114 protein-coding genes and 1 pseudogene (2 of these 115 running past the window's edge) are annotated in these 114,374 nt (G+C 52.1%); 59 read left to right on the top strand and 56 right to left on the bottom strand.

From position 1 onward, the window contains the following. The 5 genes from anmK to pdxY all read left to right on the top strand — a co-directional run. A protein-coding gene (gene anmK, locus O6D90_RS12250) for an anhydro-N-acetylmuramic acid kinase (protein ID WP_016156434.1) crosses the window boundary here: on the top strand, positions 1-357 show its final stretch. The gene continues 765 nt to the left of window position 1, outside the view; the window shows 357 of its 1,122 coding nt (coding positions 766-1,122); its start codon lies off the left edge, out of view; it ends in the stop codon at positions 355-357. 87 nt (positions 358-444) lie between these two features. Continuing rightward, entirely contained in the window at positions 445-774 is a 330-nt protein-coding gene (gene mliC / locus O6D90_RS12245) for a C-type lysozyme inhibitor (RefSeq protein WP_085951051.1), read from the top strand. A 58-nt stretch (positions 775-832) separates the two neighbouring features. After that, the gene (gene pdxH, locus O6D90_RS12240) at positions 833-1,489 is read left to right on the top strand and encodes a pyridoxamine 5'-phosphate oxidase (RefSeq protein ID WP_003029169.1); all 657 of its coding nucleotides are present in this window, start codon (positions 833-835) and stop codon (positions 1,487-1,489) included. Between the two features lie 126 nt (positions 1,490-1,615). Further along, the gene (gene tyrS / locus O6D90_RS12235) at positions 1,616-2,890 is read left to right on the top strand and encodes a tyrosine--tRNA ligase (RefSeq protein WP_003836431.1); all 1,275 of its coding nucleotides are present in this window, start codon (positions 1,616-1,618) and stop codon (positions 2,888-2,890) included. A gap of 64 nt (positions 2,891-2,954) precedes the next feature. Then, the gene (gene pdxY / locus O6D90_RS12230; RefSeq protein ID WP_019076734.1) at positions 2,955-3,815 is read left to right on the top strand and encodes a pyridoxal kinase PdxY; all 861 of its coding nucleotides are present in this window, start codon (positions 2,955-2,957) and stop codon (positions 3,813-3,815) included. Positions 3,816-3,898: 83 nt separating this feature from the next. On the opposite strand, the gene gstA is transcribed toward pdxY, so the two are convergent. The 12 genes from gstA to blr form a co-directional block, all read right to left on the bottom strand. Next, positions 3,899-4,504 carry a glutathione transferase GstA gene (gene gstA / locus O6D90_RS12225; protein WP_016153002.1) on the bottom strand — a complete coding sequence of 202 codons (606 nt, stop codon included), beginning with the start codon at positions 4,502-4,504 and terminating at the stop codon, positions 3,899-3,901. Positions 4,505-4,608: 104 nt separating this feature from the next. After that, entirely contained in the window at positions 4,609-6,114 is a 1,506-nt protein-coding gene (dtpA, locus tag O6D90_RS12220) for a dipeptide/tripeptide permease DtpA (RefSeq protein ID WP_016153003.1), read from the bottom strand. Between the two features lie 613 nt (positions 6,115-6,727). Next, positions 6,728-7,363 carry an endonuclease III gene (gene nth, locus O6D90_RS12215; protein ID WP_016156436.1) on the bottom strand — a complete coding sequence of 212 codons (636 nt, stop codon included), beginning with the start codon at positions 7,361-7,363 and terminating at the stop codon, positions 6,728-6,730. Then, positions 7,363-8,055, bottom strand: coding sequence for an electron transport complex subunit E (locus O6D90_RS12210; protein WP_016153005.1), 693 nt, complete (start codon positions 8,053-8,055; stop codon positions 7,363-7,365). Before O6D90_RS12210 ends, nth begins: the two co-directional genes overlap by 1 nt. Before the next feature lie 3 nt (positions 8,056-8,058). Beyond that, positions 8,059-8,679, bottom strand: a complete 621-nt coding sequence (gene rsxG / locus O6D90_RS12205; protein WP_016153006.1) for an electron transport complex subunit RsxG — start codon at positions 8,677-8,679, stop codon at positions 8,059-8,061. Positions 8,680-8,688: 9 nt separating this feature from the next. Then, positions 8,689-9,741: an electron transport complex subunit RsxD gene (rsxD, locus tag O6D90_RS12200; RefSeq protein ID WP_016156437.1), complete on the bottom strand. Its 1,053-nt coding sequence runs from the start codon at positions 9,739-9,741 to the stop codon at positions 8,689-8,691. Beyond that, on the bottom strand, positions 9,742-11,859 hold the full coding sequence (gene rsxC, locus O6D90_RS12195) for an electron transport complex subunit RsxC (RefSeq protein ID WP_088582957.1): 2,118 nt from the start codon (positions 11,857-11,859) through the stop codon (positions 9,742-9,744). Further along, positions 11,852-12,430 (bottom strand): electron transport complex subunit RsxB, encoded by a 579-nt coding sequence (rsxB, locus tag O6D90_RS12190; RefSeq protein WP_006684670.1) that lies wholly within the window; start codon positions 12,428-12,430, stop codon positions 11,852-11,854. The genes rsxC and rsxB overlap by 8 nt, the downstream gene beginning before the upstream one ends. Further along, complete coding sequence (gene rsxA, locus O6D90_RS12185; protein WP_003029144.1) at positions 12,430-13,011, bottom strand: electron transport complex subunit RsxA; 582 nt, start codon at positions 13,009-13,011, stop codon at positions 12,430-12,432. The genes rsxB and rsxA overlap by 1 nt, the downstream gene beginning before the upstream one ends. A gap of 76 nt (positions 13,012-13,087) precedes the next feature. Next, entirely contained in the window at positions 13,088-13,528 is a 441-nt protein-coding gene (locus O6D90_RS12180; RefSeq protein ID WP_016153009.1) for a DUF2569 domain-containing protein, read from the bottom strand. 91 nt (positions 13,529-13,619) lie between these two features. Beyond that, a complete protein-coding gene (ydgT, locus tag O6D90_RS12175) occupies positions 13,620-13,835 on the bottom strand; it encodes a transcription modulator YdgT (RefSeq protein WP_003832804.1) in 216 nt (71 codons plus the stop codon). A gap of 293 nt (positions 13,836-14,128) precedes the next feature. Further along, on the bottom strand, positions 14,129-14,254 hold the full coding sequence (gene blr / locus O6D90_RS12170; RefSeq protein ID WP_019076739.1) for a division septum protein Blr: 126 nt from the start codon (positions 14,252-14,254) through the stop codon (positions 14,129-14,131). Between the two features lie 241 nt (positions 14,255-14,495). On the opposite strand from blr, the gene O6D90_RS12165 reads away from it, so the two are divergent. Further along, positions 14,496-15,536 (top strand): oxidoreductase, encoded by a 1,041-nt coding sequence (locus tag O6D90_RS12165; protein WP_016153010.1) that lies wholly within the window; start codon positions 14,496-14,498, stop codon positions 15,534-15,536. A gap of 52 nt (positions 15,537-15,588) precedes the next feature. Here the strand turns inward: O6D90_RS12165 and add are convergent, their stop codons facing one another. The 3 genes from add to malX all read right to left on the bottom strand — a co-directional run bounded on the left by add (position 15,589) and on the right by malX (position 19,466). After that, a complete protein-coding gene (gene add, locus O6D90_RS12160; protein WP_016156440.1) occupies positions 15,589-16,590 on the bottom strand; it encodes an adenosine deaminase in 1,002 nt (333 codons plus the stop codon). Between the two features lie 100 nt (positions 16,591-16,690). Next, on the bottom strand, positions 16,691-17,863 hold the full coding sequence (locus tag O6D90_RS12155; protein WP_019076740.1) for a MalY/PatB family protein: 1,173 nt from the start codon (positions 17,861-17,863) through the stop codon (positions 16,691-16,693). Positions 17,864-17,873: 10 nt separating this feature from the next. After that, positions 17,874-19,466 (bottom strand): maltose/glucose-specific PTS transporter subunit IIBC, encoded by a 1,593-nt coding sequence (malX, locus tag O6D90_RS12150; protein WP_016156442.1) that lies wholly within the window; start codon positions 19,464-19,466, stop codon positions 17,874-17,876. Positions 19,467-19,635: 169 nt separating this feature from the next. On the opposite strand from malX, the gene O6D90_RS12145 reads away from it, so the two are divergent. Then, the gene (locus O6D90_RS12145; RefSeq protein WP_016153014.1) at positions 19,636-20,664 is read left to right on the top strand and encodes a Mal regulon transcriptional regulator MalI; all 1,029 of its coding nucleotides are present in this window, start codon (positions 19,636-19,638) and stop codon (positions 20,662-20,664) included. Positions 20,665-20,709: 45 nt separating this feature from the next. On the opposite strand, the gene O6D90_RS12140 is transcribed toward O6D90_RS12145, so the two are convergent. Further along, a complete protein-coding gene (locus O6D90_RS12140) occupies positions 20,710-22,218 on the bottom strand; it encodes a YdgA family protein (RefSeq protein ID WP_032931310.1) in 1,509 nt (502 codons plus the stop codon). Between the two features lie 106 nt (positions 22,219-22,324). Beyond that, positions 22,325-23,500, bottom strand: a complete 1,176-nt coding sequence (gene manA / locus O6D90_RS12135) for a mannose-6-phosphate isomerase (RefSeq protein ID WP_016156444.1) — start codon at positions 23,498-23,500, stop codon at positions 22,325-22,327. Positions 23,501-23,762: 262 nt separating this feature from the next. On the opposite strand from manA, the gene fumB reads away from it, so the two are divergent. Next, the gene (fumB, locus tag O6D90_RS12130; RefSeq protein WP_016153017.1) at positions 23,763-25,409 is read left to right on the top strand and encodes a class I fumarate hydratase; all 1,647 of its coding nucleotides are present in this window, start codon (positions 23,763-23,765) and stop codon (positions 25,407-25,409) included. A 142-nt stretch (positions 25,410-25,551) separates the two neighbouring features. Next, entirely contained in the window at positions 25,552-26,955 is a 1,404-nt protein-coding gene (gene fumC / locus O6D90_RS12125; protein WP_016156445.1) for a class II fumarate hydratase, read from the top strand. On the opposite strand, the gene tus is transcribed toward fumC, so the two are convergent. Then, positions 26,952-27,881, bottom strand: a complete 930-nt coding sequence (tus, locus tag O6D90_RS12120; protein WP_016156446.1) for a DNA replication terminus site-binding protein — start codon at positions 27,879-27,881, stop codon at positions 26,952-26,954. The genes fumC and tus overlap by 4 nt on opposite strands. Positions 27,882-27,954: 73 nt before the next feature. Continuing rightward, positions 27,955-29,256: a two-component system sensor histidine kinase RstB gene (rstB, locus tag O6D90_RS12115; RefSeq protein ID WP_016153020.1), complete on the bottom strand. Its 1,302-nt coding sequence runs from the start codon at positions 29,254-29,256 to the stop codon at positions 27,955-27,957. Between the two features lie 65 nt (positions 29,257-29,321). Between rstB and O6D90_RS12110 the strand changes: the two genes are divergently transcribed. Beyond that, positions 29,322-29,666, top strand: coding sequence for a DUF1294 domain-containing protein (locus tag O6D90_RS12110; RefSeq protein WP_071600311.1), 345 nt, complete (start codon positions 29,322-29,324; stop codon positions 29,664-29,666). Between the two features lie 22 nt (positions 29,667-29,688). Here the strand turns inward: O6D90_RS12110 and O6D90_RS12105 are convergent, their stop codons facing one another. Next, positions 29,689-30,480, bottom strand: a complete 792-nt coding sequence (locus O6D90_RS12105) for an MBL fold metallo-hydrolase (RefSeq protein ID WP_016156449.1) — start codon at positions 30,478-30,480, stop codon at positions 29,689-29,691. 192 nt (positions 30,481-30,672) lie between these two features. Here O6D90_RS12105 and O6D90_RS12100 point away from each other — a divergent pair, with 192 nt between their 5' ends. After that, entirely contained in the window at positions 30,673-31,503 is an 831-nt protein-coding gene (locus tag O6D90_RS12100) for an aminoglycoside phosphotransferase family protein (protein WP_016156450.1), read from the top strand. A 129-nt stretch (positions 31,504-31,632) separates the two neighbouring features. Further along, on the top strand, positions 31,633-32,661 hold the full coding sequence (locus O6D90_RS12095) for a HoxN/HupN/NixA family nickel/cobalt transporter (protein WP_016156451.1): 1,029 nt from the start codon (positions 31,633-31,635) through the stop codon (positions 32,659-32,661). Positions 32,662-32,809: 148 nt separating this feature from the next. On the opposite strand, the gene rstA is transcribed toward O6D90_RS12095, so the two are convergent. Then, positions 32,810-33,553, bottom strand: a complete 744-nt coding sequence (gene rstA, locus O6D90_RS12090) for a two-component system response regulator RstA (RefSeq protein ID WP_016156452.1) — start codon at positions 33,551-33,553, stop codon at positions 32,810-32,812. 117 nt (positions 33,554-33,670) lie between these two features. Here rstA and O6D90_RS12085 point away from each other — a divergent pair, with 117 nt between their 5' ends. After that, the gene (locus O6D90_RS12085; RefSeq protein ID WP_016153026.1) at positions 33,671-34,006 is read left to right on the top strand and encodes a GlpM family protein; all 336 of its coding nucleotides are present in this window, start codon (positions 33,671-33,673) and stop codon (positions 34,004-34,006) included. On the opposite strand, the gene folM is transcribed toward O6D90_RS12085, so the two are convergent. The 3 genes from folM to ydgH all read right to left on the bottom strand — a co-directional run bounded on the left by folM (position 34,003) and on the right by ydgH (position 37,333). After that, entirely contained in the window at positions 34,003-34,725 is a 723-nt protein-coding gene (folM, locus tag O6D90_RS12080; RefSeq protein WP_016156453.1) for a dihydromonapterin reductase, read from the bottom strand. The two genes, O6D90_RS12085 and folM, sit on opposite strands and share 4 nt — an antisense overlap. Before the next feature lie 36 nt (positions 34,726-34,761). After that, the gene (locus O6D90_RS12075; RefSeq protein WP_016156454.1) at positions 34,762-36,144 is read right to left on the bottom strand and encodes an amino acid permease; all 1,383 of its coding nucleotides are present in this window, start codon (positions 36,142-36,144) and stop codon (positions 34,762-34,764) included. 244 nt (positions 36,145-36,388) lie between these two features. Further along, positions 36,389-37,333, bottom strand: coding sequence for a DUF1471 family protein YdgH (gene ydgH, locus O6D90_RS12070; RefSeq protein WP_016156455.1), 945 nt, complete (start codon positions 37,331-37,333; stop codon positions 36,389-36,391). A gap of 525 nt (positions 37,334-37,858) precedes the next feature. Here ydgH and pntA point away from each other — a divergent pair. The 3 genes from pntA (at position 37,859) to O6D90_RS12055 (ending at position 42,143) form a co-directional block, all read left to right on the top strand. Next, the gene (pntA, locus tag O6D90_RS12065; RefSeq protein ID WP_029139532.1) at positions 37,859-39,388 is read left to right on the top strand and encodes a Re/Si-specific NAD(P)(+) transhydrogenase subunit alpha; all 1,530 of its coding nucleotides are present in this window, start codon (positions 37,859-37,861) and stop codon (positions 39,386-39,388) included. A 10-nt stretch (positions 39,389-39,398) separates the two neighbouring features. Continuing rightward, positions 39,399-40,787: a Re/Si-specific NAD(P)(+) transhydrogenase subunit beta gene (gene pntB / locus O6D90_RS12060; RefSeq protein ID WP_016153031.1), complete on the top strand. Its 1,389-nt coding sequence runs from the start codon at positions 39,399-39,401 to the stop codon at positions 40,785-40,787. 159 nt (positions 40,788-40,946) lie between these two features. Then, on the top strand, positions 40,947-42,143 hold the full coding sequence (locus O6D90_RS12055; RefSeq protein ID WP_016156457.1) for a multidrug effflux MFS transporter: 1,197 nt from the start codon (positions 40,947-40,949) through the stop codon (positions 42,141-42,143). A 32-nt stretch (positions 42,144-42,175) separates the two neighbouring features. Here O6D90_RS12055 and O6D90_RS12050 read toward each other — a convergent pair whose 3' ends face one another. Continuing rightward, a complete protein-coding gene (locus O6D90_RS12050; protein ID WP_016156458.1) occupies positions 42,176-43,210 on the bottom strand; it encodes an AI-2E family transporter in 1,035 nt (344 codons plus the stop codon). Between the two features lie 138 nt (positions 43,211-43,348). On the opposite strand from O6D90_RS12050, the gene O6D90_RS26365 reads away from it, so the two are divergent. The 3 genes from O6D90_RS26365 (at position 43,349) to mdtI (ending at position 44,308) form a co-directional block, all read left to right on the top strand. Further along, a complete protein-coding gene (locus tag O6D90_RS26365; protein WP_085951052.1) occupies positions 43,349-43,519 on the top strand; it encodes a hypothetical protein in 171 nt (56 codons plus the stop codon). 107 nt (positions 43,520-43,626) lie between these two features. Further along, entirely contained in the window at positions 43,627-43,992 is a 366-nt protein-coding gene (mdtJ, locus tag O6D90_RS12045; protein WP_161623250.1) for a multidrug/spermidine efflux SMR transporter subunit MdtJ, read from the top strand. Continuing rightward, entirely contained in the window at positions 43,979-44,308 is a 330-nt protein-coding gene (gene mdtI, locus O6D90_RS12040) for a multidrug/spermidine efflux SMR transporter subunit MdtI (RefSeq protein ID WP_016153035.1), read from the top strand. The genes mdtJ and mdtI overlap by 14 nt, the downstream gene beginning before the upstream one ends. A gap of 34 nt (positions 44,309-44,342) precedes the next feature. Here the strand turns inward: mdtI and O6D90_RS12035 are convergent, their stop codons facing one another. From O6D90_RS12035 to msrP, 5 genes are all read right to left on the bottom strand, one after another. Next, positions 44,343-45,164, bottom strand: a complete 822-nt coding sequence (locus tag O6D90_RS12035) for a trypsin-like serine peptidase (protein ID WP_016156459.1) — start codon at positions 45,162-45,164, stop codon at positions 44,343-44,345. Positions 45,165-45,434: 270 nt separating this feature from the next. Then, positions 45,435-45,830: an acid resistance repetitive basic protein Asr gene (gene asr, locus O6D90_RS12030; RefSeq protein ID WP_003028934.1), complete on the bottom strand. Its 396-nt coding sequence runs from the start codon at positions 45,828-45,830 to the stop codon at positions 45,435-45,437. Between the two features lie 137 nt (positions 45,831-45,967). Next, the gene (locus O6D90_RS12025; protein WP_016156460.1) at positions 45,968-47,455 is read right to left on the bottom strand and encodes a carboxypeptidase M32; all 1,488 of its coding nucleotides are present in this window, start codon (positions 47,453-47,455) and stop codon (positions 45,968-45,970) included. A gap of 46 nt (positions 47,456-47,501) precedes the next feature. Continuing rightward, a complete protein-coding gene (gene msrQ, locus O6D90_RS12020) occupies positions 47,502-48,128 on the bottom strand; it encodes a protein-methionine-sulfoxide reductase heme-binding subunit MsrQ (protein ID WP_016156461.1) in 627 nt (208 codons plus the stop codon). Next, positions 48,129-49,133, bottom strand: coding sequence for a protein-methionine-sulfoxide reductase catalytic subunit MsrP (gene msrP / locus O6D90_RS12015; protein ID WP_016156462.1), 1,005 nt, complete (start codon positions 49,131-49,133; stop codon positions 48,129-48,131). It lies immediately after the preceding gene. 189 nt (positions 49,134-49,322) lie between these two features. Here msrP and O6D90_RS12010 point away from each other — a divergent pair, with 189 nt between their 5' ends. The 3 genes from O6D90_RS12010 (at position 49,323) to O6D90_RS12000 (ending at position 52,371) form a co-directional block, all read left to right on the top strand. Beyond that, positions 49,323-50,045 (top strand): response regulator transcription factor, encoded by a 723-nt coding sequence (locus tag O6D90_RS12010; protein WP_016156463.1) that lies wholly within the window; start codon positions 49,323-49,325, stop codon positions 50,043-50,045. Beyond that, positions 50,042-51,532 carry a sensor histidine kinase gene (locus O6D90_RS12005; RefSeq protein WP_016156464.1) on the top strand — a complete coding sequence of 497 codons (1,491 nt, stop codon included), beginning with the start codon at positions 50,042-50,044 and terminating at the stop codon, positions 51,530-51,532. The genes O6D90_RS12010 and O6D90_RS12005 overlap by 4 nt, the downstream gene beginning before the upstream one ends. A gap of 152 nt (positions 51,533-51,684) precedes the next feature. Continuing rightward, the gene (locus O6D90_RS12000; RefSeq protein ID WP_016156465.1) at positions 51,685-52,371 is read left to right on the top strand and encodes a CPBP family intramembrane glutamic endopeptidase; all 687 of its coding nucleotides are present in this window, start codon (positions 51,685-51,687) and stop codon (positions 52,369-52,371) included. A 33-nt stretch (positions 52,372-52,404) separates the two neighbouring features. On the opposite strand, the gene O6D90_RS11995 is transcribed toward O6D90_RS12000, so the two are convergent. After that, on the bottom strand, positions 52,405-53,658 hold the full coding sequence (locus tag O6D90_RS11995) for an MFS transporter (protein WP_016156466.1): 1,254 nt from the start codon (positions 53,656-53,658) through the stop codon (positions 52,405-52,407). Positions 53,659-53,765: 107 nt separating this feature from the next. On the opposite strand from O6D90_RS11995, the gene O6D90_RS11990 reads away from it, so the two are divergent. The 3 genes from O6D90_RS11990 (at position 53,766) to bioD (ending at position 56,834) form a co-directional block, all read left to right on the top strand. After that, positions 53,766-54,674, top strand: coding sequence for a LysR family transcriptional regulator (locus O6D90_RS11990; RefSeq protein WP_016153044.1), 909 nt, complete (start codon positions 53,766-53,768; stop codon positions 54,672-54,674). A gap of 118 nt (positions 54,675-54,792) precedes the next feature. Then, positions 54,793-56,013 (top strand): sugar metabolism global transcriptional regulator Mlc, encoded by a 1,221-nt coding sequence (gene mlc / locus O6D90_RS11985; protein WP_016153045.1) that lies wholly within the window; start codon positions 54,793-54,795, stop codon positions 56,011-56,013. Positions 56,014-56,138: 125 nt separating this feature from the next. Then, positions 56,139-56,834: a dethiobiotin synthase gene (bioD, locus tag O6D90_RS11980; RefSeq protein WP_016153046.1), complete on the top strand. Its 696-nt coding sequence runs from the start codon at positions 56,139-56,141 to the stop codon at positions 56,832-56,834. Here the strand turns inward: bioD and clcB are convergent. The 6 genes from clcB to O6D90_RS11950 all read right to left on the bottom strand — a co-directional run bounded on the left by clcB (position 56,790) and on the right by O6D90_RS11950 (position 63,223). Then, positions 56,790-58,079: a voltage-gated ClC-type chloride channel ClcB gene (clcB, locus tag O6D90_RS11975; protein ID WP_016156467.1), complete on the bottom strand. Its 1,290-nt coding sequence runs from the start codon at positions 58,077-58,079 to the stop codon at positions 56,790-56,792. The genes bioD and clcB overlap by 45 nt on opposite strands. 119 nt (positions 58,080-58,198) lie before the next feature. Beyond that, the gene (gene dmsD, locus O6D90_RS11970; protein ID WP_016156468.1) at positions 58,199-58,813 is read right to left on the bottom strand and encodes a Tat proofreading chaperone DmsD; all 615 of its coding nucleotides are present in this window, start codon (positions 58,811-58,813) and stop codon (positions 58,199-58,201) included. 42 nt (positions 58,814-58,855) lie between these two features. After that, positions 58,856-59,710, bottom strand: a complete 855-nt coding sequence (locus O6D90_RS11965; protein WP_016156469.1) for a dimethyl sulfoxide reductase anchor subunit family protein — start codon at positions 59,708-59,710, stop codon at positions 58,856-58,858. Between the two features lies 1 nt (position 59,711). Beyond that, entirely contained in the window at positions 59,712-60,329 is a 618-nt protein-coding gene (locus tag O6D90_RS11960; protein WP_016156470.1) for a DMSO/selenate family reductase complex B subunit, read from the bottom strand. Positions 60,330-60,339: 10 nt separating this feature from the next. Continuing rightward, a complete protein-coding gene (gene ynfF, locus O6D90_RS11955) occupies positions 60,340-62,766 on the bottom strand; it encodes a selenate/tellurate reductase subunit YnfF (protein WP_032931223.1) in 2,427 nt (808 codons plus the stop codon). 148 nt (positions 62,767-62,914) lie between these two features. Further along, positions 62,915-63,223: a DUF1161 domain-containing protein gene (locus O6D90_RS11950; RefSeq protein WP_088582958.1), complete on the bottom strand. Its 309-nt coding sequence runs from the start codon at positions 63,221-63,223 to the stop codon at positions 62,915-62,917. 102 nt (positions 63,224-63,325) lie between these two features. Here O6D90_RS11950 and O6D90_RS11945 point away from each other — a divergent pair, with 102 nt between their 5' ends. Beyond that, positions 63,326-64,036 carry a YnfC family lipoprotein gene (locus O6D90_RS11945; protein ID WP_082201329.1) on the top strand — a complete coding sequence of 237 codons (711 nt, stop codon included), beginning with the start codon at positions 63,326-63,328 and terminating at the stop codon, positions 64,034-64,036. A gap of 7 nt (positions 64,037-64,043) precedes the next feature. On the opposite strand, the gene speG is transcribed toward O6D90_RS11945, so the two are convergent. Both speG and O6D90_RS11935 read right to left on the bottom strand, forming a co-directional pair. Further along, the gene (speG, locus tag O6D90_RS11940; RefSeq protein ID WP_006684613.1) at positions 64,044-64,604 is read right to left on the bottom strand and encodes a spermidine N1-acetyltransferase; all 561 of its coding nucleotides are present in this window, start codon (positions 64,602-64,604) and stop codon (positions 64,044-64,046) included. Positions 64,605-64,639: 35 nt separating this feature from the next. After that, a complete protein-coding gene (locus tag O6D90_RS11935) occupies positions 64,640-64,981 on the bottom strand; it encodes a DUF1283 family protein (RefSeq protein WP_016153054.1) in 342 nt (113 codons plus the stop codon). 153 nt (positions 64,982-65,134) lie between these two features. On the opposite strand from O6D90_RS11935, the gene O6D90_RS11930 reads away from it, so the two are divergent. The 5 genes from O6D90_RS11930 to O6D90_RS11910 all read left to right on the top strand — a co-directional run bounded on the left by O6D90_RS11930 (position 65,135) and on the right by O6D90_RS11910 (position 70,881). Further along, on the top strand, positions 65,135-65,461 hold the full coding sequence (locus O6D90_RS11930; protein ID WP_016153055.1) for a YnfA family protein: 327 nt from the start codon (positions 65,135-65,137) through the stop codon (positions 65,459-65,461). A 107-nt stretch (positions 65,462-65,568) separates the two neighbouring features. Next, positions 65,569-66,783 (top strand): starvation-sensing protein RspA, encoded by a 1,215-nt coding sequence (gene rspA, locus O6D90_RS11925; RefSeq protein WP_016153056.1) that lies wholly within the window; start codon positions 65,569-65,571, stop codon positions 66,781-66,783. Between the two features lie 13 nt (positions 66,784-66,796). Continuing rightward, positions 66,797-67,816, top strand: a complete 1,020-nt coding sequence (locus tag O6D90_RS11920) for a Zn-dependent oxidoreductase (RefSeq protein ID WP_016156474.1) — start codon at positions 66,797-66,799, stop codon at positions 67,814-67,816. A gap of 53 nt (positions 67,817-67,869) precedes the next feature. Beyond that, positions 67,870-69,249 carry an MFS transporter gene (locus O6D90_RS11915; protein ID WP_016156475.1) on the top strand — a complete coding sequence of 460 codons (1,380 nt, stop codon included), beginning with the start codon at positions 67,870-67,872 and terminating at the stop codon, positions 69,247-69,249. Positions 69,250-69,414: 165 nt separating this feature from the next. Beyond that, positions 69,415-70,881 (top strand): mannitol dehydrogenase family protein, encoded by a 1,467-nt coding sequence (locus O6D90_RS11910; RefSeq protein WP_016156476.1) that lies wholly within the window; start codon positions 69,415-69,417, stop codon positions 70,879-70,881. 74 nt (positions 70,882-70,955) lie between these two features. Here the strand turns inward: O6D90_RS11910 and ydfZ are convergent, their stop codons facing one another. The 3 genes from ydfZ to ydfG form a co-directional block, all read right to left on the bottom strand. Then, complete coding sequence (ydfZ, locus tag O6D90_RS11905; RefSeq protein ID WP_016156477.1) at positions 70,956-71,159, bottom strand: putative selenium delivery protein YdfZ; 204 nt, start codon at positions 71,157-71,159, stop codon at positions 70,956-70,958. A gap of 188 nt (positions 71,160-71,347) precedes the next feature. Continuing rightward, entirely contained in the window at positions 71,348-72,034 is a 687-nt protein-coding gene (locus O6D90_RS11900) for a GntR family transcriptional regulator (RefSeq protein ID WP_016153060.1), read from the bottom strand. 86 nt (positions 72,035-72,120) lie between these two features. Beyond that, positions 72,121-72,867, bottom strand: coding sequence for a bifunctional NADP-dependent 3-hydroxy acid dehydrogenase/3-hydroxypropionate dehydrogenase YdfG (gene ydfG / locus O6D90_RS11895; protein ID WP_088582960.1), 747 nt, complete (start codon positions 72,865-72,867; stop codon positions 72,121-72,123). Between the two features lie 137 nt (positions 72,868-73,004). On the opposite strand from ydfG, the gene dcp reads away from it, so the two are divergent. Next, positions 73,005-75,050, top strand: a complete 2,046-nt coding sequence (gene dcp, locus O6D90_RS11890; protein WP_016153062.1) for a peptidyl-dipeptidase Dcp — start codon at positions 73,005-73,007, stop codon at positions 75,048-75,050. 166 nt (positions 75,051-75,216) lie between these two features. Here dcp and O6D90_RS26360 read toward each other — a convergent pair whose 3' ends face one another. Beyond that, on the bottom strand, positions 75,217-75,366 hold the full coding sequence (locus tag O6D90_RS26360) for a YnfU family zinc-binding protein (protein WP_367397983.1): 150 nt from the start codon (positions 75,364-75,366) through the stop codon (positions 75,217-75,219). 423 nt (positions 75,367-75,789) lie between these two features. Further along, positions 75,790-75,885, bottom strand: coding sequence for a protein MgtS (gene mgtS, locus O6D90_RS11885; protein WP_003032406.1), 96 nt, complete (start codon positions 75,883-75,885; stop codon positions 75,790-75,792). 486 nt (positions 75,886-76,371) lie between these two features. Here mgtS and urtA point away from each other — a divergent pair, with 486 nt between their 5' ends. Genes urtA through urtE form a run of 5 tightly spaced genes read left to right on the top strand, consistent with a single transcriptional unit; the run spans position 76,372 to position 81,839 of the window. Continuing rightward, positions 76,372-77,643 (top strand): urea ABC transporter substrate-binding protein, encoded by a 1,272-nt coding sequence (gene urtA, locus O6D90_RS11880; protein ID WP_016156478.1) that lies wholly within the window; start codon positions 76,372-76,374, stop codon positions 77,641-77,643. A 43-nt stretch (positions 77,644-77,686) separates the two neighbouring features. Continuing rightward, entirely contained in the window at positions 77,687-79,261 is a 1,575-nt protein-coding gene (gene urtB, locus O6D90_RS11875; protein ID WP_016156479.1) for an urea ABC transporter permease subunit UrtB, read from the top strand. After that, entirely contained in the window at positions 79,261-80,334 is a 1,074-nt protein-coding gene (urtC, locus tag O6D90_RS11870; RefSeq protein WP_016156480.1) for an urea ABC transporter permease subunit UrtC, read from the top strand. Before urtB ends, urtC begins: the two co-directional genes overlap by 1 nt. Further along, positions 80,334-81,131 (top strand): urea ABC transporter ATP-binding protein UrtD, encoded by a 798-nt coding sequence (gene urtD, locus O6D90_RS11865; RefSeq protein ID WP_016156481.1) that lies wholly within the window; start codon positions 80,334-80,336, stop codon positions 81,129-81,131. The genes urtC and urtD overlap by 1 nt, the downstream gene beginning before the upstream one ends. A 9-nt stretch (positions 81,132-81,140) precedes the next feature. Further along, positions 81,141-81,839: an urea ABC transporter ATP-binding subunit UrtE gene (gene urtE, locus O6D90_RS11860; protein WP_016156482.1), complete on the top strand. Its 699-nt coding sequence runs from the start codon at positions 81,141-81,143 to the stop codon at positions 81,837-81,839. A gap of 40 nt (positions 81,840-81,879) precedes the next feature. On the opposite strand, the gene ydeE is transcribed toward urtE, so the two are convergent. Further along, entirely contained in the window at positions 81,880-83,067 is a 1,188-nt protein-coding gene (ydeE, locus tag O6D90_RS11855; protein ID WP_016156483.1) for an efflux MFS transporter YdeE, read from the bottom strand. Between the two features lie 198 nt (positions 83,068-83,265). Between ydeE and eamA the strand changes: the two genes are divergently transcribed. Next, a complete protein-coding gene (gene eamA / locus O6D90_RS11850) occupies positions 83,266-84,165 on the top strand; it encodes an O-acetylserine/cysteine exporter (RefSeq protein WP_016156484.1) in 900 nt (299 codons plus the stop codon). A 31-nt stretch (positions 84,166-84,196) separates the two neighbouring features. Here eamA and marB read toward each other — a convergent pair whose 3' ends face one another. From marB to marR, 3 genes are read right to left on the bottom strand one after another with little or no spacing between them, the layout of a single operon-like run. Further along, positions 84,197-84,415, bottom strand: coding sequence for a multiple antibiotic resistance protein MarB (gene marB, locus O6D90_RS11845; RefSeq protein ID WP_016153071.1), 219 nt, complete (start codon positions 84,413-84,415; stop codon positions 84,197-84,199). 30 nt (positions 84,416-84,445) lie between these two features. Beyond that, complete coding sequence (gene marA / locus O6D90_RS11840; protein WP_003032424.1) at positions 84,446-84,829, bottom strand: MDR efflux pump AcrAB transcriptional activator MarA; 384 nt, start codon at positions 84,827-84,829, stop codon at positions 84,446-84,448. An 18-nt stretch (positions 84,830-84,847) separates the two neighbouring features. Continuing rightward, the gene (marR, locus tag O6D90_RS11835; RefSeq protein WP_016156485.1) at positions 84,848-85,282 is read right to left on the bottom strand and encodes a multiple antibiotic resistance transcriptional regulator MarR; all 435 of its coding nucleotides are present in this window, start codon (positions 85,280-85,282) and stop codon (positions 84,848-84,850) included. A 257-nt stretch (positions 85,283-85,539) separates the two neighbouring features. On the opposite strand from marR, the gene O6D90_RS11830 reads away from it, so the two are divergent. Continuing rightward, the gene (locus O6D90_RS11830; protein ID WP_016153073.1) at positions 85,540-86,205 is read left to right on the top strand and encodes a MarC family NAAT transporter; all 666 of its coding nucleotides are present in this window, start codon (positions 85,540-85,542) and stop codon (positions 86,203-86,205) included. 35 nt (positions 86,206-86,240) lie between these two features. On the opposite strand, the gene O6D90_RS11825 is transcribed toward O6D90_RS11830, so the two are convergent. Both O6D90_RS11825 and ptrR read right to left on the bottom strand, forming a co-directional pair. Continuing rightward, positions 86,241-87,437 carry a sugar transporter gene (locus O6D90_RS11825; protein ID WP_016156486.1) on the bottom strand — a complete coding sequence of 399 codons (1,197 nt, stop codon included), beginning with the start codon at positions 87,435-87,437 and terminating at the stop codon, positions 86,241-86,243. A gap of 221 nt (positions 87,438-87,658) precedes the next feature. After that, on the bottom strand, positions 87,659-88,534 hold the full coding sequence (gene ptrR, locus O6D90_RS11820) for a putrescine utilization regulator PtrR (protein ID WP_016153075.1): 876 nt from the start codon (positions 88,532-88,534) through the stop codon (positions 87,659-87,661). 102 nt (positions 88,535-88,636) lie between these two features. On the opposite strand from ptrR, the gene sad reads away from it, so the two are divergent. The 6 genes from sad (at position 88,637) to O6D90_RS11790 (ending at position 94,775) form a co-directional block, all read left to right on the top strand. Then, the gene (gene sad, locus O6D90_RS11815; RefSeq protein WP_016156487.1) at positions 88,637-90,025 is read left to right on the top strand and encodes a succinate-semialdehyde dehydrogenase; all 1,389 of its coding nucleotides are present in this window, start codon (positions 88,637-88,639) and stop codon (positions 90,023-90,025) included. Positions 90,026-90,200: 175 nt separating this feature from the next. Beyond that, a complete protein-coding gene (glsB, locus tag O6D90_RS11810) occupies positions 90,201-91,127 on the top strand; it encodes a glutaminase B (protein WP_016153077.1) in 927 nt (308 codons plus the stop codon). Next, positions 91,127-91,486: a DUF4186 domain-containing protein gene (locus O6D90_RS11805; protein ID WP_016153078.1), complete on the top strand. Its 360-nt coding sequence runs from the start codon at positions 91,127-91,129 to the stop codon at positions 91,484-91,486. The genes glsB and O6D90_RS11805 overlap by 1 nt, the downstream gene beginning before the upstream one ends. Positions 91,487-91,567: 81 nt before the next feature. Next, positions 91,568-92,095 carry a GNAT family N-acetyltransferase gene (locus O6D90_RS11800; RefSeq protein ID WP_016156488.1) on the top strand — a complete coding sequence of 176 codons (528 nt, stop codon included), beginning with the start codon at positions 91,568-91,570 and terminating at the stop codon, positions 92,093-92,095. A 105-nt stretch (positions 92,096-92,200) separates the two neighbouring features. Further along, on the top strand, positions 92,201-93,652 hold the full coding sequence (locus O6D90_RS11795) for a tagaturonate reductase (RefSeq protein ID WP_016156489.1): 1,452 nt from the start codon (positions 92,201-92,203) through the stop codon (positions 93,650-93,652). Positions 93,653-93,860: 208 nt separating this feature from the next. Continuing rightward, positions 93,861-94,775 (top strand): bestrophin family protein, encoded by a 915-nt coding sequence (locus tag O6D90_RS11790; RefSeq protein ID WP_088582962.1) that lies wholly within the window; start codon positions 93,861-93,863, stop codon positions 94,773-94,775. Here the strand turns inward: O6D90_RS11790 and O6D90_RS11785 are convergent. The 3 genes from O6D90_RS11785 to O6D90_RS11775 all read right to left on the bottom strand — a co-directional run bounded on the left by O6D90_RS11785 (position 94,772) and on the right by O6D90_RS11775 (position 97,383). Continuing rightward, entirely contained in the window at positions 94,772-95,149 is a 378-nt protein-coding gene (locus O6D90_RS11785; RefSeq protein WP_016153082.1) for a GFA family protein, read from the bottom strand. The genes O6D90_RS11790 and O6D90_RS11785 overlap by 4 nt on opposite strands. 131 nt (positions 95,150-95,280) lie before the next feature. Further along, complete coding sequence (gene tam, locus O6D90_RS11780; protein ID WP_016157955.1) at positions 95,281-96,039, bottom strand: trans-aconitate 2-methyltransferase; 759 nt, start codon at positions 96,037-96,039, stop codon at positions 95,281-95,283. Positions 96,040-96,666: 627 nt separating this feature from the next. Continuing rightward, entirely contained in the window at positions 96,667-97,383 is a 717-nt protein-coding gene (locus tag O6D90_RS11775; RefSeq protein WP_016156532.1) for a YebC/PmpR family DNA-binding transcriptional regulator, read from the bottom strand. A gap of 455 nt (positions 97,384-97,838) precedes the next feature. Here O6D90_RS11775 and O6D90_RS11770 point away from each other — a divergent pair, with 455 nt between their 5' ends. Further along, complete coding sequence (locus tag O6D90_RS11770) at positions 97,839-98,126, top strand: VF530 family DNA-binding protein (protein ID WP_016153085.1); 288 nt, start codon at positions 97,839-97,841, stop codon at positions 98,124-98,126. A 12-nt stretch (positions 98,127-98,138) separates the two neighbouring features. Further along, entirely contained in the window at positions 98,139-99,506 is a 1,368-nt protein-coding gene (locus tag O6D90_RS11765; protein ID WP_016153086.1) for a glycoside hydrolase family 10 protein, read from the top strand. 65 nt (positions 99,507-99,571) lie between these two features. Here the strand turns inward: O6D90_RS11765 and O6D90_RS11760 are convergent, their stop codons facing one another. Together O6D90_RS11760 and hdeB are read right to left on the bottom strand one after the other, a co-directional pair. Further along, positions 99,572-101,515, bottom strand: coding sequence for a methyl-accepting chemotaxis protein (locus O6D90_RS11760; protein WP_016153087.1), 1,944 nt, complete (start codon positions 101,513-101,515; stop codon positions 99,572-99,574). A gap of 155 nt (positions 101,516-101,670) precedes the next feature. Continuing rightward, positions 101,671-102,000 carry an acid-activated periplasmic chaperone HdeB gene (gene hdeB, locus O6D90_RS11755; protein ID WP_003019999.1) on the bottom strand — a complete coding sequence of 110 codons (330 nt, stop codon included), beginning with the start codon at positions 101,998-102,000 and terminating at the stop codon, positions 101,671-101,673. A gap of 400 nt (positions 102,001-102,400) precedes the next feature. On the opposite strand from hdeB, the gene O6D90_RS11750 reads away from it, so the two are divergent. The 7 genes from O6D90_RS11750 to O6D90_RS11720 are packed head-to-tail and all read left to right on the top strand — an operon-like array spanning position 102,401 to position 109,318. Further along, the gene (locus O6D90_RS11750; protein ID WP_016156533.1) at positions 102,401-103,267 is read left to right on the top strand and encodes a MurR/RpiR family transcriptional regulator; all 867 of its coding nucleotides are present in this window, start codon (positions 102,401-102,403) and stop codon (positions 103,265-103,267) included. Positions 103,268-103,281: 14 nt separating this feature from the next. Continuing rightward, positions 103,282-103,869: a D-alanyl-D-alanine dipeptidase gene (ddpX, locus tag O6D90_RS11745; RefSeq protein WP_016156534.1), complete on the top strand. Its 588-nt coding sequence runs from the start codon at positions 103,282-103,284 to the stop codon at positions 103,867-103,869. Between the two features lie 15 nt (positions 103,870-103,884). Next, entirely contained in the window at positions 103,885-105,447 is a 1,563-nt protein-coding gene (locus tag O6D90_RS11740; RefSeq protein WP_016156535.1) for an ABC transporter substrate-binding protein, read from the top strand. A 44-nt stretch (positions 105,448-105,491) separates the two neighbouring features. Further along, positions 105,492-106,514, top strand: coding sequence for an ABC transporter permease (locus O6D90_RS11735; RefSeq protein WP_016153091.1), 1,023 nt, complete (start codon positions 105,492-105,494; stop codon positions 106,512-106,514). Further along, positions 106,511-107,407: a D,D-dipeptide ABC transporter permease gene (gene ddpC, locus O6D90_RS11730; RefSeq protein ID WP_016156536.1), complete on the top strand. Its 897-nt coding sequence runs from the start codon at positions 106,511-106,513 to the stop codon at positions 107,405-107,407. Before O6D90_RS11735 ends, ddpC begins: the two co-directional genes overlap by 4 nt. Next, positions 107,404-108,390, top strand: coding sequence for an ABC transporter ATP-binding protein (locus O6D90_RS11725; RefSeq protein WP_016156537.1), 987 nt, complete (start codon positions 107,404-107,406; stop codon positions 108,388-108,390). The genes ddpC and O6D90_RS11725 overlap by 4 nt, the downstream gene beginning before the upstream one ends. Further along, the gene (locus O6D90_RS11720) at positions 108,383-109,318 is read left to right on the top strand and encodes an ABC transporter ATP-binding protein (protein WP_016156538.1); all 936 of its coding nucleotides are present in this window, start codon (positions 108,383-108,385) and stop codon (positions 109,316-109,318) included. Before O6D90_RS11725 ends, O6D90_RS11720 begins: the two co-directional genes overlap by 8 nt. Before the next feature lie 28 nt (positions 109,319-109,346). Here O6D90_RS11720 and O6D90_RS11715 read toward each other — a convergent pair whose 3' ends face one another. Further along, a complete protein-coding gene (locus tag O6D90_RS11715) occupies positions 109,347-110,237 on the bottom strand; it encodes a LysR family transcriptional regulator (RefSeq protein WP_016153095.1) in 891 nt (296 codons plus the stop codon). 142 nt (positions 110,238-110,379) lie between these two features. Here O6D90_RS11715 and O6D90_RS11710 point away from each other — a divergent pair, with 142 nt between their 5' ends. The 5 genes and pseudogenes from O6D90_RS11710 to O6D90_RS11690 all read left to right on the top strand — a co-directional run. Next, a complete protein-coding gene (locus O6D90_RS11710; RefSeq protein WP_016153096.1) occupies positions 110,380-111,087 on the top strand; it encodes a CoA transferase subunit A in 708 nt (235 codons plus the stop codon). A 2-nt stretch (positions 111,088-111,089) separates the two neighbouring features. Then, a complete protein-coding gene (locus tag O6D90_RS11705; RefSeq protein WP_016153097.1) occupies positions 111,090-111,746 on the top strand; it encodes a CoA transferase subunit B in 657 nt (218 codons plus the stop codon). A 10-nt stretch (positions 111,747-111,756) separates the two neighbouring features. Continuing rightward, a pseudogene (locus O6D90_RS11700) lies at positions 111,757-112,963 on the top strand (acetyl-CoA C-acetyltransferase). After that, positions 112,953-113,876 (top strand): 3-hydroxyacyl-CoA dehydrogenase family protein, encoded by a 924-nt coding sequence (locus O6D90_RS11695; RefSeq protein ID WP_016156540.1) that lies wholly within the window; start codon positions 112,953-112,955, stop codon positions 113,874-113,876. Before O6D90_RS11700 ends, O6D90_RS11695 begins: the two are co-directional and overlap by 11 nt. 43 nt (positions 113,877-113,919) lie before the next feature. Further along, positions 113,920-114,374, top strand: partial view of a GntP family permease gene (locus O6D90_RS11690; protein ID WP_196615732.1) — the 5' end (the start) only. Its footprint extends 940 nt past the window's final position; the window shows 455 of its 1,395 coding nt (coding positions 1-455); it begins with the start codon at positions 113,920-113,922; its stop codon lies off the right edge, out of view.

The following is a 114,374-nucleotide window of genomic DNA, read 5'->3' as shown; positions in this document are numbered from 1 at the left end:
GCGCAGTTCCCGGGAATAAGCCCGCGGGATGTGCAGGCGACGCTTGCCGAACTGACGGCCGTGACCATTTCCGAGCAGGTCTTGCTAAGCGGAGGCTGTGAACGGCTAATGGTATGCGGCGGCGGCAGCCGTAATCCGCTGCTGATGATGCGTCTGGCGGCGTTATTGCCAGGGACAGAGGTCACTTCAACCGATGAGGCTGGGATCAGCGGCGATGATATGGAGGCCCTGGCTTTTGCCTGGCTGGCGTGGCGAACGCTGGCGGGATTACCGGGAAATCTGCCTTCCGTGACCGGCGCATCAGAACCGAGCGTTTTAGGGGCGATTTATCCCGCTAACCCACGAACTCAGAGTTAACTGAAATTATTCAGCGCCATATGTCGATAAACTAGGGATATTAGGGAGGGTGCCATTACCCTCCAGGACCAGGAAAGTCTTCAGGATATGGCTATGAAAAAACTGTTGTTAGTGTGTCTGCCGGTACTGCTTAGCGGGTGCAGCGTGTACAACCAATTTGTCGAGCGTATGCAAACGGATACCCTCGAATACCGCTGTGACGAAAAACCGCTTACCGTGAAGCTGAACAATACCCGTCAGATGGCGAGTTTTGTTTATGATAATCAGCTATTGAACCTCAAACAGGGCGTGTCGGCATCAGGTGCTCGCTATACCGATGGTATTTACGTCTTCTGGTCTAAAGGCGACGAGGCAACGGTCTATAAACGAGACAGAATTGTGCTAAATAACTGTCAGTTACAGAACCCGAAGCGTTGAGATTTTCACCTGGGCGGCGCACAATAGCGTCACCCACTGACAATCCGTAGCCAACATCATGTCTGATAACGACGAATTGCAGCAAATCGCGCATTTGCGCCGTGAATACACGAAAGGCGGTCTCCGCCGCCGCGATCTTCCCGCCGAGCCCCTTGCGCTGTTCGAGCGCTGGCTGGGGCAAGCCTGTGACGCCAAACTGGCCGATCCCACTGCGATGGTCGTTGCTACCGTCGATGAAAACGGTCAGCCTTATCAGCGTATCGTGTTGCTCAAACATTATGATGACAAAGGGCTGGTTTTCTATACCAACCTCGGTAGCCGTAAGGCACATCAGATTGAGAAAAACCCACGCATCAGCCTCCTGTTTCCCTGGCATACGCTGGAACGGCAGGTGATGGTGATCGGCAAGGCTGAGCGCCTATCCACGCTGGAAGTGGTGAAATACTTCCACAGTCGCCCACGTGATAGCCAGATTGGCGCCTGGGTCTCTAAGCAATCCAGTCGGATCTCTGCGCGCGGTATTCTGGAAAGCAAATTCCTCGAACTGAAGCAGAAGTTTCAGCAAGGGGAAGTTCCACTGCCCAGTTTCTGGGGAGGCTTTCGCGTAAGTATTGAGCAGATGGAGTTCTGGCAGGGTGGCGAAAACCGTCTGCACGATCGTTTTTTATACCAACGCGAAGATAACGCGTGGAAAATTGATCGCCTGGCCCCCTAAAGATGCAAAATTCTTGTTTTAAGCGCTGGTGCTGAACAATCCGGCGCTTTATTCTATGTTTCTTTCGCATCAGGCGAAAAGTCGTGTACCGGCTAAGGTGCAGTCGTTTTATACATGGAGATTTTGATGGCAAGCAGTAACTTGATTAAACAATTGCAAGAGCGGGGGCTGGTGGCCCAGGTGACGGACGAGGAAGCGTTAGCAGAGCGACTGGCGCAAGGCCCGATCGCGCTCTATTGCGGCTTCGATCCTACCGCTGACAGCTTGCATTTGGGGCATCTGGTTCCATTGTTATGCCTGAAACGCTTCCAGCAGGCAGGCCATAAACCTGTCGCACTGGTGGGCGGCGCAACCGGTCTGATTGGTGACCCGAGCTTTAAAGCCGCTGAGCGTAAACTGAATACCGAAGACACCGTGCAGGAGTGGGTGGATAAAATCCGCAAACAGGTTGCACCGTTCCTCGATTTCGACTGTGGCGACAACTCGGCGATTGCTGCGAACAACTATGACTGGTTTGGCAGTATGAATGTACTGACTTTCCTGCGTGATATCGGCAAACACTTCTCCGTTAACCAGATGATCAACAAAGAAGCGGTGAAGCAGCGTCTGAACCGTGACGATCAGGGGATCTCTTTTACCGAGTTTTCTTACAACCTGCTGCAGGGTTATGACTTTGCCTGCCTGAACAAACTGCACGGTGTTGCGCTGCAGATTGGCGGTTCTGACCAGTGGGGCAACATTACTTCGGGTATCGATTTGACCCGTCGCCTGCACCAGAACCAGGTGTTTGGTCTGACCGTTCCGTTGATCACTAAAGCTGACGGTACGAAATTCGGTAAAACGGAAGGCGGCGCTGTGTGGCTGGATCCGAAGAAAACCAGTCCGTACAAATTCTACCAGTTCTGGATCAATACCGCCGATGCGGATGTTTATCGCTTCCTGAAATTCTTCACCTTCATGGACATTGAAGAGATCAATGCGCTGGAAGAAGAAGATAAAAATAGCGGTAAAGCGCCGCGCGCCCAGTATGTTCTGGCTGAGCAAGTAACGCGTCTGGTTCACGGCGAAGAAGGGCTGGTAGCGGCAAAACGTATTACCGAAAGCTTGTTCAACGGTAATCTGAGCGATTTGAGCGAAGCGGATTTCGAACAGCTGGCGCAAGATGGCGTGCCGATGATCGAGATGGACAAAGGTGCCGATCTGATGCAGGCGCTGGTGGACTCCGAGCTGCAACCTTCTCGCGGCCAGGCACGTAAGACTATCGCGTCTAATGCGGTGACCATCAACGGTGAGAAGCAATCCGATCCGGAATATTTCTTCCAAGAGAGTGATATCCTGTTCGGGCGCTACACCTTACTGCGCCGTGGCAAGAAGAACTATTGTCTGATTTGCTGGAAGTAAGATTTAGTTAGCAGGGGCGTGGGAAACTATGCCCCTTTATTTTTTCAGGGTTGTGGTAAGTAAAATGAAGAATATCCTCGCCATCCAGTCCCACGTTGTTTTTGGTCATGCGGGCAACAGTGCAGCAGAATTCCCAATGCGTCGTCTTGGCGCAAATGTCTGGCCGCTGAATACCGTTCAGTTTTCTAACCACACACAGTACGGCAAATGGACCGGTTGCGTTATGCCGCCGAGTCATCTGACTGACATTGTCCAGGGCATTGCCGATATCGATAAACTCCAGACTTGTGACGCAGTACTGAGCGGCTATCTTGGCTCGGCTGAACAGGGCGAGCATATTCTGGGTATTGTACGCAAAGTAAAAGCGGCCAATCCGCAGGCGAAATATTTTTGTGACCCGGTGATGGGGCATCCGGAAAAAGGGTGTATCGTCGCGCCGGGCGTAGCGGAGTTTCATGTACGCCATGCACTTCCGGCCAGCGATATTATCGCCCCGAATTTAGTTGAGCTCGAAATTCTGTGCGAGCATGCAGTGAACAATGTCAATGAGGCCGTGGCGGCAGCGCGTGAACTCATCGCTCAGGGACCAGAAATTGTGCTGGTGAAGCACCTGGCTCGCGCGGGTATCAGCGCAGATCGTTTCGAGATGCTGTTAGTTACTGCTGAACAGGCGTGGCATATCAGCCGACCGTTAGTCGATTTTGGCGCTCGTCAACCGGTTGGCGTGGGTGATGTCACCAGTGGCTTATTGTTGGTTAAACTGCTGCAGGGCGCGTCTTTACAGCAGGCGCTGGAGCACGTGACGGCGGCGGTGTACGAAGTGATGATTGCCACCAAAAAAATGCACGAGTATGAGCTGCAGGTCGTGGCTGCGCAGGATTGTATCGCGAAGCCTGAACACTACTTCAGCGCGACGCAGCTGTAAGCAATGCCCGATGGCGCTCACGCTTATCGGGCCTGCGTTTGGCTGAAGGCCGGGTAAGCGCAAGCGCTACCCGGCAACAACAATTAATTTAACCCTTCTGCTTTCAACGCCGCGGCAACCGCCGGACGTTCAGCCATACGCGCCATATACGCATCGATATTACTTAACCCTGCCATATTCAGCTTAACCGCATAGGCCCAACGCAGCACGGTGAACAGATAGGCGTCCGCAATGCTGAAGCGCGAACCGCAGATCCATTGGTTATCTTGCAGCGCGTCGTTCACATACTGCATTTTTTTCTCCAGCAGCGCGCGAACGGTTGGCTTGAAGTCTTCAGGCGTATCGGGACGGAACAGTGGGGTAAAGCCTTTATGCAGTTCTGTCGCAATGTAGTTAAGCCATTCAATGGTTTTGTAACGGGAGAGGCTGCTGGTCGGGGCAAGGAGTTGACGGTCTGGAACGGTGTCCGCCAGGTATTGCATGATGGCGACGCCTTCGGTCAGTAGCGTACCGTCATCCAGCAGCAGCGCGGGAACTTGCCCTTTTGGGTTTACCGCGAAAAAATCATCGCCGTTTTCCAGACGCTTCTTCATCAGATCAACACCATCCAGCGTGAAATCTTTACCGCTCTCACGAAGTGTGATGTGGGAAGCAAGAGAACAAGCGCCCGGTTTGTAGAACAGTTTCATCGGTAACTCCTTTTGGCTGAGGTATATCGTATGGTAGTGCTAGCTCAGGCAAAAAAAAAGCCGCTAACACCAGTTAGCGGCCTGAAAAAGAGTTTCCCTGAGAATTACGCTGTCGCGGCCTTAGAGGCTTTCTCATTGACGTCATCGTCCTGAGTCATACGATTCAGCTTCGGTGCCGTCAGCAGCATCAGAACAGCGATAACAGCCGTAGCAACACCAATCTGCAGGAACACACGACCGTAGACTTCAAGGGACATCAGCGGGTCAGTGACGTTCTCTGGTACAGCCATCATGTTGGCTACGTAACCACCGATGATGTTTGCACCGGCAGTGGTCAGGAACCAGCTACCCATGATGAAGCCCATCAAGCGTTGCGGAACCAACTGAGCCACCATTGCCAGACCCAGACCGGAGATCATCAGTTCACCGATACTTTGCAGACCGTAGCAGATGATCAGCCAGTTAACGGAAACGATGCCCGCATCGGTAGCGAATTTAGCACCCAGAGGCAGGATCAGGAACGCACCGGAACACAGCACCATACCAATCGCAAACTTGGTTGGCATCGGCAGGGTATCACCCATCTTGTTATAGATAGCGGCGAGGATTGGGCTACCAATGATGATCCAGAATGGGTTCAGTGCCTGGTACTGCTCAGGTTCGAAAGCAATGCCAAGAATAGAGTGCTCAACGTTACGAATCGCGAAGAAGTTCAGTGAGGTCGGCATCTGGCTGTAAAGCACGAAGAAGATAATCGCTTCCAGCATCAGAATGAAGGCGACGATCATTTTACGACGCGCAGCACCGTGCATGGTGAATGCTTCTTTACCGAAGATAAACACGATACCCAGAGCAATGACGCCCAGAACCATACGTGCGATCTGCTGGTTGTGCAGCAACCAGGTTGCAATCGCGATCAGCACCACGACGCCAACAATAGTCAGCAACAGGTTACGGAAGTTGATCGGCTCAAAGTCAGGTTTAGAACCGTACTGTTTAACCCAGCGCTGACAGAATGCGAAGTTAACAACGGTAATCAGCATACCCACGACGCTCAGAGCGAACGCGGTGCTCCAGCCGTAATGCGCAGCCAACCACGGTGTTGCCAGCATAGAGAAGAATGAACCGATGTTGACGGACATGTAGTACATGGTAAATGCACCATCAAGACGCGGGTCATCTTTGGCATAGCAGGTAGAGAGCAGGGATGATGGGTTTGCTTTAAACAGGCCGTTACCGACCGCGATGGCCGCCATGCCCATATAAACGATACCCGCATCGTGACCAGACCATGCTACCAACGCATAACCGATGGCCAGGACAACGGCACCCAGCATAATGACACGTTTTGTACCCAGAACTTTATCACCTAACCAGCCGCCAATGGCAACCAGACCGTACACCAGGGCGCTAAAGGACGAGAAAAGGGTGATGGAATCCGCTTCTGACATACCCAGTTGTTTAACCAGGTAGACGGCCATAATTCCTTGCAGGCCGTAATAACCAAAACGCTCCCACAGCTCAATAGAGAAAATGAGATAGAACGCTTTTGGTTGTTTGAAGGCGTTTAAACTCACGCTTTCTGTTGGTTTATTGTTTGCAGTAGACACTTTTACCTCTTTTTTTACATCCCATATCAACGGGGGTGTTCAGGCACGTGATGAGTCAAGTTCATCCGTCCGATTGTTATAGTGGGAGGGGAAACGGCAAGTAATGTTCACTATCTTGACCATTCAGACAAGTGGTTTGTAATAATATGTTACATATATCATGACTGGTGAAATCGTCGGGACTTTGAAATGTTATCTAGCGTTAAATTTCTTCATTTGAAAAATGGCAGATTTTTACACTGTTTAATCAGGGTAAAAACCGCAATGTGGCGATATGTTCTGCTATTTGCGCTTGAATCCAGTGATATAGGCCATTATCTGAAAAATAGCCAGTGTAATGTTTTGTTTAGAAACTGTTCAGTTAGGTCATCTGATTGTCACTTTAACTAAAAAATAAATATTTTTTAACATTGTGTTATCTGGATGATCTGGATCACGTATAGATAGAAATTTCTTTTACTAAAAAAACGATTAACCTGCTCAGGTGTTAATTAACAAGAATATTGCATTAGATATGCGCGGTTGAACGGCATCATTGTCGGGAAAATAAACTCAGGGGAGTGCATAACTAATCGTTATGTTAGCGAGGGGCAAGCAGTATGCCCCGGCAGCATCAGATATCGACTTTCTCTTTGAATTCGCAAAGATCTTCGATAATGCAGGAACCGCAGCGCGGCTTTCTGGCTATACAGGTGTAGCGGCCATGAAGAATTAACCAGTGATGGCAATCGACTTTAAATTCACTGGGTACGACTTTCAGCAGCTTCTCTTCAACCTGCTCTACGTTTTTACCCGGTGCGAACTGGGTACGATTACAAACGCGAAAAATATGGGTATCTACGGCAATAGTGGGCCAGCCAAAGGCGGTATTTAACACCACATTAGCCGTCTTTCGCCCAACCCCGGGCAGGGCTTCTAATGCGGCCCGGTCTTCAGGCACTTCACCATTATGTTGCTCCAGCAGAATGCGGCAGGTTTTAATCACGTTCTCCGCTTTGCTGTTAAACAAACCGATTGTCTTGATGTAGGACTTAACCCCTTCAACGCCAAGCTCCAGCATCGCGGCTGGCGTATTGGCGATGGGGTAGAGCTTAGCCGTCGCTTTATTGACGCTGACATCGGTGGCCTGCGCGGAGAGCAAGACTGAAATCAGCAGTTCGAACGGCGATGAAAAATTTAGCTCGGTTGTCGGATGCGGATTGTTCTCACGCAGGCGCGTCAGTATTTCCAGCCGTTTTGCTTTGTTCATTACACATTCCCTGTTTCACCGGCCGGACTGTCCGTGACAGCCGCCTCGGCACGACGTTTCTTCATTTTCTCATCAATCAGATACTTAACAGCCAGCATCAGACCCAGGCCAATAAACGCGCCTGGTGGCAGCATGGCCAGCAGAAACGGCGTATCGGTATGAAAGATCTCAACGCGCAATACTTTGGCCCAGCTACCCAACAAACCGTCTGCGCCATCAAAGAGTGTACCGTTACCAATTATTTCACGTAGCGAGCCCAGAACAAACATGGCGCCAGTTGCGCCCATGCCGATGGAAAAACCATCGAGTGCGGATAGCGCAGGGCCTTTTTTGGCTGCGAAGGCTTCAGCGCGGCCAACAACAATACAGTTGGTCACAATCAGCGGGATAAAAATGCCCAGAGACTGATACAGGCCAAAAGCGTAGGCATTGATCAACATTTGCACCGCGCTCACCACGGAGGCGATGATCATGACATAAATCGGAATACGTATTTCAGGCGGTGTCCAGCGACGAAGGGCAGAAATCGTCAGGTTCGTCAGCGTCAGGACGAGCGTAGTCGCGAGTCCCAGGCCCAGCGCGTTAGTGGCGGTCGAGGTGACGGCCAACAGCGGACACATCCCGAGTAACTGCACAAGCGCGGAGTTATTTTTCCATAACCCTTGGACAATAACGTCTTTAATTTCGCTCATGGTTTATTCTCCACAGGCGCTAAGTTGAGGAAGTTGCGCGGGCAGCGTCTGCGCATACAAACCGGCGCGTTTTACTGCATTAACTACCGCACGCGGCGTAATGGTTGCGCCAGTAAACTGGTCAAAGTCGCCGCCGTCTTTTTTCACCGCCCAGTGAGCGTCGTTACCCGCAGCGATCGTTTTGCCGCTAAAGTGGGTGATCCAGTCGGACAGTCGCAGTTCGATTTTATCACCCAGCCCTGGCGTTTCATGATGTTCGGTCACCCGCGTACCCAACACGGTACCCGAAAAATCGACACCAACCAGCAGTTGAATCGCCCCGGAATAACCATCTGGCGCCGTAGCTTCAAGAATTGCTGCAACGGGACGATCGTCCTGGCGGGCAATATACACTCGGTGAGTGCCTTTGCCCAACGCCTGCGCATCGACCAGATAACAACTTTCGGACAAATTATTATTGTAGCGATCGCCAGGCAGAACCTGATCGAACAGCGTTTTTTGCTGCAGCGCGGCCTGTTCATCAATGGTGGACTTGGTTAATTGATTGATTGCCGCGGTTAACCCCGTCGAGCCCGCTGCAAACAGCGCCAGAGTAATACCGTGTTTACGAATCGTTTTCAGCATAGGGAGTCCTTAGCGATGTCCGTACACGCGAGGGCGGGTGTAATAATCAATCAGGGGAACCGTGATATTTGCCAGCAATACGGCAAAAGCCACGCCATCAGGATAACCGCCAAAACTGCGAATCAACCACACTAACAGGCCCGCAAGTGCGCCAAAAATCAGGCGGCCACGGTTGGTTGTTGATGCTGTAACGGGATCGGTAAGAATAAAGAATGCACCCAGCATGGTCGCGCCGGAAAGTAGGTGCAACTGAGGCGAGGCCAGCGAATCTGGCGAGAAAATCCAGCCTAAAGTGGCACAAACGGCGAGCGACAGCAGGAAGCTAACCGGGATATGCCAGCGAATCGCTTTCTGCCATAGCAACACGACGCCGCCCACCAGCCAGGCAAGGTTAACCCACTGCCAGCCAGCGCCTGCAAGCATGCCGCTGTAGATTGGGTATTGCATCACCTGCTCAACAGTACGTCCCGCATGCAGCGAAGTCTTAAAGGTATCGAGAGGCGTTGCCTGACTGATACCATCAATACCCATACGCAGCGTGTTCATATCCCCGCCACTGGCGGTATGTCCGCTAAAGATAACGTTCAGGGCGTCAAAAAAACCAGGCACAGTCGCCGCAATTTCATGCGGCGGCAGCCAGCTTGTCATCTGTACCGGGAATGAGATAAGCAGCACCACGTAACCAATCATGGCGGGGTTAAACGGGTTCTGACCGAGGCCGCCATACAGCTGTTTAGCAATGATAACGGCGAATACCGTGCCTAAAACTACCATCCACCAGGGGGCGAGCGGGGGAATACTCACGGCCAGCAGTAATCCGGTGAGCAATGCGGAGTTGTCTTTTAAAATCGCGACAATGGGTTGTTTGCGCAGTTTAAGCACGCCCGCTTCGGCGGCGATAGCGCTGATGGCGGCCAGAACTATCTGGAACAATGTACCCCAGCCAAAGAACCACAGCTGAGCGGCGATCCCCGGCAATGCAGCCAGTAACACCAGCATCATGATACGCGATGTCTGGCGCTGGTTATGGGTATAAGGGGAGCTTGCTATTCTGAATACCATTTATTCCTCGTTTACAACCTGCTGCTGGGCGGCTTTCTTTGCCTGAGCGCGTGCAATAGCGGCCGCGACGGCGGCTTTACGCGGATCCACCGGTTCGACTGTTTCCGTAACCGCCTGCTGCTCGAGCTTGCGAGCTTTGGCGCGGGCGATAGCCGCTTCCACGGCGGCTTTACGCGGATCCACCGGTTCGGCTGTTTCCGTAACCGCCTGCTGCTCGAGCTTGCGAGCTTTGGCGCGGGCGATAGCCGCTTCCACGGCGGCTTTACGCGGATCCACCGGTTCGGCTGTTTCCGTAACCGCCTGCTGCTCGAGCTTGCGAGCTTTGGCGCGGGCGATAGCCGCTTCCACGGCGGCTTTACGCGGATCCACCGGTTCGGCTGTTTCCGTTACGGTTTCCTGTTCAAGCTTGCGGGCTTTGGCGCGGGCGATAGCCGCTTCCACGGCGGCTTTACGCGGGTCGACCTCTGTGCTGTTGCCTCCAGTTTGGGGAGGGTTTCCCATCCGGGTTGCGCGAGCTTGCGCCTTACGCGCCTCGCGTGCGGCAATCACGGCACTATTGTCAGGTTTTTCGCCAGCCTGAATGACCACCGGCTGCATTGCCTGAGCCTGCTTTTCTTTTACGCGAGCCAGCGCGGCGGCAATGGCATCATGATCTTTAGCCGCAGGCTGAACGGCAGCGCTTTTGTGACGTTCAAGACGTGCTGCTTTTTCACGTTCGAGTCGCGCCTGTCGGGCTTCAAATCGCGCTTTCGCTTCAGCGGCACGTTTTTCTTCCTGACTAATGGCATAAATCTCGGCTTTTTCCTGACGGAAATACTGCACCAGTGGAATATTGCTTGGGCATACCCAGGCGCAGGCACCGCATTCAATGCAGTCCGCGATATTGTGCGCCGTTGCTTTGTCGTGCTGCTGCCCTTTACTGAACCAATAAAGCTGTTGCGGCAGGAGATCGGCCGGACAGGCATCGGCGCATGCGCTACAGCGAATGCAGCCTTTCTCTTCCGGCGTTTCTCCCATTTCACTGGCAGAGGGCGCCAGAAGACAGTTGGTTATCTTCACCACCGGTACATCCAGCCAAGGCAGCGTAAAGCCCATCAGCGGCCCGCCCATAATCACCATCTGGTCGGCGGAAGGGCAGAAGCCCGCGTCGTTGAGCAGATGACGAACCGGCGTGCCTAAACGCGCCCAGACGTTGCCCGGACGGCTGACGGCTTCGCCGGTCAGCGTCACGACACGCTCGGTAATCGGTTCTCCGTCAATCACCGCACGTTTAATCGCGTAGGCGGTTCCAACGTTTTGCATCAGCACGCCGATATCTGAAGAGCGTCCCCCGTGCGGAACCTGCTTGCCGGTCAGGATTTGCGTTAACTGCTTGGCCCCGCCTGACGGGTACTTGGTGGGGATCACGCGTAAGCTGATATCGTGTGAATCAGCCAGCACCGCGCGCAGCATGGAAATTGCCTGTGGCTTGTTATCTTCAATGCCCAGTAGAATTTCGCGTGGCTGAAGAATATGCGCCAGGATGCGGATACCTTCGACGACCTGCGCCGCGCAGTCCTGCATCAGGCGGTCATCAGCCGTAATGTATGGCTCGCATTCAGCAGCGTTAATGATCAGCGTTTCAATTTTATCTCCGCCGCCCTGCAGCTTAACGCCGGTGGGAAAACCCGCGCCACCCAGTCCGGCGACGCCGAACTGGTGAATACGTGCGATCAGCTCTTCCCGGCTGCGGGAACGGTAATCGGCCCAGCCGTCTCGCTCAATCCAGCGATCTTCGCCATCGGCGTCAATAATAACGCTCAGCTCAGCTAATGCCGATGGATGTGCAGTAGAATGCGGGGCAATAGCAACAACGGTGCCTGACGTTGGCGCATGTACCGGAAGCATTTTACCACGCCCAAGGGTTAACGCCTGACCACGCAGCACGGTGTCGCCAACGTTTACGCACAGCTCACCCTCCGCGCCAATATGTTGTTTCAGCGGAATAACAAAGCGTGGCGCCAGCGGAACCTGTCGCAGCGGCGTACCGTTCGACTGGGTCTTCATTTCTGGTGGATGAATGCCGCCATCAAAGTCCCAGATTTTGTTTTTTCTGAATGCAGAGAATAACTTAAACATGTTGTTCCACGGGAATGATGCGCACAGGGATGGTGTTTAAATCCCATTTCCAGCTATCAGGTGTCTCGGCCACCGGGCGTAATTCGATACATTGCGTCGGGCACGGATCAACGCACAGGTTGCACCCGGTGCAGAGATCGCTCATCACCGTGTGCATGGCGCGGGTCGCGCCCACGATCGCATCAACCGGGCAGGCCTGAATGCACTTTGTACAACCGATACAGTTATTTTCATCAATGACCGCCAGCATACGCACGGGGGTAACATCGTGTTCATCACCATCAATCGGCTGCGGGTCGACGTTCAGCAGGGCGGCAATTTTTAACATCACCGCTTCGCCTCCGGGTGCGCAACGGTTGATTTTTTCGCCCTGAGAGCCGATCGCTTCAGCGTAAGGATGACAGCCCGGATAGCCGCATTGTCCACACTGGCTTTGCGGGAGAATTTCATCAATTTTCTCCACGACAGGATCATCTTCGACGGCAAAACGTCGTGAGGCGTAACCCAAAATAGCGCCGAACGCCAGACCCAGTAGACTCACTGCGGCAACGGCAATCCAGATAGCATTCATTACAACTTCACCAAACCACTAAAGCCCATAAAGGCCAATGACATTAAACCAGCGGTAATCAGCGCAATCGCATTACCGCGAAACGGAGCAGGCACGTCCGCCACGGCGAGGCGTTCGCGGATGGCGGCGAACAGTACCATCACCAGCGAGAAGCCGACGGCGGCGGAAAAACCGTATAGCGCCGACTGTAAAAAGTTATGACCGAGATTGATATTCAGTAACGCCACGCCTAATACCGCGCAGTTAGTGGTGATCAGCGGTAGGAAGATCCCCAACAGGCGGTAAAGTGCAGGGCTGGTTTTGCGTACAACCATCTCGGTAAATTGCACGACGACGGCGATGACCAGAATAAAAGCCAACGTGCGCAGATAGATGAGATTGAGTGGAATGAGGATCCAGGTGTCAATCAGCCATGCGCAGATGGATGCCAGTGTCATGACAAACGTCGTGGCAAGGCCCATACCCATTGCGGTTTCCAGTTTTTTGGAAACGCCCATAAACGGGCAGAGCCCCAGAAACTTGACCAGTACAAAGTTATTGACCAGTACAGTTCCGACAAACAGCAGCAGGTAATCAGTCATTTTTCGGCCTGAAATAAAAAAGCCGCCTATTATCTGACAATCTACAACAGGCGACAACAGGTTAACTGTAGGGTTATTACGGATTCACAAACGTCGATTTAACGCGTTGCGAGCGTTTGAAATAGGGCACCAGCAGTGCTGCAGCCAGCAATGGGAACAGCAGTTGGCGCACGGCAAAGGCGTCCGGAACCGGTGAAAACGCAAACGCTTTAATCGCCAGTAACACGGAGATCAGCAGCCATAGAATATAATGCTTAGGCACACAGGCTCTGCGTTTGAAAAACGCAATCGTCAGCCACAGCGTGTAATACCACATGGCAATCGCGGTAATAAAAGAGACGCCCCATAACAGCAAATTTGCCGTACTTTGCGCACCCAGCGTTTGGAAGGTTTGCGGTGTAGCCAGCGCAGTGACATAAAGTAATAACGCCAGCGAAGCGCTCAACAATGCGACTAACAGCCAGGCCAGTGGCCCAAGTAGCCAGCCCCCGATACGTTGTGCCGGTGTGGTAGTCATCTCTTCTCCAGGTTTACGCGCGCAATCAAACATGCCATTCATTTTGGGGCAATTATTATAAAGCTTTTAACGTTGAGCGCTACTTTCTTCTTTATTGCACGTAATGCCAGACTGATTTGGGTACCTGACCAACATCAAACAGACGACCTCCTGAGATAAGCTCCGCACGGCGATGGTCTGCAGCGCGATACATATTGATAATGTCGCTATCGTCGGTGAGCGTGTAGTTAAGATGGTCGAACAGTTTTTCCAGACTTTCGAGTGAACTGATTTTGCGGAATTTTAATAAGTAATCCTGAACAGTCATAAATGGAAATCCATATTAATAAAATAATACCAACGGAGTAGTAAATATAAATAATAAACAACATGCACAGGTAAAAGCGGATTGACGCGCAAATGTGAGAAGAGTGTTCATACCTGTGGAAAAGCAGGCGCTATGCGCACCTGCGGTAAGGGTAACGCGCTTCGCTACAGCAGGCAATATGCACCGGAGTGGGATGCGGCATTATTCTCTTTTTTTGACAAAATTCGATCTTTTGCAGCCAACCCCTGCCGTTACTCGATGTTAATTGCCGGGTTATAAGGGACTGCAGATGCTTATTTCTTCTGCACAGCAGCAACGGGCTCCGGTGGCTGGTAATTGTCAATATGATTGGCAACACCCAGCAGGATCACAGAGACGGTGAGAACAATCCAACCTGCTAATTCAATAAGACGATTCATTACTGATGACATTTGCTTTGATTTATCCATAAACACAGGCTGCAAATGTTACTAATCTCTCAATAATACAGCAAGATAATTGGGAACGATTTCTCCCTCTTTTTCGCTGCAAGTTAAGCATAAGTGGCATATGTTTGACTTAAGTTAATAAACAACCTTTGTAGCGCAATGGTTATTAAACTATTGAGACGTTGCAGGGTATGGTGTGAAATAGGTCAGTCCTGAATTGAGAGGCTATAACATGAGTGACAACATCCGCGTTGGGCTAATTGGCTATGGTTACGCCAGTAAAACCTTCCATGCCCCCCTGATTGTGGGCACACCGGGCCTCGAACTGGCTGCGGTTTCCAGTAGTGATGAAGCAAAAGTGAAGGCAGACTGGCCAACGGTGGCGGTTGTTGCTGAGCCTAAACACCTTTTTAACGATCCGAATATCGACCTGATTGTGATCCCCACGCCTAATGACACTCACTTCCCGTTAGCGAAGGCTGCGCTGGAAGCGGGCAAACATGTGGTTGTTGATAAGCCTTTCACCGTGACACTGTCACAAGCACGCGAACTGGATGCGTTGGCGCGTAGCCTTGGCCGTGTGCTGTCCGTTTTCCATAACCGCCGTTGGGACAGTGATTTTCTGACGTTGAAAGCCCTGCTGGCGGATGGCGTTTTGGGGGAGGTGGCGTATTTCGAATCCCATTTCGATCGATTCCGCCCGCAGGTTCGTGACCGCTGGCGTGAACAGGGGGGGCCGGGAAGCGGCATCTGGTATGATTTAGCTCCGCATCTTCTGGATCAGGCGATTAACCTGTTTGGTTTGCCCGTCAGCATGACGGTAGATCTGGCTCAGCTCCGCCCAGGTGCGCAAGCGACGGATTACTTCCATGCCATCCTGACTTACCCGCAGCGTCGTGTGATTCTGCACGGCACCATGCTCGCTGCCGCGGAGTCGGCCCGTTATATCGTGCACGGATCGCGTGGCAGCTATGTGAAGTATGGTCTTGACCCGCAGGAAGAGCGCCTGAAAAATGGCGAGCGACTGCCTCAGGAAGACTGGGGTTATGACATGCGCGATGGCGTGTTGACGCGAATAGAAGGCGAAGAGCAGGTTGAAGAGACCTGGCTGACTGTACCGGGTAATTACCCGGCGTACTATGCTGGCATTCGTGATGCGCTAAATGGTCATGGTGAAAACCCGGTACCGGCGAGACAAGCTATTCAAATCATGGAGCTGATTGAGCTGGGTCTTGAATCGGCGAAACATCGCTCGACGTTGTGCCTTGCCTGATTAGGCAAATGCCGGATGGCGATGCTCAGCATCGCATCCGGCACTTTAACCGTCACGCTGCGGCGACTTTCTCGCGCAGGGCACGTTTTTCTTCGTTACTCAGAAATGCCATTTCCAGGCCGTTGATTTGCGCCTGACGGATCTGTTCGCGCGTGAGTCCTGCCGCTGGCGCGGCAATGGTGTACTCGTGAATAATATCCACACCCTGTACCGCCGGATCGTCCGTATTCAAACTGGCTAAAACGCCATGCTCAAGGAATGTTTTCAGTGGGTGGGTTGCCAGAGAGGCTACGGTGCTGGTCTGAATGTTCGATGTCAGGCAGGATTCGATGCCGATACGGTGTTCGGCGAGGTAATCCATCAACGCACGATCTTCAACGGCTTTTACGCCGTGACCAATACGTTCTGCGCCCAGCTCTTTAATGGCCTGCCAGATACTTTCTGGTCCCGCGGCTTCGCCCGCATGTACGGTAATACGCCAGCCGGCGTCGCGCGCCTGATTGAAATGCGACAGGAACAGACTGCCCGGGAAACCCAGTTCGTCACCCGCCAGATCCAGCGCCGTAATATGGTCACGGTGGGCTAACAGCGCATCCAGTTCCTGCAGGCAGGCGGTTTCGCCGAAGGTACGGCTCATAATGCCAATTAAGCGAGCTTCGACGCCAAAGGTCTTGCAGCCCTCGCGTACGCCGGCAATGACGGCTTCAACCACGCCCGCAACCGGGAGCTGATGCGCCATCGCCATATAGCCGGGTGAAAAACGTAATTCTACATAGTGCAGGCCGTTACGTGCTGCATCCTCAATATTCTCAAATGCCACGCGGCGACACGCATCCAGCGAGGCCAGTACCTTCACGCCCCAGTCAAGCTTGGATAAAAAGCTCACTAAATCCGGCTCAGTTGATGTGACTTGCACATGAGGGATCAGCGTCTCCAGCGTTTGTGCCGGAAGCGTTAAATTGAACTGACGACCCAGATCCAGGATCGTTTGGGCACGGATGTTACCATCAAGGTGGCGATGGACGTCGGTCAGGGGGAGGGAAGTATCAATCATGGTCGCACTCGTGTATTTAGGTAAAGTGCGTCGTATTATATGAAAAAATCGGGATAAAAAGCTATGTTGCGCAATGAATAATTTCATTGCGCAAGCTTAATTAACGTACAGAACGGATGGCGTTAATCAGCCCCTGAACGCCTTTTTCAAGCTTGGATCTTGGGCATCCGGCATTGAGGCGTACAAAACCGCGACCTTCTTCTCCGTAGGTGTATCCCGGCATGATAGCCACTTTCTGCTGGTGGATGAGAACATCCTGCAAGGCATGGTCATCAATATTGAGCGGACGCAGGTCAATCCATGCCAGATAGGTGGATTGCGGAATCTGCCAGTTGAGTTCGGGGAATGCGGCATTAAGCTCACGCGCAACGTAATGCAGATTGCTGGCAAGATAATCGCGCAGCGCATCAAGCCAACTTGCACCCTGTTGATAAGCGGCAATATGTGCGCTAAGCGCCAGCACCGCAGGCGAGGAAAGACCATCGCGGCCTTTTAACGCGCTGAGGTAATCGTTGCGGCTTTGAGCATCTTCAATGAGTCCGTAAGCCCCGGTTAATGCCGGAATATTAAAACTCTTTGAGCCGGAAGTGAGCAGTGCCCAACTGCCACGCGCGACGTTACTCCACGGGATGTGCGGCCGGTCTGACCATACCATATCCATATGAATCTCATCGGAGATGACTTTTACACCATGGCGCTGACACAGTTCTGCCATGGCTTCCAGCTCGTCGCGCGTCCACACTTTACCCGTTGGGTTTTGTGGGCTGCAAAGCAGAAGAATTTTGCTTTCAGGTCGAGACAGGGCTTTCTCCAGCGCAACCATGTCACAAAACCAGCCGTCGGCGCGTTTTTCCAGTCCGACTGCGCGTACCTGTCGCTGATTACCTTCAATCGCTTTGTAAAACGCATCGTACGCCGGAGTATGGATAACCACCGCATCGCCCACGGATGACCACTGGCGGATCAACTCCGACACCATATAGATGACCGAGGGGCCATATACCAGCGACTGAGGATCTATTTGGGTGTTATGTCGCGAAAGAAACCAGTGGCTTATCGCCGCCAGAAACTCATCATTTTTCCAGCGGCTGTAACCCAACACGCCATGTGACAGGCGCTGAGTCAGCGCCTCCAGAATGCAAGGTGCGGTGGCAAAATCCATATCGGAGATGGTGAATGGCAGCAGGTCGGCTGAACCAAAACGGTCGGCAACGTAATCCCACTGAGTACACCAGGTACCGTGCCTGTCCACAACCTTTGAAAAATCAAACATATTGTTGTCCTTAAGCCTGTACGGTGTTCATCAGAACCGCGATCTCGTCTTTCACTGACTGGACCTGCGGACCGATAACGACCTGAAGGTTATGCTGATTGAGTTGTACTACGCCAATGGCACGATTGTCCTTCAGAGCCTGTACGTTAACAAGCGACATATCTTTCACTGACAAGCGCAGACGGGTGATGCAATTATCCAGGCTGACAATGTTTTCTGCGCCGCCCAGCGCCGCCAGAATAGCAGGGACGTTGTAACCTGATTTACCAGGCGCTCCGGCCATTACTTTTTCGATATTGCTGGCAATTTCGACTTCACGGCCCGGCGTCTTCAAATTGAAACGCGTGATGGCGAAGCGGAAGATCATGTAGTACACCGCAAACCAGATAGCCGCGACAACAGGGACCAGGTACCACTTGGTGGACAATCCGTGCAGGATGCCGAACACCACGAAGTCAATCAGGTTACCGTCAGTGTTACCGATAGTGACGCCAAGCACCGCCATCACGGTGAAGCCAAGACCGGTTAGCAGGGCGTGGATTACATACAGAACCGGAGCGACGAACAGGAATAAGAACTCGAGTGGTTCAGTTGTACCGCCGATGACACAGGCAATCAGACCAGAAATTAATAACCCTTTAATTTTATGACGATTTTCAGGGCGTGCGCAGTGGTACATGGCTAATGCCGCACCCGGTAAACCGCCGAGGAACGCCGGCATTTTACCCTGGGACAGGAAACGTGTTGCGCTTTCAGAGAAACCTTGCGTTGTCGGGCAGCTCAGTTGAGCCTGGAAAATAGTCAGTGCGCCGCTCACGCTATGGCCGCAGACTTCCTGTGTGCCGCCAGCTTCGGTGAAGCGAATGAGTGCCACCAGAATATGGTGCAGGCCAAAAGGCAGCAGCAGACGCTCACCGGTGCCAAACAGCATAGGACCAAATTCCCCCGCGCTATTGATGATGTGACCGAGTCCGGTAATGCCCATGGCGAAAACCGGCCAAATCAGGGGAATGACCAGCCCGACCAATCCCATCACCACCGAGGAGATGATAGGCACAAAGCGCGTACCACCGAAAAACGCCAGCGCATCCGGCAGACGAATGTTGTGGAAGCGTTCATGCAGCATCCAGACAATGATCCCGGCAATAACGGCACCGAGGATCCCGGTGTCGATCGACTGGATCCCCAGAATGTTTTGCACGTTGTTGGCTTTCAGGATCGCCGCATCTGTGGTGGGTAAGATACCTTTGGCGGTTAACCAGAAATTGACGGCGAGGTTCATGACCGCATAACCGACAAAACCGGCAAACGCCGCAACGCCTTTGTTCTCGCGCGCCAGGCCCAGAGGAATGGCAATACAGAACATGACTGGCAGGAAGCTAAACGCAAATGAGCCAACTTTACTCATCCAGGTAAAGATGGCCTGAAGCACCGGATTCCCCAACGCCGGGATCAGCGTCAAGACATCATGGCTACTCAACGAGCTGCCGATCCCCAACATGATCCCGCAAAATGAAAGCAGCGCTACAGGCAGCATAAAGGTTTTGCCCAACTGCTGGAAAAATTCCCATAACGTTATTTTTGGTGTGGTTCTCGCCGTCATCAAACGACTCCTTGTAAAGGCTAGCTGACTAATGATGGCGAGAAGATAAAACGTTTTACCTAATTTTAGTGCGGTATAAATCACATTATCGAACGATAATAGGGGGTATAAATATAAGTGATTGATAAAACGTTTTATCCGTCACGTTATCAGGGAGTTTTCTGTTTTTATGGCTATAGCCAAAAAAATAACCATCCATGATGTTGCGCTGGCTGCGGGGGTTTCGGTCAGCACCGTCTCATTGGTGCTCAGTGGAAAAGGGCGAATTTCATCAGCGACTGGGGAGCGGGTGAATGCTGCTATTGAGCAACTGGGGTTTGTGCGTAACCGCCAGGCATCAGCGCTGCGCGGCGGGCAGAGCGGAGTAGTTGGTTTGATTGTACGCGATCTTTCAACGCCGTTTTACGCCGAGCTGACGGCGGGTCTGACGGAAGCGTTAGAAGCGCAGGGGCGCATGGTCTTCTTACTGCACGGCGGTAAAGATGGGGAGCAGCTGGCGCAGCGTTTCGCGATGTTACTCAACCAGGGGGTGGATGGCGTGGTCATTGCCGGGGCCGCTGGCAGCAGTGATGCACTGCAACAGTTGGCCGCTGATAAAGGGATCCCGGTGGTATTTGCATCCCGCGCCAGCTACATGGATGACGCAGACACCGTCAGGCCCGATAACATGCAGGCTGCACAGTTACTGGTTGAACATCTTATCCGCCACGGACACCAGCGTATTGCCTGGCTGGGCGGGCAGAGTTCTTCATTGACTCGCGCAGAGCGCGTCGGCGGCTATTGTGCAACGTTACTAAAATATGGTTTACCGTTTCATAGCGACTGGGTGCTGGAGTGCTCATCCAGCCAGAAGCAAGCCGCAGAAGAGGTAACGGCGCTGTTACGCCGCAATCCCACGATCAGCGCGGTGGTGTGCTACAACGAAATAATCGCCATAGGCGCCTGGTTTGGCTTGATGAGAGCAGGACGTCAGAGTGGCGAAATTGGTGTCGATCGCTATTTCGAACAGCAAATATCGTTGGCCGGATTCGCTGATGTGGCGGAAAACGCGTTGGACGATATCCCGATTACCTGGGCCTGTTCGCCCGCGCGTGAAATGGGATACACCCTTGCTGAACGTATGCTACAACGCATTGCCCACGATGAAGGTCATTCACGCAATCTGACGCTTTCCGCTCGTCTGGTGGCGGCGAAATAAAAAAGCCCGATAAACACTGTTATCGGGCCTGTCACCGACGAGTGATTATTGTTGCGGGATGGCAGGGGCATCCGGCTGTGTAAGAGAAGGCATACCGAACATACCAACAAACTCATCCAGCGGCATTTTTTGTCCGTTCAGCGTCACCTGGCCGTTTGCGTATTGCAGGCTGGTGCCGATAACGTTGTCCTGCAAAGTCGTAATGCGGAACATCTGACCCATCGCCGCCAGGCCATTAACCTGTTGCTTCGCCAGACCAGCCGCTTCTTCCTGCTGATATCCTTCCAGTTTGGCAATTTGCGTCATGAACTCAGTCGCCATATCGACAGGGATGGTCAGTTTCGCATCCAGCGATTTGACGGAACGATCCACTTCCTGGGCCAGCGTTTGCGGATCCACCGTGTTTGCGGTCGGATCTTTTAGCAGCAGTGACAGATTAAATGTGGTTTCACCTTTTGCATTCTTCCAGCTCAGTGGAGCAATGGTGACAACCGGTTCGCCTTTCATCAGAATCGGTAGCGCATTAAAGAAGGCTTCGGTGACTTTCTGCTGATAAAGCTCAGGATTTTGGACCACATCAATCTGCGCCATCAGCGCTTTGGTTTGGGCGCTGTACTGCTGGCTGAACTGGTGCAGTGCTTCACCGTCAATCTGGCCAACTTTTAACGTCAGCTTACCGCTCCCCATATCCTGGCCCTGCAATTTAAGGCTGTTCAGGGTGTAATCCAACTGGCTGTTGACGGTTTTGCCATCGTTAATCAGATCGGATTTGCCATCGATACCCATGCCTTCCAGCACCGCCAGCTCTTTGCCCTCGACTGAAATCGACAGTTTTTCGAGGGACAATTTCTGATCGCCGATGCGCTCACCAAAGCTTGCGATACTGCTGGAACCTTCAGTTTTCAGGTTATTGAAAGTAACTTGTACTTTCTGATCATACTCATTGACGGCATTAACCAGGCCACTTTGCGCCTCGCCAGTCAGCGACACCGCATTACCATCCTTATCTGCCGTAAACTGGAACTCCCCGCCGCTAAAGGCCACTTTTTCGTCGCCTTTCTCGTAGTTCAGCGGTTTGAGGGAGAGATCGGAACGGGTATCCCCACTGTAGCCAATACGGGAATTAATGATGAATGGCGTCTCACCTTTGGCAATATCAAACAGCGGTTTCGTCACGTCGTTATTGACCAGCGTCGTTTTCACGGAGGCCATTGCCGGAACAAGATTCAGTGATTTCAGCTGAGCCAGCGGGAAAGGACCGTGATCCACGGTTTCATTCAGGACGATGCTTTGTCCCGGTTTCAGCCAGGAATCTGCCTGACCGGCGACAGGTTTAACCACCAACTGCAGTTGGCTATTGAACACGCCGCGCTGGTAGTTTTGATAACTCAGTTCAATGCCCGCCTCTGGGGAGTAGCGTTTTAACTGATCGTTTGCCTGCGTCACCATCTCGGCGAGATGCGTTTCGAGTTTCTTTCCTGTGTACCAGGCGCCGCCCGTCCAGACGATACCCAGTGCAACCACCACACCCGCAGCTACCAGCGATTTTTTCATTTTGATATCCATAAAATAAAACCAGGCGTTTGAAGACGCCTGGAGGAGTGACATGTCTTTAACTCACTACAGCTTAGCAAGAGTTGTTAAAAATATCAGTATCTTGCTACAGCTTGTTATAAACCTGAGCTAAACGGCCCGTGCCGCTGACGTTTACCGGCGATTCATTCGCGCTAATAAAGGCCGACTCACCCGGCTGCAGCACCAGACGCTGCTCGCCCTTGCTCAGCACAGCTTCACCTTCGATGCAGAACAAAATGGCCGCACTTTGCTGGCTGATATCTGCGCCATTGGCGGTCAGTTCATGCAAGGAGAACGCGAAATCGTCGACCGGAATGGGGAAGTCCAGTTCGCTGTCAGTCTTAACTGGCGTGGTCAGCAGTTGATTGGCTGGCTTGGCGACAAACTTAACGTTGGCGACCAGCTCCGGGATATCAATGTATTTTGGCGTCAGTCCGGCGCGCAGCACGTTGTCCGAGTTAGCCATTACCTCCAGCGCCACACCTTGCAGGTAGGCGTGTGGGGTTTCGGCAAATAAGAACATCGCTTCGCCAGGATTGAGTTTCACCACATTGAGCAGCAGCGGGGAGAAGAGCCCGCTGTCATTCGGATAGAAATCGGCGATCAGGCGAATGGTTTGCCACGGTTCACCCTGCTGGCTGTTCAGCGCCGATTTCAGGATCGCCAGCGCATGGGATTTCTCCTCATCCTGCATATTCAGCAAGCTGGCGAAAAGATAGCTCAGACGTTCCGCGCTCGGTTCCTGCAGGAAATGCGCAATCGCCGGATGCGCGGCGGACACCGGTTGTAACAATGCGACAATGTCTGAGAACTCGCGGAATGCGTTCATCGCCAGGAACGGTGTCAAAGCAAAAACCAGTTCAGGTTTGTGGTTAGGATCTTTGTAATTGCGCTCGGCGGCATCCATCGGGATCCCCGCCGCGTTTTCTTTGGCAAATCCGATTTCAGAGTTGTGCTTGTTAGGATGAACCTGAATCGAAAGAGGTTGCGCGGCGCACAGCACTTTAAACAGGAAAGGCAGTTCACCAAAGTGTTTCGCAACGGCATCGCCTAACAGTGCGGATTTATCGTGTTCGATGACATCACGCAGAGCGACCGTCTGGCCGTCAGCGTTCAGAACCTGCGAACTGCTTTTCGGATGCGCGCCCATCCACAGCTCAGCCATCGGTTGCTGATTGGGGTTGGCAATCCCATAAAGTTCCGTTAACGCAGTTTTACTTCCCCAGGCGTAGTTCTGCACTGAGTTGATGAGTTTTTGCATTCTCAAGCCCTGTTTCAATGTGGAATTTTCTACGGCTATTAAACCAAGAAACCCTGAGCGAAGTAACCTGCACATGTAAAAAGTCGTACTTGTCTCAGTTTTTGTTAAAAAATTGTGTAGGATATGGTGACTCGCTTTTAATACCCTGAGTAATTCCGGTTGCAGAAAGCCTTTCCTTCTACAACCCGACCTGCGGCAGGGAAGCAGGGCAATGGAACATCTGCCCAGAGAATAACCAGACCGAGCAGTAAGTGAGAGCACAATGTCAAACAAACCCTTTCATTATCAGCATCCTTTCCCCCTCAAAAAGGATGATACCGAATACTATCTGCTGACCAGCGACCATGTCTCCGTTGCCGAATTTGAAGGGCAGGAGATTGTTAAAGTCGCGCCGCAAGCCTTAACGCTGCTGGCTCGTCAGGCCTTCCATGATGCATCGTTTATGCTGCGTCCTGCGCATCAGCAGCAGGTGGCCGACATTCTGCGTGACCCGGAGGCCAGCGAAAACGACAAATATGTGGCCCTGCAATTCCTGCGGAATTCTGATATTGCGGCAAAAGGTATTTTGCCGACCTGTCAGGACACCGGCACCGCGATTATCGTGGGTAAAAAAGGTCAGCGCGTCTGGACCGGCGGCGGTGATGAAGCTGCGCTGGCGCGCGGTGTGTATAACACCTACATCGAAGACAACCTGCGCTATTCACAAAACGCCGCGCTGGATATGTATAAAGAGGTGAACACCGGTACCAACCTGCCGGCACAGATAGATTTGTATACCGTCGATGGCGATGAATACAAATTCCTGTGTATTGCCAAAGGCGGTGGTTCGGCGAACAAAACCTATCTGTACCAGGAGACCAAAGCGCTGCTCACGCCGGGCAAATTAAAAAATTACCTGGTTGAGAAGATGCGAACGCTGGGAACAGCGGCTTGCCCGCCGTATCACATTGCGTTTGTGATCGGTGGAACCTCAGCGGAAGCCACGCTGAAAACGGTGAAACTGGCGTCGGCTAAATATTACGATGAGCTGCCGACCGAAGGTAACGAACATGGTCAGGCATTCCGCGATGTGGAGCTGGAAAAAGAGCTGCTGATTGAGGCACAGAATTTGGGGCTGGGCGCGCAGTTCGGCGGGAAGTACTTCGCTCATGATATCCGCGTGATCCGCCTGCCGCGTCACGGTGCGTCGTGTCCGGTTGGTATGGGCGTTTCTTGCTCAGCCGATCGAAATATCAAAGCTAAGATCAACCGTGAAGGTATCTGGATCGAAAAACTGGAGCATAATCCAGGCAAATATATACCAGAAGAGTTGCGCCAGGCGGGAGAAGGCGAAGCGGTACGCGTTGACCTCAATCGTCCGATGAAAGAGATCCTGGCCCAGTTGTCGCAGTACCCGGTTTCTACACGTCTGTCGCTTAACGGCACCATTATTGTTGGCCGTGATATTGCGCATGCGAAACTGAAAGAACGGCTGGATAACGGCGAAAGTTTGCCGCAGTATGTTAAAGATCATCCGATCTATTACGCTGGCCCGGCAAAAACGCCGGAAGGCTATGCCTCTGGTTCGCTTGGACCAACCACGGCAGGGCGTATGGATTCGTATGTTGACCAGCTTCAGTCCGCAGGTGGCAGCATGATCATGCTGGCGAAAGGCAACCGCAGCCAGCAGGTGACCGATGCCTGTCATAAGCATGGCGGCTTCTACTTAGGCAGCATCGGCGGCCCGGCAGCGGTGCTGGCCCAGGGCAGTATCAAGAGTCTGGAGTGTGTGGAATACCCTGAACTGGGGATGGAAGCCATCTGGAAAATTGAAGTGGAAGATTTCCCGGCGTTTATCCTGGTGGATGACAAAGGCAACGATTTCTTCAAACAGATTCAGACGTCGCAGTGCGCACGCTGCGTTAAGTAACGTCAGCCGCCCTTCGGGGCGGTTTTTTTTTACCGCACGAACCACCAAACGACAGATTAATCCTCGTTAATACTCATAAGACCAATGCAAATGGGCAATGTCGAAACATAACCTAATCAATTGTTAATGTAAGGAGCAGGTAATGGTAACGGTACGCCGCGAGAATGATTCAATGGGGGCGATTGATGTTCCAGCCGATAAGCTTTGGGGCGCGCAAACCCAACGTTCGCTGGAGCATTTTCGTATCTCTACGGAGAAAATGCCGGTCTCGCTGATCCATGCGCTGGCGCTGACGAAACGCGCCGCAGCAAAGGTTAACCAGGATCTCGGGCTACTGGCGGAGGATAAAGCCAGGGCTATTATGCAGGCCGCAGATGAGGTGTTGGCGGATAAACACCGCGATGAGTTTCCGCTGGCCATCTGGCAAACCGGGTCAGGAACACAAAGCAATATGAACATGAACGAGGTGCTGGCAAACCGGGCCAGCGAGTTGCTGGGCGGCGTGCGGGGGATGGAACGGAAAGTTCACCCCAACGATGATGTTAATAAAAGCCAAAGCTCGAATGATGTGTTCCCGACCGCAATGCACGTTGCCGCGCTGCTGGCACTGCGTAACTCACTGATCCCGCAGTTAAATGTGTTAACCAAAACGCTCAGTGATAAATCACACGCTTTCGCGGATATCGTCAAAATTGGTCGTACACATCTGCAAGATGCAACCCCGCTTACGCTCGGCCAGGAGATTTCCGGCTGGGTGGCAATGCTTGAACATAACCTCAGACACATTGAAAACAACTTACCCCACGTGGCGGAACTGGCGCTGGGAGGAACCGCGGTAGGGACCGGACTGAACACGCATCCGGAATATGCCCGTCGGGTCGCGGATGAATTGCGGGACATTACCTGTGCGCCGTTCGTTACCGCACCGAATAAATTTGAAGCGCTAGCTACCTGCGATGCACTGGTTCACGCCCACGGCGCGCTAAAAGGGTTGGCGGCATCGCTGATGAAAATCGCCAACGATGTGCGCTGGCTGGCATCCGGTCCACGTTGCGGGATTGGCGAAATTTCGATTCCTGAAAATGAACCGGGCAGCTCCATTATGCCGGGTAAGGTCAATCCTACCCAGTGTGAAGCGCTGACCATGCTTTGCTGTCAGGTAATGGGCAACGATGTCGCCATCAACATGGGCGGAGCGTCAGGTAATTTTGAGCTCAACGTTTACCGACCAATGGTCATCCACAATTTCCTGCAGTCGGTGCGTCTGCTGGCTGACGGTATGGAAAGCTTTAACGAGCACTGCGCGACAGGAATCGAGCCTAATCGTGAACGAATCGATCAACTGCTCAACGAGTCGCTAATGCTGGTGACCGCGCTCAATACACATATCGGTTATGATAAAGCCGCTGAAATTGCCAAAAAGGCGCACAAAGAGGGGCTGACGTTAAAAGCCTCCGCCCTGGCGCTGGGGTATCTAACCGAAGCGGAGTTTGACAGCTGGGTACGCCCGGAACTGATGGTTGGCAGTATGCGGTCAGGCAGTTAATCCGCAACGTACAGGTGCAGCCGGGGAATAATCAATCTCAACGGCTGCGCCTGAGGTTTAAAACGATGCTGAACATTGTCGGCATCATAATTCAGTAACTCGCCGATATCTGGTACGGTCATGCCGTTTTCATTGTTGATCAACGCGATCAAGGGCGTCGGGCAGGCATATTGCACCTGCTTTTGTTCTCCTTTGTACCAGACGCGGGCGATGGGCTGCACTTTTACCGGCCGTTTAATCTTCAGGCGCGCCTGCTGGCCCAGGGCGGCGACATCCTGATATTCCCGTTCAAGCTTCGCCTGCCACTCTTCCCGCGTCCAGGGATGTACGCTGCGCGGCGACGTCAGGCTTTTTTCCAGTTGTTGTAGTACTTCATCGCGTTTCAGATTTTTAATAATGTGTTTGTTGGCCCAGCCAAATCGCAGGGTGGCAGGCTCTCTGACAAGGGTGAGCGTACGATAGGCATTCAGCGTAATCAGTCCCGGCAGGTGGCGATGCACCCATTCAAAACGCGCTGCCGGTGCCAGTCCTGATTCCACCGTGACAATGCGCTCGAAGGTAGTTTTTAGCTGGTTAATACGCTGTATTTGCTCTTCCAGAGCGCGCTGAACTGCGTTATCTACCTGATAACACAGTACGCCTGGCAGGCGGACGGCCGCTTTGCTGCTACGATTCTCGGACTGTTGCTGGATAAACAGATGACGATAGTGGCGTAGCGCCAGCGTTTCAGCCTCTTTACCTAAATGTTGCTTAACATCAATGTTCTGCAGTGGGGCATGCTCTGCCTCTTTGACTACTTCCGGTAACGAGAAGACGCGCGCAATCAGCAGCGTTTGCTGCAACAGATTGTCGTTCAGAAGCGCCAGCTCTTGCTCCATCTGGCGGAAGGTGCCGTTCAGGCGGTCGACGAGATCATAACGGGCCATAGATTTACCATTTTAGTTACAACATACTTTTTTATAGCACAACCTCCACCATTTGACCACCGAGCCGAATGGGTCAGGCAGCTGAAATTTCAGGAATGTTATGCCAGACGGGCCAACTGAAACAAAAGCGGGCACCGCCGAGTTCACTTTCATCACAGACGACCGTACCGCCCATAGCCAATGCGATCGAGTGAACAATGGCTAGCCCAAGCCCGCAACCACCGGTCGCCCGGTCACGGCTGGGGTCAAGGCGTACAAACGGTTCAAAAACCTGTTCGCGGGCGTCTGGAGCAATACCGGGACCGTCATCTTCCACAACCAGCGTCGCCTGATTGCCATTCAATAACAGGCTCGCTTGCACCGTAGACTGGCAATAGCGCAGGGCGTTATTCAGTAGATTATCCAGTACGCGCTCCATCAGGCGCATATCCAGCGCGCCGTAGTCGCCAATATTAAGATGGCGTAAGCGCACCGCACGCTCAGGGTTTACGCTTTGCACATCCTCCAGATGGGTTGTCAGCCAAACGGCCAGATCCGGTACGCTGAGCTTCAGTTCATTTTGCGGACGGTCCAGCCGGGCATAGGTCAGTAATTCTTCGATTAACCCTTCCAGTTGGCCAATATCGCGATTCAGCGCCTGGGATTCCTGCGCGGTGAGGTTATCACTCATTTCCAGACGATAACGTAGGCGTACCAGTGGGGTACGAAGCTCATGGGCAATGCCATCGATAAGTTGTTTCTTACTGGCGATTAGCGCATTGATATTGTCTGCCATCTGGTTAAACGCGATACCCAATCGCTCAAAGCTGGAACCGCTGTCAAAATGGAGGCGTTCGCCCAGATGTCCTTCCCCAAAACGCTGTGCAGCAGCTTCCAGTCGCAGCATTTCCTGCCAGTGCGGACGCATCCAGATAAGTACCGGAAAGGCCAGCGAGATAGCAATAAACGCCATCAACGCGATGTCCAGCAAGCGCATTTGATGGAGAAAATAGAGATAGGGAAGCGGGCCGACGGCCAGCACGTAATGGCTGCGTGGGATCCGTTGAATAAATGTGTACTGATCGTCAAGCGCCACGATATCGCCTTCGCGCAAACGTTGCATTGTTTGAACGTCCAGCGTGTACTTATTTAACGGTTCAACGCGCAGGTCAAAGGAGAGGTTCAAATCCATCTCCTTCAGCGTTTTACCCCAGTCACGTGGCGGGATCTCGCGAAGCTCGCTGCGCATCAGGTATAACGAGCTTTTCATTAAATCGTCGAGCGATTGTCTGCCTGCGCGCTCTGCGGTGAATTTATAGACCAGGCCGACCAGCAGGGTCATCACCAGAAAGCAGACAAACAGCAGGAGATAAAACTGTACAAACAGCTTCTTCATAAAAAATCACCGAATACATAATATAATGCTCACCGATACTCTCAAAATTGCTGTGATATAAAAATATGAATTTCAATCGCTGTTGTTATTTACTACTCATTTTCGCAGCGTTAGGCTGCATTTTCACCTCGCATCCCTTTGTTATATGGTTTTTGCTCGCCAACATACTGACGTTGGCAATGTACGGTGCGGATAAAATGGCAGCGCGCAGGGCCTGGCACCGAGTGCCGGAGTCCACTTTGCTGCTGTTTGGCGTTGTTGGCGGGTGGGGTGGCGCGATAGCCGCTCAACAACTCTTTCGCCATAAAACACAAAAACAGCCATTCAAAACCTATTTCATTATCAGTGTGATAGTGAATGTGTCTGTCATCGGAGCGGCCTATCATTTCTATCCCATTTCATCCTGGTGAACGTCAGTGACAGGCAGCCTGCTTACTTGAGACAGGAAACGTACTTTTCACCTGAGCGCTGCACGATGTCATCGGCATTTTTCGTTATGTCCTTCCCTTCAAACGCGCCATAGAGTTGCTTAAATTTCACCGTACTCAGGCGGTGGGTAATGTCGCTGACCGTTGCGGCTGGCAGTGGCAACATATTGGGGTAGCTCCACATAAAGGAGACGGCATGCGCCCCAGGGGTGACCTGAACGATATCGCCGGAAAGCACCACGCCTTCATCTCGCGCCCAGTGCAGAACGCAGCCGCCAGCAAAGTGTCCGCCGAGGCGTATCACACTGACGTCGCGTGTCAGTTCCAGGGTGTCGCCATCCCAAAATTTAATCCATGGGCTGTCGCGCATTACCCACTTGCGGTCATTGGCATGGAGATAAATGGGAGCGTTAAATTCGTCAGCCCAGTCTTGCATGGTGGTGTAGTAATGAGGATGCGAAATCGCGATGGCCTTAAGCCCGCCCAGGGACGTTATTAGCATTTTTGTGGCGTCGTCGAGCGTGGCAATGCAGTCCCATAAAATATTGCCTTCCGGAGTACGCAGAATAAACGCCCGTTGATCAATTGCAAAACCAGGAACGGTGCGGATGCTGAGGAGGGTGCTGTCATGTTGCCGCCACTTATTTGTGTGCGAAGCACAAAGTGCGACAAAATCGACCCATTCCTGCCCGGTCGCGGGAACATACTGACGTTCGTCCTGGCAGATATCGCAATGTTCAGGAAGGGCATCTGCAACCTCATAGGATGTTCCACAGGCTTTGCATAACGTGATCATCGTGTCTTCCTCTATTGAAAAAACACAGTCAGCATGGCACACCGATACGCAAGGGTGTGCCCTTTAGTGCTCTACACGATAAGCCAGGAATGGTGGGCGTGGGTCGTTGTGGCCCAACCAGCAGAAAGCAGGAATAATGTCTACACCGTCCCTGTCGAGGGTCATTTCCGGCGAAAAAAATGAGGATAATGTTTGGAAAATAGTCTGTTCAACACCTGGCTCAGCCGTTGGGGACTTACTCCTGATGGCCAACCGCTTGAGACGCACACATCACAGCTTTTGCCCGTGGTGACCAAAGATGGTCAGAAAGCCATACTCAAACTCACCGACGATGACAGTGAACGAAACGGCTGCGAACTAATGGTCTGGTGGAACGGGAATGGTGCTGCGAAAGTGCTTGCTCATGCAGCAGGGGCGATTCTGTTAGAACGAGCAACAGGGGTGGGGTCTTTAGCGGACATGTCCTGGTCCGGCAATGATGCGCAGGCCTGTCGCATTATTTGCCATGCAGCCAGTCGACTCCATCTCCCCCGGAATGCGTCAACGCCTGCGTTAACACCGCTGCTTTATTGGTTTCGCTGTCTGGCTCCTGCCGCGAAAAAGCATGGCGGCATCCTGACGCATTGTGCAGCGGTGGCAAACGTATTGCTCTCCTCTCCCCAGAATGAAGTCGTATTGCACGGTGACTTACACCACGGCAATATTCTTGATTTCGGAACGAAAGGATGGCTGGCTATCGATCCTAAAGGGCTGGTGGGCGAGCGTGGCTTTGATTACGCCAATATTTTTACTAATCCCGATCTTGCCGCCCCCACCAAACCTGTCGCCATTGAGCCAGAAATATTCGCACAACGGGTAAATATTGTGTCTGAAATCGCGAAGATTGAACGGCAGCGTTTGCTGATGTGGATTATTGCCTGGTGTGGGTTGTCGTCTGCCTGGTTTCTGCAAGAAGGAGACTGCGCCACGATACCCCTGCGCATCGCAGAGTTAGCGAGCGCGGAACTCACTTTTGGGGGGTAATCAATTTTGATCTACGACACGGGGCTGGTAATTCTTTAGAGTTATCATTAGCCTGGTAAATGTTTATTAATCAATCATTGAACGGCGGTGTGGTGTGTTGTTTAGCGAAAATTTGACAGGCTGTGAGCAATGAACGCATTGTTTTTATTATTAAAAAAACGCCCGAACATTATTTTGTTGATGGTCTTACTCATCGGGGCAAACATCGTGGCGTGGCTGTGGGCTTTCACTGTGTTTAGCAACAACACATCGTTACTGGCACTCAGTCTGATCGCGTGGTGCTATGGTTTGCGCCATGCTGTTGATGCCGATCATATCGCCGCGATAGATAGCGCTACGCGCAAACTTATGCAGCAGAAAAAACGCGCCCTGACGACGGGAGCCTGGTTTTCTCTGGGGCATTCCACCATTGTGGTACTGGCAAGCATTGGCATTGCGTTGACCACCAGCGTGTTTAAGCAACACATGGCATGGTTTCAGAATGTCGGCGGTCTGATAGGTACCACGGTCTCTGCCGTATTTCTGCTGATTCTGGCTACCATTAATCTCGTTATTTTCTGTCATGTCTGGAAGGCTTTTCGTCATCTAAAACGCACCGGTACTTACGATGGCACCACAGAGGAAATGACAGTTTCAGGCCCGCTGAACTGGCTTTTCCGCTCGGCGTTTCGGCTGGTAGGCAAAGACTGGCATATGTATTTTGTCGGCTTTTTGTTTGGCCTGGGTTTTGATACCGCTACTGAAATTTCTCTGCTCGGAATTTCTGCTTCAAGCGCGTCCAGTGGCATGTCGGTGTGGTCAATTCTCGTGTTCCCGGCGCTGTTTACCTGCGGCATGGCGCTGATTGACTGCCTTGACAGTATCCTGATGGTTGAGGCCTACGGATGGGCATTCAATAAGCCGCAGCGTAAGCTCTATTACAATATGACCATCACCGGGACCTCGGTAATTGTTGCGCTTTTTATTGGCGGGCTGGAGGCGCTGGGGCTTCTCTCTGACGCATTTTCGCTTCAGGGTGGTTTGTGGGATACCGTCAGCGAGTTGAGTGACCATATGGGGAATGTCGGGTTTGCGATTATTGGCGTCTTTATCGGCTGCTGGATTATTTCTGCAGTAAATTACCGTTGGAAAAAATACGACGGGCTGACGTTTAGTTGACACAAAAGAAAGCCTTCCGTGAAAGGGAAGGCTTGGATCTTACTTGAGGGCTGACTAATTCGCGGTGACGATACACACCTTCTTCATCACCCAAATCTGGGTGATATTATAAGTGACGGTGTAACGTATAATGGTCGACCCGGTGGGATTACATTTGAGGCTCATCGTCCCAGGCGTGCGGTGCGAACAGATAACCTTTGTTGCGCACCGTTTTGATTCGATAGGGCTCAGTCGCGTTATCGAGCAGTTTTTTGCGTAACCGGGAAATCGCGACATCAACGCTGCGATCCATGCCGTCATAACTTACGCCGCGCAGGTTCTTCAGCAGCGCATCGCGGTCCATAATTTGCCCGGCATGGGTTGCCAGCTCCCACAGTAATTCAAAATCTGCGGTGGAAAGAGAGACTTGCTCGCCGCCGAGCAGTACGGATCGATTGGTTGGGTCGATAGTGAGTGTGCCAAAGCGCAGCTTTGTGTGCGGCGTGATGGTTGCCGCCTGAATGCCTTTAGACTGGACTGAGTGTTCATTCTGGCGCAGATGCAGACGCAGACGAGCAAGCAGTACAGCTGGCGGCGTTGTCTTCAGAATATAGTCACAGGCACCCATTTCCAGCGCCAGAATATGGTTCATATCGCTGTCCAGCGAGGTGAGCAGGACAATAGGACCCTGCCAGCGTCCGCGCAAATCGCGGCAGATAGTCATCCCATCTTTGCCCGGCAGCATGATATCTAATAACACCAAATCGGGTTGAACTTGCAGGATTTTCTCCTCGGCCAAATCACCTCGAGGCTCAACGATAACCTCAATATCATGCCGGGCCAGATAGGCTGCAATCAGCGAGCCAACTTCGGGATCATCTTCAACAAATACGATGGTGTTCATATCATTCATTTTGAATATAAAACGCCAACATACACCGCCCCGGTTTTTCCTTCCATTAATCTTTTCTAAACAAGAACGCTTCCGTTATGCTAGAGGCTGATGTTATTGATGTGTTAAGGCAGGGTGATGGGACTCGTTATAAAAGCGGCGCTCGGTGCGTTGGTGGTGGTGTTAATTGGTGTACTGGCGAAAACAAAGAACTACTATATTGCCGGATTAATTCCGTTGTTCCCGACCTTTGCGTTGATTGCCCACTATATCGTGGCCAGTGAACGTGGGATCGAAGCGTTGCGTACAACCATTGTCTTCAGCATGTGGTCGATTATTCCCTATTTTGTCTACCTCGTTTCGCTGTGGTATTTCACCGGATTTATGCGCTTACCCGTTGCGCTCGGCGGTTCAGTGGTGTGCTGGGGCCTGAGCGCATGGTTGCTTATTTTTTGTTGGATTAAACTGCACTAACGCAGATGACGCCCGCCATCAAGGGCAAAACTACGCCCGGTGACAAAACAGCTGGTCAACAGATAGTCAATTAAATCAATGACCTCTTTTTCACCCGGCGCTGTTTTCATCAGTGATTTGTTCAATGCCTGCTGACGATACTCTGCATCGTCACCCTCGTTAAACAGGATTAGCGAGGGGGCGATGGCGTTCACTTTTACTTCCGGTGCAAGTTTGCGCGCGAACGAGCGGGTCATGTTGTCCAGCGCCGCTTTGCTGGCTGCATAAGCAATGTGCTTATCGCTGCCACGCTCCACAACATAATCCGTAAAATGGATAATATCGCTGGCCGCGTGTCCATGCCCGCGCAGCAATCCTTCCAGCGCGTGGTTGAGCAGGTAGGGGGTATTGACGTGAATCTGCATCATGGCCGACAGCACTTTGGTTAACGGCGCACCGGGCTTTTCTGCAAGCCAGGCACTGGCATTATGCACAATACCGCGCAGGCCATCCGTCTGTGCTTTGACCTCATCCGCAAAGGCCAGTACGCCTTCATCGGTGGAAAAATCAGCCTGGATACACAGCACGCCCGCATCTCGCAGGCCATCAATAGCCGGATAATGCGTGCGGTAGCTAACGATAACTGGCTGTTTTTGATTAATAAAGTGCCATGCGACGGCGAGGCCGATACGTCGACCTCCTCCGGTGATAAGAATTGGCAAAGGGGGTTTTTTACCCATCGTAATCTCCATGTGTCGCGAACGATGGGGACAATGTTACCCCATCAACATCCAGGTCGCCGGAACAGCAGCAACAAGCAGCAGGCCGATCAGCGCCATTTCCTGGCGTTTTAATACGTTTTCATGCGCGTGTGTTTTACGGGCATAAAGGAAGACCAGCAGCCCTGGCGCATACAGCACCACAGACAGCAGCAGGTGCATCGGACCTGACGCATACAATAACCATATGCCATAAATACTCGCTCCGATACCGACAGCCTTATGAATTGGACGAGTGGCAATTTTCAGCAGAAATGCGCCGACCAGTAAATAGGGCACCAGAATCATTTCTGAGGCGATGGTTAATAACGTATTGTAGTCGGAACCTGTGAGCCAGATCAGCACCAGGCAAATCTGTACGCAGATATTGGTCAGCCACAGCGACGCCGATGGCGCGCCTTGCGCGTTCTGCCGCGCAAAAATGCGTGGAAACGCTTTGTGCGTGGAGGCGAGGAACGGCACTTCCGCCGCCATAATCGTCCAGCTTAAATAAGCACCGCACACGGAGACAATCAGACCTGCGGCAATAATAATTTCACCCCATGGCCCCATCATTTTCACCATCAGACCGGCCATTGACGGGTTGCGGATCTCCGCCAGTTCGGGACGCGCGACAACGCCCAGAGACAGCAGGGTGACAAGCAGATAAACGCCCAGCGCGGCGAGTACCGCCAGCAGCGTAGCGCGTCCGACATCGCGTTTGTTTCTGGCACGAGCTGAAACCACCACCGCGCCTTCCACACCGATGAAAACCCACAGGGTGATGAGCATGGTGTTTTTTACCTGCTCCCAGACGGGAACGCCCAACGCTACGCCGGTAAAATCGAGGGTAAAGGTGTCGAGCTTAAACAGCATAAACGCCAGCACGATAAACAGACCAAGCGGCAGTAATTTCGCCAGCGTCGCCACCAGGTTAATACTGGCTGCCGTTTGCACACCACGCAGCACCAGAAAATGGACCACCCACAACAGCACCGATGCGCCAACAATCGACCGCCAGGTATTACCGTCGCCAAACAGACGTAACTCCGGCGTGTCGGTAAAGAAGCTGAGCGCAGAGAAAACAATCACCAGATACGAAACGTTAGCGATAACAGCACACAGCCAGTATCCCCACGCGGAGCAAAAGCCAATCAGCTCACCGAAACCTTCACGTGCATAGGTAAATATGCCGCCATCCAGTTCAGGACGGATACGCGTCAGAAGCAGCATGGCAAAGGCGAGCAAAAGGATACCCGCACCGGTAATCGCCCAACCAATCAGTAATGCAGCCGGGCTTGCTACCGCCGCCATATTTTGTGGCAGGCTGAAAACACCAGCGCCGAGCATTGAGCTTAAAACCAGCGCGGTGAGTGCGCTCAGACCCAATTTCTTTTCCATTTGTATCCAGTGACAAAAACGAGAGTGAGAGAATAATTATTTTGGCAAACCGCATAAAAATGGTGAAAGCCACTAAGGCGCGGGATTTTACGGAGAGAAGAGAACGCATGCAATGGGGATAGAGAGATTTGTGACTAATAGTGTGAAAAGTAGTCTTAATACTGCTGTTTTTGTTTCGCCCGAGGGGAGAATGGCGGGAAATTATCAGGTCTACAAGGCTGTAGACCTGATAAGGTACTGAGTATTACTTATACAGGTCAGCGCTGATGGTCATGTTATTACCACGTTCAGACCACTGGCGGGTGATGTGATAATACTTAGCGCCTTTCTTCGCTGCGCGTTTGGCTACCTGGTAAGAGATTTCAGTCATGTTGCCATAGTTACCGGTGAACTTGATGCTGTCGAACGGCACCATCATAGCGGCGGTTGCTTTGTTCAGTTCTTCAACTTTGGTTCCATCCGGCAGCGTGACAGTGTAACGCCCACCTTTGGTGGATTGCGTTTCGAAGAAACGACCGACTTCAGCGCTCGGAGACGCGGTAGTCGCAACGCCTGGGATCTCAACTTTCTTCGCGGCTTCGCCACCGGCGGCTAATGCGGCACGTCCGGCATCTGAATCTGCTGGGATCGCATCAGGGCTTTGTACTACGCGTTTTTTCGCATCAGCTTTATAGATGAATGCGGTAATACGCTGGTTGCCGCCCTGGTTGGCATCGACCTGGCGCACGATGTAGAAGGAGTAAGCGCCTTTCTCTTTCGCTGCTTTGGTGATGGCATCGTTCACTTCAGGCTGGCTGCGGTAGAAACCCTGCACCGTAACGGTATCGAATGGTTCTATCAGAACGGCCTGATCTTTCGGTAATTCCATAACGCCGTTAATGACACGGTTTTTGGACGCTTCCGCTTTTTCAGCATCGGCTTTATAGATGTCGGCTACAACGCGCCAGTTACCGCCGCTGCCAAAATCTGAGGTATCAACAACATAAAAGGAGGCTGCACCGTCTTTATCTGCACGGCGTGATACGGCGGTCACCGCGTCACCGATAGCATTAAAACGACCGGTAACCACAATGCGGTCATAGGGTTTCAGGGCAGCCGCTTGCTCCGGCGTCAATTCTGTCGCTGCATTTACAGAAAAAGCAGTCGCAGAAATAAGTGCGGACGCCAGGAGAGTGTTCTTAAGCTTCATAAAAATAATCCTTCGCCTTGCGCAAACCAGGTACTGGTATTGTTATTGACTAGAAACGTCGCTGATTATTGCATTTAAATTGTGTCAGTGTCTGCGTCATTTTTCACTCATCGTGCCACGTGACGTAACAACACAGATAACATTTTGTGATATGTCGAAAATTTCGGCGTTTGGCGACCAAAACTGATAAAGCAGTTGAATTTCATAAGTTAATTTAATGTTAATCAATTGTTTTTGGCAGGCACGTAATCATGTTTTGCCGCTTCGCTTGAGCGAATTATCGGCCTTTGTGGGCTATTTTTAGGGTATTTTATCTGCCAGCGGTTCGATTCATCTCTATTTCGCAAATTTCATAATAAATACTGTTTTTTGGCGCTAGATCACAGGCGTCATTTTCAGTAGGTTATACAGAGTTTGTTACTGTTTTATTTTATTGGGGTAACACTGACCTCTTTCGAGAGTGCGCGCATGCCTCGTGCGAACATTGATAAACCATCATCACAAATACAGATGGAAGGGAACATTATGCGAATTGGCATACCAAGAGAACGGTTAACCAATGAAACCCGCGTCGCAGCTACGCCGAAGACGGTTGAGCAGCTGCTTAAGTTGGGTTTCAGCGTCGCGGTTGAAAGCGGTGCAGGTCAACTGGCAAGTTTTGACGATAAGGCGTTTGTACAAGCAGGCGCAGAAATTGTTGACGGAAATGCCGTCTGGCAGTCAGAGATCATCCTGAAGGTCAACGCGCCGGAAGAGGCGGAAATCCCGTTGCTCAACCCGGGCACGACGCTGGTGAGTTTTCTTTGGCCCGCGCAAAACCCTGAGCTGTTGCAGAAGCTGGCAGAGCGCAACGTGACGGTTATGGCGATGGACTCCGTGCCGCGTATTTCGCGCGCGCAGTCGCTTGATGCCTTAAGCTCGATGGCGAATATCGCCGGGTATCGTGCCATTGTTGAAGCCGCTCATGAATTTGGCCGCTTCTTCACCGGCCAGATCACCGCCGCGGGCAAGGTTCCACCTGCTAAGGTCATGGTGATTGGTGCGGGTGTGGCAGGTCTGGCTGCTATCGGTGCGGCAAACAGCCTGGGCGCTATCGTTCGTGCTTTTGACACCCGTCCGGAAGTGAAAGAACAAGTTCAGAGTATGGGCGCTGAGTTCCTCGAACTGGACTTTAAAGAAGAGGCCGGCAGCGGCGACGGTTACGCCAAGGTGATGTCCGAAGCGTTCATCAAAGCCGAAATGGCGCTCTTCGCCGCGCAGGCGAAAGACGTTGATATTATCGTTACCACCGCGTTGATTCCGGGCAAACCGGCACCGAAACTGATCACCCGCGAAATGGTCGATTCGATGAAGGCGGGCAGCGTGATTGTCGATCTCGCCGCGCAAAACGGCGGTAACTGCGAATACACCGTGCCTAACCAGGTGACCACCACCGAGAACGGGGTGAAGGTTATTGGTTATACCGATCTGCCAGGCCGACTGCCGACGCAGTCTTCCCAGCTTTATGGCACGAACCTCGTTAACCTGCTCAAGCTGTTGTGCAAAGAGAAAGACGGCAATATCACCGTCGATTTTGACGACGTAGTCGTACGTGGCGTTACGGTGGTTCGCGAGGGTGAAATCACCTGGCCTGCGCCGCCTATCCAGGTTTCTGCTCAGCCGCAGGCTGCGCCAAAAGCCGCGCCCGCGCCGAAAGAAGAGAAAAAACCGGCCTCACCGTGGCGCAAATATGCGTTGATGGCACTGGTCGTCATACTGTTTGGCTGGCTTGCTGATGTCGCGCCGAAAGAGTTCCTGGGTCACTTTACGGTGTTCGCGCTTTCCTGTGTAGTGGGTTACTACGTGGTCTGGAATGTGTCGCACGCGCTACACACTCCGCTGATGTCCGTGACAAACGCTATCTCCGGGATCATCGTTGTCGGGGCGTTATTGCAAATTGGCCAGGGTGGCTGGGTGAGTTTCCTGAGCTTTATCGCGGTGCTTATTGCCAGCATTAATATTTTCGGTGGCTTCACCGTGACTCAGCGCATGCTGAAAATGTTCCGGAAAAACTAAGGGGTAACATATGTCTGGAGGATTAGTTACAGCTGCATACATTGTTGCCGCGATCCTGTTTATTTTCAGCCTGGCGGGGCTTTCGAAACACGAAACCTCTCAACAGGGTAACAACTACGGTATCGCCGGGATGGCGATTGCGCTGATTGCCACGATTTTTGGCCCGGAGACCGGCAACGTTGCGTGGATCCTGGTGGCGATGATCATCGGCGGCGCGATTGGTATTCGTCTGGCGAAGAAAGTCGAGATGACCGAGATGCCGGAGCTGGTGGCGATTCTGCACAGCTTCGTCGGTCTGGCGGCGGTACTGGTGGGTTTCAACAGCTACCTGTATCACGACACGGGCCTGGAACCGATTCTGGTGAACATTCACCTGACGGAAGTGTTCCTTGGTATCTTCATCGGTGCGGTGACCTTTACCGGTTCCGTGGTGGCGTTTGGCAAACTGCGCGGTAAGATCTCCTCTAAACCGCTGATGCTGCCGAATCGTCACAAAATGAACCTGGCGGCGCTGGTTGTTTCTTTCCTGCTGCTGGTGGTGTTTGTTCGTACCGAAAGCGTGGGCCTGCAGGTTCTGGCGCTGCTGGTGATGACCATTATTGCGTTAGCCTTTGGCTGGCATCTGGTGGCGTCCATCGGCGGTGCGGATATGCCGGTCGTCGTTTCAATGCTTAACTCCTATTCAGGATGGGCGGCGGCGGCGGCGGGCTTTATGCTCAGCAACGATCTGCTGATTGTTACCGGTGCGCTGGTTGGTTCTTCCGGTGCGATCCTGTCTTACATCATGTGTAAGGCGATGAACCGTTCGTTTATCAGCGTGATTGCCGGTGGCTTTGGTTCTGACGGTTCTTCTACGGGGTCTGATGAAGAAGTCGGTGAGCATCGTGAGATTAATGCGGAAGACACGGCAGAAATGCTGAAGAATTCGCACTCCGTGATAATCACCCCGGGCTATGGCATGGCCGTGGCACAGGCGCAATATCCGGTTGCTGAAATCACCGAGAAACTGCGCGCGCGCGGCATCAAGGTACGTTTCGGTATTCACCCGGTAGCAGGGCGCTTACCAGGTCATATGAACGTACTGCTGGCGGAAGCCAAAGTACCCTATGACATCGTGCTGGAAATGGATGAAATCAATGATGATTTCGCCGATACCGATACCGTGCTGGTGATTGGCGCCAACGATACGGTAAACCCGGCGGCGCAGGACGATCCGCGTAGCCCAATCGCCGGTATGCCGGTGCTGGAAGTATGGAAAGCGCAGAACGTTATCGTGTTCAAACGCTCTATGAACACCGGCTATGCTGGCGTGCAGAACCCGCTGTTCTTTAAAGAAAACACCCATATGCTGTTTGGCGATGCCAAAGCCAGCGTGGATGCGATCCTGAAAGCGCTGTAATCGTCAGCGCAAACCAAGACGGCCTCTGCGGAGGCCGTCTTTTTAATACTCCGCTATTCATGATTACCGCTCATAAACCCATACGGTTTTAACCGTCTAATCACCGTAAAACGCCGTGTATATACTGCTTCCTGACTTTTTAGAACATAACAGGGCGCTATGAGTACACGTAAACATGCCTCGTCGGCGGCTATAGCAAGCCAGACTGGTCTTACTTTTATTCTGATCCTCAGTGGCCTGATGGCCTTTGCCTCGCTTTCCACCGACATTTATCTTCCGGCAATGCCGACAATGGCAGAGGATTTGCATGGCAATGTAGAACTGACGATCACCGGTTTTTTGGTAGGTTTCGCCATTGCGCAATTGATTTGGGGGCCGATAAGCGATCATCTGGGACGGCGTAAACCGCTGTTAATTGGCATGGTGCTTTTTATCATCGGCTCCGCAGGATGTGCGATGTCCACGAGTATTACGCAAATTGTTTTCTGGCGAGTTTTTCAGGCGCTTGGAGCCTGTACCGGACCTATGCTGGCGCGGGCGATGATCCGCGATCTCTTTGCACGTACTCGCGCGGCGCAAATGCTTTCAACTCTGGTGCTGGTCATGGCGATTTCGCCAATAGCAGGACCGTTGATTGGCGGACAAATTATTCGCCTGAGCACCTGGCACTCTGTTTTTTGGCTGCTGGCGGTGATAGGAGCGCTGATGTTTATCTCCTTAAACTGGCTGCCGGAAACATTGCCGGAAGAGAAACGGGTGAAAGCTTCTTTAGCTGGCGCATTTCGTAATTATCGTTCGCTATTCGCCAATGGACGTTTTATGCGCTACACCCTGAGCCTGACGTGTTATTACGTTGCCGCGTATGCGTTTATTACCGGTTCGCCGTTTGTTTATATTAGCTATTATCATGTTGAACCACAGCATTACGGCTGGCTGTTTGCGCTCAATATTGTCGGAGTCATGGTCATGAGCGTAGTAAACCGTCGTCTGGTGCAACGGCATTCTCTGGAGCAACTGCTAAAGTATGCGACGATGCTGGCGGCGCTGGCTGCAGTGGCGCTTGCGGTGCTGGTTAAGCTGGAGTCAGGTGGCGTTGAAGCCATTATCATCACCGTTTTTCTGTTTTTCTCAATGAATGGCATTATTGCTGCTACTTCAACCGCTGCTGCGCTGGACGCAGTACCGAGCATCGCCGGTTCAGCCTCCGCGCTGATTGGCGCGTTACAATACGGTAGCGGCATTATCTCGTCATTGCTGCTGGCCGCCTTCAGCGACGGAACACCATGGACTATGGCCTGGATAATTGCGTTATTTACGTTGTGTAGCGCCGTTCTGGCGCTACGTGCTACGCGCTAAACGATAAAAATGCCCGCAATGGCGGGGCGAATTCACTCTTTATTGAGATCGCTCAGCAACACGGCAATGCTTTGACCGCCGTTGGTTTGCTCAAGCGCGATTTTCACGATGATGGTCAGCGGCACAGAAAGCAGCATCCCGACAGGCCCCAGTAACCAGCCCCAGAAGATTAATGACAGAAACACCACCAGCGTAGACAACCCAAGTCCACGCCCCATGATCCGTGGTTCGAGGATATTTCCGAACACCAGGTTAATGACCAGATAACCTGCCAAAACCACCAGGGCGTCATAAAGGCCGCTAAATACCAGCACCTGAGCAATAGGGGGAATGGCGGCCAGCACCGAACCGATATTAGGAATATAGTTGAGTGCAAAGGCCAGCAGTCCCCAGACAAAGGCGAAACGCACGTCGAGTGCGGCGAGCATGCCCCAGGCTACCAGCCCGGTCACAATGCTGATCGCCGTTTTGAGCACCAGATAGTGGGAAACGCTGTCGATGGCGCGTTGAATCGCCGCCATTCCCTCAATGGGACGACTCATCATTTGTTTGAGTTTGTTGGGTAACTGCGGTACTTCCAGCAGCATAAAAACCACCGTCAACAGCAGTAAAAATATCGATGACATGGCATTAGACAACTGCGCCAGTAAATTGGTCACCAGCGTCATTGCCGCGTTCGGGTCGATATATTTGACGAGTTCATCTACGGAAACGCCGATCCCTGCGCGCTGTAACCACGGCTCAAGGTTTTTGAGTGGGATAACCAGTGAAGAGCGATACTGCGGCAGCGTTCGCGCAAGCTCGTTTAAGGATGTACCTAAATACGCTAATAGCAACACCATTAGCATCACAATAATAACAATGAGCAATGATACCGCTATTACGCGCGGTATGCGAAGTTTGACCATCCGCTGCACCACGGGGTTAAGCACGACGGCAATAAATAACGCCAGAATAAATGGGACGATGATATCTGCGGCAACGCGGATGCCGCTCAGGATGATAACCAGCATGCCCAGCATAATGACTATTTTTAGGCCGTTAAGCGTGATGATCGGTTTCGCCATGTGTATTCCTGCATTTTTCATTTTTGAATCTGAATAATAATGTGATTTGCGTCGAGCCGTTATAACAAAAATCAAATGGGGCAGGTAAAGAAGTGAAAAGACTTTGAGTTCGCATTGAAGCTATGGTACAAATCATCTGTGTTTAACTACCGAGGACAATTATCATCCGCGATGATGAGAAGCAACACTGCGGATAATTGTAATATTATGGACAATATGTTCAGGATGTTTTTGCGTTTACCTTCACTTCTTCGTACCTCCTCCACTTTCTTGCTTGCGGGTGAGCAACACTGGCGCAACGCGCTTTAGTCCCTTCTTCTGCCTGAGCTGGCGCTGTGCGCTGAGCTAACTAATTTTATTTTTTGGTTTACTGCATGCAGTAGGCCCAAAGGACTATATTCTCAAGCAGGAGAAGCATTATGTTTTACTGGATATTATTAGGTCTGGCCATCGCGGCTGAAATTACTGGTACGCTGTCAATGAAATGGGCAAGTGTCGGCCATGGTAATTCGGGCTTTATTTTAATGCTGGTAATGATTGCCTTATCGTATATTTTTCTCAGTTTTGCCGTTAAAAAAATTGCCCTTGGTGTGGCCTATGCCTTATGGGAAGGTATCGGTATTTTATTTATTACGCTGTTCAGCGTGCTGTTATTTGACGAAACCTTGTCCACGATGAAGGTGGCTGGACTGGTCTCGCTGGTGTTAGGTATTGTGCTGATTAAATCCGGTACACGAAAACCGACAAAGGCGGGCAGAGAGGTGAGCCATGCAGCAGTTTGAGTGGGTTCACGGCGCATGGCTTGGCATAGCCATTGTGCTCGAAATCGTCGCTAACGTCTTTTTGAAATTTTCAGATGGGTTTCGCCGCAAGACTTATGGCGTGCTGTCGCTGGCAGCCGTGTTAGCGGCCTTTAGCGCGCTGTCCCAGGCGGTAAAAGGTATCGACCTTTCTGTTGCCTACGCCTTGTGGGGCGGCTTCGGGATTGCCGCGACGTTAGCGGCAGGTTGGGTATTGTTTGGTCAGCGCCTGAATCATAAAGGCTGGATCGGTTTGGCGCTGCTGCTTGCCGGAATGGTGATGATTAAACTTGCCTGATCTCAGTGCTGCCCGTTACTACGGGCAGCATAGGTTATTCGTTCGCCAACTCATCCAGCTTATCGCGAAAACCGGTCACGGATATGGCGCGATTATCGGCCCGCCAGCGATCTTTCGCCGCCGGAGCGGAGCTTTGTACACCAATCAACTGCCAGCCAGTATCTGTCTTCAACATCAATGGTGAACCGCTGTCGCCTGGGAGTGTGTCGCACTGGTGCGACAAAACGGTATTCTGCGCCCAACCGGTCACCACGCAATCCTGATGCGTGTACAAGTCATCGAGATGATCTTCCGGGTAACCCGACTGCGTAACTTTACGATCTGCGGTTTTCAGCGCCGCGGTTAATGCCGCTTTATCACCTTCAAATAATGGCAGCGGTGTGATGCCAGAAGGTGGGTAACGCAGCACCACCAGACCAAAATCCCACGGGGCCGCGGAAGGCGGCACAATCCAGCCATCGCCATCGGCTTTTAAACGTTTTCCGAGCGAGGGATCTACCCGTCCTTCAATGCCGTGGATCTCGTAGCGCCAGACACCCTTTTTCGACACGAAGCGTAATGCCACGGCTTTATCCGGCTTGCCTTTCGGGGGGGTGAGTAAGCAGTGTCCGGCAGTCAGTGCCAGTCGTGGTGAAATGAGCGTGGCAGTACACAGGTTACCGCTGGCGGTTTCCAGTTGCCCGATAGCGTCCCAAGGAGATTGCGTTGGGTCAGTCACTTTTATGCGATCGTCATGACCAAAAAACAGCGTTTTTACGTTTTCTGCTTCAGCGCTGGCCGTTGCAGGCTGGTCCGCATGCGCAACGACAGGAAGTAAACAAATTGAACCCAGTAACACAGCAATGGTTTTATGCATATCACACTCTGGTGGGGAATTATGATTTTTAACAGCAAACCCTCAGTTAATACTATAGACGGGACGGCGGGAAAGTGGGAGTAAAATCAGATAACTACACTCAGGAAAGATAAAAATGCATGGCAATGAGGGCGCAAATTATCAGGGTAATAAGAATGAACTCAAAGCGATAATGTGACACCATTTTACCCTCCAAAAGGCGGCGCTAAATCAGGTTGATTTAGCGCCGTATGCTATGGCGTGGGGGACGCCATAGTAACTACAAATGTGTTATGCAGCTGGCTGAGCAGCGGGTTTAGCGGTGTCGTGTTTTACGGCTTTTTTGGTGTGTTTTTTAGCTGCCTGAGCTTTCTGCTCTGGTGCTTTTTGTTCTGCAGCGGGTTTGGTCGCTGCTTTTTTGGTGTGTTTTTTAGCAGCCTGAGCTTTCTGCTCTGGCGCTTTCTGTTCTACAGCCGGTTTTGTGGTGGATTTTTTAGCGTGTTTCTTGGCAGCCTGCGCTTTCTGCGGCGCTGCTTTGTGCTGTTTTTTATGATGAGTGGTTTTTGCCGGAGCTGCTTTGGTGGTTGCAGCAGCAGCCGGAGCGGTGGTAGCAGTTGTTTCAGCAGCAAATGCAGCAGAAGACAGACCCATAGCAGCGGCAACAACCAGAGCTAATACTTTTTTCATTCTCATACCCTCGATTTGGTTTTTCATTCAACCCCACTGCGGGGCCGTTGAAATAACTATATCGCTGTAATCACAGGGCTTCCGTGAGTCATTGGTTTCGACGTGTAACGATATGTACAATGACTCACGGTATGAGATTACAAATAGCGGGCTTCCAGATGAGCGCGGAAATAACGGCTGCTGAGCGGCTCTCCGGTGGCCTGGGTAATAAGCTGTTCAGTGGTGAAACGGCTGCCATGCTGCCAAATATTCTGACGTAACCAGTCAAACAGGGCACCAAACTCACCTTGCGCAATAGACTGCTCTAAATCAGGCAATGCACGCTTAGCGGCACTGAATAACTGCGCCGCATACATGGCGCCTAAAGTATAGGAAGGGAAGTAGCCAAAGCCGCCATCGGTCCAGTGAATATCCTGCATACAACCATTACGATAGTTGCCGATGGTTGACAGCCCCAGCCAGGACTGCATTTTCTCATTCCACAATGCCGGGATATCATCCACTTCAATATCGCCATTAATGAGTGCGCGTTCGATTTCATAACGCAGGATAACGTGAGCAGGATAGCTCACCTCGTCGGCATCAACACGGATAAAACCGGGTTTAACCTGCTGGTTCCAGGCGATGAAATTGCTTTCTTCAAACGCAGCCTGATCGCCAAAGTGGCGCGTCACAGCAGGAATTAACCGCGTCAGAAATGCTTTACTGCGCCCCAGTTGCATCTCAAAGAACAGACTCTGGGACTCATGAATAGCGGTTGAGCGTGCCAGGGCGATAGGTTGCCCTGACCAACTGTGCGGCAGATTTTGCTCATAGCGGGCGTGACCGGTTTCATGGATCACGCCAAACAGCGCGCTAAGTAATTCGTTTTCATCATAGCGGGTGGTGATACGCACATCTTCAGGTACGCCACCACAGAAGGGGTGCGCACTGATATCCAGTCGACCAGCAGTAAAATCGAATCCCAACTGCGCCATCGTTTCAAGGCCCAACTCTCGCTGGATTGCGGTTGGGAAAGGCCCAACCGGGGCGATGAGCGACTGCTGAGACTGCTTTGCCACCACCTTGTTGAGCAGATCCGGTAACCAGCTCTTAACGTCTGCAAACAAGACATCCAATTGGGCACTGGTCATCCCTGGTTCGAATATGTCCAGTAGCGCGTCATACGGCGAACAGCCTGTGGCTTCGGCACGCAGCCGGGCTTCTTCACGACTGTGCTTCACGACCTCTTTCAGGTTTTCGGAAAATCCCTCCCAGTCATTGGCTGGTCGCTGGCTGCGCCAGGCATGCTCACAGCGGCTACCCGCGAGTGATTTCGCTTCTACCAACGATTCAGGTAGTAAGGATGCCTGATGATGCAGTCGCGACATTTCGCGCAGGTTGGCTTGCTCAACATCGTTAAGGTCTTCCTGTTGGGCTGCGGCGATCCACGTTGCCACCTTCGGGTCGGTTAACAACTGGTGCTCAAGCACGCTCAGCTCGGCCAGTGCTTCGCCGCGAGCTTTGCTGCCGCCAGATGGCATCATGGTAAACATGTCCCAACTGGCGATTGCCGAGAGGTGGGAGAAGCGAGAGAGCCGCTGGAACGTGCGGGTGAGCTGATGGTAATTATCATTGTTACTCATTTTTTGTTCTCGTTCTGTTTAGGTGTGGTGAGAAGTTTACCGTGATTCATTCACTTTTCATAAACACACCTTTGTACCCGACTTTGCGTAACAGCTTTTTATAGCGAAAAGCCAGTAGCACGAGAAAATAGAGGGCATAAATAATGGGGAGCGGTGATAACACTTTTACCGACCACAGATAATGCAGCGGAAGCAAAACGGCCGCCAGGTAGACGTAGTTGTGCAACGTTTGCCAGCGTTTGCCCATTTTACGTTGCGCGGCTTGCGTGGAGGTCAGCGTCAGCAGGAATAAGATTATCCAACCAGTCATGCCCAACGTTAACCATGGGCGTGAAACCAGTTCACGTCCCAATAATCCCAGATTTTGTATACCCAACTCCAGCAGCGCATAGCTGGTCATATGCAGCGTGGCCCATGCAAAACACCATAACCCTAATAATCGACGGGTGCGATACAACAACGGCTGCTTTGCGTAGCGGGCAAGCGGTGACACCAGCAGGGTAGCAAGCAGAAACTTCAGCGCGGTGATGCCCGTAAAGTGCTGGATATCTTTACCCGGGTCGGCCCCCAACTCACCACGCTGCGCGGCCCAGAAGAGCCATAGCAGGGGTAATAAACCGGCGAGATGCAGCAGTACTTTCAGGCCGGTTATCTGTTTTGCGGTTAACCTCACTTAAAAATACTCCCGTAGATCCATGCCCTGATATAAAGAAGCCACCTCATCGGCATAACCATTAAAAGGCAACGTGGGCTGTCGCTGCACATCGAGAATGCCACCCGAACCGATAAAACGCTCTGTGGCCTGAGACCAGCGGGGGTGATCGACTTGCGGATTTACGTTGGCGTAAAAACCGTATTCGTTAGGTGCCGACATATTCCAGGTCGTCGGCGGCTGTTCACGCGTCAGCTTAATACTGACTATCGATTTAATGCCCTTGAAGCCGTACTTCCAGGGTACGGTCAGGCGTATTGGCGCTCCGTTTTGCGGCGGCAACGCTTTGCCATACACGCCCACGGTCAGAAGGGTAAGCGGGTGCATGGCCTCATCCAGACGTAAACCTTCAACATAGGGATACTTCAACCCGCCACCAATGAAGCGATCTTTCTGGCCGGGCATTTCATCAGGCGCGTAGCGTGTTTCAAAGGCGACGTATTTGGCGTGGCTGGTGGGCTCAACCAGCGCCAATAATTTATGCAAAGGAAAGCCGACCCACGGTACAACCATCGACCACGCCTCAACGCAGCGCATCCGGTAAATACGCTCTTCTAATGGAAAACGAGTCGTCAGCGCATCATGATCCAACGTTAAAGGTTTGTTCACTTCACCGCTGATGGTTAACGTCCAGGGATCGGTTTTCAGGCTACCGGCATTCGCGGCAGGATCGGCTTTATCCAGACCAAATTCGTAGAAATTGTTGTAGCCCGTTACCTTGTCTTCCGGCGTCAAGGGCAGATTGTTTTGCCAGATCTCTGGTTTTGTGAACTCGAGCGGTTTGCCCGCTGGTGCAGACGGGCGATCGTTGCCTTTAAACCAATTCAACAGACCGGCCTGTGTCGGGGAAGAGAGCGAAGCCGCCGCCGCGCCTATCCCAAGAGCTTTGAGGATCTGTCGTCGTTGCATAAAAAAAACGGACTCGGCGGTAACATCAGCTTCCCGAAGTGGATGTTTTTTCTGCATAACTTTTCCTTTTTATTTTCATGTTAAGGAAAACAAATCGACGTTTCCCTGTTGATGCCTGACCTATCTATAACGACATACTGGACGCATGCGTATCCCTGATTCCTCACGAAAAGTTAAAAATTTTGTGATAACTTCCGCCCCTTGCCTGAGGTAAGCTTTCAGCATGACGAGAGGGGGATGACACTGATGGCAGGCGCGAAAAAGATATTTTTGGTGGAAGATGACAGCGATATCGCCACACTTTTGCAACTTAGCCTGAAGGATGAGGGGTACGAAATTATTCATGAGGCTGATGGGGCACGAGCGGTCGAGCTACTGGAGAAGCACGTCTGGGATGCCGTTATCCTCGATTTAATGCTGCCGGGGGTGGACGGTCTGGAAATTTGTCGTCGCATTCGGCAAATGAGTTTCTATCTACCTGTCATTATTATCAGCGCTCGCACCAGTGAAACTCACCGCGTACTGGGGCTGGAAATGGGCGCTGATGATTATTTAGCCAAACCTTTCTCGGTGCTGGAATTGATGGCCCGGGTGAAGGCGTTGTTTCGCCGTCAGGAGGCGATGAGTCAGAACCTGCGTATGGAGGCGGGGATTATCACCGTCCATGGTGTGGAGATTGATCCATTAGCCCGGGAAGTCCGCCTGCAGGGTAAATCCCTCGATTTAACGCCGCGTGAATTCGATCTGCTCTATTTTTTCGCCCGCCATCCCGGGGAGGTCTTTTCGCGTCAGGCGTTGTTAGACCAGGTGTGGGGCTACCAGCACGAAGGATATGAGCATACGGTGAACAGTCATATTAATCGCCTGCGCACCAAAATTGAAAAAGATGCTGCGGAGCCGGAAATTATTCTTACCGTTTGGGGACGAGGCTATAAGCTTGCTGCGGTTAACGCGGAGCATCAACCATGATTTATCGATTGTCGCTGAGCCAGCGTCTGACCCTGGTCTTTACCGCTATTATGTTGATTTGCGCGGTTGCGGTCAGCGTTGTCCAGATCCGCAGCAGTAAACAGTATGGCGACGCCATGGTGCAAAGGCTCTCGCTGGAATTGGCAAGCAAAATTGTCAAAAGTGAGTCGCTTATTGATGCCAGCGGGCAGGTTAATCGGCAGACCTTAAAAGGACTGTTCAATCACCTGATGACGCTCAACCCTAGCGTGGAGCTGTATCTGGTTTCACCGTCAGGCGAGATACTTGCTGATGCCGCTCCGCCTGGGCATATTCAGCGCCAGAACATTAGCGTACAGCCGATCCAGGTTTTCCTTAATTCGGACGAGCTGCCCGTTTATGGCAATGATCCGCGCAGCAGCCAGCAAAAGGTATTCAGCGCTGCGCCAGTTTTATTTAACGGCAAGCTGCATGGCTATTTGTACATTATTCTCCAGGGCGAAGATCTCAATATGCTGGCGAATACCGCCTGGCAAAAAACGCTTTGGAACACCGTGACCGGGACGTTAATACTGGTTTTATTAGCCGGTGCAATCGCGGGGTACCTGGTGTGGAGATGGGTGACGAATCCGGTGAAAAGGCTGACCGGTCAGGTGGTTAATCTGGAGCAGGACAGCATTAGCGTCATCAAACAGCTGGCGCAGAAAAAGCCCGATTTAGCTCCGGCGAATGAAATTGCGTTGCTGAACAATGCATTTATCGAGTTAGCACAGAAAATTGCCCACCAATGGGATTTATTAGCTGACAGCGATCGTCAGCGCAGAGAGTTTATCGCCAATATTTCGCACGATTTACGTACGCCGCTCACTTCACTGCTGGGGTATCTGGAAATGCTGTCGCTGAAAGCCGATACGATGACGCCGGAGGAAAACCGGCATTATCTAAGCATTGCACTGCGCCAGGGGCATAAGGTTCGCCATCTGTCACAACAGCTTTTTGAGCTGGCGAGACTTGAGCATGGCGGCATAAAACCACAGCGTGAACGTTTTGCTATTGGCGAGCTGATCCAGGATGTGGCACAGAAATTTGATCTACCCGTTGCCACGCGTCATTTGCAGTTGCACCTTGACGTAATTGGTCCGTTACCGCTGGTGAATGCCGATTTATCGATGATGGAAAGAATCGTCACGAATTTGCTGGATAACGCTATCCGTCATACGCCTGACGGGGGCGAAGTGTGGCTAAAAGTCTGGCGTGATGAAGACCGCTTGTTAGCAGAAGTGCAGGACAGCGGGCCTGGCGTCGAAGAGGCTGTTCGCGAAGTATTATTTCAGCGCCCGACGGCGTTACTACCCCGTGAGCAGCGGGCTGAGCGTGGTGGTCTGGGCTTACTGATCGTGCGCAGAATGCTCGAACTGCATGGGGGAGATATCCGCCTGATTAATTCAACGGCAGGGGCCTGTTTCCGTTTTTCGTTGCCGCTGGCGGATTCCCCACTGAGTAGCTGATGAGAATGTTCCGCTGAAAAGAGTCTGTAACGCTATACGCGTTGTAAACCGTGGGCATTGCGTAAAAGTTGGTAGGTTGCCAGTGATAATGAGAATTTTTATCATATATTGATAATTCATCAAGTTATCTTTGATAAGCGCAAGGAGATCGTATGTCACTGGATGCCGACAACCTGTATATCGTCAGGACCCAAGCGGTTGCTGGCTGTTTTACCATGTTTTTGCTGATGTTTGGCCTCACGTTTCTTCCGTTGTTTTTCCCCGCCAGCCAGGTTCTGCTTGCCAAAGGGCTACTTTTTCCGCTGCTGTTTGCGCTGGAATTTGTTGTGCTGGTCCCGCTGTATTACTTCTTCTTCAGAAAAAGAGAGGGGCTGGGAAAGGGAATTTTCAACGCCAGATGGTTTGCCATTTTGTTCGTGGCGCTGCTGTTTATTCAGCTTATCCTGCCATGGTTTCTGGGCCTCAGACAAACCGAAGCGTGGGTGACCAGCCAGATATCCCTAAACAGCTACGCGCTGTGGTTATCCACTCTGACCCTGATATTTATTGCGCCAGTGTATGAAGAGATTGTTTTCAGGGGCTGTTTATTCAATGCATTCCAGTATTGGTTCAATAATAAAACCTGGCTGTCGTCGGTGGTGGTATCGGTCATTTTTGCCATCATGCATACCCAGTATGTGGATCTGCGCACGTTGCTGATGCTGTTTCTTGTGTCGCAGGTTTTGATCATCGCCAGAATGAAAAGCAACGGCCTGCTGATGCCGGTTATGCTGCATATAGCGATGAACGGGACGGTTATAGCCCTGCAAATGGGGGCTCAGACGTTACAGCATGGTTGATGAAGGCGATGCCCGGAACCCGGGCATCGTGGATTATACGTGCAGACGATGGTGCAGACGTGCACCGACCAGCAACGCCAGCACCAGCATCAGGGCGATAAATCCGCCCACGCCGTTCCAGCCGTAGCTGTGCCAGAATACGCCACCCAGCGTACCGGCAATACTGGAACCCAGATAATAGCTGAACAGATACAGGGAAGATGCCTGGCCTTTAGCGCGTTTTGCCCGTGGTCCAATCCAACTGCTTGCCACAGAGTGCGCAGCAAAGAACCCGGCTGAAAAGAGCAGCATCCCGGCGAAGATCAGCCACAGCGACGTGAACAGGGTCATCAACAGTCCAATCAGCATCACGCCGGTTGAAAAGAGCATTACCGGACCACGTCCATAGCGGGTGGTCATCGACCCCGCTTTCGGTGAGCTCCAGGTCCCGGTCAGATAGGCCACGGACAACAGACCGACAACCGCCTGGCTGAGTTCCCACGGCGAGAGCATCAGACGGTAGCCGATGTAATTAAACAGCGTGACAAACGACCCCATCAGTAAAAAACCTTCCGCAAACAGCAGCGGCAACCCTTTGTCGCGCCAGTGCAAACGAAAGTTGATAAACAGCGTTTTCGGTCGCAGCGACGTTGGTCTGAAATGACGAGATTCCGGCAAGATTTTCCAGAACATCAGCGCGGAGGCGAGGGCAAAACAACCGATCGCCGCCAGCGCGATACGCCAGTTAAAAAAGTCGGTAAACACGCCGCTTATTAAACGGCCACTCATACCACCAATCGAGTTACCGCTGATATATAAGCCCATTGAGAAGGCGACGAAGCTGGGATGTATTTCCTCGCTCAGATAGGTCATTCCCACTGCCGCCACGCCGCTGAGCGAAAGACCTATCAGCGCACGCATGATTAAAATACCGTGCCAGCTGGTCATCATCGTCGAAAGCAACGTACAACAGGACGCGAGCAGTAGGGCGGTAACCATCACCGGCTTGCGGCCTATCGCATCGGAAAGTGGACCGGTAAACAGTAAACCGATCGCGAGCATCGCCGTTGAGATGGAAAGCGAAATACTGCTGCTGGCGGGAGAGACCCCAAACTCGTGCGAGAGCACTGGCAGTATGGGTTGCACGCAATAGAGGAGAGCAAATGTCGCCAGTCCGGCCGAAAACAGCGCCAGCGTGACGCGCATAAATGGGGATGTTCCGCGTTTGATAAAACTATCCGGCGGGGTAACTCTCTGTTCATCAACATTGCTTGTCGGCGCGGTATCGACAGTTGTTGTACGGCTCACTTGAAATCCTTGCTCAATCAATTACCTCTACATGACTAGCTTTAAGAGTATGAAAATCGCATTATTCTGTCTAATATATTAATAATCTCAAATGATATTTTAAAAATATGAATATCGAGCTGCGTCATTTACGTTACTTTGTAGCGGTTGCCGAAGAATTGCATTTTGGCCGGGCGGCGGCACGGCTGAATATTTCGCAACCGCCGCTGAGCCAGCAAATCCAGATCCTCGAGCAGCAGGTCGGCGCCCGACTTCTGGCGCGCACTAACCGCAGCGTGGCGCTGACCTCAGCCGGAAAGCAGTTTCTGGCAGACAGTCGGCAGATCCTGGGGCTGGTTAATGAGGCCGCTGCCAGGGCTGAGCGTCTGCATCTGGGTGAAGCGGGGGAATTGCGTATCGGCTTTACGTCATCGGCACCGTTTATCAAAGCGGTTTCAGATACGTTATCCCTCTTTCGCCAGAGCTACCCCGCTGTACATATGCAAACCCGTGAAATGAACACGCGCGAGCAAATTGCCCCGCTCAATGAAGGAACGCTGGATTTGGGACTTCTGCGCAACACGCAGCTTCCGGAAACGCTGGAGCGTGAAATCATTCTGCATGAGCCGCTGATGGCGATGATCCCGCGCGCGCATCCGCTGGCGCAAAAGCCGGTGGTCACATTGGCGGAGTTGGCCAATGAGCCATTTGTCTTTTTTGATCCGCATGTGGGGACGGGGTTGTATGACGATATTCTTGGCCTCATGCGTCGCTATGGACTGAAGCCGACTATCACTCAGGAGGTTGGCGAGGCGATGACTATCATCGGGCTGGTGGCCGCAGGATTAGGCGTTTCCATTCTTCCCGCTTCCTTTAAACGGGTGCAATTGTATGAAATGTGTTGGATCCCGATAGCGGAAGAAGATGCCGTTTCGGAAATGTGGCTAGTGTGGCCAAAACATCATGAGCAAAGTCACGCCGCGCAACGCTTTCGCGAGCAACTGTTGGCGGCCGTTCAGGCGATTAATTTAGTTTAAAAATGGGCGAAAATGTGCAGTAAATCACAAGGCTAAGTAAAAAGTTGACGGAAGCCATTGAAGTGCTTCACCATAGCCCGCAGATTATTTCGGAGCGCGAAAATAAAGGGAGTAAGTGGTGGTTGCTGATAGTCAGCCTGGGCATATCGATCAAATTAAGCAGACCAATGCGGGCGCGGTTTATCGCCTGATTGATCAGCTGGGTCCGGTATCGCGTATTGATCTCTCTCGCCTGGCACAATTGGCGCCTGCCAGTATTACTAAAATTGTCCGCGAAATGCTCGAAGCGCACCTGGTGCAAGAGTTGGAAATCAAGGAAGCGGGCAGCCGTGGACGTCCGGCCGTTGGGCTGGTTGTGGAAACGGAAGCCTGGCACTATTTATCCATTCGTATCAGTCGCGGCGAGATCTTTCTGGCGCTGCGCGATCTGAGCAGCAAACTGGTGGTTGAAGATTGTCTTGAAATGGCGCTGGTCAGTGAAACACCATTGCTGGAACGCGTTATTACCCAGGTCGATCAGTTTTTCATCCGCCACCAGCAAAAGCTGGAGCGCTTAACCTCCATCGCCATTACCTTACCCGGCATTATTGATACTGAAAACGGTATCGTTCATCGCATGCCATTCTACGACGATGTCAAAGAGATGCCGCTGGGTGAAGCGCTTGAAAATCATACCGGCGTGCCGGTCTATATTCAGCATGATATCAGCGCCTGGACTATGGCCGAGGCGCTTTTTGGCGCATCGCGCGGCGCACGCGACGTCATTCAGGTGGTGATCGATCATAACGTGGGGGCCGGAGTAATCACCGACGGTCATCTACTGCATGCCGGCAGCAGTAGCCTGGTGGAAATTGGTCATACCCAGGTGGACCCCTACGGCAAACGCTGCTATTGCGGCAACCATGGTTGCCTGGAAACGATCGCCAGCGTCGACAGCGTGCTCGAACTGGCACAGGTACGCTTGAAGCAGTCAATGAGTTCTTCTCTACACGGGCAACCGTTAACGGTAGACGCGCTGTGTCTGGCGGCGATGCAGGGGGATTTATTGGCGAAAGATATCATTAGCGGCGTCGGGACCCATGTCGGACGGATTCTGGCCATCATGGTGAATTTGTTCAACCCGCAAAAGATATTGATTGGTTCTCCGCTCAGTAAAGCGGCGGATATTTTGTTTCCCACTATTGCTGACAGCATTCGTCAGCAAGCGCTCCCGGCCTACAGTCAGCATATTGTCGTCGAAAGTACGCAGTTCACCAATCAAGGGACGATGGCAGGGGCGGCGCTCGTGAAGGACGCGATGTATAACGGTTCTTTGTTGATTCGTCTATTACAGGGTTAACATTTTTTAACTGTTGTACGAAAAATTGCGCTATCTCAAGCCGATTCTCGTCGTCATACCTTAGACTTTCTCCACTGTATTATTTTCCTGACTTATATTTTCAAAGCATAACGGTGGAGTTAGTGATGCTGAAGCGTTTCTTTATTACAGGTACAGACACTTCTGTTGGGAAGACCGTGGTTTCCCGCGCATTACTACAAGCGTTAGCGTCAGGGGGTAAAAGCGTTGCGGGCTACAAACCCGTGGCCAAAGGAAGCAAAGAGACACCTGAAGGTCTGCGCAACAAAGATGCGCTGGTGCTGCAAAGCGTGTCCACTATCGAATTGCCCTACGAGGCGGTCAACCCGATAGCGTTGAGTGAGGATGAAAGCAGCGTAGCGCATAGTGGTCCGGTCAATTACACCCTGTTATCCAACGGCCTCGCAAGCCTCAGCGAAAAAGTGGATCACGTTGTCGTTGAAGGCACCGGAGGCTGGCGGAGCCTGATGAACGATCTGCGTCCGTTATCTGAATGGGTGGTGCAGGAACAACTGCCGGTGCTGATGGTGGTGGGTATCCAGGAAGGCTGTATTAATCATGCCATCCTCACCGCACAGGCGATTGCCAGCGACGGACTGCCTTTGATTGGCTGGGTCGCGAACCGAATCAACCCGGGGCTAGCGCATTATGCGGAAATCATTGATGTGCTGGGCAAAAAATTACCCGCACCGCTGATCGGTGAACTGCCTTATCTGCCTCGCGCAGAGCAACGCGAGCTGTCTCAGTACATCCGTCTGTCAATGCTCGGCAGCGTGTTGTCGGTAGATAGAGTCCTGGCGTAACGTTCGCGACAGCACAGACGCCACCACACAGGCAATCAGCAATCCGGGGAGCAGACGATACTCCCCGGTCATTTCACAAACCATCAGTGTCGACATTATTGGCGCATGCGTGGTCGCTGCCAGCAGCGTGGCCATCCCTGTTAATCCCAGCAGAATGGCAATCTCATCCGGACCCGGAAGCCATAATCCCCACACTCGTCCCAGCAGCATACCCACCGAAAGACCGACAAACAGCGTTGGCGTAAACACACCGCCAGGCGCACCGGAACCACTGCTGGCAAGCACCGCCAGTAATTTGCAGATGAAGATCCCGCTCACCACGGCCAGTAGCGGTGGGGAGAGCAAATATGACTGCGCCACGCTGTAGCCATTACCCCAGACCGCAGGCGTGAGCAATGACAGCAGGCCAACGATCAGCCCGCCGAGCGCCAGTTGCCACGGGGGCGAGAGTTTTAAGCGCAAAAAAACATTATGGCTGGTGGTCATCAACCACATGAATAGCGGTCCGCAAACGCCGGCAGCCAGACCGGTGCTGATGATCATGACGTATTCCAGCGCATGCAGTTCCCGTGTGAAGTGTACGGCATACAGCAGCGCATTGCTGTCGCTCAGCATATTGGTGGTGAGCAAGGCGACGACGGCGGATACCACCACCGGTCCCAGTGACGCGAGGATCAACGTGCCAAACAACACTTCAGCAATAAATAGACTGCCCGCCAGTGGGGCATGATACGCTCCGGCCATACCCGCAGCGGCTCCGCAGGCAATCCATAACTTCCATTCTGTGCGCGGGGTGAAGCGTTGAGCAAAGCTGGAGGCTGCCAGCGCTGCCAGTAAAATCATGGCACCTTCGCGCCCGATGGCACTCCCGCTGGAGACGACCAGTAACGAGGCCAGCGATTTCACCAGGCTTGCACTGACGTCAAATTGTCCGTTAGTTTGCAAGGCTTCCATGTAATCAGTGGGAGCCTGCGGGCGTAACCGGTTGAACGTTTGCCATCCCCAAAGCAGCAAACCCGCCGCCAGCCCTCCTAACGCAGGTGTCAGCATGCGTCTTACAGGGGAAAGGTTTGTTGCCGCGTTGACCAGACTCCCTGTGTCATTGCTCAGGAACAACCATTCAAGAAGGAGCATGGCGTGGCGAAATCCTGCGACGGCCAACGCAGCAAGGATACCAATCACCGCAGCAATCAGCAGGCGGCGGAACATGGCGCGCAGGTCAGGATAAGCATGTAAATGATGCATGAGTGGCCAGACAGGAAATTTCAGACGCTTTATTTTGCGGCTATTTGGCAACAGAAGCAAAAGCTCAGCGTGCGCAACAGGATGCTACACAGGCAGGACACATCCTGCCTGTGGTGAAACTAACGAAAAAGTGGCTTATCGGCTATCGGGATCAGTAACTGCGACTGCCATTGCGCCAGCGTCAGACGGGCCAGCTCCCCCAGCGCCTGGTAAAACGGGTGATCAGCTTTTTCGATAAACACATCAAGGAAGCGGGATGACCACGGGAACAGATGCCAGGCCAGCAGCTGTTCGCACTCGATGTGGCGTTCATTTTCAGCAAGCCAGGCCGTCAGCAACAGCAGTGAACCAAAGTGATCTTCTGGCTCATTTTGCTGCATGGCAAACTGGATGCCGTTGTCCCGCATCCACTGACGAAGTGCCAGCGTAGAGTCGCCAAACAACACGTTTTCGCGATCCAGCCAGACAGATCCCCAGGGCGGAGAGGGTAGCGCATATGGACCGACAAACAGGCGTTGCCAGGCCTGCGGGAGAGGCTCATCGACCTCGGCTTGTAGCCGTGCTGCCAGCGGGAAAAGCATTGCCTGATCGAGCGGCCACTGCGCCTGCCAGCCATCGGCTCTTAACGCGCTGACTAATGCAGAGGCTTCCGCGCTATCTGGCGCATAGTAAAACAGTGCGCCGAGTACGCGCGCCGCGGTAGAAAAGTTGTCACCTTGCGAAAAATGGGTCATGCAAACAATCCTGAACAGTGCGGGTTGCCCCGCACCCGAAAGTTAACCTGCAACAGCCATTCCGACTGTCATATGTAAACCGTAAAACAATCCGCGGCCAATGATTTCACCGGCGAGGACTAACACTAAGCCCAGCGCCAGGCCGCCGACGGATGGTGCTTTACGACGGATCAGCGGGCATATCCAGCAGCCCAGACCGGCGGCCAGCAGAATGATGCGCCAGACCTGCAAGCTTCCGTAGTCGGGAACCAGCGCGCTGGCGGATTGTACCGAACTGTGGATCCCGCCGAGTGACAGTCCCTGCAGAACAATAACCGCCACGATCACCAGTAGGGCCAAAACGCTCACGTAGGCGAATCTGGCGGTGCCAGAGGAAACACCCGCAGCACGCAGTAGCAGGGCGGCAAACAGCGGTCCGCTCAGCAACATCGTCATAAAAAATGCCACCGTAGTGTAGCCGTTATACCAGGTCGGGACAGTGTCTATCTGGTAGACGCTGGTCATCGCCAGCACAAATACCAGACCCAGCAGCATGCCCACCAGCAGCCAGATTTTACCTAACACTGCGGGCATTTTACCGAGAAACGCCACCAGCCACCACAGGCCACCGACGGCGAAAAACAGTGAACCACTGGCGATTTCGTTACTCAGCGCAGATGCGCCAACTCTGTTCAGCGAGTTAAAGGCGCGCAGTGGCGAACCCAGGTGCATTACCGAGGCGAGAAAGGCGATGCCCATCACCAGCCACAGAAAAAACATGCTGCGCACGATACGTTGTTTTGCCACCTCGTCTTTAGCGGTCAGCCAGCCATAACCACTCACTATCAGCGCTCCGGCCACGCACTGGCCCAGCACCGTAAACAGGACCAGCGGCCATTCATGCCATCCATTGCCCATGTTACACCTCCTGCGGATTCGCCAGATAACCCGTGGTATCCCCGGTCGGGCGGCTATTGGCGTTGGGTTTGATCACAATGTTCGGTTTGGTGAAGTGCGTACCTGGCAGCGGAGCGACCGCCGCCAGTTCACCGTGCTTTTTGCGCAGCTCATCAATTGGACCAAAGTCCAGCGCGCGCAGCGGACAGGACTCGACGCAGATGGGCTTTTTGCCGTCGGCCACGCGGTCATGACAGCCATCGCACTTGGTCATATGACCTTTGGCGGCATTGTACTGCGGTGCGCCGTAAGGGCAGGCCATGTGGCAGTAGCGACAGCCTATGCATACGTCTTCATCCACCACCACAAAACCATCTTCACGCTTATGCATAGCGCCGCTGGGGCAAACCTTGGTGCAGGCCGGATCTTCGCAGTGGTTACAGGCAATGGAGAGGTAGTAGGCGAAGACATTCTGTTGCCAGACGCCGTTATCTTCCAGCCAGTCGCCTCCAGCGTATTCGTAAATACGCCGGAAACTGACGTCGGGAGTGAGATCCTTGTAATCTTTGCAGGCCAGCTCGCAGGTTTTACACCCCGTGCAACGGCTGGAATCAATAAAAAATCCATACTGAGTTGTCATGGGTTAGTCCTTATGCCTTTTCAACCTGAACGAGATTACTGTGGGATGGATTCCCCTTCGCTAATGGAGAAGGTCGATGCGACGTAAGAATATTTATGGAACCACCATGATCGATCTGGTCGCCGAACATATCGGCATTGAGCCAGGCTCCTTGTCCGATGGCAGTGACGCCGGGCAAAATACGCGGTGTGACTTTCGCGCTGATCAGCATCTGGCCGATATTATTAAACACCCTAACTGTGTCGCCATTACGGATGCCGCGCGTCCTGGCATCGACGGGGTTTATCCAGATCTCCTGCGGGCAAACCTGCTGTAAAACATCGATATTGCCGTAGCTGGAGTGGGTTCTCGCCTTATAGTGGAAACCCGTGAGCTGCAATGGATACGTTTTGCGCTTAGGATCGTCCCAACCGTCAAAGCCTGGTGCATAAGCTGGAAGAGGATGAACAATCTCATCGTCTTTGAGTTCCCATGTTTCTGCAATGGTTGCTAGCCGTTCAGAGTAAATCTCAATTTTCCCTGATGGCGTTTTCAATGGGTTAGCCCCAGGATCTTCTCTGAAAGAACGGAAAGCAACATAGTGTTCTTCGGGGCATTTTTTCTTGAAAATACCTGTCGTTTTCATTTCGTCGTAATCCGGCATTTCCGGGTTACGCTCTTTGGTCTTGGCATGCAGGTATTTCACCCATTCATGCTGCGTACGACCCTCGGTGAATTTTTGATATACATCCGGACCTAGACGTTTGGCGACTTCACTTAACATCCAGTAAATGGGTTTACGTTCAAATTTTGGCGATGTCGCAGGTTGACCAAGGATGACATAGCCCATGTTCCCGGCAGACTCGTGTGAGATGAGATCTTCTTGTTCAGTTGGCATCAGGTCAGGTAGCAGAATGTCGCAGTATTTTGCGGAGGCAGTCATAAAATGCTCAATACCGACGATCATTTCGCACTTGCTGTCATCCTGTAAGACATCATGGGTATGCGCGATATTGCCATGCTGGTTGATGAGCGTATTGCTGGCATAACACCAGATAAACTTGATAGGCACGTCCAGCTTATCTTTACCGCGAACACCGTCCTTGGTCGCGGTCATCTCTGCACCATGATCAATAGCATCCGTCCAGGTAAAGACTGATATCTGCGTTTTAACCGGGTTTTCTAGCATGGAGAACCATTCCACGCCCAGATCCCAGGTCCCTTCGCGCATCCCTGAGTTACCACCGTTTATCCCCACATTGCCGGTTAAAACGGAGAGCATCGCAATCGCGCGAGCGGTTTGTTCACCGTTGGAGTGACGCTGCGGTCCCCAACCCTGGCAGATATAAGCGGGTTTCGCTGCGCCGATTTCACGCGCTAACTGGATAATTTTCTCAGCCGGAATGCTGGTAATGTGGGAAGCCCAGTCCGGTGTTTTGGCTATCCCGTCTGGTCCATCGCCTAAAATATAGGCTTTATAGTGTGCATTCCGCGGTGCACTGGCGGGAAGAGTGGTTTCATCGAAGCCGACACAGTATTTATCAAGAAAAGGTTTATCAATCAGATCTTCGGTGATCAGTACCCAGGCGATCGCCGCAGCCAATGCAGCGTCAGTTCCTGGTCGGATAGGCAGCCATTCATCCTCACGACCAGCGGCAGTATCGTTATATCGAGGATCGATAACGATCATTCGTGCGTTAGAACGTTCGCGGGCTTGCTCAACATACCAGGTTACACCGCCGCCGCTCATACGGGTTTCGGCAGGGTTATTGCCAAACATGACGACCAGTTTTGTATTGGCGATGTCGTCAGGACTGTTGCCGTCGTTAGCACCAAACATATAACCCATTGCGGCGCTGATTTGCGCGGTACTATAACTACCGTAGCGGCTCAAATAGCCGCCGCAAGAATTCATCAGGCGGTAGGGGACGTTGGAGTTAGTAATATTCCCACCATCTACACCTGTACCGTACAGCACGTGAACCGCTTCGTTACCGTAATCCTGCAGGATCCGCTTCAAATTACCACTAATGGTGTCCAGTGCTTCATCCCAGGTGATCCTTTCAAATTTTCCTTCTCCACGCTTGCCTACACGTTTCATTGGATATTTTAGGCGGTCAGGGTGATTCATACGGCGACGGATCGATCGGCCACGCAAGCAGGCACGTACCTGATGATTACCGTAGGTATCATCGCCCGTTGTGTCCGACTCTACCCAATAGACGGAGTCATCCTTAACGTGCAGACGTAAAAGACAACGACTACCACAGTTAACGGTACAAGAACTCCAGACAACCTTCTCTTCAACGGGTTGTATCGCCTGCTGTACCGCTGCGGCGGCAGTGCGCATTCCGAAAGGTAACGACAGCCCACCCGCGGCAAGCGCCAGCGAACCGATTGCCGAGGATTTCACTAACGTCCTGCGGCTAATGCCTCCATATTGCTCAGTTTTTGACATTACTCACCCCATTATAGTTATCGCTATATATTAATTTCTATAACGAAATTAATAGCATGCTAATAATGGTTTGAGTTTACCCACTTATGGGTATGTCATCTTAATGCATATCAAACTGGAGTGACCCTCCGCGCACGGAGGGCGTGATTTATTGCGGTTCGGCGACGTGCCCGTCCTGGGCAGGGGTGCTATTGGCAGGGGCGTTGCCACTGTTGGTTCGGGTATAGAGAATTTTGTGCGTATCGTTTGCACAATGTCCCACGACCAGTGAATCAGGCTGATCGGCCTGATCATTGGGGACAATGTTCAGCGTAAAGCTGGATTCAGCAACGCCATTATTAATGATGCGCTGTTCGATATCACTTTTCACACGTTCACATGACGCCGGTGTCGCCAAGACCTGCGGGGACGCGACGGCCAGTAAGAGCGCGGCAATTCCTGTTATGTATTTCATCATCAGCTCCTTTATGATCGACCTGGACTAAGATTAGCATTTCTGGTGTAAATAACTGTATTTGCTAATATGATTGAGAATTATCTTCTTATCCCGGTGAAAAATGTGAAGAAAAAGATCTTATTAGGTTTCCTGTGCGTCGTGCTGGTCGGGTGTGATAACGCCAAAGGCCTGGATTCCTTTACGCCGGAAATGGCCAGTTTTTCCAATGAATTTGATTTCGATCCGCTGCGCGGGCCAGTAAAAGATTTCAGCCAGACGCTGCTTAATGACAAAGGTGAAGTCACCAAGCGCGTTGTCGGTACGCTCTCACAGGAAGGGTGCTTCGATACGCTTGAATTGCATGATATCGAAAGCAATACCGGCATGGCGCTGGTCCTGGATGCTAACTATTACCGGGACGCCAAAACGCTGGAAAAACGGATCCGCTTACAGGGTAAATGTCAGTTAGCAGAACTGCCTGCGGCGGGCGTGGTATGGGATACCGACGATAACGGTTTTGTCGTTTCCGCCACGGGAAAAGAGATGAAGGTGCAATATCGCTATGATGCGGAAGGCTACCCGCTGGGTAAAACCACCGTCAATAAGGACAATACCTTGCAGGTTGATGCCAAACCGTCGGTTGACCCGTTGAAGAAGCTGGATTACACCGCGGTAAGCCTGCTTAATAACCATCCGTTAGGTAATGTAAAACAAACGTGCAAGTATGATGACTATGCTAATCCGGTCAACTGCCAGCTTGTAATCGTTGACGAGAGCGTGAAGCCGGCAGTTGAACACCATTACTCGATTGAAAACACCATCGATTACTATTAGTCAGTCTTTACTGAGCGGTAGGTTGCAGCAGGTTAGGACCTGACGTTTTATGTTCTGCCAGATACTGCTGCTGGAAGATACACATGCGGATAGTGTTGCGGTATTGACCGTTGATAAAGAATTCATGAATCAGCTCGCCTTCGACCATAAAGCCGAGTTTACGGTAGATGTGGATGGCTTTTTCGTTCTCTTTATCAACGATCAGATACAGCTTATATAAGTTAAGTACGGTAAAGCCGTAATCCATCGCCAGCTTAGCAGCCCGGGAAGCCAAACCTTTGCCCTGATATTCCGGCGAAATAATGATCTGGAATTCTGCCCGGCGGTGCACATGGTTAATTTCAACCAGCTCCACCAGTCCGGCTTTTTCACCGTCGCATTCCACAACAAAGCGACGTTCACTTTGGTCGTGGATATGCTTGTCATACAGATCTGACAGCTCAACAAATGCTTCGTAAGGTTCTTCAAACCAGTAACGCATTACGCTGGCGTTGTTATCAAGCTGATGGACAAATCGTAAATCTTCACGCTCCAGCGGGCGCAACTTAACACTGAGGGCGCTAGTCATATCGTATCCTTTCAATATCTTTCAAAGTGCAATCATTATGGGGCAACGGTGCGGCCAGTGCGGCGGTCGAGGCAGCGCAGGGTGTTGGGCTCCCAGTACGCATTAATATTAGCGCTCTGTTCGCATTTATCACGGCTATCGAAAGCTGCGTCGGTTTTGTCCCACTCTTTCTCTGCACGCTTGTTGACCTTCTGGCGTAACTGACGCGTATCGTTCCATTGTTCCTTTTCCATTGCTGCCTGTTGACGACTTTGCGCACTGTCCCCGGATTCAATGATCAGTTTACTGGTTTCAGCAAATGCGGAAGAGGTGTACACAGCCGCAGCCAGCGTCAGCATAGCCGTCAGGCACAGGCGTTTGGTCAGTGTAATATTCATGGTGAATTCCTTTTATGGGAAAGGGAAAAAACAATAAAACAGGGCTAAATTCTACACTATTCTGGCTTGCGGGCATACCCACTCAGCGGAGATGGATACGCTAACGACATTCTGTCGTATCATGGTTAAACCAAAGGTAACTGAATAACATCAATGCTTAAGACCACATTCCTTTTTTTCATCACCGCGTTATGCGAAATCATTGGCTGCTTTTTACCCTGGCTCTGGCTTAAGCGAGGGGCTACGGCCTGGCTGCTGATACCCGCCGGGATGTCACTGGCCTTATTCGTCTGGTTACTGACGCTACATCCGGCAGCAAGCGGGCGTGTGTACGCGGCCTATGGTGGAGTTTACGTGGTGACAGCGTTGCTTTGGCTACGTATTGTTGACGGCGTAAAACTTAGCCTGTACGACTGGTCAGGCGCGCTGGTGGCATTGTGCGGCATGCTGATTATTGTGGCTGGGTGGGGGCGCGCATAGCGCCTTTTTTGTGATCAATCAGCGTTTTTTTGATCTTCATACTTGTATGGTAGTAGCTCAGTTGGGTAAATTTCCTGCATCACAAGAACAAATGCAAGGAATAAGAAATGAAGATTGTTGGGGCTGAAGTGTTTGTCACCTGTCCGGGGCGTAATTTTGTCACGTTGAAAATTACGACAGACGATGGGATCACTGGGCTGGGAGATGCCACGTTAAACGGACGCGAGTTATCCGTAGCGTCCTATCTGAAAGATCATGTTTGTCCGCAACTGATTGGTCGCGATGCGCACCGAATTGAGGATATCTGGCAGTTTTTCTACAAAGGCGCGTACTGGCGTCGTGGTCCGGTCACCATGTCGGCGATTTCCGCGGTGGATATGGCATTGTGGGACATCAAAGCGAAAGCGGCGAATATGCCGTTGTACCAGCTGCTCGGCGGTGCATCTCGTGAAGGCGTTATGGTTTACTGTCACACCACAGGCCATACCGTTGATGACGTACTCGAAGATTATGCGCGCCATAAAGAGATGGGCTTTAAAGCAATTCGCGTGCAGTGCGGCGTGCCGGGTATGAAAACCACTTACGGTATGTCTAAAGGCAAAGGACTGGCCTACGAACCCGCCACCAAAGGGCAGTGGCCAGAAGAGCAGTTATGGTCAACGGAGAAGTACCTCGATTTCACGCCAACACTGTTTGAAGCCGTGCGCGACAAGTTTGGTTTCAACGAACATCTTCTGCACGATATGCACCACCGTCTGACGCCAATTGAAGCGGCCCGTTTCGGCAAAAGCATTGAACAATATCGTCTGTTCTGGATGGAAGACCCAACCCCGGCTGAAAACCAGGAATGCTTCCGCCTGATCCGCCAGCATACGGTCACGCCGATTGCGGTAGGGGAAGTTTTCAACAGCATCTGGGACTGCAAACAGCTTATCGAAGAGCAATTGATCGACTATATCCGCACCACCATCACCCATGCGGGCGGTATCACTGGCATGCGTCGAATTGCCGATTTCGCGTCGCTGTATCAGGTACGTACCGGTTCGCATGGACCTTCCGATCTGTCCCCAGTATGCATGGCCGCTGCGTTGCACTTTGATCTGTGGGTGCCGAACTTCGGCGTACAGGAATATATGGGGTATTCCGAGCAAATGTTGGAAGTGTTCCCGCACAACTGGACCTTTGATAACGGCTATATGCATCCTGGAGACAAACCAGGTCTTGGGATCGAGTTTGATGAAAAGCTGGCGGCGAAATATCCGTATGACCCTGCATATCTGCCTGTTGCTCGTCTGGAAGATGGCACGTTGTGGAACTGGTAAGGAGTGATTTGCTATGAAAAGTATTGTGATTGAAAAACCGAATACGCTGAATATTGCCGAGCTACCGGTACCAGAACCCTCTGCAGGCGAAGTCAGGGTTAGGGTGAAACTGGCGGGAATTTGTGGTTCTGACAGCCATATTTATCGCGGACACAATCCATTTGCAAAATACCCACGTGTGATTGGCCACGAGTTTTTTGGCGTGATTGATGCGGTAGGTGAAGGTGTTGACCGTTCGCGAATGGGCGAGCGAGTATCCGTTGATCCGGTTATCAGTTGCGGACATTGTTATCCCTGTTCAATTGGTAAACCTAACGTTTGCACATCGCTGGTGGTGCTGGGCGTGCATCGCGATGGCGGTTTTAGCGAGTACGCTGTCGTGCCAGAGAAAAATGCCTGGACGATCCCCGATGCCGTGCCTGCTGAGCATGCCGTTATGGTTGAGCCTTTTACCATCGCCGCAAACGTAACCGGGCAAATAAATCCAACAGAAAATGATATTGCGCTGATTTATGGCGCGGGTCCTATGGGGCTGACCACCGTACAGGCGCTTAAACGTGTCTATAAAGTAAAAACCGTGGTGATTGCTGACAGAATCGATGAACGCCTTAGCATGGCGAAGCAGTGCGGTGCAGACTGGGCAGTCAATAATAGTCAGCAATCGTTGCAAGATTTCCTGACGGAAAAAGGGCTAAAACCGACCATCATCGTGGATGCAGCTTGTCATCCATCTATTTTACAGGAGGCTATCACGCTGGCATCGCCAGCCGCGCGGATTGTTCTGATGGGCTTCTCCAGCGATCCTTGTCAGATTGTTCAACAAGGCATTACCGGGAAAGAACTTTCAATTTATTCCTCAAGATTAAATGCGAACAAATTCCCGGTTGTTATTGATTGGTTAGTCAACGGACTTGTCGATCCTAACCAACTTATTACCCATACTTTTGACTATCACCACGTTACCGACGCAATTGAATTGTTTGAGAAAGATCAGCAGCACTGCTGCAAAGTTTTACTCACATTCACTGAATAATATAAATAACTGCGAGTAAGTGGTACGCATCTTACCTCTTAGAGATAGCCAATATGAATCAAGAAAAACACGAAAGATCAACGAAGGATCTGGTCAGAGCCGCCGTATCCGGATGGTTAGGTACTGCGCTCGAATTTATGGATTTCCAATTATATTCTCTGGGGGCCGCGCTGGTATTCCATGAGATATTTTTCCCGGAACAGTCTGCAGCGATGGCGCTCATTTTAGCAATGGGTACCTATGGTGCAGGATATATTGCTCGTATCGTCGGAGCATTTATATTTGGCAAAATGGGAGATAGCATTGGGCGTAAAAAGGTGCTGTTTATTACCATCACCATGATGGGGATCTGCACAACATTAATCGGCGTACTGCCAACGTATGCGCAAATCGGTATCTTTGCTCCCGTATTGCTGGTGACGCTGCGTATCGTACAAGGGCTTGGCGCGGGGGCTGAAATCTCGGGCGCAGGGACTATGCTTGCTGAGTATGCGCCAAAAGGCAAACGTGGCATCATTTCCTCGCTTGTCGCCATGGGGACAAACTGTGGAACCCTTAGTGCAACTGCTATCTGGGCGGTGATGTTCTTTGCTCTTGACCGGGAAGAACTGTTAGCCTGGGGCTGGCGAATTCCGTTCCTGGCAAGTGTCGTGGTAATGATTTTTGCCATCTGGTTACGTATGAACCTCAAAGAAAGTCCGGTATTTGAGAAAGTTAATGATGAGGAAAATTCTCCTGCATTAAATAATTCGTCGGAAAATACACTAGGGGCGATGTTTACCAGTAAATCCTTCTGGCTGGCAACCGGTTTACGGTTTGGACAGGCGGGTAACTCTGGGTTAATCCAAACCTTCCTTGCTGGGTATTTAGTGCAGACGTTGTTATTTGATAAATCAATACCCACCGATGCTTTAATGATTAGTTCGGTACTAGGATTTATTACGATACCGCTGCTCGGCTGGTTGTCTGATAAGTTTGGTCGCCGGTTGCCTTATATTATTCTGAATATTTCGGCAATTATTCTGGCTTACCCAATGCTCTCAATCGTTGTGGATAAAACGTATAGTCCGGGCGTTATTATGACGGCACTGATTGTTATTCATAACTTTGCCGTATTGGGATTATTTGCTCTCGAAAATATTACCATGGCTGAAATGTTCGGTGCCCGTAACCGATTCACACGCATGGCGATTTCAAAAGAGGCGGGTGGGCTGGTTGCCGTTGGTTTTGGTCCGGTTCTGGCTGGTATCTTCTGTAACATGACTAACTCCTGGTGGCCAATTCTGGTGATGGTCATTGCCTACTCACTGATCGGTTTGGTTTCCGCGCTGCTGATGCCAGAGGTGAAAGACCGCGATCTGAGTGCGCTTGAGGATGCTGCTGAGGTGAGTAAAGCCGATAAGATGCGTTGTTCAGCGACCCAGACAAGCTAATCCACAGCCGCAGCATGAACGGAGGCGCTCGTTCTCCGTTTATGCTGGTACACAGCTTTAAGTGATGTCATACCAATCATTAAAAGCTTAATGCAAATCAAAACATACAACCATACAGGCGTTACTCTGAATCAATCCTGATTTCATTGATAAGTAGGTCATACCATGCAAAACAAGCTCTTAACGGCAAAGGCTGCACTTCCCGACTACGATCGTACAAAACTGGTCCCGCGTATTGTTCATCTGGGGTTTGGCGCATTTCACCGCGCACATCAGGGGGTTTACGCTGACATTCTCGCTGCAGATCACGGCAGTGACTGGGGCTATTGCGAAGTGAATCTGATTGGCGGCGAGCAGCAGATTGCCGATCTGAAACAGCAAGATAACCTGTATACCGTTGCAGAAATGTCTGCGGATGCATGGACTGCAAGAGTCGTGGGAGTGGTGAAAAATGCGCTGCATGCGCAGGTTGATGGTCTGGAAAGCGTACTGGCTGCGATGAGTGAACCGCAGGTTGCGATTGTTTCCCTGACCATTACCGAGAAAGGGTATTGCCATTCTCCGGCGACCGGTCAATTAATGTTAGACAACCCGATGATTGCCGCCGATCTACAAAATCCAAAACAGCCAAAAACTGCGCCAGGCGTTGTGGTTGAGGCGCTTGCACGTCGCAAAGCTGCGGGTTTAGCCGCTTTTACCGTGATGTCCTGCGACAACATGCCAGAAAACGGTCATGTGATGCGCAATGTTGTCACCGCGTATGCCCGGGCGGTGGATGCGGAACTGGCTGCGTGGATCGAACAACATGTCACATTCCCGTCGACAATGGTTGACCGCATTGTCCCTGCAGTTACCCAGGATACGCTGGACAAAATTGAACACATTACCGGCGTACGCGACCCGGCAGGCGTGGCATGTGAACCGTTCCGTCAGTGGGTTATTGAAGATAACTTTGTCGCTGGCCGCCCTGAATGGGAGAAGGCGGGAGCGGAGCTGGTTGCTGATGTCATTCCGTTTGAAGAGATGAAACTGCGTATGCTCAACGGTAGCCACTCTTTCCTTGCTTATTTGGGGTATCTGGCGGGATATCAGCATATTAACGATTGCATGGGCGATGAAAACTATCGCCTCGCCGCGCGCGCGCTAATGTTGCAGGAACAAGCGCCCACGTTAAAAGTGAAAGGAGTGGATCTTCCGCACTATGCCGATCTGTTAATTGAGCGCTACAGCAACCCGGCACTGCGTCATCGCACCTGGCAGATCGCGATGGACGGCAGTCAAAAACTGCCGCAGCGTATGCTGGACTCCGTTCGCTGGCACATTGTGCACGGTAGCCACTTTGAACTGCTGGCGCTGGGCGTGGCTGGCTGGATGCGTTACGTCGGCGGTGTGGATGATCAGGGCCAGGCGATTGAAATCAGCGATCCGCTGTTACCGGTGATCCAGAAAGCGGTGCATAGCAGTAACGAGGGCGAAGATCGTGTCCAGGCGCTGCTGGCGATCGATGCTATTTTTGGTCGTGAACTGCCGCAGGTAGAATTGTTCAAGAACCAGGTCACACAAGCCTATCTTGCTTTACTGGCTGAAGGGGCGAAAGCAACCGTTGCGAAGTATGCTGCAAAACTGAAGTAACGAGAACATCATTTAAGTCGCCATCTGGCTATAAACAGGCCAGATGGCGCATTGTTTTCTGGCATTCACACCAATTAGTTTATGCCCAAACGAATCAGTTCGAGGGGGGCATATTTACCTTCACACCCTTCGATTTCCACTGTTTTCCCGCGGCGAATTTGCTCAGCGGTCAGACCATCGGTATCTATCGCTGTAATGCGGCCTGTAAGTCCGGTGTCGCTAATCATGACGCGGCTGCCAGTGGTGATTGCGTTACGGTTACGATCGTATGTTTTCATGGTGTTTTCTCCTTTCCAACTTACCGTCAAAGCCCGTGGGCTCTAGTCCCACGTAACGGGCGCAATATAAATACGCTTCTCGTTAATGATTTTTTTTGTTTTCGATCAAAATCACAGCTTTTTTTATGCAGATGTGCGGGAGAGGGGAAAGCAGGAGAAACTCACCTCGGTGTGAGGTGAGCGTAATATTAATCTTCGCTGAACCAGTCGCTATTTTCCTGACGGATTAGCTGAACGGACTCACCAATTTCCTGGAGATGCAGCATCATTGCGCGCTCTACGGCATCGCCATCATGTTTCTCAAGTGCGGTAAAAATATCGTGATGCTGACGCAGCAGCATTTCAGGCGGAGAGATATGATCCAGGCTCATATAGCGAACGCGGTCAATCGTGGCCTTAATATTCTCAACGGTGTCCCAGGCGAGCTGGCACTCGGCGATTAAAGCCAGTTTCTGATGAAATTCGTCATCTAGCTGGAAGAAATCATTGATTTGTTTTCGATCAATCGCAATGCGCTGCTGATGCAGATTTTGTTCGAGCTGATAGCACTGTTTGTCGGTGATCAGTGATGCGGCGCGGCGGACCACGGCACATTCAATTGCCTGGCGAACAAAACAGCCGTTTTGCACCTGCGACAGCGAAATTTTGTTTACGTAGCTGCCACGCTGCGGGCGGATCTGAATCAGACCGTTCTCTGCCAGTTTGATGAATGCTTCTCGTACCGGCTGGCGTGACACATTAAAGCGTACGGAAACCTCTTTCTCCGACAGCGGCGTACCGGGCGCAATCAGACAGTGCACGATATCACGACGAAGAATACGGTAAATCTGTTGATTTACCGGTTGTGTAGGGTTGAGCTGCGTTTCTACGGTCATTCATTCTTACTTTTTAGAGAGTTAACCCGGAGATCTTATCACTTATTTCAGGCTATCTATACCCGGCGCAAGGCCGGGCAGAGAAATTAGCTCCGATGAATACTCAGTCCGGCAAAAGACTGCGTGACAGGCATCATTTCAAGGGTGTTAATGTTGACATGAGCGGGTAAGGACGCCACCCACCATACCGCTTCTGTAACATCTTGCGGGGTCAGCGCAGTGGTATTTTCGTAGGCTTTTTCAGCTTTAGCGTCATCGCCTTTGAAACGTACGTTAGAGAATTCCGTACCGCCAACCAGACCCGGTTCAATGTCGGTAACGCGAATCGCAGTGCCGTGTAAGTCAGTACGTAAATTCAGGCTAAACTGGCGAACAAACGCTTTGGTCGCACCGTAGACGTTCCCGCCAGCGTATGGCCAACTGCCCGCGGTAGAACCGATATTGATAATATGACCGCGGTTGCGCTCAACCAGGCCTGGCAGAACGGCACGGGTCATATAAACCAGGCCTTTGTTGTTGGTGTCGATCATATTTTCCCAGTCTTCAACGCTGGCCTTGTGGGCTGGCTCAAGGCCCAGCGCCAGACCCGCGTTGTTGACCAGAACATCAATATCGCGCCATTCAGCGGGTAAGGCGTTCAGCATCTCTTCAATTGATGCACGATTACGTACGTCCAGTTGCGCGGTATAGAGGCGGTCACCCAGCTCATCTTTGAGTTCCTGCAGGCGCTCCTGGCGGCGTCCGGTGGCAATAACTTTATGCCCATTCTCAATAAAACGACGCGTAATGCACTCACCAAAACCTGCGGTTGCTCCGGTTACTAAAACGATCATCTCACTGTTCCTCAACGCTTTTTATGTAGTACTACCATAGCACGTCATTTCCGTTCAGAGCTATTCCTGCTTAACGCGATTGCGGTCGATTCCCAGGAAGTCTACTCTGGTAAACAAATCGTTTTCAGGAGTGAAAGATGTCGTTAACGAATCCATTTTTACACCACAGCACATTGCCGTATCAGGCACCGCAGTTTGATCAGATCGACGTGCAGCATTATCGTCCAGCGTTTGATGAAGGCGTGCGGCAAAAACGCGCCGAGATCGACGCTATTGTGCAAAACTCACAGGTTCCTGATTTTGCTAATACGTTGCTGGCGCTTGAACAAAGCGGGGGGCTGCTCACGCGCGTGACCAGCGTTTTCTTCGCGATGACGGCGGCGCACACCAACGATGAACTACAGCGCCTTGACGAAGAGTTTTCCGCAGAGCTGGCGAACCTTGCCAATGATATTTATCTCAATGGCGCGCTTTTCGCCCGTGTCGAAGCTGTCTGGCAACGGCGTGGTACGTTAAGTCTGGATAGCGAATCAATACGTCTGCTGGAGGTCGTGTATCAGCGTTTTGTACTGGCCGGCGCCCGTCTGAACGAGACCGATAAAGCCAAACTTAAAGCGCTCAATACGGAGTCAGCCACGCTGACCAGCCAGTTCAATCAACGGTTGCTGGCAGCCAACACGTCAGGTGCTATGGTGGTGGATGATATCCGGCATCTGGAGGGGCTGAGCACAGAAGAAATTGCCGTTGCCGCCGAAGCTGCAAGGGCGAAAGGGCTTGAAGCGCGTTGGGTTATCCCGCTATTAAACACAACACAGCAACCGGCGCTTGCGGTTTTACGCGATCGTCAGACCCGCGAAAAACTGTTCACCCGCGCATGGACGCGGGCTGAAAATGATGATGGCAACGACACGCGAGCTATTATTCAGCGACTGGTAGCAATCCGGATGCAGCAGGCGCAACTGCTTGGTTTTGCCAATTACGCAGCCTGGAAAATTGCCGACCAGATGGCAAAAACGCCGGAAGCGGCACTGACATTTATGCGATCTATTGTTCCAGCCGCGCGGGCGCGGGCGTTGGATGAGCAGGCTGAAATCCAGAACGTTATCTTTCAAGAACACGAGTCGTTTAGCGCCGAGGCCTGGGACTGGTCGTTTTATGCCGAGCAGGTCCGTCGTGAGAAATATGACCTTGATGAGGCACAGCTCAAACCTTACTTTGCCCTGGATTCGGTGCTGAACGAGGGCGTTTTCTGGACGGCCAATCAACTCTTTGGCATCAAATTCGTTGAACGATTCGATATTCCGGTTTATCACCCGGATGTTCGGGTATGGGAAATATTCGATCATGATGGCGTAGGGTTAGCGCTATTTTACGGTGATTTCTTTGCCCGGGAATCAAAAAGCGGCGGAGCCTGGATGGGCAATTTTGTTGAGCAATCGCTGCTTAACGAAACCAGACCGGTTATTTACAACGTCTGTAATTATCAAAAACCTGCGCAGGATCAGCCTGCATTGCTACTGTGGGATGATGTTATTACGCTATTTCATGAATTTGGCCATACATTGCACGGTCTGTTCGCCACTCAGCGTTATGCCACGCTTTCTGGAACCAACACTCCGCGTGATTTTGTCGAGTTTCCTTCACAGATCAACGAACACTGGGCGAGCCATCCTCAGGTCTTTGCCCGTTTTGCCCGACATGTTGATACCGGGGAGCAAATGCCGCAGGCATTGCGGGATAAAATGCAGCGGGCCAGTCTGTTTAACAAAGGTTACGACATGACCGAACTGCTCAGCGCTGCATTGCTGGATATGCGCTGGCACTCTCTGGAGTTGAGCGAGTCATCTCATCCGGTCGATCAATTTGAACAGCAGGCGCTGGCGGCGGAAGGTTTGGATCTCAAGGCCGTGCCGCCGCGTTATCGCAGCAGTTATTTTGCCCATATCTTCGGTGGCGGCTATGCCGCAGGTTATTATGCCTATCTGTGGACGCAAATGCTGGCCGATGACGGCTATCAGTGGTTCGTAGAGCAGGGCGGATTAACCCGTGAAAACGGACAGAAATTCCGCGAAGCAATTTTGTCCCGCGGAAACAGCACTGATTTAACTGAACTTTATCGCCAGTGGAGCGGGCGTGAACCGCGCATGGAACCCATGCTGGAACATCGTGGTTTGAGCGCTTAAGACAGGTCAGCCAGAAAATTGAACCGGGCGTGGTGCCCGGTTGTTAGCTGGATTTTTTCTTTAGCAAAATGAATCGTTGTTGGGTATTGATGCCTTGCATCTCATAGAGACGCTCGGGTAGGGAGTGCTGCTGGTGAAAGGTCGGCATTGTTTTCCTGTTCTTACGTTACTTGACTGGTTTGCTTTGGGAAGGAAGGTAGGTATTGCCGCAGTTGGGGCAGACTAACGTTATGTTGTTTTTTATTCTCGACAGGCTGTGCATTGACTGGCGGCAGCAGTGAGGACAGGTACTTTTCACTGGTCGTAAAGTACGCATCTTAATATCTTTGAGTATCGACATATTGATTGTCCTTGTGATGGGGTGCTTACCATACACTATGAAGCAATAAATAGCTCATTTTATAACCATTGCGATGACATGGATTACTGTACGGTTTGCAAGAATCTCATTAGCGGCCAACATCACTTATAGAAGGTAGTTACGTTTCGTTTAACGTTCATTGGGGTTGTCGATGATAGATTAGCCAACTATCCGTTATCTTCGCAGGGAATTGCCAGGTAGCGTATAAAAGCAAAACACAAATCTATCCATGCAAGCATTTACCGCTGGTTTATCCGGCGGTTTTTTTTATCTGTACATCAGGGAAAAGGTGCCGGGAGGGGGAATTCAGGTAAAAAAATGGCCCCTTGTGCAGCTACGCAGCAAGGGGCCGGGTCGGTTCAGGACTATCTCCGTTCATCAATCATCCCATCTGTGGCTAAAATACGCGGCCAGGAAACCGGAAAATAAAATAATTCCCAGAACAGCCATAAAAATATTCATATTACCCAGCATAGTAAATGCTCCTTTATTTGTGAGTTTCCTCTCTTACCTTAAGTTCACCTCGCTTATGACTATAGTAGCAATTCAATCTTAAACAAAGGCTGAACTGTGTGATTATTTCGGCGGAAAAGTAAAATTTTGACGTGATTACGTCGGGAAAAATAAATAATAGTGACAAGGCACGGTTATCTGCGAACAAATAACCATATTTTTATACTGGGGCGCGCCGTTATGACCATGTGTGACAGACACAGATTGTTGCACGTTTATAATGCAGAGTTGTCTCATTGTGGTTCAATCTTTCACGCGATTAATCCTTCTGGCGGCAAAATTTAATACTGATTTTTGTGCCTAAAATTCTAACTCATTGATTTTATTTGATGTTTAAATATCTGGCATCGTTTTTGCCTTATCACTTCTGAATACCCTTAATTTGCACCGTTTTGTCTGCCCGGCTGCACCGGAGCTTTCAACAAGACTAATTTCAGGAGTGAAACTATGCAGCGTCGTACATTTTTAAAAGCTTTTGCGCTTTCCGCCTCTGTTGTCGCAATGGGAATGAGTTTTAGCGTTCAGGCGGCCGACACTATTAAGGTTGGCATCATGCATTCGTTATCCGGCACCATGGCTATTTCCGAAACGCCGCTGAAAGATGTGGCGTTGATGACTATTAATGAAATCAATGCGCAGGGCGGTGTATTGGGCAAAAAGCTGGAACCGGTGGTGGTTGACCCGGCTTCGAACTGGCCGTTATTTGCTGAAAAAGCACGTCAGTTACTGAGCCAGGACAAGGTAGCGGCGGTTTTCGGTTGCTGGACATCGGTTTCGCGTAAATCGGTTTTACCGGTATTTGAAGAATTGAACGGTCTGCTGTTTTACCCGGTGCAATATGAAGGTGAGGAGATGTCGCCTAACGTCTTCTATACCGGCGCTGCGCCTAATCAGCAGGCGATCCCGGCGGTTGAGTATCTGATGAGTGAGGACGGCGGCAGCGCTAAGCGCTTCTACCTGCTGGGTACGGACTATGTCTATCCGCGTACGACTAACAAAATTTTACGCGCCTTTTTGCATTCGAAAGGCGTGGCCGATAAAGACATCGAAGAAGTGTATACCCCATTCGGACACAGCGATTACCAGACCATTGTTGCCAGTATTAAAAAATTCGCCGCAGGGGGAAAAACGGCGGTGGTATCGACCATCAACGGGGATTCTAACGTTCCATTCTATAAAGAGTTAGCGAACCAGGGCCTGAAAGCCACGGATGTTCCGGTGGTGGCATTCTCTGTGGGTGAGGAGGAGTTGCGCGGTATCGATACTAAACCGCTGGTGGGCAACCTGGCTGCGTGGAACTACTTTGAGTCCGTAGATAATGCGGCCAACAAGAAGTTCGTCGCGGATTACCGGGCGTATGCCAAAGCACATAAGCTGCCGAATGCTGATTCGGTGGTGACCAACGACCCTATGGAAGCCACTTATGTTGGCCTGCATATGTGGGCGCAGGCAGTAGAAAAAGCCGGAACTACCGATGTGGATAAAGTCCGGGCGGCTATGGCAGGACAATCATTCGCGGCACCATCAGGATTTACCCTGACCATGGATGCGACCAACCATCACCTGCATAAACCCGTCATGATTGGCGAGATTGAAGGCAACGGCCAGTTTAACGTGGTGTGGCAAACCGAAGCGCCGGTTCGCGCCCAGCCGTGGAGTCCGTATATCGCCGGTAATGATAAAAAATCTGAACAGCCCGTTAAAACCGCCAGCAACTGATCTTACGCCCTCCTGCGGGAGGGCAACGCTTTGGAGAATGCTCATGAAAGCCATGCGCTTTATTCGTGGTGTGTTGTTGCTGACGTGGCTTTTGCCGTGGATAGCGCAGGCCGCAGATGCCGATACCTTTACCGCCGCCAACCGGACTCAGCAGGCCGCCTTACTTGAACAATGGTCGGTAAAACCCGACGTTCAACGCTTGCCGGTGCTCAAAGCGCTGAGTGATGAGAACCTGCTGACAGATAACGCGAAAAACGCGTTCATCATGAACGGCTCGCACGTACAACCGCTAGGAATGGCGGCAGGTCCGAACGGCGAGCTAAAAAAAATCCGCCTGACTAACCGCCTGCGTAATCTGGTTGCCGGAACCTTGGCCGTCCACCAGCTATTAAGTGACAGTGTCACGCAAAGGGGCGGGGCAGCGCGTACATTACAGCGTGAGGCCCAGCCGGGGATGCTGCCGTTTCTGCAGCAACGACTGGCCCAGGAGCCCGATGCTGGCGTGAAATCTTTACTGGCTATTGCACTGGCAAACCTGCAACTGACCAGCACCTCGCCTGAGATCAGACGTCAGGCAATCGAACTGCTAGGGGCGTCGAACGATCCTGAAACCCAGGCGCGCCTGCAGCCATTCACCCATGCTGAACATGAACCTGATGCCCGCGTTCGTGCTGCCGCTGACGAAAGCCTGAATTCCATCGCGCATCGCATGAAGGTTGGCGATCTTCTTGGACAGGCATTTATGGGATTGTCGCTGGGCTCCATTTTGCTGCTGGCGGCATTGGGTCTGGCGATAACCTACGGCTTACTTGGCGTCATTAATATGGCGCATGGTGAGATGTTAATGCTCGGCGCTTACGGTACCTGGATGGTGCAACAGCTGATGGGCCAGTTTTTCCCGCAATGGTTGGCCTGGTATCCGGTTATTGCGCTTCCGGTCGCCTTTTTGCTTACCGCTGGGGTTGGAATGCTACTCGAGCGCGGAGTGATCCGCCATTTATACGGGCGTCCGCTCGAAACCCTGCTGGCAACGTGGGGGATCAGTCTGATGCTTATCCAGTTGGTGCGTATGTCCTTCGGCGCGCAAAACCTTGAAGTCGCTAATCCGGAATGGCTTTCCGGGGGCATTCAGGTTTATGCCAATCTGATTTTGCCGTGGAACCGAATTGTGGTGCTTGGCTTTACCATTCTGGTGCTGTTCTTCACCTGGCTGTTGTTGAATAAAACCCGTCTCGGACTGCGCGTACGTGCGGTGACGCAAAATCGCAATATGGCGGCCTGCTGCGGCGTACCTACCGGACGAGTGGATATGCTGGCCTTTGGTCTTGGTTCAGGGATTGCCGGACTGGGGGGCGTAGCGCTCTCGCAGTTAGGCAACGTAGGACCGGAGCTAGGGCAAAGCTACATTATCGATTCGTTTCTGGTGGTGGTGCTGGGCGGCGTGGGACAACTCGCGGGGAGTGTAGCCGCTGCGTTTGGGCTTGGGATTTTCAACAAAATTCTTGAGCCTCAGGTGGGAGCTGTTCTCGGTAAGATTATGATTCTGGTGCTGATTATTTTGTTTATTCAGAAACGTCCTCAGGGGCTGTTCGCGTTGAAAGGGAGGGTTATTGACTGATGACGATGCCAATGACATTAACGCTGGCGCGTAAAGCGCCGCGCGCGACACGCATCCTGGGGCTGGGTTTACTGCTGACGCTGATTATTCTGCCGTTTCTGGCGCTGTTACCTGCGGATCATCCGCTGGCCATATCGGTGTGGACATTGACTCTGGCCGGGAAAATTCTCTGCTATGCCATTGTGGCGGTGGCGCTGGATCTGGTGTGGGGCTATGCGGGAATGCTCTCGCTGGGCCACGGTATTTTCTTTGCGCTGGGGGGATATGCGATGGGAATGTACCTGATGCGCCAGGCTTCCGGCGAAGGATTACCGGCCTTTATGTCGTTTCTGTCGTGGACCGAGCTGCCCTGGTTTTGGTGGGGAACGCAACATTTTATCTGGGCGATGTTGTTGGTTGTGCTGGTGCCGGGTCTGCTGGCGCTGGTATTTGGCTGGTTTGCCTTCCGTTCAAAAATCAAAGGGGTCTATTTCTCCATCATGACTCAGGCCCTGACTTTCGCCGGAATGTTACTGTTTTTCCGCAACGAAACCGGCTTTGGGGGAAATAACGGTTTTACCGGTTTTACCACCATTCTGGGATTTCCGGTGACCGCGACCTCAACCCGTATCGCGCTGTTTCTGGCGACGGTCATGCTGCTGGTGCTGGCAATATGGCTGGGACTGGCGCTGGCCCGCAGTAAGTTTGGTCGAATTCTCACTGCCGTGCGCGACGCCGAGAACCGACTGATGTTCTGTGGTTACGATCCGAAAGGTTTCAAGCTGCTGGTGTGGACGCTTTCCGCCGTGCTGTGCGGCCTGGCGGGGGCGTTGTATGTTCCGCAGGTGGGAATCATTAACCCCAGCGAAATGTCGCCGACCAACTCGATAGAAGCGGCGATTTGGGTTGCCCTCGGCGGGCGTGGAACCCTGATTGGCCCGGTATTTGGCGCCGTACTGGTGAACGGCGCTAAAAGCCTGTTTACCGTCATTATGCCGGAATACTGGCAACTGTTTCTTGGCCTGATCTTTATTGGCGTTACGTTGTTTTTACCTCGTGGTGTGATGGGTCTGTTTCGCAAGGGAGACAAATAATGCAGCCAGATGAAGGGCTTTTTACTCGCCAGATGCCAAGCGATCGGTTTCGCAACCAAACGGACCCGGTGCTCCAGCTGGAAAAAATTAACGTTAACTTCGATGGCTTCCAGGCGTTAACGGATCTCACGCTCAATATTGGCGTTGGGGAACTGCGTTGCATCATTGGTCCCAACGGTGCCGGAAAAACGACGCTAATGGATGTTATTACCGGCAAAACCAGGCCGCAAAGTGGTCGGGCGATATACGATCAGTCGACCGATTTAACAACGCTGGACCCCATCGCCATTGCACGTCAGGGGATTGGGCGGAAGTTTCAGAAACCCACGGTATTTGAAGCGTTAACGGTAGAGGAGAATCTGGAGCTGGCGCTGAAAAGCGATAAATCTGTCTGGGGCTCTTTACGGGCGCGCCTCACCGGCGAACAACGGGAGCGTATAGATGAAATACTGGCGCTGTTGCGGCTGGGCAACGAGCGGGCCCGCCGCGCCGGGCTGCTTTCTCACGGGCAAAAACAGTTTCTCGAAATTGGCATGCTGTTGGTACAGGAGCCACATTTACTGCTGCTGGATGAACCCGCGGCGGGTATGACGGATGCGGAGACGGAATACACTGCGGAGCTGTTTCGTAAGCTTGCCGGGAAGCACTCGCTGATGGTTGTTGAGCACGATATGGGATTTGTCGAAACCATTGCCGATCGCGTCACGGTCTTACACCAGGGACGCGTTCTGGCTCAGGGAAGTCTGCGCGAAGTGCAGGCCAACGAGCAGGTTATTGAAGTTTATCTCGGGCGTTAAGGAGCACAGATGTTGCAGGTGAAAGAACTGAATCAATATTATGGTGGCAGCCATATTCTGCGAAGTGTGAACTTTGAGGCGCGTATCGGCGAGGTGACATGTCTGCTGGGGCGTAACGGCGTGGGGAAAACGACGCTTCTGAAGTGCCTGATGGGGCTTATTCCTGCCCGCAGCGGGAGTGTGCTCTGGCAGGAGAAAAATGTCACTCACTGGAAGCCGCATCAGCGGGTCAGGGCCGGGGTGGCGTATGTACCACAGGGGCGCGATATTTTTCCGCGTCTGACGGTAGAAGAGAACCTGCTGCTCGGCCTTTCCCGTTTTTCAGCACAGGAGGCCAGACGTGTGCCGGATGATATCTATGCGCTCTTTCCGGTTCTACAGGAGATGAAACATCGGCGGGGCGGAGATTTGTCCGGCGGGCAACAGCAGCAACTGGCGATTGGACGAGCGCTGGCCAGTCGCCCGCAGTTGTTGATCCTCGATGAGCCCACGGAGGGGATCCAGCCGTCAGTGATTAAAGAAATTGGGCAGGTGATTTCTCAACTGGCGCACCGGGGTGACATGGCCATTTTGCTGGTGGAGCAGTTCTATGATTTTGCGCAGCAACTGGCCGACAAATACTTACTCATGTCGCGAGGCAGCATTATTCAAAGCGGTGACGGTAAAAATATGGAGTCCGACGGCGTTCGAGGGCTGGTCGCCATTTGAGATTCGCGACAGAGCGGCTTTGGCTCTGTCGCGATCATCATTAGCAGACCGCCGTCTGGCCCCAGGGTTTGGCGCGCATGCCTTTTATCATTAGCGCCCAGGCAAGCACGATCGCCACCATCAGCGCCACAAACAGCGACCACGGCGGCAATGTGGTTAAAATGACGCCGCTGACTAATGGGTTTACCGCTGCGCCCAACCAGCCTAACGACTGGGCGGAAAAATAGCTGGCTTTCATTCCTGCAGGCGCGATGTTGTCGATGAGCATGTATTCACCCGGTGCGTAAATGACTTCGCCGATAGTGAAAAAGGCCGCAGAAATGCCCCATAACACCAGGTTGTTGCCGGAGAAGGTAAAGCCAACCAGACCGACCACAAAGAACAGCGTGCCCACAGTCATTAGCGGGCGGATATTGGTGGCGGTGAGCCTGCGCCCGAGGGCATATTGCAGTGATACCACAATGGCGGCGTTAACAGGCAGGACGACTGCCACCACTTTCTCGGCAAAATCGCCGTCTGCAACCACCATAACGTATTGCGAAATACAGGACGCAAAGGCACCACCAACGAATGACGCCAAAAATGCGGACAGCGTAAACCAGAATAATGCTCTGTCGCGCAGCAGTACCGAGGGGGACCAAACTGCCGTGTTCAAACCTTCTGATGCTGCTGGTGAACGTTTTACCCAGGTCTGGATAAACACCAGAGGGAGTGCTGAACATGCAGCAGCGAGCCAGAATGGCAGGTTAATGCTTTGCATCACCAGTAGCGTACCCAGCGGTGGGCCTACGGTCCAGCCGATGTTCAGCACGGTATAGTTAAGCGAGAAAATTTTTGTCTTGTTGGTCGCCGAGAGATTATCGGCAAACCAGGCTTTCAGCACCGTGGCGAAGACGGAGTAGGCGCAGTTGATCAGGGCAAAGAGCAAAACCACTACCACTACGTTATGCACCAGTGGAATAGCAATAAAGCCAGAGGCAAAGCCGCAGATAGCCAGCAGCATATAGCGTTTTTTATCAAACTTGTCGGCCAGAATACCAAAGCCAAGGCTGAACACGACGCCAATGGTCAGTGCGACCGTCATCGCATAACCGATCAGGTCGACGCTCAGATTGTACTGTCGGCTGAGGTAGATCGTCATAAAGGGCAGCGTGGCGCCACGCCCAATCGTTAATAACAATGATGACGCGAGTAACGCGAGAGTGGACCTTCTCAGAGAGATATTCATTTTCCTGCCCGACAATGCATGTTGTTATGTTTTTTTTAGATATCAGAAACAAATAGCATGCTAAAAGTGTGATGTACACTCAATAAGTTGTCCGAAAATGCCCTGTGCGGCCTACCTGAATTAATGATCTGTTACGGGACAATGATTTCCGTTACTTTAATTTGTTTACAAAAATTTAATATTCGCAGGGGCGGTGGTATGTCGCGTAAAGACGGGTTATTAGCGTTACTGGTCGTTGTGGTTTGGGGGCTGAACTTTGTCGTCATCAAAGTGGGGCTACACAATATGCCACCCTTAATGCTGGCAGGGTTGCGTTTTTTACTGGTGGCATTTCCGGCGATTTTCTTCGTTGCCCGGCCGAAAATTCCGCTTTCACTGCTGCTCGGCTATGGGCTGACCATCAGTTTTGGGCAGTTCGCGTTTCTCTTTAGCGCCATCAAATTCGGTATGCCTGCCGGGTTAGCTTCTCTGGTATTACAGGCTCAGGCGTTTTTCACCATCATTCTGGGGGCATTCGCCTTTGGTGAACGTCTGCAAGGTAAACAACGGGTAGGAATTGCGCTGGCCATATTTGGCGTGCTGGTGCTGATTGAGACCAGTCTCAACGGACAGCATGTTGGCATGCTCGGTTTTATGCTGACGTTGGCGGCGGCGCTAAGCTGGGCCAGCGGTAATATCTTTAATAAAAAAATCATGCAGCATACGTCACGCCCGGCGGTGATGTCGTTGGTGGTATGGAGTGCGTTGATTCCTGTTGTCCCATTCTTCCTCGCCTCAATACTTCTCGATGGCCCAACGCAAATTATCCAAAGCCTGGTGACGATAGATATGACCACCATTCTGTCACTGGTTTATCTGGCGTTTGTGGCAACCATTGTGGGTTATGGCATCTGGGGATCTTTACTCGGGCGTTATGAAACCTGGCGTGTCGCGCCGTTGTCGCTGTTGGTGCCGGTTGTTGGACTGGCGAGCGCGGCCGTGCTGCTGGATGAAACGCTTACCGGATTACAACTGCTCGGTGCGCTGCTGATCATGGCAGGATTGTACATTAATGTGTTTGGCTTTCGGTTGCGTAAGACTGCGCAGGCGAGAGGGTAAAAAAAAGCCCCGCAGTGACGGGGCAAAAAAATTACAGGTTGCGCATATTGTAATAAGGCACACCTAATTCGTCGGATTTGTCGCTGCCTGCACCCATATGATTAAAATCGAACGGGGACCGATCGTGCGCAGGCGGCATAATCATCGCGTCACGACTGTTTTGTGTGGCAGGTTGCGCGGTCTGTTCCGCCATGCTCTGGCCCGAAACAACATACAGCAGGGCCAGCATCGCATAAGACAGAAGTTTCATGATTTCCTCGGTTATGTCGTTAACTGGCGATTAGCAATTACATTGATTGAGTGGCAGCAAATAGCGTGATTCGCCGTGCATATTCGTCATACGGTATTTATGCGGTGGAACATCAAAATAGTTTTTGAATGTCCGGGTCAGCGTTTGCTGGGACTCAAAACCGTAACGCTCCGCCAGATAAAGGATCGGCTCGTTACTCTCTTTTAATTTTTGCGCTATTTCAGTCATTTTACGGCTACGGATGTATTGACCCAGTGAATGGCCGGTTTCTTTTTTAAACATCCGTTGCAGGTGCCATTTGGAGTAACCTGAACGCTCTGACACCTTTTCCAGCGAGAGCGGCGATTCAAGGTTATTTTCGATCCAGTCCAAAATGCTATGAATAGTGATTGTGTCAGTATTGCGTCTGGACATCGTCATACCTCTTTCTGTTTACGGCAGGATTTTCTTAAGCAAATGCTCAAGCGTGGTCACTTCATCCGCCGTTAAGTTTTTTGTTAGTTCCTGGTGCAGGTCTTGCCCTACTAATTGATGACACTGCTCGCAAATTGCCGCGCCATGTTCGGTGAGTTTCACCAGCACGCCTCGCTTGTCATGTGGATTCGGAAGCCTTTCTATCCAGCCTTTACAGGCCAGCCTGTCCAGCATCCGCGTCAGGGCGCCGAGATCGACAGACAGCACTTTTTTCAATTCGACAGGGGTAATACACACCGCGCAACGGATGGAGCAGAGCACCTTGAACTGCGATGCCGTGATATCCAGCGGTGACAGATAGTCGTTTAGCAAACGATCTTTTTTCTGATTAACCATGTAGATCAAACGACCCAGTGGGATGATTTCGTTAAACAGATCACTGGTGCTTTTCACAATGGTTGCCCTGGCAAGTAGTTAGTCACGGCTGATATTATTGCTTAGGCAAATATAAGTCAAATGAATGGATCAGCAAATGCCACGTTTTGCTAAATCATCAGACTCAATTTCTGGCGAGTGGAATTTTAACGGTTTGAAAATTATGGCTTATACGTGCGGATGAAAAATGAATCCTTACACCGCGAAAATGGCTTATCTCCCGGATTTCACCGTATACTTGCCGTTGACGATTAACGCACAGGAAAGATGACATTATGATGGACTTGTTTAAAGCAATAGGACTGGGGCTGGTAGTCCTGTTACCGTTGGCAAACCCGTTAACCACCGTGGCGTTGTTCCTCGGCCTTGCCGGCAACATGAACAGCGCAGAGCGTAACCGTCAGTCACTCATGGCGTCCGTTTACGTGTTTGCCATCATGATGGTGGCGTATTATGCCGGACAACTGGTGATGAATACCTTCGGGATTTCGATTCCCGGGTTACGTATCGCGGGTGGGTTAATCGTTGCGTTTATCGGCTTTCGAATGTTGTTTCCACAGCAGAAGGCACATGACTCTCCGGAAGCGAGAAGCAAATCAGAAGAACTGGAAGATGAACCGACGGCGAATATTGCATTTGTTCCGCTGGCCATGCCAAGCACCGCGGGTCCGGGTACGATTGCAATGATCATCAGCTCGGCGTCCACCGTGCGTCATGGGGCTGAGTTTCCTGACTGGGTGATAATGGTCGCACCGCCGATTATTTTTGCCGTGGTCGGGGTTATCCTGTGGGGTTGTTTGCGCAGTTCTGGCGGAATTATGCGCCTGGTCGGTAAAGGTGGTATTGAGGCGATCTCCCGTCTGATGGGCTTCCTGCTGGTATGTATGGGCGTGCAGTTTATTATTAACGGCGTGCTGGAAATCATTAAAACTTACGCTTAAAACAACGTGCCCGGTATTGTCTACCGGGCACGCTTTTATGAATGCTGAGGCTGCTCTTCCAGTGATACTGGCCATTTACGGAAGATAATCACCGACCATATGAACGCCACAATCGCAGGCACTGCACCTACGTAACCAATCGTAGACATTGACCAGTGCAGACTCACCTGATTTCCCACCAGCGCGCCAGCGCCTATCCCGATATTAAAGATACCAGAGAAAAGGGCCATTGCGACGTCGGTGGCATCCGGGGCCAGCGCCAGCACTTTGACCTGCATACCCAGGCCTATCAACATAATGGCGATGCCCCAGAATATACTCAGGACGGCCAGATGCATTTCGCTGTCCGCTGCGGGCAGTAACAGCACCAGGCACACCGTCAGCAGGGCAATGGCGCTACTAATCAATACGGAAGCATGTTGATTACCCAGCTTGCCAAAAATGACGCTACCGACAATACCTGCGCCACCCAGAACCAGCAGCAGCACGGTGGCAAAGTTTGCGCTCAGTCCGGCGACGGTCTGTACAAACGGTTCGATATAGCTGTAGGCCGTGTAATGCGCGGTGACCACAATCACCGTCAGCAGATACAGGCTCATCAATGCCGGACGGCGGAATAAAACCGGCAGGCTTTTTAATGAACCGGAATGCTCACTGGGTAATTTTGGCAGGAGCTTAATCAAGCAAAGTAGGGTGACTAACGCCCCCATACCGATGGCGAAGAAGGTAGTACGCCAGCCAAAATACTGGCCAACGATGCGCCCGATAGGCAGGCCTAACACCATCGCCAGCGCGGTACCGGTCGCAATCAGGCTGAGAGCCTGCGCGCGTTTCCCGGCAGGAGCCAGGCGAATCGCCAGCGATGCGGTGATCGACCAGAAAATCGCGTGGGCAAAAGCAATACCAATACGGCTGATCACCAGCACGGTAAAATTCCATGCCAGGAAAGAGAGAACGTGGCTGGCGATAAAAACGACAAACAGGCAGATCAGAAGTTTGCGGCGTTCTACCTGGCTGGTAAGCAGCATGAAAGGCAGCGACATCAGGGCGACAACCCAGGCGTAGATCGTCAGCATGATCCCGACCTGAGCGGTCTGCATATTAAAACTTTGTGCGATGTCGGATAACAAACCGACAGGGACAAACTCGGTGGTATTGAAAATAAAACCGGCAATGGCAAGCGTAACTACCCGAAGCCACGCGACCTTGCGGGAAACAGTGTCTGTTGTCATATCAATTAGGTGGATTAGCTGCGAAAAGGTAAGGCCACGATCTTAAAACTTTTGCTGGCTAAAATACAATCATTTCGTGATGCAGTTCTCATTTCATTGACTGGGTGGCAAAATTGACTGCCGAACATTTCGCGTAATTTTAACTATTTCATTATTAATGAAATTCCGGGCGTGCGAATTCACCCGGAACGCTATTTATGGCGTTGTTTGAGAATCGCGAATTATTCCGTGCTTTTCGACAACTGAGGGTTCAATACCTCAATAAACGCTTCCAGTTGCCTCGTCATTGCCCCTCTGCGCCAGACCAGCCACGTATTCAGCCAGCGCCAGTTTTCGCTTAGCGGCCAGGCGTGGACCTGATGGTGCCCTGGCATGCTCTCCAGCATCGAACGCGGGATCAGCGCGATACCCGCACCGGCAATGACGCAAGCCAGCATGCCGTGATACGACTCCATTTCATGAATGGTGCCGGGCATTGCGCGATCGGCATGAAACCAGCTTTCAAAATGGCGACGATAGGAACAGTTGGCGCGAAAGGCGTAAATGCTGCAACCGTTAACGTCGCTGGCCCGCTGGATAGGGGGATGACCGTGCGGAGTGACTATCATCATCTCTTCACGGTAGACCGGCATTCCTTCAAGACCTGGATGAGTAATTGGGCCGTCGACAAAGGCGGCGTTCAGCGTCCCGTCGAGCACGCCGTCCAGCATCGTGCCTGAAGGACCTGTCGCCAGCGCAAACTGAATTTTGGGGTAACGCTGATTATATTCAGCCAGCGTGGCGGGGATCCGCACAGCGGCAGTACTCTCGAGCGAGCCAAGAGAGAACAACCCCTGCGGTTCATCGCCGGCGACGACCATTCTCGCCTCGTCAACCAGGGCGAGGATCCGCTGGCTGTAGCGTAAAAAATTGTGCCCGGACGGGGAAAGCCGCAAACGCTGATTTTCACGAATAAACAGATCGACGCCAAGGTCGGCTTCAAGCTGGCGAATACGGGTGGTGAGATTGGATGGCACGCGATGCACCTTCGCGGCGGCCTGCGTAATACTGCCTGTCTCCGCGACGGCGTTGAACATTTCCAGTTGCGTCAGATCCATAATGTTCTCTGTTCGTGAATGGTGTGGTTAATATTATTCATTTTTCAGAAAGAGTAAATATGCGCATGATATGACCATACCCTGCGATAAAGAGAGGCACTTATGACTATCACAGCAGCAACACATGCGATTTCCGTTAACCCTACCAACGGTGAAAGGTTGGCGGCAATGCCGTGGGCCAGTACTGAAGAGATTGCACATGCGCTGAGCCTTGCCGCGAATGGCTACAGTGAATGGAAACACACTGCCGTTGAGCACCGTGCGCAAACGCTGCGTCATATCGGGCAGGCTCTGCGTCATCGCGCGGAAGAGATGGCGCAGTGTATCTCACGTGAAATGGGGAAACCCATCAAGCAGGCGCGTGGTGAAGTTGCCAAATCAGCCGCATTGTGTGACTGGTACGCCGAACATGGACCGGCGATGCTCAACCCGGAACCTACGCTGGTGGAGAACAACCAGGCGGTGATTGAATATCGCCCCGTTGGAACTATTCTGGCGATCATGCCGTGGAACTTCCCGCTCTGGCAGGTACTTCGCGGCGCCATTCCAATTCTGCTGGCCGGAAATGGCTATCTGTTAAAGCATGCGCCAAACGTAACCGGCTGTGCTGCGATTATCGCGCAGGTTTTTGCTGATGCGGGCGTTCCCGCGGGTGTTTATGGTTGGGTGAATGCCGATAACGCCGGGGTAAGTCAGATGATCAATGACCCGCGTATCGCGGCGGTAACGGTGACGGGCAGCGTTCGAGCTGGTGCGGCGATTGGTGCTCAGGCGGGTGCGGCGCTGAAAAAATGCGTGCTTGAACTGGGGGGTTCCGATCCGTTTATTGTCCTTAATGATGCTGACCTCGATCTGGCCGTTAAGGCGGCGGTCGCCGGTCGTTATCAGAATACCGGGCAGGTTTGTGCGGCAGCAAAGCGCTTTATTATCGAAGAAGGAATTGCGCCAGAATTTACGGCTCGTTTTGTGGCGGCCGCGAGCGCGCTCAAAATGGGCGACCCGCTGAACGAAGAAAACGATCTGGGTCCGATGGCAAGATTTGATCTGCGCGATGAGCTGCATCAGCAGGTCGAAGCCACCCTTGCCGAAGGCGCGCGGTTACTTCTCGGCGGGGAAAAAATCGCGGGTCAGGGCAATTACTATGCCGTGACGGTTCTGGGGGATGTCACCCCGGAGATGACGGCTTTTCGTCAGGAGCTGTTTGGCCCGGTTGCAGCGATTACCGTTGCAAAGAATGCGGAACATGCTTTAGCGCTGGCTAATGACAGTGATTTCGGCTTATCAGCCACGGTGTTCACCGCGGATGAAGCTCTGGCGCAGAAGATGGCGTCACGCCTGGAGTGTGGGGGCGTATTTATCAATGGTTACAGCGCCAGCGATGCCCGCGTTGCTTTTGGCGGCGTGAAAAAAAGTGGTTTTGGCCGCGAGCTTTCACACTTTGGTCTGCATGAGTTTTGTAATGTACAGACCGTCTGGAAAAACCGCCTCTGATGGTTTGGGTGCCTCCGACGGGGGCACCGGCCTTAATTCTGCAATGTTTCTGTCTACGGCATGAATCTCACCCGCTCATGCAGACCGTGGCCAGATTCCGCCTTCCGGCCTGACGCTGCGTATTCAGCTCTGTTATACTCGCAGGCCTTTCATACCTGCGAGCAAGGAGCATGTTGTGGCCAGGGCCATGGACAATTCAATTTTAGAGACCATTGTGCAGCAGGTTCGTCCGCTGATTGGTCAGGGTAAAGTCGCTGATTACATTCCTGCCTTAGCTTCTGTCGACGGTTCAAAACTGGGTATCGCTATTTGCACCGTCGATGGGCAGCACTATCAGGCGGGGGATGCGCAAGAGCGCTTTTCTATTCAGTCAATTTCAAAGGTGCTCAGTCTGGTCGTGGCGATGCGTCACTATCAGGAAGATGAAATCTGGCAACGTGTCGGCAAGGATCCTTCCGGGCATCCTTTTAATTCCCTGGTGCAGCTGGAAATGGAGCAAGGGATCCCACGCAATCCCTTTATCAACGCCGGGGCGCTGGTGGTTTGCGATATGCTGCAAGGACGTCTGAGCGCACCGCGTCAACGGATGCTGGAAGTGGTACGGGCGCTAAGCGGCGTTTCGGATATCGCCTATGATGCGACGGTGGCGCGTTCTGAGTTTGAGCACTCGGCGCGTAACGCGGCTATTGCCTGGCTAATGAAGTCCTTTGGCAATTTTCACCATGACGTGACCACCGTTTTGCAAAATTACTTTCACTACTGCGCACTGAAAATGAGCTGTGTGGAGCTGGCGCGCACGTTCGTCTTTCTGGCAAATCAGGGACATGCTTTTCATCTTGCTGAGCCCGTGGTGACGCCCATGCAGGCCCGACAGATCAACGCGCTGATGGCGACCAGTGGCATGTATCAGAACGCAGGGGAATTTGCCTGGCGAGTGGGCTTACCGGCGAAATCTGGTGTGGGGGGCGGTATCGTGGCTATCGTGCCTCACGAGATGGCGATTGCCGTCTGGAGTCCGGAACTGGATGCGGCGGGAAATTCGCTGGCGGGTATCGCCGTGCTGGAGCAATTAACGCAACAACTGGGGCGCTCGGTTTACTGATGAACACGCTCGATCCTCTTTTTGCCCGGCTGGCGAAATCAACGTTTCGCTCGCGGTTTCGCCTTGGCCAGAAAGAAAGGCAGTATTGTCTGGATAAAGGCGCGCCGGTTATCGAACAACATGCCACGGATTTTATTGCCAAACGGCTGGCGCCCGCGTTTCCTGCCAATGACGGTAAGCAGACACCCATGCGCGGGCATCCGGTATTTATCGCTCAACATGCCACGGCGACCTGTTGTCGGGGATGTCTGGCGAAATGGCATGATATCCCTCAGGGTGTGGCGTTAAACGATGAACAGCAGCGTTACGTTGTCACGGTTATCTATCACTGGCTAGTGATCCAGATGAACAAGCCATAGATAACATAATCCTATGATATGACTCCTTGTGTTGTGCAATTGTTAAAAGCAGTATGAAGGGGTCATTCTAAGGAGAAAAAAATGGCTTCCTGTAAACCCTGCTTTGTGCTGAGCGCGGCCCAGATTCTGTCGAGAATCGGTGAGTTCAGCGACATCCTTGAAACATGCGTCAATGATGGCGCCTCTGTCAGCTTTATGCTCCCTTTTAGTGGTGATAAATCACGGCCTTTCTGGATGAGCGTCGCGCAAAGCGTTGACCGTGGAGAAAGGATTGTTCTGGGTACGCAGAACGCACAGGGGGTGCTTGTCGGTACTGTCCAGCTCATTATCGATCAACCCGAAAACCAACCTCATCGTGCTGATGTCGCCAAGCTGCTGGTTCACCCCTCAGCGCGGCGCGGTGGGGTTGCCCGGACGTTGATGAACGAACTCGAAAACTGCGCGCGTCAGCAAGGGAAAACGCTGCTGGTGCTTGATACAGCGACGGGCAGTGGTGCTGAGTTGTTCTACCACAATTCTGGATGGCAAAAAGTAGGGGTGATACCGGACTATGCAAAAATGCCTGACGGGAAGCTGACCGGAACCACACTTTTCTACAAAACTCTCTAATTTGTCGCCGGGGATTGATCAAAACAGGGTTTCAATGTATTAAAGTTTGCTAACCTATTGGACCAATTCAATCAGGTTGTATGACTAATTAAAAGGGAACCCATTGTGCAAACACTAAATCGTCGCGATTTCCCCGGTGCTCAGTATCCTGAACGCATTATTCAGTTTGGTGAAGGAAACTTCCTGCGCGCCTTTGTTGACTGGCAAGTCGATTTGCTGAACGAACATACCGATCTGAACGCTGGTGTAGTCATTGTTCGTCCCATCGAAAGTACCTTCCCGCCATCGCTGAGTACGCAGGATGGTCTCTATACCACCATCATTCGTGGTTTGAATGAGAAGGGCGAGGCCGTAAGCGATGCCCGTTTGATCCGTTCGGTTAACCGAGAAATCAGCGTCTATAGCGAATACGATGAGTTCCTGAAGTTGGCGCATAATCCAGATATGCGTTTTGTGTTCTCCAACACGACTGAAGCGGGCATCAGCTACCACGCGGGCGATAAGTTTGAGGATGCACCGGCCGTGAGTTATCCGGCTAAACTGACCCGACTGTTGTTCGAACGCTTCAGCCATTTTAATGGCGCGTCGGATAAAGGCTGGATTATCATTCCTTGCGAACTGATTGATTACAATGGTGATGCGCTGCGTGAACTGGTCCTGCGCTACGCTCAGGAGTGGGCGCTGCCAGAGGCATTTATTCAGTGGCTGGATCAGGCCAACGCATTTTGCTCCACACTGGTGGACCGCATTGTTACCGGTTATCCGCGTGACGAAGTGGAGAAACTGGAAGCTGAGTTGGGCTATCACGATGCCTTCCTCGACACTGCAGAACACTTCTATCTGTTCGTTATTCAGGGACCGAAGTCATTAGCTGCAGAACTGCGTCTGGATAAGTATCCGCTCAATGTCCTGATTGTTGATGACATCAAACCGTACAAAGAACGGAAAGTGGCGATTCTCAACGGCGCACACACCGCACTGGTTCCCGTTGCCTGGCAGGCAGGGCTGGACACCGTGGGTGAGGCGATGAATGACGCAGAGATTTGCGCCTTCGTTGAAAAAGCGATTTATGAAGAGATCATTCCGGTACTGGATTTACCCCGCGATGAGCTGGCGTCTTTCGCCAGCGCGGTGACCGGTCGATTCTGCAATCCGTACATCAAGCATCAGTTGCTGTCGATTGCCCTGAACGGCATGACTAAATTCCGTACCCGTATATTGCCGCAGCTGCTGGCAGGGCAACAGGCCAGCGGTAAACTGCCGGCGCGCCTGACGTTTGCGCTTGCCGCGCTGATTGCTTTCTATCGTGGAGAGCGTAACGGTGAGGCTTATCCGGTCCAGGATGATGCGCACTGGGTGGCACGTTTTCAACAGCTGTGGTCCCAGCATCATGACCGCCAGATAAGCACCGAAGAGTTAGTCAAGTCGGTACTGGGTGTTAAAGAACACTGGGAACAGGACCTGACTCAGGTTTCCGGACTCGTGGAGCAGGTTTCAGCCGATCTGGATACCATTCTGGCAAAAGGCATGCGTGAAGCCGTTAAGCCATTATGCTAAGAAGACAACCCGGCTCAGGCCGGGTTTTTTATAGAACATTCATTAGTTACAACATACTATTGTTTATTAATGACTACACCGTTCTGTAACTCCGGTGCGCGGTGGTTCTGGCAGCGCAAAAGTTGTTTAGTTAATGTTGCGATTAACTTGCAACATTGATCATGATCGCGTCTAATGTGATGGATTTCACATTTTCCCGAAGAAAACCATGATCGTTCGCCCCCAACAACACTGGCTACGCCTGATATTCGTCTGGCATGGGTCAGTATTATCTAAAATCTTTTCACGACTGCTGCTGAACTTCCTGCTCTCCATCGCCGTTATTATCATGCTTCCGTGGTATACGATGCTGGGAATCAAATTCACCCTGGCGCCATTCAGCATTCTCGGCGTGGCGATTGCAATCTTTTTAGGTTTTCGCAATAACGCCTGTTATTCACGTTACGTTGAGGCCCGACACCTGTGGGGGCAGTTGATGATTGCTTCCCGATCGCTGCTGCGTGAGGTAAAAACCACCTTACCGGACGACGCCGAATTAGGGCAGTTTGTTCGTCTGCAAATCGCGTTTGCCCACTGTTTACGCATGACTTTACGTCGAAAGCCACAGGCAGAGCCGTTGGCGAAGTACCTCAGCGAGAAAGATCTGCAGACGGTATTTGCCTCACAATCTCCAGCAAACCGCATTTTGTTGTTAATGGGAGAGTGGTTGGCCGTGCGCAGGCGTGATGAGCAACTGTCAGACATATTATTTCATAGTTTAAACAATAGGTTAAACGATATGTCTGCGGTACTGGCTGGTTGTGAGCGGATTGCGAATACGCCGGTCCCGTTTGCTTATACTTTGATCCTTCATCGCACGGTATACCTGTTTTGTATCATGCTGCCATTCGCGTTAGTGGTGGATCTGCACTACATGACACCGTTTATCTCTGTGCTTATTTCCTATACATTTATCTCGCTCGACACGCTTGCAGAAGAGCTTGAAGATCCGTTTGGCACAGAGAACAATGACCTGCCGCTGGATGCGATTTGCAATGCGATCGAAATCGATTTGCTGCAGATGAACGATGAAACAAATGTGCCAGCAAAACACATGCCTGATAAGCATTACCAACTAACTTAGTTACGTTCGTTTTGCCACCAGGCTGGCTGCATATCGGAAAACGAATGAAACTCTGGCGCCAGGTCTTCATCGTTAGGGTCATCAAAAGCCCCGGCTAAAAGTGCAATTACCGGGGCATCATCAATAGCGCCCACGGAACTGCCGCACTGAGGGCAAAAGGCTCGACAACTCGTTTCTGATGAGCGCCAGGTTGTCGGTTTTCCGGCTTTTCCCGTCCATTCTACATTTTCTGCATCAAACTCAATCCAGACGACGGTCGGTGCGCCCGTATGTTTCCGGCATATATCGCAGGAACAGGTATGGGAATTATTAGGACTGCTGGCCGTGAAGCGGATCGAACCACAAAGACACCCACCAATGTAGACTTTAGACATAACAACTCCCGTCGGAAACACGTGGCAAGACACTAGCAGATGCCTCGCATTGTCACTAGATCCTTATGTTAAAAAGGCGAGGGCGCTCATAGGCGATCCTCTATTCCTGTGATCTATCTGATGATAAATGCTTAATTATTGCGTCGCGCAACAATAAACAATCGGGGAAATGCCAGTAAAATTTTGCCATTTTCCTGCAGTGGATATTGCTCCTGAAGTAGTTCGTGGTAGCGCGCCAGATACTGACGTTGCTCACTTTCTCTCAAATCCTGTAACCAGGGGCGCAGGCCTGTAGAACTTACCCAGTCGATAATTGCTTGATGAGAATCCATAATGTGATAATACGTGGTGCGCCAGATATCCACCTCACAGCCAGTTTCGGTCAAAATATCATAGTAGGCATGTACGCCAGGAAGTGGCGCACGACCCCGGTCCGGGAAACCCTGTTCATAAGCCACTTCGCGCATCAGAACATGCGTGGGTTCCAGCCAGTTATCCGGCATTTGTACGGCCAGAACGCCGTTGCGACCCAGCAGCGATACCAGGTTCGGCAATAGTTCATAGTGATCGGGTACCCATTGTAAAGACGCATTTGCGTAAAGCAGATCCACAGGATGCTCGGGCTGGAACTGACTGATATCCGCTTCAATAAAATGGCATTGCGGTAATGCGTTGCGCGCTTCATTCAGCATGGCGGGTGAGGAATCAACCCCGGTTATTACAGCCGAAGGCCAGCGCTGATGCAGTAATGCCGTGCTGTTTCCCGGACCACAGCCAAGATCAACAACTGAACGAACACTCTCTAACGCCACTCTGTTGAGTAATTCCGCTGCGGGTCTTGAACGTTCAGTTTCATATTGCAGATAAAGCGAAGGGTTCCAGTCAGCCATGAATGAATCTCCAGTATGAGAGAAAAAGGCAGAAAGGACCGCATAAGTCCTTGCCGGTGAGCCATTTCATTTAGAAGATTATATGATAATGAAGGATAAGGGCAGAAATATGCCAGGAAGACAGATTGGCATGTCTGTGGTTTGCCTGCGTGAACTAAAGTTATCAGTTTTGATGTTCAGTGAGTGATGCGGCACAGGTCGAAAATGGTTAGCGCTGGTAACGGCATTTGAAAAGAGGTTTGGCCATCATTATTGAGCAGCACAAGGATTACCATAAAGCTTCAGATTCTACCTTACTTAACGCCAGTGCGCATAATGTATATTATGTTAAATGCAATTTAGTATTTGATGGATGTTTAGTTCATTGCTCTTAGCTGACGCCGTTCTATCAAATCCTTACCCTTCCCTTATCTGCTACGGTAAAAAGATTACTGGAAAAGCTCCCCCTGCTAATCCTGACTGAAAACTGCTGGACATGACTGTCTGCCTTGAGCAAAAGCAGACAGTCACTTTGATTTTCTACCGTAAATTTTTTCTTTTTTTATAATCAATGTATCGGGCTAGATATTTTTGTAACAACTTTATAAGTTAAAGATCTGCCGCAATAACAGATTCCTTTATTTATAATTAGAGGTTTGCAACGTTGTGATAGACTTTTTGAACATCATCGTCATCTTCAAGGGCATCAACGAGTCCTGCAAAGATTTCTAAATCTTCTGGCGAAAGTTCAACTTCTGATTGAGCAATCATTTCTAATTCTGTTGTTGAGAATTCAGTAATCCCAGCGGCTTTCAGGGCTGCAATTCCTTTATGAAGGTCTGTAGATTCAGTATAAATAACGATGTTTCCCTCTTCTTCGGTTACATCGCGAACATCTACATCAGCATTAAGCAAAATTTCAAAAATATGGTCAGGATCTGTTCCTTCAAATACAATCACCCCGGTATTGTCAAACATATAGCTGACAGCACCTGCCGCTCCGATATTCCCGCCTTTTTTATTGAAAATTGAGCGGACATTAGCAATCGTACGGTTAACATTTGACGTCAACGTTTCAGCGATAATCAGTGAACCACTTGGACCAAAGCCTTCATAGCGCCCTTGCACGAACGTTTCATCGCTGCCGCCTTTGGCTTTATCAATTGCTTTATCAATAACGTGTTTAGGAACCTGTGCTTGTTTCGCACGTTCAATAACGAATTTTAAAGCTGAGTTTGATTCTGGGTCTGGTTCACCTTGTTTGGCAGCGGCATAGATTTCTACACCGAATTTTGCATATATATTAGACGTTGCACCGTCTTTAGCAGTTTTTTTAGCAACAATATTTGCCCATTTACGTCCCACTGGAATAGTCTCCTCAGAAATTCATTTACATTACATGCAGATTAATAGCCTGCAAATTTTTCCGCAATATTATATCATGATATGTAAACTCTCGTCCATGAAAAACAAAATATCCATGTTTTACTAAATTTTACTTTAATTTTATCAATAGTTAACATTATGGATATGTTATTTTCGGTTTTATTTGGATCTTTTGTTTTTTAATTTAAATAGTCGAATGACAGCGATAATACATAAATAAAGAGAAACTGAAGTAACAATCCAGGTATAAATACCCACTTAAGATTAATGAACGCATCGAATCCAGATCTTTTCTTCAGCAATGTCTGGCTGGTGTTTACTTCTTAATCATGAAAGCCTGAGGAACAGATGCCATTGCTGGTCGCCCCGCTTTCTTGTAACCTTCTTCCCGTTGCACTACTAACAGAATCTGGAACCACTGAACTGGACTTCATATGAATGCTCATATTTCTAAAGACCCTTTACATGGCGTAACGCTTGAAATGCAGGTCAATGCACTGGTTGATCGTTATGGTTGGGCTGAGCTGGCGCAACGTATTAATATCAACTGCTTTAAAAATGAGCCGAGCGTTAAATCCAGTTTGAAGTTTCTGCGCCGCACGCCGTGGGCGCGGGCAGAAGTTGAAGCGCTGTACCTGGATTCACTGCATGACCTTGCCTCAAATAACACCACCGAACCGGCGTTCGATCCCTGGGCTAACAGCCGCAACAAGAAGAATTAAGAGCAAAATCTGATGTCAGCATCCGGTTTTATTTCAGCAAATTATCAGAAAAAACTGGCGAATATTCTCGCCCGTTCCCGAGCCAGGCTGCCGCGAACCAACATGACATGGTTCGCGCTGCTCGTAGGCAGTATGTTGCTACTTGGCAGTTGTTCTTCACAGCCGCCCGGTTCAAAAATCACCCCACTGCCCCCGGTGGGCAAACCGCAGCAGAGCAAGGAGCCGGTGCGCGGTATCTGGTTGGCAACGGTTTCGCGTCTTGACTGGCCGCCGATTTCATCCGTCAACATCAGCTCGCCTGCCGTTCGTATCAGCCAGCAGCAAAAGGCGCTGACTGACAAGCTGGATAACCTGAAACGTCTTGGTATTAACACCGTTTTTTTCCAGGTGAAGCCCGATGCCACTGCGTTGTGGCATTCTACAATCTTGCCGTGGTCAGATACCCTGACCGGTAAGATTGGTCAGGATCCGGGTTACGATCCGTTACGGTTTATGCTCGATGAAGCGCATAAACGCGGAATGAAAGTCCATGCCTGGTTTAACCCCTACCGCGTGTCCGTTAACACTAAACCTGCGACGGTTACCGAATTAAACAACACGCTGTCACAGACGCCTTCCAGCGTTTATGTCTTGCATCGGGACTGGATCCGTACCTCGGGCGAGCGTTTTGTGTTAGATCCCGGTATTCCCGAAGTGCGTGACTGGATAACCAGTATCGTGGCTGAAGTGGTTGAGAATTACCCGGTTGACGGCGTGCAATTCGATGATTACTTCTATACCGAGTCTCCCGGCTCTGCGCTCAACGACAGCCAGACCTTCAGAAGATACGGCCAGGGATTTGTCTCCAAAGCTGACTGGCGGCGCGATAACACGCAACGCCTGATCGCGCAGGTTTCACGAACTATCAAGAAACTCAAACCTGAAGTTGAATTTGGCGTCAGCCCTGCGGGCGTGTGGCGCAACCGTTCGCACGATCCGGCGGGCTCAGACACACGCGGCGCGGCAGCCTATGATGAATCGTATGCGGACACCCGCCGCTGGGTGCAACAAGGCTTGCTGGACTACATCGCCCCACAGCTGTACTGGCCTTTTGCCCGCGACGCGGCGCGTTACGATGTGTTGGCGAAATGGTGGGCAGATGTCGTCAAATCAACCAACACCCGCCTGTATATTGGGGTGGCGTTGTACAAAGTCGGTGAGCCGTCGCGAAAAGAACCTGACTGGACGGTCAAAGGCGGTGTGCCGGAGCTGAAAAAACAGCTCGATCTGAACGAGTCTGAACCGCACATTAACGGCACAATTTTGTTTCGCGAAGATTACCTTAATCAGCCGCAAACGCAGGAAGCCGTGACCTATATTCGCAGTCGTTGGGGGCGTTAATGGTCGTCCGTATTGGATTTATAACGCAAGAGCGTCCGGTTATACGGACGCTCTTAACCGATTCATCAGGCAACTGAAGGCTCAGGCAATCTGAATGATGAGACCAGCATCGCCAGCTGTTCCGCCTCCTCTTTCAGCGCCTGCGTTCGCGCGGCAGCATCATCTATTAACGAGGCGTTTTGCTGAACGGTGCTGTCCATTTCGGTAACAGCCAGCGTAACTTCGGAAACGCCCTTGCGTTGTTCTTCACCCGCAACGCGTATTTCCCCCATCAACTGACGTACCTGACGTACATTACTGACCAGTTCTCCCAGACGTTCGCCCGCATTGTGAATTTGCTGACTTCCGCTACCTACATGAGAAACGGATTCATCAATCAACGCCTTTATTTCCTGCGCGGCAGTGGCGCTGCGCTGGGCCAGCGTGCGTACTTCGGAGGCCACAACGGCAAACCCTCTCCCGGCATCACCTGCTCTGGCGGCTTCAACCGCGGCATTCAGGGCGAGAATATTGGTCTGGAACGCAATGCTGTCGATAACCGCGACAATTTCCACCATTCTGCCGGATGAGGCACTGACGTTATCCATTGTAGAGATAACACCCTGCATAACATCGCCGCAGCGGTTGGCCGTTTGCGCGGTGCTATCAGAGAGTTCATCCGCCAGTTGTGTATTACTGGCATTTTGATGAACGGTCGCATTTAACTGTTCCATCGCCGCTGAACTCTCTTCCAGCGCAGCGGCCTGTTGCGTCACGCGAGATGAAAGTTCCATATTACTGTCTGCCAGGCTGACAGCGTTATTCGCCACCACTACGCTACTGCTTCTGACAGTGATCAGAATGGCTGAGATTTTATCGACGAACAGGTTAAACGCTTCGGCGATAGCGGAAATCTCATCTTTGCCACGCACATCCAGGCGACGGGTAAGATCGCCTTCTCCCTGCGCAATGTCATCCAGAGCCTGACGGGTATCATCGAGACGTGAAATCAGTCGGCGAACCACCAGCCAGGATCCCACCAGCAACAGGGTCATGATCGGGATCAACACTTCCAGCACGTCCTGCATCATCACTTTGGCAAGGCCGACGATACGCGATTCAGGCGTCGCAAGACCAACAACCCAACCGGTATCCGCCATCGGGAACAGCATCACTCGTGAAGCCGAATTCAGGACGTTATCATTTGCAAGCGTAATCGTTTTCACCCCGTCCGCTGGGCGCAGAGATTTCAGACCGTTTTCCACCGGGATAAGCCATTGCGCGCTTTGCGCCAGATCGTTAATGGTTTTATATTTCGCCAGATCGGCCTGCGGGAAATAGAGGATTTGTCCCTGCTTGTCCACCACAAACGCGTAACCACCGGTGCTGTTTCCCTGCTGCTGCATGAAAGTGGCGACGTTATCCAGGCGAATATCGGTGGTGGCGACACCGGCAAACTTGCCCGCCAGTTGATAAGGTACGCTGCACGTCACCATGTTGACGCCTGAACTGGCGTCCTGGTAGACATCAGACCATAAGCAACTGTTTTGTGAATGCCCTTTAGCATGCTGATACCAGTTTTCATTGTGGTATCCGCTTGACCCTTCGACGTTATAGTCGTTGGAATACACCAGTTTACCTTCAGCATTACGCGCCCAGAAAAAGCTTCTTTTCTCCACACCTGCGGTGAAAGCGTCTGGTTCTGGCCAGATGCCGCCGCCGGTAATAATTGAATCTTTATCTTCACCAATCAGATGCGGAACGACGCTTTGATAAAGAGATTCATCATTTGGCAGCACCTCAGCCAGTCGTGACAAGCTAACGGTCTCACCTTCAATTCGGGACAATACGGTACTCAACTGGCGGGTTAAACCTTGCCCTGTTTCTTCGATCAGGGCGGTGTTGATTTCAACGACGCGCGGTTGACCACGCCAGAGCATAATCACCACAATAACAAGGGTCGTGACTGCAAGCAGCAGAATGCCGCCGATGGTTAAACGCGTTGAAATACGAGTAGGATACCAGGCCATACAAACTCCTTCTGCAAAAGGCTAACTTTTATCCAGTATCGGCACAGGCGTTTATATCTTTATAAAGTTTTCTTAAGTATCACAAAATAAATAGGTGACATTGTCACAAATAGCAAAACCCAGCACTTTGGCTGGGTTTTAATAATGACTTAATCTTATTTGGATAATTCTTTTTTGATTTCGTCTTTTATTTTGCTTAATTCGCTCTGCGGATGTTTTTTACAAAGTTCAACGGTCAGAGGAACTGCTGTAGTCACGGTTTCGTTATAGTCTACGTAATCGCCACCCTTGAAATCTTCGTCTTCATTGAGCACCCAGAAAGCCACCGGGGCCATAGTTTGCGGGTTCAAATCAATAAACTCCTGGCAATTCATGCCTTTTGGAGTCACTTCAGTTTTAGCGTTATCAGTTGCTGCATTGACGCTGACACTGGTTAACAGCGCTGCGACCAGAATACCTGCTGTAGAAAGGGAGAATTTATTCATTGTAGTACTCCATTTATAATATAAATAATATCTACACTTGCGCTTCAAACCGTTAATGTAGTTCGCAAAAAATAATACCCCTAACGTCATAAGAATAAAGATTGCCACCATAGATATGGCTGAAATTTATATTTCACATTACTGATTCTGATGTCTGGGCGTAAAACGTGGCCACAATGTGATCGTTCCGACGAAATCAGCAGATTCATACCCCTCTTCCCCTGTCGCTGCACCAAAACTGAACTACGCTGCACAAATGTTTATCATTAGTTAACGGATACGGGCTGATTTTTAACAAAAATGGTCAGCGTGCCGCTGTTACCAACATGGCACGCGTCCTGCATTGTTAATTTGCTAACAGTGAACCGTACTCTGACAAACAATTAACAGCGAGAAGGTAATGACAGCGAAACCGGAGTTATTTACCCGTATAGAGCAGACCTTTAGCCAACTGACGCCCAGCGAAAAGCGCGTGGCCGGGTGGCTGTTAGCCCATGCTGTGCAGATCCCTTTTGAAACCGCGGATGGTATTGCTAAAGCAACCGGAACCAGCGGCATTACCGTTGGACGCTATCTGCGTAAACTGGGTTTTCGCAATCTGGAAGATGCAAAAGCCAGCCTGCGGGAGCTACCCGTCGTCGCCTATCAACCCTGGGGGATGAACGAGCGGCTGGACTCCTGGCACCAGCAACAAAGCCTGCCAGATCGCGCGCAGCAGTCGCTGTTACTGGAAATCGACGCCATTACCTATGTCTATCAACTCGCGCAAGGCGAAACGTTTTTACGCATAGCGCAGCGGCTGGCGCATGCGGAAGCCGTGTATATCCTTGGGATCCAGTCCACCCGCGGGATCGCTAACGCCTTTTTCAGTCACCTGGAATACCTGCGGCCTAAAGTCAGCTACTCCGAAGGGCTTTCCGGCAGTTGGGTCGAGTCGCTGAATTCAGGATTCACCCAGCCTTACGTGGTGATCACCGATATGCGCGCCTATTCCGCTATCTCGCGACAATATTGCCGCGTTGCCACAGAACGCTGCATTCCGCTGGCGTTAATCACCGATGTGTGGTGCCCGTGGGCCAGAGACTATTCCATTGACTTACTTCAGGTGAAAACTGACACCGGACATTTCTGGGACTCACTGGCTCCGGTGAGCTGTCTGTTCAACTTATTACTCTCTGCGGTGGTGGCACAACTGGGTGACTCCCTCGCAGAACGCCTGCAAACCAATCGCCAGTTACAACAACAATTTGGTCAATTCGAACAATAAACAGGAAACGTGCTATGTCAGAAACCCCAGAACTGGTCGATCTGTCGGTGATATTCCCGTCGCTGCATATCGATCTTAAATACGCTACGGCAGACAACATTACCGGCGCCCCTATCTACCGGGAAGCTCGTTGCCTGTTGCACACCGAGGCGGTCACTGCGCTGGCGAAAAGCATCAGTATTGCGCAACTGGCGGGCCTGAAACTTGTGGTATACGACGCGTATCGCCCGCAGCAGGCGCAGGCGGTGCTGTGGAATGCGTGTCCAGATCCTCAGTATGTTGTTGATGTGGCGATAGGATCCAATCACAGCCGCGGGACGGCCATTGACGTTACGCTAATGGACGATCGTGGCAATCTTCTCGATATGGGCGCGGGCTTTGATGAGATGCACGACCGTTCCCATGCCTGGCACCCTTCTGTTCCTCCGGCTGCGCAGCGCAACCGCCTGCTGCTCAATGCCATTATGTTCGGCGGCGGTTTTGTCGGTATCACCAGCGAGTGGTGGCATTTTGAATTACCTGATGCCGCCCGCTATCCGCTGCTTGACGATCAGATAGATTGTTACACTGTCACACCCATAACAACACAACATTCCCTTTAATTCTGGAGCCTGGTTATGAAGACTACACTTGCGTTAAACGCGTTTTTTCGCCCCGCTCTGATAGCCGTTGCGCTGGCGTTTGCCCTGCCCGCTGCGCAGGCCGCCGTTCCCAAAGATATGCTGGTGATCGGCAAAGCTGCCGATCCGCAGACGCTCGATCCCGCCGTGACCATCGATAACAACGACTGGACGGTCACCTATCCCTCTTATCAGCGGCTGGTTCAGTACAAAACGGATGGCGGTAAAGGCTCCACGGAAGTTGAAGGCGATTTGGCCAGCGGCTGGAAGGCCTCTGACGACCAGAAAGAGTGGACGTTTATCCTGAAAAACGATGCCAAATTCGCCGACGGAACGCCGGTGACGGCTGATGCGGTAAAGCAATCTTTTGAACGCCTGCTCAAAATCGGCCAGGGGCCTGCAGAAGCGTTCCCGAAAGATCTGAAGGTCGAGGCTATCGATAACAATACGGTGAAGTTTACCCTCAGCCAGCCATTTGCGCCGTTCCTGTATACGCTGGCCAATGACGGGGCTTCAATTATTAACCCGGCCGTCTTAAAAGAGCATGCCGCAGACGATGCCCGCGGATTCCTGGCGCAGAATACGGCAGGCTCCGGTCCCTTCATGCTCAAAAGCTGGCAAAAGGGACAGCAGTTGGTACTGGTTCCTAACCCATATTATGCCGGTGCAAAACCGGCGTTTAAGCGGGTTTCGGTAAAAATCATCGGTGAAAGCGCCTCTCGCCGTCTGCAATTGTCGCGGGGTGATATCGACATTGCCGATGCGCTTCCGGTTGACCAGCTTGCCGCCTTAAAACAGGAAGGCAAAGTTAACGTGGCGGATTATCCCTCGTTGCGCGTGACCTATCTGTATCTGAATAACAGTAAAGCGCCGCTCAATCAGGTGGATTTACGCCGCGCCATCTCGTGGGCCACCGATTATAAAGGCATGGTAAACGGGATCCTGAGCGGCAACGGTAAGCAAATGCGAGGTCCGATCCCTGAAGGCATGTGGGGTTTTGACGACAAGGCCATGCAGTACAGTTTCGATGAAGCCAAAGCGAAAGCGGCGTGGGACAAAGTTGCCACCAAACCTGACAGTCTGAGCTTCCTGTACTCGGATAATGACCCTAACTGGGAACCTATCGCGCTCGCGACCCAGGCAAGCCTTGGCAAACTGGGCATTAAGGTCAAGCTGGAAAAACTGGCGAACGCCACCATGCGTGACCGCGTGGGCAAAGGAGATTACGACATTGCCATTGGCAACTGGAGCCCTGATTTCGCCGATCCGTACATGTTTATGAACTACTGGTTTGAGTCAGATAAGAAAGGCTTGCCGGGTAACCGTTCGTTCTATGAAAACGGTGAGGTCGATAAGCTGTTGCGTAGCGCGCTGGCCACGACCGATCAGGTTGCCAGAACCAATGACTACCAGCAGGCGCAAACTATCGTGATTGATGAAGCCGCCTACGTCTATTTATTCCAGAAAAACTATCAGTTGGCGATGAACAAAGACGTCAAAGGATTTGTATTCAACCCCATGCTGGAACAGGTCTTCAATATCTCCACCATGAGTAAATAAGCCACGTTAATGCGGAGCCGCTCTGGCTCCGCAAGGGGAAGCTAATGACGTTCTGGAGCATTTTACGCCAGCGATGCTGGGGACTTATTCTGGTGGTTATCGGTGTTTGCGTAATCACTTTTATTATTTCGCACCTGATACCTGGCGACCCCGCGCGGCTATTGGCGGGCGATCGCGCCAGCGATGAAATTGTCGAAAATATTCGCCAACAGTTGGGGCTGAACCAGCCGCTGTATGTCCAGTTTTTTCGCTATGTCAGCGACATTTTTCACGGTGATTTAGGCACCTCTATTCGCACCGGACGTCCGGTGCTGGATGAGCTGCGCATCTTCTTCCCCGCCACCCTTGAGCTGGCTTTCTGCTCCTTGTTGCTGGCGCTGGTTATCGGTATTCCTTTGGGCATTTTATCTGCGGTCTGGCGCAACCGCTGGCTAGATCACCTCGTTCGCCTGATGGCGATCACCGGTATCTCCACACCAGCATTCTGGCTGGGGCTGGGGGTTATCGTGCTGTTTTATGGTCATCTGCAAATTTTACCCGGCGGTGGACGTTTAGATGACTGGCTGGATCCGCCAACTCACGTCACCGGGTTCTATCTGATTGATGCACTGCTGGAAGGCAATGGCGAAGTCTTTTTCAATGCGCTTCAGCACCTGATCCTGCCATCACTGACGCTGGCCTTTGTGCACCTGGGGATCGTTGCCCGTCAGATTCGCTCCGCCATGCTGGAGCAACTGAGTGAAGATTACATTCGCACCGCTCGCGCCAGCGGGTTGCCGGGCTGGTACATCGTGTTGTGTTACGCGTTGCCAAATGCGCTTATCCCCTCGATAACCGTTCTCGGCCTGGCATTGGGCGATCTGCTCTACGGTGCGGTGCTGACTGAAACGGTCTTCGCCTGGCCGGGAATGGGCGCCTGGGTGGTGACGTCGATTCAGGCGCTCGACTTCCCGGCGGTAATGGGATTTGCCGTGGTGGTCTCTTTCGCCTATGTGCTGGTTAACCTGGTGGTGGATTTACTCTACTTGTGGATCGATCCACGAATTGGACGCGGAGACGCACAATGATGCTCACACAAGAAACGCCAGCCGCGCCTCAGACAACACGCCGTCGCACGGACTGGGCTAAACTGTTCTGGATGATGAAAAGCAGCCCGCTGACGCTGGTTGGCGGGGTCATCATTGTGTTGATACTGCTGCTGATGGTGCTGTCGCCGTGGATAACCCCTCACGACCCTAATGCCATCAATTTGAGTGCGCGCCTGCTGCCCCCGTCAGCCGCTCACTGGTTTGGTACCGATGAAGTCGGCCGCGATCTGTTCAGCCGCGTTCTGGTGGGTAGCCAACAATCGGTCGTTGCGGGGCTGGTCGTGGTGGGTATCGCCGGGGGATTGGGTTCGCTGCTGGGCTGTTTGTCTGGCGTCATGGGCGGACGCGCCGATGCAATTATTATGCGAATAATGGACATTATGCTGTCCATTCCCTCGCTGGTGCTGACGATGGCGCTGGCCGCCGCGTTGGGTCCAAGCCTGTTTAACGCCATGCTGGCGATTGCTATCGTACGTATTCCGTTTTATGTGCGCCTCGCACGCGGTCAAACGTTAGTAGTGCGCCAGTTTACCTATGTGCAGGCGGCGCGGACCTACGGCGCATCACGCTGGCATCTGATTAGCTGGCACATTTTACGTAACTCTCTGCCCCCACTAATTGTGCAAGCGTCGCTCGATATCGGCAGTGCGATCCTGATGGCCGCCACGCTCGGATTTATCGGTCTGGGCGCACAGCAGCCCAGCGCTGAATGGGGAGCGATGGTCGCAATAGGCCGTAACTATGTGCTTGATCAGTGGTGGTATTGCGCTTTCCCCGGCGCCGCCATTCTGATTACCGCCGTGGGCTTTAATCTCTTTGGCGATGGTATTCGCGATCTGCTTGACCCGAAAGCCGGAGGAAAACAGTCATGACACAACCCGTGCTGGAAATCGAAGATTTGCATTTGAGTTTTCCCGGCTATAAAGCTGACGTGCATGCGCTTAACCATGTATCGCTGCATATCAACCGCGGAGAAATCGTTGGCGTGGTTGGCGAGTCCGGTTCTGGTAAGTCCGTGACGGCCATGCTCACCATGCGTCTGCTGCCGGAAGGCAGTTATCATATCCACCAGGGACGCGTTTCGCTGCTGGGGGAAGATGTGCTCAATGCCAGCGAGAAGCAAATGCGCCAATGGCGCGGCGCACGCGTAGCGATGATCTTTCAGGAGCCCATGACGGCGCTGAATCCGACCCGGCGCATCGGTCAGCAAATGGTGGAGGTTATCCGCCATCATCAGGCGTTAAGCCGCACGGATGCCCGTCAGAAAGCCATCGCTTTACTCCAGGAGATGCAAATCCCGGACGCGGCGGAAGTCATGAAGCGTTTCCCGTTTGAGCTTTCCGGCGGGATGCGCCAGCGCGTAATGATAGCGCTGGCCTTTTCATGTGAACCGGAGCTTATTATTGCCGATGAACCGACCACCGCTCTGGACGTCACGGTGCAACTGCAGGTGCTGCGTTTGCTGAAGTTAAAAGCGCGAGCCAGCGGGACAGCCGTGTTATTTATCAGCCATGATATGGCGGTGGTTTCACAGTTATGCGACCGGTTGTACGTCATGTATGCCGGAAGCGTGATTGAGAGTGGCCCAACGCAAACCGTTATTCAACGCCCGACGCATCCCTATTCCATTGGTCTGCTGAAATGCGCGCCGGAGCACGGCGAGCCGCGCGCATTGCTGCCCGCCATTCCCGGCACCGTGCCGAACTTAACCTGCTTACCGACGGGATGCGCGTTTCGCGAGCGCTGCTTTGCCGCTGGCCCCCGTTGTGAAGAAACACCTGCGTTACGCAGTCAGGGAGGCGGGGATCAACAATCTGCCTGCTGGTATCCGCAACTGGAGACAACACATGTCTGATTTTTTACTGGCGCTGCAGAATGTTCATGTCAACTTCCCTGCGCGTAAAAACTGGCTCGGCAAGGTAACGGAACGGGTGCATGCCCTCAATGGTCTGGATTTACAGATCCGTCAGGGGGAAACACTGGGGATTGTTGGCGAGTCCGGTTGTGGAAAGAGTACGCTGGCGCAACTGCTGATGGGGATGCTGAAACCCAGTCAGGGCAACTATGCGCGCCGTGGTGACAAGCAGCATACCGGTATGCAAATGGTCTTTCAGGATCCCCTTTCATCGCTGGATCCGCGCTTACCGGTATGGCGGATTATCACCGAACCGGTGTGGATCCAAAAACGTCCTGCAGAACGTGAGCGCCGTATGCTTGCTGAAGATTTGGCGCGACAAGTGGGAATTCGTCCTGAATATCTCGACCGCCTGCCGCATGCGTTTTCCGGTGGACAGCGCCAGCGTATTGCCATCGCCCGGGCGTTGTCATCAGAGCCGGACGTGATTGTGCTCGATGAACCTACTTCGGCGCTGGATATCTCCGTGCAGGCGCAAATTCTCAATCTGCTGGTGTCATTGCAGGCGCGCAGAAACCTGACCTACGTGCTGATCTCGCACAACGTGTCGGTGGTCCGCCATATGAGCGACCGCGTGGCGGTGATGTACCTCGGGCAAATTGTTGAGCTGGGCGATGCGCAGCAGGTACTCACGCAGCCCGCCCATCCCTACACGCGGTTATTGCTGGATTCGGTCCCTAAAACGGGAGCACCGCTGGCGGAGGATTTGGTGTTACGGAAAACCGAACTACCGGGGAACCGAACGCTGCCCCAGGGTTGTTTTTTCCGTGACAGGTGCCCACTGGCAACCAGCGGCTGTGAGAAGAAACAGGCATTGCTGAAAAGTGATAGCGGTGGTGAAGTTCGCTGCTGGCGGGCGGTTGCATGAGCTGAAAGGTTGGCGTATTGCGTGAGAGTCAGGTGCAATACGCCTTTTTCAGTGAATCCACCAGCACTTCAGAAGCGGTAGATAACTTATGATGCGCCGAACGCAAAACGCCGATCCGACGTTGGATCACCGGCGTATCCAGATCGATACAGGTTGCGCCCAGCTCTGTCATTTGCGTGCGGCACAATGCGGGCACGGCGCTGCCGCCCAGTCCACTTGCCACCAGGCGACCAACCGTCACCAGTTGATGGCTCTCCAGCGCCACCTCCAGCGTATGCCCACTTTGCACCAACTGTTCTTCCAGCATCAGGCGCACGGCGGAAGGACGTTGCAGGGTGATAAAATCCAGCGTCAGTAATTCGCGCCACGCAATACGATCCCGGCCCGCCAGTTTGCATGTCGGCGGAACAATCGCGATAAAACGATCCACGCCGAGCGGGGTGAAATGCAGATGCCCTGAAGAGTCCGGCTCAAAGGCAATGCCCATCTCCACCCGCCCTTCACTGACCATCTCAATCACTTGTTCGTTAATCACGTCATGTACCGTTACGTTGATCCCGGAGTAGGAATCACGAAACGTTTTCAGTACCGATGGCAGGACGTTAGCGGCGAATGAGGGCATGGCGGCAATAGAAATTTTCCCGCGCTGCAGCGTAAAGCGTTGGCGCATTGCCTCTTCCGTATTCTCCCAGTCCGCCAGCAGTTGTCGCCCCATGTTGAGCAGCGTTTCTCCCTCCTGCGTCAGGGTCACTTTGCGGGTGGTTCTCAACAGTAACGCCCCGCCCAGTGAATCCTCCAGTCCTTTAATCGCCAGGCTTAAAGCGGGTTGCGACATATTCAGTCTTTCACTGGCATGAGCAAAATTCAGAGTGTGAGCTACCGCTAAAAACGCGCGTAACTGTTTGATGCTCATTCCCATTTCGCATTCCTTTAACTTGTTGAATACCTTTAATTAACATTAAATTGATAAAAAAACCCAATGAGTGAGTCACAAATTTAAAATTAACAAATCATTTTTCACCCCCAATGATGTCGGCAAGGACAACAGGAGGGGCAAGTGTATGGCTGGACTGGATAAACGGGTTGCCACCTATCAAGAGGCGCTGGAAGGACTGACCGATAACATGACGCTGCTGGCGGGCGGTTTTGGCTTATGTGGGATCCCTGAGAACCTGATTGCCGAAGTACGCCGTCGGGAGGTTCAGGGGCTTACGGTTGTGTCAAACAACTGCGGCGTGGATGGTTTTGGCCTTGGCGTTCTGCTGGAAACGCGCCAGGTACGCAAAGTGGTCGCATCTTATGTAGGTGAAAACGCCCTGTTTGAGCAGCAGGTTCTCAGCGGTGAACTGGAAGCTATCCTGACGCCGCAAGGCACGCTGGCTGAGCAGCTGCGCGCGGGCGGCGCGGGGATCCCGGCATTCTTTACCGCGACCGGATACGGAACCCCGGTCGCGCAAGGGAAAGAAGTTCGCGAGTTTGCCGGACGCCCTTACATCTTAGAGCAGGCGATAACCGGTGATTTTGCGTTGGTTAAAGGCTGGAAAGCCGACTGGTACGGCAACGTTATTTATCGCCACACCGCACAGAATTTTAATCCGCTGATGGCTGCCGCTGGGCGTATTACCGTCGTGGAAGTTGAAGAAATTGTCCCTCCCGGAGAGCTGGACCCCGCCGCAATTCACACCCCCGGAATTTACGTTAACCGCATTATCCAGGGGCAGTTTGAAAAACGTATTGAACAACGCACCCTGCGCCAGAAAGGAGCCTGACCATGTTAACGCGTGAACAAATGGCGATGCGTGTCGCCCGCGAGCTGCGAGACGGTTATTACGTCAACCTCGGGATTGGTATTCCTACTCTGGTGGCGAACTACATTCCTGAAGGCATGGACGTAATGCTGCAATCGGAAAACGGTTTGCTGGGTATGGGCCCGTTTCCCACGGAAGACGAAATTGATGCTGACATGATCAACGCCGGAAAACAGACCGTGACGGCGCGCAAAGGCGCGGCAATCTTCGACTCGGCGCAATCCTTCGCCATGATCCGCGGCGGTCACGTCGACCTGACGGTGCTCGGCGCGTTTGAAGTGGATGTTAACGGCAATATCGCCTCATGGATGATCCCCGGAAAAATGGTGAAAGGCATGGGCGGCGCGATGGATTTGGTTGCCGGAGCCGACAACATCATCGTGGTGATGACGCATGCCTCTAAAAGCGGCGAGTCGAAACTGCTTCCCGCCTGCACCCTGCCGCTGACCGGCGTGGCCTGTATTAAACGCGTGCTTACCGATCTGGCGCTGCTGGAGATTGCCGATGGGGCGTTCATTCTGCGCGAGCGAGCGCCGGGTATCAGCGTGGATGAGATAGTCGCCAGAACCGCCGGCAAGCTGATCGTTCCCGAAAATGTCCCCGAAATGCACTTTAGCTGAGGAGCTGACCATGCAGGATGTTGTTATTGTCGCGGCAACGCGCACCCCAATTGGCAGTTTTCATGGCGCGCTGGCGCCGCTTTCCGCGGTTGAACTAGGTTCAGTGGTGATCCGTGCGCTGCTGGAAAAAACCGCCGTGGCACCTGAGCAAATTGATGAAGTGATCTTCGGCCAGGTTCTGACGGCAGGCTGCGGCCAGAACCCTGCCAGGCAAACGGCGTTACGCGCAGGACTGCCGGTCACCACGCCCGCGTTAACCCTGAATCTGGTGTGCGGCTCGGGCATGAAGGCGGTGCATCAGGCGGTCCAGGCGATTCGCTGCGGCGATGCGCAAATTGTGATTGCCGGTGGGCAGGAGAGCATGAGCAATGCGCCCTATTTCCTCGACGGCGCCCGGGCGGGACTGCGGCTCGGTCATGCCAGCATGAAAGACAGCGTGGTGCATGACGGTCTGTGGGATGCGTTTAACGACTATCACATGGGGATTACCGCGGAAAATCTGGCGGATAAGTTCGTGATCGGTCGCGAGCAGCAGGACGCCTTTGCCCTGCGCTCACAGCAAAAAGCGGCCGCCGCCATTGAAGCCGGTCGTTTTAGCGCGGAAATCACGCCAGTCAGCGTCCCACAGGGCAAAAAAACCGCCGCGTGTCGTGGATCGTGACGAACAGCCTCGTCCGGATACGCAGGCTGAAAAGCTGGCGCAGCTCAAACCAGCGTTTCGCCCTGGTAACGGCACGGTGACCGCCGGGAATGCCTCTTCAATCAACGATGGCGCCGCCGCGGTGATGTTGATGAGCGCCGCCAAAGCAGCAGAACTCAATCTGCCGGTTCTTGCCAGAGTGGCGGGTTACGCCGTCTCCGGCGTCGACCCTGCGATTATGGGCATTGGGCCGGTAGAGGCATCACTTCAGTGCCTGAAGCGAGCTGGCTGGACGTTGAATGATGTCGATCTCATTGAAGCCAACGAAGCCTTTGCCGCGCAAGCGCTGGCGGTTGGCGAATCCCTGAACTGGGACAGCAATCGGGTGAACGTAAACGGCGGCGCGATTGCGCTGGGCCATCCCATTGGGGCGTCAGGTTGCCGAATTCTGGTGACTTTGCTGCACGAAATGGCCCGCCGTAACGCCGCCAAAGGGCTGGCTACACTGTGCGTAGGCGGCGGTCAGGGGGTGGCACTGGCGGTTGAGCGCCCGCAGGAGGTATCTCATGAAAAGTAAGCATATCTGCGTACTGGGCGCGGGTTTAATGGGTGTCGGTATTGCCACCCACTTCGTCCGTTATGGTCACGATGTCTGGCTGTACGACACCGATAGCAACCGTATTGCAGACATTGGCGCAGTTGCCAGCGGTATTCTGGATGAACTGATTGCCACCGAACAGTTTCCTGCAGGCGACAAAGCACAGGCTGTGAGTCGTCTGCATGGTACTACCTCGCTGCACGATATCGCCGCGTGCGGGTTACTGATCGAAGCCATTCCGGAGCGACTCGAACTCAAGCACGCGTTGTATGCGCAACTGGAAGCATTGATCGCGCCTGAGGCCGTCATTGCCAGTAACACCAGCGGCCTGCCGCCGGATGCGCTGGCAGAAAAGCTCGCCCATCCTGAGCGGTTGTTAATCGCCCATTTCTGGCACCCGCCGCATTTTATTCCACTGGTTGAGATTGTACCCGGCACGGCCACGAAGCCGGAATATCTGCAGGAACTGCAACAGCTGCTGCTTTCGATGCAGCTGGAAGCCGTTGTGCTCGACCGCGCCGCGCCGGGGTTTGTCGGTAATCGCCTGCAGTTTGCTCTGCTGCGTGAAGCGTTGCATATCGTAAAAAGCGGGATCGCCAGCGCAGAGGTGGTGGATCAGGTAATGCGCGCCTCGCTCGGTCGTCGCTATGCGATGGTCGGTCCGCTGGAGGCGGCGGATATGACCGGACTTTCTACGGTACAGGACATTTGTCGGCATCTGCTACCGGAGCTGGCAACCGGGAGCGACATGATGTCTCTGGTCGCTGACAAGGTGGCTAACGGTGATACCGGTTTGCGCAGCGGTCAGGGATTTTATCGCTGGGATGATTCGCGCAAGGAATATATCCAGCAACGCAGAGAGCATCAGCTGCGCTTTGCCCTGAAACCGTAACTTCTCTTTCTGTACCCCACTATAACAATGATATTGAGGAGTCATGATGAGTGTATTAATCGCCCTGGCAGCGTTGGGCCTGCTGATGCTGGCAGCCTATCGCGGATATAGCGTCATCCTGTTTGCCCCCATCGCGGCATTAGGTGCTGTATTGCTCACCGAACCCAGCGCCGTCGGCCCTGCCTTCACCGGCCTGTTTATGGAGAAAATGGTCGGTTTTGTGAAGCTTTACTTCCCGGTGTTCTTACTGGGCGCTGTGTTTGGCAAGTTAATCGAGTTATCGGGTTTTTCTCGCTCCATCGTTGCCGCCGCCATCAACATTCTCGGGCGTCGTCACGCCATCCCTGTGATTGTGCTGGTGTGTGCACTGTTGACCTACGGCGGCGTATCGCTGTTCGTGGTGGCATTTGCGGTGTATCCATTTGCAGCGGAGCTGTTCCGTCAGAGTAATATTCCGAAGCGCCTGATCCCGGCCACCGTTGCGCTGGGCGCGTTTTC

The sequence above is a fragment of the Citrobacter sp. 21OH12SH02A-Citro genome (assembly GCF_027919895.1).
In the GTDB taxonomy this organism is placed as follows: domain Bacteria; phylum Pseudomonadota; class Gammaproteobacteria; order Enterobacterales; family Enterobacteriaceae; genus Citrobacter; species Citrobacter braakii.
Note: the sequence above shows the minus strand (reverse complement) of the source record. Positions and strands in the feature narration are given on the sequence as shown.

What these genes read in the sequence shown, in the direction of transcription:
- O6D90_RS12000 (WP_016156465.1), top strand. Translation starts at nt 51,685, where the DNA reads ATGTCACTGGATGCCGACAACCTGTATATCGTCAGGACCCAAGCGGTT.
- O6D90_RS11760 (WP_016153087.1), bottom strand. Translation starts at nt 101,515, where the DNA reads ATGGCCTGGTATCCTACTCGTATTTCAACGCGTTTAACCATCGGCGGC.
- O6D90_RS11735 (WP_016153091.1), top strand. Translation starts at nt 105,492, where the DNA reads ATGACGTTCTGGAGCATTTTACGCCAGCGATGCTGGGGACTTATTCTG.
- O6D90_RS11960 (WP_016156470.1), bottom strand. Translation starts at nt 60,329, where the DNA reads ATGACAACTCAGTATGGATTTTTTATTGATTCCAGCCGTTGCACGGGG.
- hdeB (WP_003019999.1), bottom strand. Translation starts at nt 102,000, where the DNA reads ATGAATAAATTCTCCCTTTCTACAGCAGGTATTCTGGTCGCAGCGCTG.
- blr (WP_019076739.1), bottom strand. Translation starts at nt 14,254, where the DNA reads ATGAATCGTCTTATTGAATTAGCAGGTTGGATTGTTCTCACCGTCTCT.
- O6D90_RS11790 (WP_088582962.1), top strand. Translation starts at nt 93,861, where the DNA reads ATGATCGTTCGCCCCCAACAACACTGGCTACGCCTGATATTCGTCTGG.
- O6D90_RS11910 (WP_016156476.1), top strand. Translation starts at nt 69,415, where the DNA reads ATGCAAAACAAGCTCTTAACGGCAAAGGCTGCACTTCCCGACTACGAT.
- O6D90_RS11800 (WP_016156488.1), top strand. Translation starts at nt 91,568, where the DNA reads ATGGCTTCCTGTAAACCCTGCTTTGTGCTGAGCGCGGCCCAGATTCTG.
- clcB (WP_016156467.1), bottom strand. Translation starts at nt 58,079, where the DNA reads ATGCATCATTTACATGCTTATCCTGACCTGCGCGCCATGTTCCGCCGC.
- ydgH (WP_016156455.1), bottom strand. Translation starts at nt 37,333, where the DNA reads ATGAAGCTTAAGAACACTCTCCTGGCGTCCGCACTTATTTCTGCGACT.
- rsxC (WP_088582957.1), bottom strand. Translation starts at nt 11,859, where the DNA reads ATGTTTAAGTTATTCTCTGCATTCAGAAAAAACAAAATCTGGGACTTT.
- dmsD (WP_016156468.1), bottom strand. Translation starts at nt 58,813, where the DNA reads ATGACCCATTTTTCGCAAGGTGACAACTTTTCTACCGCGGCGCGCGTA.
- O6D90_RS11935 (WP_016153054.1), bottom strand. Translation starts at nt 64,981, where the DNA reads ATGAATATTACACTGACCAAACGCCTGTGCCTGACGGCTATGCTGACG.
- tus (WP_016156446.1), bottom strand. Translation starts at nt 27,881, where the DNA reads ATGGCCCGTTATGATCTCGTCGACCGCCTGAACGGCACCTTCCGCCAG.
- O6D90_RS12145 (WP_016153014.1), top strand. Translation starts at nt 19,636, where the DNA reads ATGGCTATAGCCAAAAAAATAACCATCCATGATGTTGCGCTGGCTGCG.
- ddpX (WP_016156534.1), top strand. Translation starts at nt 103,282, where the DNA reads ATGTCAGAAACCCCAGAACTGGTCGATCTGTCGGTGATATTCCCGTCG.
- ydfG (WP_088582960.1), bottom strand. Translation starts at nt 72,867, where the DNA reads ATGATCGTTTTAGTAACCGGAGCAACCGCAGGTTTTGGTGAGTGCATT.
- urtA (WP_016156478.1), top strand. Translation starts at nt 76,372, where the DNA reads ATGCAGCGTCGTACATTTTTAAAAGCTTTTGCGCTTTCCGCCTCTGTT.
- msrP (WP_016156462.1), bottom strand. Translation starts at nt 49,133, where the DNA reads ATGCAGAAAAAACATCCACTTCGGGAAGCTGATGTTACCGCCGAGTCC.
- O6D90_RS12050 (WP_016156458.1), bottom strand. Translation starts at nt 43,210, where the DNA reads ATGGCGAAACCGATCATCACGCTTAACGGCCTAAAAATAGTCATTATG.
- O6D90_RS11830 (WP_016153073.1), top strand. Translation starts at nt 85,540, where the DNA reads ATGATGGACTTGTTTAAAGCAATAGGACTGGGGCTGGTAGTCCTGTTA.
- urtC (WP_016156480.1), top strand. Translation starts at nt 79,261, where the DNA reads ATGACGATGCCAATGACATTAACGCTGGCGCGTAAAGCGCCGCGCGCG.
- tam (WP_016157955.1), bottom strand. Translation starts at nt 96,039, where the DNA reads ATGGCTGACTGGAACCCTTCGCTTTATCTGCAATATGAAACTGAACGT.
- mliC (WP_085951051.1), top strand. Translation starts at nt 445, where the DNA reads ATGGCTATGAAAAAACTGTTGTTAGTGTGTCTGCCGGTACTGCTTAGC.
- O6D90_RS11710 (WP_016153096.1), top strand. Translation starts at nt 110,380, where the DNA reads ATGGCTGGACTGGATAAACGGGTTGCCACCTATCAAGAGGCGCTGGAA.
- asr (WP_003028934.1), bottom strand. Translation starts at nt 45,830, where the DNA reads ATGAAAAAAGTATTAGCTCTGGTTGTTGCCGCTGCTATGGGTCTGTCT.
- malX (WP_016156442.1), bottom strand. Translation starts at nt 19,466, where the DNA reads ATGACGGCGAGAACCACACCAAAAATAACGTTATGGGAATTTTTCCAG.
- rsxB (WP_006684670.1), bottom strand. Translation starts at nt 12,430, where the DNA reads ATGAATGCTATCTGGATTGCCGTTGCCGCAGTGAGTCTACTGGGTCTG.
- O6D90_RS12180 (WP_016153009.1), bottom strand. Translation starts at nt 13,528, where the DNA reads ATGACTACCACACCGGCACAACGTATCGGGGGCTGGCTACTTGGGCCA.
- O6D90_RS11715 (WP_016153095.1), bottom strand. Translation starts at nt 110,237, where the DNA reads ATGGGAATGAGCATCAAACAGTTACGCGCGTTTTTAGCGGTAGCTCAC.
- O6D90_RS12025 (WP_016156460.1), bottom strand. Translation starts at nt 47,455, where the DNA reads ATGAGTAACAATGATAATTACCATCAGCTCACCCGCACGTTCCAGCGG.
- O6D90_RS12075 (WP_016156454.1), bottom strand. Translation starts at nt 36,144, where the DNA reads ATGGAAAAGAAATTGGGTCTGAGCGCACTCACCGCGCTGGTTTTAAGC.
- nth (WP_016156436.1), bottom strand. Translation starts at nt 7,363, where the DNA reads ATGAACAAAGCAAAACGGCTGGAAATACTGACGCGCCTGCGTGAGAAC.
- O6D90_RS11805 (WP_016153078.1), top strand. Translation starts at nt 91,127, where the DNA reads ATGAACACGCTCGATCCTCTTTTTGCCCGGCTGGCGAAATCAACGTTT.
- add (WP_016156440.1), bottom strand. Translation starts at nt 16,590, where the DNA reads ATGATTGATACTTCCCTCCCCCTGACCGACGTCCATCGCCACCTTGAT.
- O6D90_RS12155 (WP_019076740.1), bottom strand. Translation starts at nt 17,863, where the DNA reads ATGTTTGATTTTTCAAAGGTTGTGGACAGGCACGGTACCTGGTGTACT.
- O6D90_RS11740 (WP_016156535.1), top strand. Translation starts at nt 103,885, where the DNA reads ATGAAGACTACACTTGCGTTAAACGCGTTTTTTCGCCCCGCTCTGATA.
- rspA (WP_016153056.1), top strand. Translation starts at nt 65,569, where the DNA reads ATGAAGATTGTTGGGGCTGAAGTGTTTGTCACCTGTCCGGGGCGTAAT.
- mdtI (WP_016153035.1), top strand. Translation starts at nt 43,979, where the DNA reads ATGCAGCAGTTTGAGTGGGTTCACGGCGCATGGCTTGGCATAGCCATT.
- sad (WP_016156487.1), top strand. Translation starts at nt 88,637, where the DNA reads ATGACTATCACAGCAGCAACACATGCGATTTCCGTTAACCCTACCAAC.
- O6D90_RS12005 (WP_016156464.1), top strand. Translation starts at nt 50,042, where the DNA reads ATGATTTATCGATTGTCGCTGAGCCAGCGTCTGACCCTGGTCTTTACC.
- urtE (WP_016156482.1), top strand. Translation starts at nt 81,141, where the DNA reads ATGTTGCAGGTGAAAGAACTGAATCAATATTATGGTGGCAGCCATATT.
- pdxH (WP_003029169.1), top strand. Translation starts at nt 833, where the DNA reads ATGTCTGATAACGACGAATTGCAGCAAATCGCGCATTTGCGCCGTGAA.
- rsxD (WP_016156437.1), bottom strand. Translation starts at nt 9,741, where the DNA reads ATGGTATTCAGAATAGCAAGCTCCCCTTATACCCATAACCAGCGCCAG.
- O6D90_RS11965 (WP_016156469.1), bottom strand. Translation starts at nt 59,710, where the DNA reads ATGGGCAATGGATGGCATGAATGGCCGCTGGTCCTGTTTACGGTGCTG.
- urtD (WP_016156481.1), top strand. Translation starts at nt 80,334, where the DNA reads ATGCAGCCAGATGAAGGGCTTTTTACTCGCCAGATGCCAAGCGATCGG.
- O6D90_RS11920 (WP_016156474.1), top strand. Translation starts at nt 66,797, where the DNA reads ATGAAAAGTATTGTGATTGAAAAACCGAATACGCTGAATATTGCCGAG.
- O6D90_RS11915 (WP_016156475.1), top strand. Translation starts at nt 67,870, where the DNA reads ATGAATCAAGAAAAACACGAAAGATCAACGAAGGATCTGGTCAGAGCC.
- ynfF (WP_032931223.1), bottom strand. Translation starts at nt 62,766, where the DNA reads ATGTCAAAAACTGAGCAATATGGAGGCATTAGCCGCAGGACGTTAGTG.
- rsxG (WP_016153006.1), bottom strand. Translation starts at nt 8,679, where the DNA reads ATGCTGAAAACGATTCGTAAACACGGTATTACTCTGGCGCTGTTTGCA.
- fumC (WP_016156445.1), top strand. Translation starts at nt 25,552, where the DNA reads ATGGTAACGGTACGCCGCGAGAATGATTCAATGGGGGCGATTGATGTT.
- O6D90_RS12105 (WP_016156449.1), bottom strand. Translation starts at nt 30,480, where the DNA reads ATGATCACGTTATGCAAAGCCTGTGGAACATCCTATGAGGTTGCAGAT.
- urtB (WP_016156479.1), top strand. Translation starts at nt 77,687, where the DNA reads ATGAAAGCCATGCGCTTTATTCGTGGTGTGTTGTTGCTGACGTGGCTT.
- O6D90_RS26360 (WP_367397983.1), bottom strand. Translation starts at nt 75,366, where the DNA reads ATGCGTACTTTACGACCAGTGAAAAGTACCTGTCCTCACTGCTGCCGC.
- ydgT (WP_003832804.1), bottom strand. Translation starts at nt 13,835, where the DNA reads ATGACTGTTCAGGATTACTTATTAAAATTCCGCAAAATCAGTTCACTC.
- pntA (WP_029139532.1), top strand. Translation starts at nt 37,859, where the DNA reads ATGCGAATTGGCATACCAAGAGAACGGTTAACCAATGAAACCCGCGTC.
- pntB (WP_016153031.1), top strand. Translation starts at nt 39,399, where the DNA reads ATGTCTGGAGGATTAGTTACAGCTGCATACATTGTTGCCGCGATCCTG.
- O6D90_RS11705 (WP_016153097.1), top strand. Translation starts at nt 111,090, where the DNA reads ATGTTAACGCGTGAACAAATGGCGATGCGTGTCGCCCGCGAGCTGCGA.
- O6D90_RS12010 (WP_016156463.1), top strand. Translation starts at nt 49,323, where the DNA reads ATGGCAGGCGCGAAAAAGATATTTTTGGTGGAAGATGACAGCGATATC.
- O6D90_RS11990 (WP_016153044.1), top strand. Translation starts at nt 53,766, where the DNA reads ATGAATATCGAGCTGCGTCATTTACGTTACTTTGTAGCGGTTGCCGAA.
- ptrR (WP_016153075.1), bottom strand. Translation starts at nt 88,534, where the DNA reads ATGGATCTGACGCAACTGGAAATGTTCAACGCCGTCGCGGAGACAGGC.
- speG (WP_006684613.1), bottom strand. Translation starts at nt 64,604, where the DNA reads ATGACTAGCGCCCTCAGTGTTAAGTTGCGCCCGCTGGAGCGTGAAGAT.
- O6D90_RS11930 (WP_016153055.1), top strand. Translation starts at nt 65,135, where the DNA reads ATGCTTAAGACCACATTCCTTTTTTTCATCACCGCGTTATGCGAAATC.
- rstB (WP_016153020.1), bottom strand. Translation starts at nt 29,256, where the DNA reads ATGAAGAAGCTGTTTGTACAGTTTTATCTCCTGCTGTTTGTCTGCTTT.
- marB (WP_016153071.1), bottom strand. Translation starts at nt 84,415, where the DNA reads ATGAAACTTCTGTCTTATGCGATGCTGGCCCTGCTGTATGTTGTTTCG.
- O6D90_RS11765 (WP_016153086.1), top strand. Translation starts at nt 98,139, where the DNA reads ATGTCAGCATCCGGTTTTATTTCAGCAAATTATCAGAAAAAACTGGCG.
- ddpC (WP_016156536.1), top strand. Translation starts at nt 106,511, where the DNA reads ATGATGCTCACACAAGAAACGCCAGCCGCGCCTCAGACAACACGCCGT.
- O6D90_RS11695 (WP_016156540.1), top strand. Translation starts at nt 112,953, where the DNA reads ATGAAAAGTAAGCATATCTGCGTACTGGGCGCGGGTTTAATGGGTGTC.
- gstA (WP_016153002.1), bottom strand. Translation starts at nt 4,504, where the DNA reads ATGAAACTGTTCTACAAACCGGGCGCTTGTTCTCTTGCTTCCCACATC.
- O6D90_RS12085 (WP_016153026.1), top strand. Translation starts at nt 33,671, where the DNA reads ATGGGACTCGTTATAAAAGCGGCGCTCGGTGCGTTGGTGGTGGTGTTA.
- O6D90_RS12165 (WP_016153010.1), top strand. Translation starts at nt 14,496, where the DNA reads ATGAGTGACAACATCCGCGTTGGGCTAATTGGCTATGGTTACGCCAGT.
- manA (WP_016156444.1), bottom strand. Translation starts at nt 23,500, where the DNA reads ATGCAAAAACTCATCAACTCAGTGCAGAACTACGCCTGGGGAAGTAAA.
- dcp (WP_016153062.1), top strand. Translation starts at nt 73,005, where the DNA reads ATGTCGTTAACGAATCCATTTTTACACCACAGCACATTGCCGTATCAG.
- fumB (WP_016153017.1), top strand. Translation starts at nt 23,763, where the DNA reads ATGTCAAACAAACCCTTTCATTATCAGCATCCTTTCCCCCTCAAAAAG.
- tyrS (WP_003836431.1), top strand. Translation starts at nt 1,616, where the DNA reads ATGGCAAGCAGTAACTTGATTAAACAATTGCAAGAGCGGGGGCTGGTG.
- pdxY (WP_019076734.1), top strand. Translation starts at nt 2,955, where the DNA reads ATGAAGAATATCCTCGCCATCCAGTCCCACGTTGTTTTTGGTCATGCG.
- mgtS (WP_003032406.1), bottom strand. Translation starts at nt 75,885, where the DNA reads ATGCTGGGTAATATGAATATTTTTATGGCTGTTCTGGGAATTATTTTA.
- O6D90_RS11770 (WP_016153085.1), top strand. Translation starts at nt 97,839, where the DNA reads ATGAATGCTCATATTTCTAAAGACCCTTTACATGGCGTAACGCTTGAA.
- O6D90_RS12140 (WP_032931310.1), bottom strand. Translation starts at nt 22,218, where the DNA reads ATGAAAAAATCGCTGGTAGCTGCGGGTGTGGTGGTTGCACTGGGTATC.
- O6D90_RS11725 (WP_016156537.1), top strand. Translation starts at nt 107,404, where the DNA reads ATGACACAACCCGTGCTGGAAATCGAAGATTTGCATTTGAGTTTTCCC.
- O6D90_RS12110 (WP_071600311.1), top strand. Translation starts at nt 29,322, where the DNA reads ATGAATTTCAATCGCTGTTGTTATTTACTACTCATTTTCGCAGCGTTA.
- O6D90_RS12095 (WP_016156451.1), top strand. Translation starts at nt 31,633, where the DNA reads ATGAACGCATTGTTTTTATTATTAAAAAAACGCCCGAACATTATTTTG.
- O6D90_RS11900 (WP_016153060.1), bottom strand. Translation starts at nt 72,034, where the DNA reads ATGACCGTAGAAACGCAGCTCAACCCTACACAACCGGTAAATCAACAG.
- ydfZ (WP_016156477.1), bottom strand. Translation starts at nt 71,159, where the DNA reads ATGAAAACATACGATCGTAACCGTAACGCAATCACCACTGGCAGCCGC.
- O6D90_RS12210 (WP_016153005.1), bottom strand. Translation starts at nt 8,055, where the DNA reads ATGAGCGAAATTAAAGACGTTATTGTCCAAGGGTTATGGAAAAATAAC.
- O6D90_RS12035 (WP_016156459.1), bottom strand. Translation starts at nt 45,164, where the DNA reads ATGCATAAAACCATTGCTGTGTTACTGGGTTCAATTTGTTTACTTCCT.
- O6D90_RS12055 (WP_016156457.1), top strand. Translation starts at nt 40,947, where the DNA reads ATGAGTACACGTAAACATGCCTCGTCGGCGGCTATAGCAAGCCAGACT.
- O6D90_RS11720 (WP_016156538.1), top strand. Translation starts at nt 108,383, where the DNA reads ATGTCTGATTTTTTACTGGCGCTGCAGAATGTTCATGTCAACTTCCCT.
- ydeE (WP_016156483.1), bottom strand. Translation starts at nt 83,067, where the DNA reads ATGAATATCTCTCTGAGAAGGTCCACTCTCGCGTTACTCGCGTCATCA.
- rstA (WP_016156452.1), bottom strand. Translation starts at nt 33,553, where the DNA reads ATGAATGATATGAACACCATCGTATTTGTTGAAGATGATCCCGAAGTT.
- O6D90_RS11785 (WP_016153082.1), bottom strand. Translation starts at nt 95,149, where the DNA reads ATGTCTAAAGTCTACATTGGTGGGTGTCTTTGTGGTTCGATCCGCTTC.
- bioD (WP_016153046.1), top strand. Translation starts at nt 56,139, where the DNA reads ATGCTGAAGCGTTTCTTTATTACAGGTACAGACACTTCTGTTGGGAAG.
- marA (WP_003032424.1), bottom strand. Translation starts at nt 84,829, where the DNA reads ATGTCCAGACGCAATACTGACACAATCACTATTCATAGCATTTTGGAC.
- O6D90_RS11950 (WP_088582958.1), bottom strand. Translation starts at nt 63,223, where the DNA reads ATGATGAAATACATAACAGGAATTGCCGCGCTCTTACTGGCCGTCGCG.
- O6D90_RS11750 (WP_016156533.1), top strand. Translation starts at nt 102,401, where the DNA reads ATGACAGCGAAACCGGAGTTATTTACCCGTATAGAGCAGACCTTTAGC.
- O6D90_RS11825 (WP_016156486.1), bottom strand. Translation starts at nt 87,437, where the DNA reads ATGACAACAGACACTGTTTCCCGCAAGGTCGCGTGGCTTCGGGTAGTT.
- folM (WP_016156453.1), bottom strand. Translation starts at nt 34,725, where the DNA reads ATGGGTAAAAAACCCCCTTTGCCAATTCTTATCACCGGAGGAGGTCGA.
- eamA (WP_016156484.1), top strand. Translation starts at nt 83,266, where the DNA reads ATGTCGCGTAAAGACGGGTTATTAGCGTTACTGGTCGTTGTGGTTTGG.
- rsxA (WP_003029144.1), bottom strand. Translation starts at nt 13,011, where the DNA reads ATGACTGATTACCTGCTGCTGTTTGTCGGAACTGTACTGGTCAATAAC.